The following is a 115,343-nucleotide window of genomic DNA, read 5'->3' on the forward strand; positions in this document are numbered from 1 at the left end:
ACGTAAAAAAACTACGTAAAAAAACTATGAAAAAACAAGGCAGGCAGCAATTTAAAATGCGCGCCTACTCTGTTTTTTAATCAATTTATTGCTATTGGCTATTGGCTATTTGTTGTTTGATGACTCGGCATCGCTGCGATGCTCATCAAACCACCACAGAATATAGCCTACCTTAGACATTAAATTACTGGGCCTAGCGTATATACCATGAGATGCGCCAGGAATACGTACCATAGCTGTTTCGACCCCTTGTAATTTCAACGCCTGATAATACTGCTCGGTTTCTGAAATCGGCGTACGGTGATCTGATTCACCGGTTAGCAACATAGTGGGCGTGGTGACATTTCCCACATAACTAATAGGCGAGTGCTTCATGTATAAGTCTTGCGCTTCCCATGGCTTTTTGCCAAACCAATTTTTGTAGAAAAAGGGGTAGAAATCAGAGGTCAGTACAAAGCTATACCAATTTATCACAGGCTTGGCGACCACAGCTGCAGCAAAGCGCTCGGTATGGCCGACAATCCATGCGGTTAACGTACCGCCACCAGAGCCGCCTGTGACAAATAAGTTACTCTCATCAATTGCACCTTGGGCAATAACCGCGTCCACGGTCGACATCAAGTCATCGTAATCTTGGCTGGGGTAGTTTTTATCAATCGTTTGCGCGAACTCTTTGCCGTAGCTGTCACTTCCTCTAGGATTTGCATAAACCACAACATAGCCTTTGGCTGCCATAAGTTGAATTTCGGTCGAAAAATGCGGTCCATAATTTGCCACTGGGCCACCGTGTATTTCTAGAATGAGCGGGTAGCGCTTGCCTTGCTTTTTACCTTGTTCAAACCCAGGAGGGTAAGCCACCCACGCCTGAATAGGTAAGTCGTCATAAGAGGATTTAAGGTTTAACGGTTTAATGGTGGCAATATCTTTATGAGCAAGCGCATCTTCATTCAGTTGAGTGAGTATGGTGGGTTTATCACCTTTTTGAATGGCAATGTCAGCGGGGCGCTGGGGGTTTGAGTAAGTAAACGCGAGAGTGCCATTTTTGGCTACATCGAATTCGCCACCTGAATAAGGGCGGCCAAACGCCAGGCCACCGACCTTCTGGGCAACGATTTTTCGATCGCCACTTATTGGCTGATAGGCGACATATGTTTCCCCTTTATCGTCGTAACTCATGTAGAGGCCTTTGCTATCGCTCGCCCATTTTATGCTGCCTACAGAACGGTCAAATTGAGGTGTGAGAGAGCGACTAACACCCCCGTTAACATCCATTACGTAAAGCTGAGTATTTTCATAATTGCTATATTTTTCATCATATCCCAGATAAGCAATTAGCTTACCGTCGGGGGAGATGCTCGGGCTGTTGTCAGGGCCTAAACGATCAGTTAGCGCAAGCATGTTGCCAGTTGCTACATCGATTTTGTAAAGGTTGTCATCGGTGAGTTCTAAGTCACTGCCTTTGTGGCGATTGGCTGAAAATACAATGGATTTACTGTCACTGCTCCAACTGATATTCCCGCCGTGATCAAACTCGCCCTGTGTGAGCTGTCTAGGTGTGCCACCCTCAGCCGAGAGTACAAAAATTTGGCTATTCCCTGCTGGAAGATACCCAGCGCCATCAGCACGATAAAATAAATCGTCGATGAAAATTGCGGAATCTGCCCATTTAGCACCCTCAGGTTTACCGGATAAACTCACGGGGGATTTAGGCGTACCTTTTACAAATTGGCTAAACGCGAGCATTTTTCCATCAGGTGACCAACTTAGATTAGAAGGCGCCCCAGTCAGACGCGTCATCTGACCGGTTTGGCCACTGTCTAGCCATTTGATGTGTATTTGTGCAGAACCACTGGCTGTTGATATATAGGCTAACTTGCTTTCGTCTGGCGAAAGAGTAGGGCTATAATCCGCGTGTAAACCATTGGTTACTGGGGTCATCACCTTGTTTTTGTCGACCTTCCAGATATTGCCACGCTTTTTATCGTTTTGAATATCCATGAAATTCCGTACGAAATAAACCGTGTTTCCGTCATGGGTAATATCAAGGCCAGAGGCGTATTCCAAGGTAAACACATCTTCCAGTTTTAATGTGTTTTGTGCCGTTTCGGCCATTGCAAAGCGAGGTGTTAGTGCGATTGGCGCGGCAAGCACCGCCAGCGCGATAGATGTTTTAATCAAGTTCACGTGTATGTTCCCTGTCGTTTCTGTTTTATATCTATTTTATATATTTGTTTCATATACTTCAGTCACCTAAATTACCACAAACTGTTGTAGGTAAAATCAAAAATGCGATGAAGTGACATTCGCACCTGATAGACGTTAGTCAGTGCGCTTTCGTGCAAAATAGTCACGTGCAAAATGGTCTTTTGCCATCTCAGCAAACGTTTGCACTTGCACCGATAACTTATAACCGTGGCGAGATAGCCCAAACCGCTGAGTATAATTAGCTGCTTTATGTTCAGTTCCGGATCTGACGCTTCATCATGCTTTTTCATTGTTAACCTCCTGTTGCCAGTTGGCCAGGTCAATCGACAGATGGCCATATCACTAAACAACGGGAGAATGCACATGACCTTTAAAGCACTTCATCAACAACAAGCTCCGCTTATCATTTGTAATGTATGGGATGTGCCCAGCGCACAATTGGGCGAGAAATTGGGCTACCAGGCACTGGGCACCTCAAGTGCTGCTATTGCCCATATGCTGGGGAAAAATGATGGCGAGCAGGTGCTATTCAGTGAGCTTATTTACTTAGTGAAGCATATTTTATCGGCTGTTAACGTACCGCTGACGGTGGATATAGAATCGGGCTATGGGCGCAGCGCACAAGAGGTGGCAAGTAACATACTGCAACTTGCTCAGTTAGGTGTTGCGGGTATTAATATCGAAGATAGTCGCCTGAGTCATTCGGACAATACCCATTCAGCAAGTCGTCATTTAAAAACGATGGATTCACAAGAGACCGATTCTAAAAAAACAGGGCAACCGAATCGCGCTCTTCAAGCAAAAGAAGCTTTTGCTGCAAGGCTTGATGAAGTGCTAAGTTACCTGCGCGCCGCTGGGGTGGATATATTCATTAATGTACGCACAGACACCTATTTGCTTAAGGGGAACAACCTTTCTCAGGCGTTAACAGAAACCAAGGCGCGTATCGCTTTGTACCAACGAGCTGGTGCGGATGGTATTTTTGTACCAGGCGTGACCGCGCTGTCAGACATTAGCGCTATCGCAAATACCACTGATCTACCGGTAAATGTTATGTGCATGCCCGGGTTAGCTGATTTTACAGAATTGAAAAGATGTGGGGTAAAGCGCATAAGTATGGGCAATTTCGTTTACGAAAATATGTTAAATTCCCTTGATACGGTATTAGCTGATATTTCTGCAAAGGGCTCGTTTGATCCTTTGTTCAATTAAGCGTTATCAACCCACGTTAGCTCACCGGCCAGTGTGGACTGTATGCTCGTGCTTAAATTCAGCGTTGCGTTATCAGTGACTAACACTTAATAACAAGCGCGTAATAACAAATGCTTACCGCTATTTTGTTTTCATTAATATTGACGCCTATCTTAGGTAGGTTTATCCAAACATGATTTATTACTGTTCAGCCGATAAGGCGAAGGAGACAAGTGACTATCGAGCTAACAAATCTACCTGTTGATGAAGGCGTTACGTGCTCGACGTGTCGAGCAAATTGCTGCCGCCTTGAAGTGATGTTAATAACGGATACAGGTGTACCTGAACAATTTATCTCCCAAGACAAATGGGGCGGGGAAGTGATGCTGCGTTTAGAAGATGGTTGGTGCGCTGCTGTCGACCGTGAAACCATGCTGTGTACTATTTACGAAAACCGCCCGCTTATTTGTCGTGAATTCGAAATGGGCGGGTTTGAGTGTCTAGATGAGCGCACATAAATTGCCGCTAATCACATGAGCGCGGTTTTTTGCTAGCTTGATTATCTGTTCACATTATGATCGATACTCATCACATGCGGCAATGACCATTTCTTGACTGAGTATCGTGGGATCAACAATGGGGCTAAGCGTGGAAATTGCATGTTCATCGAACAGGCATACATGAGTTACTTTAGATTGAGACATCATGATTCACATCCAAATGCGAATAATCTTCAATAAATTAATATTAACGTTTATTCGAATTTAATTGCAATATCCTTTCCTTATACCATTCCACGTTAATAAGTGATGACTCAGCGAGAGTTTAAAAGGGCTTAAACAAGGCGCATGACTGAATGAATAGTTGTTCTCTTTCGAAGTCATGCAACGCAGTGTAAGCCCTTTTAAAACTCGCCTGCAAGGAATGCCCCAGCGGCTTTTGCTCTGCGTTCTCACTATTTGAAAGGGAACAACCATTACTGCATAGCGACGCCTTAATCAAAAACCGCTGGACGCATTCTGAGGCGGTCACTTATTAATGCGGATTGGTATTATTTTGTCTCTCAATAAACAGAAACTTGCTTATGGCATTTAACTTCTCCTTGATTAAAAATTGAGCTTATTCAACAATGTAGCTTCATTTGAACAGGGAATGTAAGTTATTTATGAGATTGCGGAAACGCTTCAAAACGAGTCTTTTAACACTGGTATGCATTGCTGTGCTCGGGCTTGCCGTTGTGTTTATCTTCGGTCCTCTATATATCGATAAACAAAGTAATGTGGTGGTAGCGGTGAATTTGCCAAAGGTCTCAGCTGATACTGCCGCGTTTCATCAAACGCTTACCATCGCTGATATGCATGAAGATATTTTGCTTTGGAACCGTGCGTTACTTGAACGTCACGATCATGGCCACACAGATGTGCCGCGCTTAATCGAGGGGAACGTTAGCCTGCAAATCTTTGCTGCCGTCACCAAAAGCCCGAAAGATTTAAACTATGAAAGTAATCCGTCTGATTCTGACATGATTACGCCTTTAGTGATCTTTCAGCGCTGGCCTGTACGTACCTGGTTTAGCTTAAAAGAACGTGCTTTGTATCAAGCTCAAAAACTGCATACGGCGGCGGCTGAGTCTCAAGGTAAGCTCTCTGTTGTTACCTCCGCTGCAGGTTTATCAGACTACTTAGCCAGTCGCGGGGCGGGTGCGCAGACTCTGTCGGGCTTACTGGCCATCGAAGGATTACACGCCATAGAGGGTGATTTGGCTAATCTTGATGACTTATTTAATGCGGGTTATCGAATGATGGGCTTAACTCATTTCTTTGATAATAAAGTGGCAGGCTCTGCCCACGGGTTACAAAAAGGTGGGTTAACCGATTTAGGTAAACAGGTACTCGCGCGTATGGAGCAACTGGGGATTGTGGTCGACTTAGCTCATCTTTCACCCACTGCGATTAGCGAAGTGCTAGCCACTGTGACTAAACCTGTTGTTGTGTCTCATACTGGGGTGCAGGGCACTTGCCCAGGTGTAAGGAATTTAACCGATGACCAACTGCTAAAGATTGCACACAACGGTGGTGTGGTGGGGCTAGGTTATTGGGATGGTGCTATTTGCGATGTATCGCCAAAATCATTTGCTAAAGCTGCTCGGTATGTGGCTGATTTAGTCGGGGTAGAGCATATTGGTTTAGGATCAGACTTTGATGGTTATGTAACCACAGGGTTTGATACCGCCCAGTTGCAATATATTACCCAAGCTTTGGTCGATGCCGGTTTTACCCAGTTTGAAATTAGGCTGATTATGGGCGGTAATACGGTTCGATTATTGAAAGCCGTTTTGCCTTAGTGATAGGGGATTTGCTATCACTAAGGCCATAACGTTTAAAGGCTGGCTGTTATTGGTTTGTTGATGACAAGCCTGTTGGCTAACGCTTTGGGCGCTCGGGCAGGGCGGCTTTCAATTCTGCGTCAGTTACGCCGAGGGTTTTGGCTACTTTGGCTAAATCAGCGTTCGGCCCGCCAGCGTCATCCATGGCTTGCATTAGCTGTGTTTCAGAAACGCCTAGTTTTGTTGCTGCGTCAGCAAAACCACGAGGCACCATTTGTCCGTTTCCAGACATGTTATTAGCACCTGGACGTCCACCACGGGGGGGCTCGTTTCGGGACATGTTCGTTCCTTCAGGAGGGCGAGCGCCCACACCTGCTTGAGCTGTTGTTGAAAAGTTGTTTTTGGCGACCACGCCCTTTAAGCACTTAGGCAAGTTTGGAAACTCATTGGTCGAATGGTAGTGATATGCACTGACTCCGCTGTCGCCAATTAAACCAGTGTGACCATTGCATTCATCTAAATCAGTGGGCATGACGTTATTGGCATCGACACTGCCATAAATGGGTACCCCATCAAAGGCATAACCAAACAGCCCTGCTGGGTCTTGAGGCAAATTGGAACATTCGGCGTCTACGTGTTCATGCGCATATACACTATCAATGTCGCTTGATGTGCCGTGGTAGTGATACCAACCGCCAGGGTCTACGTGACCGGCACAGGTATCCAGTGCTGGTAAGTGGCCCGTGTGCTGCACACTAGGTGCATCCGAGAAAATGGGAACGCCGGCAAGGGCAATACCCACTTTAGAAACCACTCCCATGGGCGTAGCCTTGTCAGCCATTACTGGGGTTGTCGGTATCAATGCGGTGATTTTAACCTCTTGATCTTCAGAGACCTGAATACAGGCGTGATCGACCGTCGGTCTAGAGGTAGCGTTATCGACAACGTGCACCGTGCCGTCTTCATCGTAAAAAATATAACCTTGTTCACTTAGCATGGTAAGAAACGCTTTGTCTAAGCGATATAAGCCGGCTTTTGTGCCATCCCAATCCCATATGCCACCTTTGTCGTCGAGCGTTGTGGGGCAAAACGGGCCGATTTCCATTTCATCAGGCAGGTATTTAACCACGAGCTTGGCGCACTGGGCATCATCACCATTTTCTAACGTGCAATCTACAATTTCTGGTTGCTTGGCCAATGCATTAAGACTAAACAATTTAATGTCTACTTGAGATGCATTCGCTCGGGCGCTTTGCTCTGAACCTGACTGGCTTTGCGAGTTATCTTCATCACCACAAGCCGATAGAATAAAGGGCACGGTAAGGGGGATTAACAACATTTTCATTGCGTTCGCCATTGGGGTGGTCTTGGCTTTTATTTTGGGAATATTGCTGCTGGTTAGCATTTTACAGTTTGTCATAACGTACCTTGTATTGACTGAGCTTGTCTGACGTATAAAAAACATACAGCGCGAGACAATGTATAAAAGGGTAAGAATAGAATTGTGTTTATAACAATCGCAGTTTGAATTTTGATGACAAATATCATAACCCACTGCCTAGGCTCTATATAGACTTAAAGTGTGCAGGAAGTGCGCAGAAGTGTTTCGGAGTGAGTGTTTCGGAATGAGTGTTTCGGAATGAGTGTTTCAGAGTAGGTGTTTTGGATTAAATATGTTGAGCTAGATGAGTATAGAGGCCGAAGCGTGTCGATCTCACAGTACCGAGGAACATGTTTCGCAGTAGGATGAAGCGGACCTAAGAGGGGAGTAACAACGCGTGATGCACAAAATACAGCGAATGCACATAACGCGCTATTTTAACTGAGTAACCTTCGTCTAAAACGCGTAACTGACACTAAAGGTTGCTGTTCTTGGTAAAATGTAACGACCATTAGGCGCACTAGGATTACGCGGGTCACCCTCGGTGAGAGCATCTTCATCAGTGATATTTTGCACCGCGAGTTCGAATGTTAAACCCGAGTCGCCTTGCATGATCAAGCCGACGTCATATTTCTCATAACCTTCCAGCACAACTGTATTTTCATTATTGGCAAATCTGTCGTCAACCATGGATATGGTGCCATAAAGGGTGGCATAGAAATCTTCAAATTCGAAGTCATAACTTGGCGTTAAGCGTACTTGCCAACCAGGCTGACGTTGGGCTTCATTGCCTTCATTGGTGGGACTTTCGGAAATTTCAGTTTCTTGGATCGTTGAATTCAATGAGATAGAGAAGCCGTTGTCCGCAAAATAGTTGGCATCTATTTCAACGCCGTATGCTTGGTTAGTTAAGGTTTGTACTGGTGCACCTGGTAAAGCTTGAAAGCGATCCCCTTCCACTTCGTTATAAAAGCTTGTGGCATACACAGTGTAGTTTGCTTCAGCTAATTTATAACCTAGCTCAATTTGGGTGACATCCGTGATCAAGTCCTCACCTGATGTGAAGCTATCAAAGTTCTCTCGCAGGTCGTCAAAGTACGGCATTTTGCTGCCTTCGCTATAACGCAGAAACACACCTTGTTCATGTTGAAATTGCCAATTCACCCCAGCGGTAAACGCCACGTCAGATTCATCATACTGAACCGCTTTGGTGATAATGCCATCGAGTCCTTCATCTACGGTATAATCAATGGTGTGGTTTTCGTCACGTACACCCACATCGGCGGTTAGGGCGTCTGTTAACTTGTATTCAAACGCTGCATATATCGCTTTAGTGGTGCCATCACCAGTCGCGTTTAAGTCGTAATTCCAGTCGCAACTATCTTGGTTATCGTTACAATCAATACCCGTTAGGTTCTCACCACCAGGGCGAATCACATGGTAAGACTGGTTGCCAATGCTCCACCAATCATCTGACGAGAAGTTCGCCACGTATAATCCTAGAGACGCTTTGAATTTATCTGTTTGTTTGGTAATTGACACATCATTGGTGAATGATTCAATATCTTTTTGTACTACCCAGCGACCAATTTGCTGGACTAAGGTATCCCCCTCATAAAGTTCACCTGTTACCGCACCTGTGGCAGATAGCCCATTATCAGCAACGCTCGATAGCAGTGTTGGGTCGCCGTTTGGCACTAAGCCTAATGTATCTGCATCACCGGACAAATGCGCGAAACGGTCAACGAACGTCCAGCCATCGCCGAACTCTAAATTTACGCTTCCTCCTGTCACTGTTCCTTTAAAACCACGGCCTTCACCAAAATCGACAGACTTAGACGTGCCCTCAGGACCATATTGAATAGTAGCTTGACGGTTAAGTGTGCCTAACTGGGTATAACTGTTGTCTACTCCATCAACCAGTGGGGTAGGTAGGTACCACGCTCCGTGATCGTCGGTAGAGCGGGTGAAAAAATTGATCTTACCGTTATCCAATATCTTAGTGATATTCAGGGTAAACTGATTGCCTTTTTCTGAGTTAAACCCAGCGTCACGTACCCCTGGACTTTGCTGCACGTAACCACCAAACATGAAATAAAGGTCTTCTGCTAGCTTCCCAGAAACAACGGCATCAATACGTTGTAAATCATAGTCAGAAGTGGTGTATTTGATAGAACCCTCAGTTTCATCAGCTCCCTCTTTAAGCAAGAAGTTAGTGGTTAAGCCGGGTTGACCACTGGAAACCACAGATGCAGGCCCGCCGCGCAAAGCGTCTACGATATCTATGGTTTCATCTATACGAAACAGGGAAGAGTTTTCAAGGAATGACAACGTAGACGGTGGGAAAATAGGCACACCTTGAACTTGTAAGGTTAAAAATGGTGCATCACCACCTCCTGGAAACCCGCGCACAAATACATTGGCGCCAGACACGCCACCGGAACTTTCAGCCCACACACCGGGTATCGCTTTAAAAAGATCAGCCGTGCTCTTAGGGGCAAGCTTTTTGATGTCGGCAGCGCTAATTAGAGTTGTGGCATAGCTAGCTTCAACTTTACGCACTGCAGTACCACTGGCACTGCCCGTGACCACAATTTGTTCAATAAAGTTATTCTCATTACTTTGTTCTTGGTCATTTTCTTGTTGTGCTAATGCGACATTTGTCGTCGCTAGGGCAATACAAACGCCCAACGTCAAAGAATTCAGTTTGTGTGTTGTTAAATTCATGTGCATACCTGTCCTGTTGTTAGTGTGTTGTTAACGGTATGTATAAATGCAAACGATTGCAATTGATTTTTTGCAATCGTTTGCATTTTTTGCAGAATTCATTGATTTCACTAGAAATTTGTTTTTGGCTTGTTGTGAAGTAAGGATGTAGTCTGTTGTAAAAGAGATTACACTAGACAAACTAAGATTTGTCGTCGAATACTAAGACGAAGTGCCGCTTGCAATGTATCAATGAACTTGGGTAATAGATTGAAAAGTAACAAAAAATTGACCTTAAATGACTTAGCTAGTTTGGCTGGGGTATCCACGTCGACGGTTTCGCGCGCTCTGAGTGACAACCCCTTGATTAAAAAAGAAACGCGAGTGCGTATTCAAGCATTAGCGGCGTCACATAATTTCAGTATTAACACCGCAGCAAGTCGGTTACGCACCCAGAAAACCAAGGTTGTGGCGGTTATTCTCAACTTAATTGACCACACTGAGCAAAGTATCAGTGATCCTTTTTTGTTAAAGATTGTGGGCGATTTGAACCAAGCATTGAATAGCAAGGGCTACGATTTATTGCTCTCTAACTCCTTTATGGCCACTGATAATTGGGCTAATTATTTCATTAACAGCCAGCGCGCAGATGGCCTTATTGTGGTGGGCCAAGGCAAGAGCGATGAAAAAGTTCAAGAAGTTGCTGAATCTAATGTGCCTCTTGTGGTGTGGGGCGATCCAAAAACCAAATCTCACTATCCAATTGTAGGTAGTAATAACCGTTTAGGGGGGAGCATTGCCACAGAACATCTGATTACTGGCGGTTGCAAAAATATCTTATTTTTGGGCGACCCTGAGCATATGGAGATGACGAGCAGATACCATGGATATCAAGATGCGCTTGAAGCTCATGCTATCTCACTCGATAGCGCATTTACAGTTGCCTGTGATATCACCAGTAGTGCAGCGTACGATAAAATCAGTGAACTCATTTTATCCAAAGGGCTATTTTTTGACGGGATAGTGGCTTGTAGCGACATGGTTGCTTTAGGCGCAATGCGCGCATTAAAAGAACGTTATATTGGGATCCCAAGCGATGTAGGCATAGTCGGGTTTGACGACATTTTGATGGCTGAATTGTCGTACCCCTCATTAACAACAATTAAACAAAATACCCAGCGCGCAGCGCAAGTGATGGTTAACAAGCTTATTACCCAATTTGACGGCAAAAATAGTGACTCATCTTTAATAGATATTGAATTAGTCGCTCGCCAATCAACCAAACACAGCCTTTAAATATCAATTTATGTTTTAAATTAAACTAAATTGCAAACGATTGCATTTTGTTAACTTACGTTTTACACTTCGACGCATTCACCCAAACATAGACCTTTCTCATGAATCGAATGCTGACCATCATCGCTATCTCACTTTGTTATTTTGTGTTTGCTGTTTTGCTCAACAGTGTGGGTACTGTGATTTTGCAATCGATCACGACTTTTGATGTTTCAAAAACCGATGCCAGCACATTAGAGGGCTTCAAGGATTTGTCTATTGCCTTTGTGTCGTTTTTTATTGCCTCGTTTATTCCGCGTATAGGGTATCAAGTTGCGCTGTGTTTAGGCTTAGTGCTGGTCGCGGTTGTTTGTTTACTCACCCCGATGTTCGCCGAGTTCTATTTTATAAAGGTGTTATTTGCGGCTATCGGCACTGCATTCGCTTTAGTCAAAATATCAGTTTATTCGCTGATAGGGCAGTTAAGTAGCAATACGAAAACCCACTCATCTTTGATGAACACTGTAGAAGGCATTTTTATGGTCGGAGTGTTAAGCGGCTATTGGATTTTCAGTGGTTTTATCGACCCAAATGATCCTGCTTCACTGGCGTGGCTAAACGTGTATTACCTTCTAGGCGGCATGATCACTATAGCGGCTATATTCGTTTATTTTGTGCCCATTGAGCGAGAACCTTTCACCAGGGCTCAAACCGGAGCATTGAGCGAGTTTTTAGACATGCTCAAACTGACTTATCAGCCTTTAGTCCTAATGTTTGTTATTTCGGTCTTTCTTTACGTGTTGGTTGAGCAAGGAATTGGTTCTTGGTTACCCACGTTTAATCGAGAAGTGCTGGGCTTGCCTGTGGATATTAGTATTCAATTAACCAGTATCTTTGCTGCAATGATTGCGATTGGCCGATTGTTAGCAGGGTTTTTACTACGTTTTGTACCTTGGTACATATTCATCAATGGCTGTTTAGTCATGATGTTTTTGACCATACTGCTGACCTTACCAATGACACAAGTTAGTGAGAGCCAAGTGGTTACGGGCATTTTTGACGCACCGCTTGCTGCTTATTTACTGCCTGCAATTGGTTTATTCATGGCGCCAATATATCCATTGATTAACTCTGTGGTACTTAGTGCATTACCCAATAAACAGCATGCCAAAATGACTGGGTTGATCGTTATTTTCTCGGCGTTAGGAGGGACCTTTGGCTCAATTCTTACCGGTGTTATTTTTGATAAATTTGGCGGACAACACGCCTTTTACATGTCACTTATTCCTATTGTGATGATTATGTTTAGCTTGTTTATTTTTAAAAAACTTTCAGCGAACCGACGTTCCACGTTAGTTAAAGGAGCGTAGTTCTATGAATGGCTCAATTTCATTCGACCACCCAAGTATCGTATTTTTCGAAAGTGAATTATTTAAGCGCATTCAACTAGAAAGGCTTTTTACTGATAGTAAAACCATTTGCGACGCCCTTCCGCTGTCTAGCTGGAGTGACGTACTTGAAAAATATGAACAACAAAAGCTGCTTCCAACGTTCTCACTTCTCGAATTTGTAAAGCGTTACTTTACGCTACCAAAGGAGATAGAACTGAATGACTCGTTACCTAGCCAATCGCTTAATCAATATATACAAGCGTTATGGCCTAAGTTGACGCGTCAACCAGATCCGAAAGATGCAACGAGTTCACTGTTAGCACTGGAGCATTCATACATAGTGCCCGGCGGTCGCTTTCGAGAAATATATTACTGGGACAGCTACTTTACCGCACTGGGACTCAAGCAGTCTGGTTATACCCATCTAATTCAAGATATGGTACTGAACTTTATCGAATTGCAAGACCGCATTGGTTGCATTCCAAACGGCAACAGAAGCTATTACCACTCACGCTCACAACCGCCAGTGCTTGGAATGATAGTTGATCTGTGTATTGATAATATCGAAACCTCGGATACCGATTTTGTACTGCGTTGTATTGAAGGTATGGAAAAAGAGTATTGCTTTTGGATGCATGGTAAAGAGCAACTTAGTCATCAAGATTGTGCCAAAGGGCGGGTTGTGAAGATGCCATGCGGAGCATTTTTAAATCGTTACTGGGATAATATTGCCACCCCCCGCACCGAATCTTACTTAGAAGACATCGAACTCGCAGCGGAGTTACCGCTTGAGAAACGAGCAGACTTCTATCGGAATATTCGCGCGGCTTGTGAATCCGGTTGGGATTTTAGCTCCCGCTGGTTAAGAGACGCACAGGCACTGTCGTCGATAGAAACAATAGAAATTTTGCCCGTAGATTTGAATTGCTTGATGTATCAATTAGAGCGCAATTTAGCAAAATATCATGGATTACTTAACCATCACGACCAAGCTGCATGCTTCGGTGATCTAGCAGATGCACGTAAAGCAGCCATCGATCGTTATTTTTGGTCCGCCCAAGAGCAGTTTTACTTCGATTACCAATTTGTTAAACAACAGCCACTCAAAGTGCGTTCGTTAGCAGCGACCTTGCCCATGTTTGTTGACATTGCCAATGCTCAGCAGGCAAAAAGTGTAAAAGAGGTTTTAATGTCTACATTTTTGCAAGAGGGTGGGTTGGTTACCACCTTGAATGTGACTAACCAGCAGTGGGATTCGCCCAATGGCTGGGCGCCGCTGCATTGGTTTGCTGTTATCGGATTACGCAATTATGGACATGTCGCAGATGGGAATAACATCATGCAGCGCTGGTTGAAAACGGTAGATGCGCACTTTAGTAAGACCGGCAATATCATGGAAAAATACAACGTACAATCACTTGATAATTTAGCTCATGGTGGGGAATATGAAGTACAACAAGGGTTTGGTTGGACAAATGGCGTAACGTTAGCATTCCATGAGATGTTAGATTGATCATGTAAACCACCCCACATTTAATATTTTACGTCGCATTGATTTAGGTAATCCCGCGTCTTTGGGTATGATATGTCTGAATAATAAAAATTTGCCGACAAAGGCCGCCTACACAGGTTGCTAATACAAGACTTGTATAAACAACCGTTTATGCAGAGTCTTTTATAAAGAGCCGGCTGAAGCACACTTATATATCAGAGACATCAGGGAACAATATGATTCTTAAACACTGTATTAAAGCACTCGCTTTTAGTGCATTGACGTGCGTCAGCGCGTTCGCACTTACCGCACGAGCAGTACCAAGCGCACCAGCCAATTGGCCAAATATACAATACGATAACGCCATACCCGATATGCAAACGGTGCTGGGTTATTCCGCGGGGCAACGCATCACATCTCACCCTGACATGCTGCGCTTTTTTGAAGCCCTGCAACAAGCAGCTCCAAAGCAGGTGAAAATATTTGAATACGGGCAAACGTGGGAGGGGCGAAAGCTGATATACGCGGCCATTGGTAGTGAGCAAAATATCGCGAATTTGACACAGTTTTCAAATGATATGCAGGCATTGTCTGACCCTCGTATCACGAATAAAAATAAAGCCAAGCAACTCGTTAAAGACCTACCTGCTTCGGTGTGGTTAGAGTACAGCGTACATGGCAATGAAATAAGCAGTACCGATGCCGCCATGATGACGGCCTATCATTTACTTGCGGGCAAAGGCGATGCAACTGTCGATAACATCATGCAAAACAGCATCGTTTTTATTGACCCTCTGCAAAACCCTGATGGGCGTAGCCGTTTTATTGCTAACTATTACTCTACTGTGGGTATGATGCACAGTAGTGACCGATTATCCGCAGAGCATAACGAGCCTTGGCCGCGGGGCCGTGCTAATCACTATTTATTTGATATGAACCGAGATTGGTTAGCCATTACTCAACCTGAAACCAAAGGCCGTATTGCCAGCTTAAACAAATATCGCCCACTGGTGGTCATTGATTTACATGAGATGGGCGGTGACGAAAGCTATTATTTTGCGCCATCGGCTCAACCTGTTAATCCGCATATGACCAAAGCCCAAATAGAAAATATCAATTTGGTGGGGCGCAATAATGCCAAGCATTTTGATGCCAATGGTTTTGATTATTTTACCCGTGAAATCTTTGATGCCTTCTACCCTGGCTATGGTGACAGTTGGCCAGCGTTTTATGGTGCTGCGGCATCAACTTATGAAGTCGCCTCTTCTCGCGGTGAGATATTCCGCCGATTAGATGGCAAAGAACTCAGCTATGAAGATACCGTGTTGCGTCACTTTGTAGCCTCTATTTCTACTGCTGAAGCCGTGGCCAATAATCGTGAAAAGTTACTTAAGGATTATTACCAATATCAGGTTGATGCCATTGATGCTGGAAAGTCTGATAAAAAAGAGCGTGTATTTATTCTGCCTAATAAGCGCGACCGCGCAGGTAACTTCAAGCTAGCCAAACTGATGACCGAGCACGGGGTAGACGTTTATCAAACCACCGAAAAAGTGAAAATGTGCGGGGAGACCTATGCACCAGGTAGCTACTACATTGACAGCGCACAGCCAAGAGGGCGATTCGTAAAAACGACTTTCACTAAGCAGGTCGATATGAGCAAAGCGTTTATCGAAGAGCAAGAGCGTCGCCGCGAACGAAAGCTGGGGGATCAAATTTACGACGTAACGGGTTGGTCTTTACCACTCATGTACAACCTAGAGGTAGATACTTGTGGTAAAGGCGTATCGGGTCAGCATCGTTTAGTGAAAATGACCGACACCCTTGAAGGCAACGTCATTAACCCTAACGCCACAGTCGCTTATATTGTACCTTGGGGCGATATGGCCGCAGGGCGATTTTTGACTGCCGCGTTGCAGCAAAACGTCACGCTTAAAACGGCGGATCGCGCGTTTACCTTAGATGATAAAAAACGCTACCCCGCAGGTAGTTTAATCATCGAAGTGGCAACAAACGGTGCTGATATTGCAGCTACCGTGCAAGACATCGCTGCTAAAAGCGGGGCCCTTGTTGAAGGTGTAAACACCAGTTGGGTAACCGAGGGGCCAAGCTTTGGTAGTAACGACACTTACCTAATGAGCGCTCCGAAAATAGCCATGGCCTGGGATGACCCAACCTCGTCACTAAGCGCGGGTAATACCCGCTACGTGATTGAGCAGCAGTTTGGTTATCCGGTGAATGCTATCCGCACGTCAATGTTGGCCCGTGCCGATTTACGTCATTATCAGGTGTTAATTTTACCCGCAGGGCGATATCAAGATGGTTTAGGCAAAGCCGGAGCCGATAATATTAAACAGTGGGTTGAGGCAGGTGGAGTGCTGATCACCCTTGGTAGCGCTACAACGTTTGCCGCAGACGCAGACATTGGCCTGTTAGATGTGAAGCGTGAATTGGCGATAAATGAGCAAGATAACAATGAAGAGCCAGATGCAGAATCTTCAACGGTGGCTGGCAAGGCCTATGCAAGCCGAGATGATTTAATAAAACACAGTGAAAACAGTGAAGAAAGCCCTGATTTTGTCGCTGGGGTGCTGGCCAATGTGGAGGTTGATCAAGAACATTGGCTTACCGCTGGTGTGGCTCCAGAGGTGGTTGGCTTAGTGTATGGTGATGATATTTTCGCACCTATCCGCTTAGCCTCAGGTAAAAACCTTGCGTGGTTTAAAGGCGAAGACGACGTGTTAGCCAGTGGTTACCTATGGAAAGAAAATAAGAAGCAGTTGGCATACAAGCCATTCTTAATTCATCAACCTACTGGTAATGGAATGGTGATTGCCTTTACTCAAGAGCCTACCACTCGCGCATACCTTGATGGTTTGAATGTGATGCTGATGAACGCTATTTTTAGCGCGCCAGCCCATGCTTATGTGGCGAAATAGTCAGTTTTACAGTAGCGGCAACTCGCGCTAATTGCCGCCTTCGCTGCCGCGCTATGAAGCGCAAATAAAAACGCCAAGTGGGGTCACTTCATACCGCCAGTTGGCGTTTTTTTGTTTAGCACAGTGTCATTCTTGGTAAACGAGTAATCGTTAAATAGCTTAATCGCATTGGCATAAGCTCAGCGCGCGGAATGACTAATACTCGGCTAAATGCTTAGCGTGAAAGCGCAGATGATCTTCAATAAACGTGCTGATGAAATAATAGCTGTGATCGTACCCTTTGTGATACCGAAACTCAGCAGGGTAGTTCATCTCTTGTGCTATTGATTCAAGGGGTTTAGCTAGCTTCTGGTTTTGGTAAAAATCATCCGCAAGGCCTTGGTCAATCAGCATAGGCAGTTGTAAAAAGTGCCCTTGTTGGCGCATCAACTCGCAGCTATCGTACTGCTGCCATTCGCTTTTATCATCGCCTAAATAATGACTGAAGGCTTTTTCGCCCCATGGGCAATCCGCCGGGTTCACAATCGGTGAAAAAGCCGATACTGAACTAAAGCGCTTCACATTAGATAACGCAATCATTAGCGCACCATGGCCTCCCATAGAGTGCCCTGAAATTGCTGCTGTAGATTGCACATGAAAGCGCTGCTGAATCAGGCTAGGGAGCTCGTCAACTATGTAATCGTACATGCGATAATGCTCATTCCACGGGGCTTGGGTGGCATTTACATAAAAGCCTGCTCCTAATCCTAGGTCGTACGCTTTATCTTCGGCATCTGGCACGCCATTACCTCGAGGGCTAGTATCGGGCATGACTAGGATCAGGCCAAGCTCACTGGCAACACGCTGAGCCCCGGCTTTGGTAACAAAGTTTTCATCGGTGCAGGTCAGCTCACTTAACCAATATACCACCGGCAGGGGTTTACCCAGCTCAGCGGCAGGAGGTAAATACACGCTAAAATGCATTTCGCAGTTAAGTACACTTGATTGATGACTAAAACGCTTCTGCCAGCCACCAAAGCATCGATTTGCCGATACTTCATTTGCGCTCGAGGGTACGCTTGAAGCGGCGTTCATTGGCTGCGTGCCGCTCATTAGTAATGCACCACTGAACGAATTGATTTGCCTTCGTGCATTAAATCGAACGCAGTGTTGATATCTTCCAACTGCATAGTATGAGTAATGAAAGTATCAAGCTCGAACTCGCCATCCATGTAGCGCTGCACGTAGTCAGGCAATTGGCTACGGCCTTTTACGCCGCCAAAGGCAGAGCCGCGCCATACGCGTCCAGTAACAAGTTGAAACGGACGTGTGGAGATCTCCTGCCCCGCGCCTGCAACGCCGATAATCACAGATTCGCCCCAGCCTTTGTGACAACATTCCAGCGCTGAGCGCATCACATTCACATTGCCGATACACTCGAATGAGTAATCTACGCCACCATCGGTCATCTCTACTATCACTTCTTGAATCGATTTATCGAAATCTTTTGGATTGACCACATCAGTGGCACCGAGTTGTTTGGCAATTTTGAATTTATCTTCGTTCACGTCAATCGCAATGATCCGTCCGGCATTGGCCATCTTTGCGCCAATTAATACGGATAAGCCGATCCCGCCCAAACCAAATACCGCTACTGTGTCACCTTCTTTCACTTTAGCGGTGTTCGTGACTGCGCCCATGCCTGTGGTGACGCCGCAACCAAGCAAGCACACTTTTTCAAGGGGGGCTTCTTTGGGGATTTTAGCTAGGGCAATTTCAGGAACAACCGTATGTTCTGCAAAAGTAGAGGTGCCCATGTAATGATAAATTGGCTTACCGTTTTTTGAAAAGCGTGTAGTGCCGTCTGGCATTAAGCCTTGGCCCTGCGTTGTACGAATGGCTTGGCACAGGTTGGTTTTGCCTGACAAACAAAATTTACATTCGCCGCATTCAGGAGTGTATAAAGGAATCACATGGTCGCCTACCTCGACAGAGGTAACGCCTTCACCAATGGCTTCAACAATACCTGCACCTTCATGGCCCAAAATAGCTGGAAATATTCCCTCTGGGTCATCACCGGATAACGTGTAGGCGTCGGTATGGCATACGCCAGTGGCAACCACTTTAATCAGTACTTCGCCTTTTTGAGGCGGCATTAAATCAACTTCTTCAATGGTTAATGGCTCGCCGGCTGCCCATGCAACCGCTGCTCGAGTTTTAATGCTTTGCATATTGTTGATCCTTTTGTGGTAAACAGGAATTCAAAGAAATTAAGGTTAAATCTGCCCGCAGGCCAGTTTTAATCAGATGAATAGTATTACTTGCATGTACCCATCAAACGAATACGTCGGGTCTCCCAAATAATGTCGTCTATGGTGTAACCATCGGGACAAAGGTCGCGCTTATCTATTGTTTGTTTTAAATGTAATACGGCTTTGTCTTCTAAGGCCAACTTGGTTTCGTTATTGGGCTGAGGGTTTAGGTTTGAGCCTATAGGGCGATTACTTTGCCCACCTAGGCCTGCATCGCGACTACCGCCTCTGCTTCCATCTCTACTGCCGCGTCTGCCGCCTCGTTCACCTCTGTCTGTATCTTCTTCGGGTAAATTAAACCACGACAAACCGAAGGCAAATTGAGTCTCTCCGTTATCGCCGATTTGAGTACTGAAGTGATCTGTTGTTTGTATTGGTTTAGGTTCATTACTAGCGCACCCAGCTAGGCCCGCCACAAGCAACATTAAGGAACATTGAACGAAGTGTCTTTGTGTTTTTTTCACTTAAAAATACTCATTTTTTATCGTTTGAAGCTTTAGTCTAAACGCTTAGCAGGGGGGTTAGCAATGGAAGAGGGGAAAGTGAGTCGTTCGTAGCCTAAGAGGCTGTTATATATGGTTAAAATTGATACCAGGTCGTACTGTTTTTAAACAGTAATAAATTTTTTAACGTCGCAGACGGTTTTGAGTGTGAAATAGTCGGCGCTAATTCTGTATTCAAAAGCCTGTCGTAACCTTGCCATAGCTCTGCATAAGAGCAACTAAAGGTGTTCAAAGGGAAATTACTGGCGAGCATGACCCGTCGCTCATCGAGTATTTTCACGCAAGTCATTATCACGGTCTGCATGTCTGCCGGGCTATAGTCACGGTGCTGCATTTCCCAGCCAGAGAGTTTTATGGCCACATTCGAATATGGCGCTAGGGCGCTTAGGCTGTGTTGCCAGAGGCGAAAGGCTTGCTGCCAATTGCCGGTATTTGACTTAAGCGGCGGCCAGCCACCATGATTAATGATCACCCGCAGGCTGGGAATATTATCAAGCACCTTACACAACGCCTGTGTGGCTGCGGTATCGGTCAGTGAAAACTGGGCATCAAAACTTAGGTTATGCTTTGCCAGCAAAGCTAAGTTGTTTTGAAAGACCTTATTGGTTAATAGGCTATGAGCGTCTTCATCGAGTATATGGCGAATACCAACCAGCGATTTTCGGCGCTTTAATTCAGTTAATACGGTAGGGAAATCTTCACAGGTTAAATCACCGCCCGCTACCGTTTTAAAGGGCAGGGTACAATGTTGCTCAAGCCAATCTAGTTCGCGCCAGGGCTTAGCGTTATCAAACCCTGCTTCTATATGCACGAAACCGGCTAAATTAAGCGGGTTTGAAAGCTGCAACTCAGACTGGCTAACCTCACGATTGATGATGTGTTTATCTGGCCAGTAGGGTGCATTTTCCGGTTTTAACCAGCCGTAATGACCGTCGCTTAGGTTAAACAGATGCAAGTGTGGGTCAATGATATCCATGGCGCTAGTTGCGTACTTCCTTCGTGGTATTGATTCAAATGCCTGTTATTGCGTTGTGTAACCACCATCGATTACTTGCAAGCTGCCAGTAATAAATTGAGCGTGCTCACCGGCTAAAAAGTAACACAGCTGGGCTACTTCATCAGGCTGACCTAGGCGGCCCAGTGGTTGTAATGCGGCTTCTTCTGCATGTACTTCGCTACTGTCGCGGCCTGATTTTTCAAGGTAGCTATCAATGGCATTGTGGTACAAAGGCGTTTCTATGGTGCCTGGGCACACCGCATTAGCACGAATTTTATACTTGGCATAATCCAGCGCGGTGGTTTTCGCCATTGATGCCAACGCTGATTTAGTCAGGTTGTAGGCAAAAGAATTCTGTTTGGCGATAAGGGCTTGATCAGAGGCCATTAGGATAATTGACCCTGCTTGATGTTCAACCATGCTGGGCAAAACGCCCTGAATGGCCGCATAAGCCCCTTTGACATTTATGGCGAACATTTTGTCTAGTACGTCTTCACTGGTGTGCTCAATATCGGCTGACAAATGCACCCCAGCGTTTGAAATCAAGCAATCAATCTTAGGGCATTCAGTGCGTATGTCGGCAATGATGTTTTTGACTTGAGTCACGTTTGATACATCGCATTCTCGCCAACGAATAGAGGGATTCGGCTCATTCGGAGCTTGTAGGTCTAGGTTGAATACCAAGTAGCCCTTTTGCGCAAATAACTGACATATGGCAGCGCCTATACCCAGGCTACCACCGGTAACGATACAAACTGCTTGATGGGAGTGTGATGTCATAATACCTCTGAAAAAACGTTAGCTGGCGTTGGCTTATTGCGCCGCGAGCTTGGGCTACTCGTCGTCGAATTCTTTGCCCATTTGCAGCGTGCGGGTCGCCAGTTGCACTTCTTTTAAAAACGATACCAAGGCCACTATCAAGAGTAACAGCGCGATGACGAAAAGGATCACCACAGCTTTGGTTAAGTCCATCAATAAAAACTCACCGATAAACAAACAACAGACTACGGCACACACAAAAAGCGCCGACGCAGTACACATGCCGATAGAGCGGTTGATGATCTTGATGCGCCGCCATAAGTATTTGAGCTCGACTTGGGATATTTTTAGCTTGTCTGGGTTTTTAAGAATCGCTACCCGGCGCTCTATGATGCGTGCTCTATCAACGATACGCCCCAAGCGGCCAGACATAACGTTTAAAAAGCCCGCAATACCGGTCAACATAAAGACCGGCGCGACAACAATTTGGATAACCTGAGCTAAATCAGAAATCGACGACTCCATAATTACGCACTCAAATCGCTATTCACCGTGCGAGATGCCCATAAGTCGTATTCGTCAGCGTGTTCAACCGTGGCGGTAATCAAGTCACCAGGTTTAAGCGTAACATCACCATTTAAATAAACTAAACCGTCGATTTCAGGGGCGTCAGCAGAGCTACGACCGATAGCGCCTTCTTCATCGACTTCATCGATAAGGACCTGAATAGTGCTACCGATTCGGCGCTGCAATTTAGCCGTGCTGATTTGCTGTTGTTTTTGCATAAAGCGCTCGAAACGCTCTTGTTTGACTTCTTCGCTCACAGGGGCCGGTAAGTCATTCGCTTTGGCGCCTTCAACATCTGAATATTTAAAGCAGCCAACGCGCTCAAGTTGGGCTTCGTCTAAAAAGTCGAGCAGCATTTGAAAGTCTTCTTCGGTTTCACCAGGAAAGCCCACAATAAAGGTAGAGCGTATAACCAGTTCAGGGCACAGCTCGCGCCATTTTTTGATGCGCTCCATAGTGCGCTCAGCAGCGGCAGGGCGTTTCATTAACTTAAGAATACGCGGGCTTGCATGCTGGAAAGGAATATCGAGGTATGGCAACACCTTACCTGAGGCCATCAATGGCATGACTTTATCCACCGACGGGTACGGGTAAACATAATGCAAACGTACCCACATGCCCATTTCGCCGAGTTTTTCACACAGCTCAGTCATACCGGTTTTAACCGGCATACCATTCCAAAAGCCCATTTTGTTTTTCACGTCGACACCGTACGCACTGGTGTCTTGTGAAATAACCAGTAACTCTTTTACACCTGCGTTTTTCAAGCGTTGTGCTTCGTCAAGAATCTCACCAATAGGACGGCTGACTAGATCGCCCCGCATAGACGGTATAATGCAGAAGGTACATCTGTGGTTACAGCCTTCGGATATTTTTAAATATGCATAATGGCGCGGGGTGAGCTTAACGCCAATGTCCGGCACTAAATTTAAATAAGGGTTGTGGCTGGGCTGTGGTAAATGCTCATGCACCTGATTGACGACTTCTTCATAGGCGTGAGGGCCGGTAATGGCAAGTACGTTTGGATGCACTTCGCGAATTTCGTCTTCTTTTATGCCCAAACAGCCAGTTACAATGACTTTGCCGTTCTCAGCGAGCGCTTCGCCTATGGTATCGAGCGACTCTTGCACTGCGGTATCGATAAAGCCACAGGTATTTACAATAACGAGATCTGCATCGTTATAGGTGTTCACTACGTCGTACCCTTCGGTGCGCAATTGCGTCAAAATTCGTTCTGAATCGACTAAATTTTTCGGGCAGCCTAAGCTTACAAAGCCAATTCTTGATCCTGTCGATAAGGAACTGGGTTTATCGGCTGCAATGGTTTTTACCGGCGTTTCTAAGGTCGTAGTTTGCTTGGGATTAAAAGTTTCAACAGTCATCAAATGCTCAAAATAAAGTAATATATCGCGGCGTGTGCCAATTGCTGGGATTATAACGGAATTGCGTTAGGAATGTCATGGGATTCAAGCAGGGCTAGCGGTTTGATTTTCTAAGGATGAAAGCGAAAATGGAATGCCTGTTGCTGTGCTTCAGCCTGTTATTTTATCCGAGTAAGGTTTATTTGCGAATAGGTGCATCTATTAAACCGCGGTTCTTATATAATCCACGGGAAAATACAACAATTTGTATATTGTGCTTATTTTCTATCTGTAAGGATTAGTCTGTTTTGCTGACGAATTCGCCTGTCAAAGCAAATTCACAATATCATCCCCTTCCATTATTGAGCGCCATTTACGCTACTGGCTACTACGAGTAATTATCATGAAAAAAACATTCCTTCTGTCTCATCCGAAAATCAAACTGCCAAGACTGGTTGAAGCAATTAAGTTTGAAGTGAAGAAATACCTCAGAAGAGAGAGAAACAAGACGCTACCCGCGGGCGCAGACTACTGGGATTTTGACTGCCGTTTTGGAGCGGATGAAGCACGTGCTGAAACCATTCACCTTGGCGCGATAAATCGACATATTGATGAGGCTGAAAAGAAAGAATTACCTTCGTTTTATCTAGAAATTTTGGCAAAGCCCGGTTTCAAAAAGCAAGCTGAATAGTACGAACAATGAGGGGGCAAGCCGTTTAGTTCAAATCACTAAGGTTATGCTCTCTCGCGATCATAAGTATCCCGCATGCGAGTTGGTTTTTTTATAGAATAAGCCTCTAAAACGCAAAGAGTCTCTCGCACGCCTTGAATATCCGCGTTTACTGCCCAAATACATTAGTAATCTCAAATTTCTTTAGCGCTTTACTCTGCGCTATTTGTATAACGATCTTATAAACTTTATTACTAAATCCCCACCTTTTATGAATTCAAGGAGAGTTACTTATCCCTCAAGATAAAGTCAGCCATATACTCAGCGAACCTGAGCACTGCATTAGGGTGCGCGGCGCCCGGGTCCACAATCTAAAAAACGTGAATGTGGATTTACCGCGCAATGCTTTAGTCGTGTTTACCGGTATTTCAGGCTCAGGCAAATCGTCTTTGGCTTTTGGTACTTTATTTGCTGAGTCTCAGCGACGTTATCTTGATTCGGTGTCGCCTTATGCGCGGCGCTTAATTGATCAGGTGGAAGAGCCTGATGTTGACGCTATTGAGGGGGTACCGCCTGCGGTCGCCTTGCAGCAGCAAAGAGGCACGCCTTCGGTGCGTTCATCCGTTGGCAGTGTTACCACCATTTCAAATGCACTACGCATGCTCTATTCCCGTGCGGGAGAGTACCCTGATGGTCAATCAATTCTCTATGCTGATTCGTTTTCACCCAATACCGCCCAAGGCGCTTGTCCAAAATGCCACGGTATTGGTCGTGTTTTTGATGTTACTGAAAAGCTATTGGTACCTGATGACAGTAAAACCATCAGAGAAAAGGCGATAGCCGCGTGGCCGCCTGCATGGCAAGGCGCAAATTTAAGCCGAATTCTAGTCTCTCTTGGTTACGACATCGATGTTCCGTGGCGTGACTTACCGAAGCAAGCGAGGGAGTGGATTTTATTCACTGATGAAACCCCCACAGTGCCAGTCTTTCCTGAATATAATGTAGCCCAAACCAAAGCGGCAATTAAAAACGGCGAAGCACCTAGCTATATGGGCACGTTTACCAGCGCCCAGCGTTTTGTTTTACAGTCTTTTGCCACTACGCAAAGTGCGCGCACTAAAAAACGCGTATCGCAATTTATGCAAATTTCACAGTGCCCAGAGTGTGAGGGAAAAAAGCTAAAACGTGAGTCGCTATCCGTGACCTTTACCGGCCTAGATATCGGCCAGTTATCGCAATTAACACTGACACAACTTGCGCAAAGATTACGTAAGACCGCGAGTACCAAAATAAGTGATGAATTACACGATCGCGAAAAAGCCATTGTGGCGCAGCGTTTAGCCAGCGATATTTTAGCCAGAGTTGAAGCATTAACGTATTTGGGCCTTGGGTATTTGTCGCTTGAACGCAGCACCACAACACTTTCGCCTGGCGAGTTACAGCGTTTGCGCTTGGCTACGCAAATTCGCTCGCAGTTGTTTGGTGTGGTTTACGTACTGGATGAACCATCGGCTGGGTTGCATCCTGCTGATAAAAAAGCCTTGTTAGGATCGCTAGATCAGCTAGTTACGGCGGGAAACTCTGTTTTCATGGTCGAGCATGATGTGAGTGTTATTCGCCATGCAGATTGGATAGTCGATGTAGGGCCAGACGCTGGCACCCACGGCGGTGAGATTATCTACAATGGCCCTGTTGAAGGACTAATAGGTAATCAGCGTTCACACACCGCAAAACATTTATTTGAGGGAGTCACCGCGAATGAGCGCACGCCTCGTCAAGCGAAATCATGGCTAAAACTCGTTGGTGTAAAGCGTAATAATGTACAAAATTTGGATGTGACGTTTCCGCTTGGGGTTATTACAACCGTAACGGGGGTTTCTGGGTCAGGTAAGTCGAGTTTGGTGAGCCAAGCGCTAGTTGAATTGGTCAACGACGGATTGGGGGTAAAGAAGACCCTCGATGTCCCAACTGATGAAGCTGAATTGCTTGAGCAAGAAGCCGAGACACCTACAGGTGGGCACATTGCTGATGGTTTGGCTAATGTGAAGCGCTTGATCACGGTGGATCAAAAACCCATTGGCAGAACGCCGCGCTCGAATCTAGCGACCTACACTGGTCTATTCGACTATGTTCGTAAGTTATTTGCTGGCACCGATGAGTCGAAAAAGCGACGTTACGATGCTGGTCGCTTTTCGTTTAACGTCACCAAAGGCCGCTGCGCCAATTGCGACGGAGTAGGGTTTGTCAGTGTAGAGTTACTCTTTCTGCCGAGCGTTTATTCGCCTTGCCCAGTATGCCAAGGCCAGCGCTACAACGACAAAACCTTAGAAATTACCTATCGGGGCAAAAACATTGCTGATGTACTGGAATTAACGGTAGAAACTGCTCACAGCTTTTTCGTTGATGAGTCACCTGTGCTGAGAGCATTAGATGCCTTAATACAAGTAGGCCTTGGCTACTTGCGACTTGGCCAACCAGCGACAGAACTTTCCGGCGGTGAAGCGCAGCGTATTAAATTAGCTACTGAACTACAGCGAGTGCAAAGAGGCGATACGCTGTATGTGTTAGATGAGCCTACAACCGGTTTGCACCCAAAAGACGTGGCCATGCTGATGTCGCAACTAAATGGGCTGGTGGACGCAGGGAATACGGTGATCATGGTTGAACACGACATGAAAGTCGCAAGCACCAGTGATTGGGTAATCGACATTGGTCCAGAAGCTGGTGACAAGGGCGGTAAAGTCGTCGCACAGGGCACACCAAAACAAGTCGCAACTAATAAACAAAGTCGTACGGCACCCTTCTTACTGGTGTAATTTGACGCTGCTCACAAATGAACTTAGACCCGTAGGGGGTAGCTGGGCACTATCGCTTTAGGGTTTTAAATTACTCTTTATAGGTGATGTGGTGCCCAGTGATTAATAGGCGTTACAAACTACTTAGAATAGTCACCTCAGCTAGGTAAAAATGTCATAAAAACAATAGGTAGGCGGATGACGACTTAGCTTTTGCCAACGGCTTACCTATTGCCAACAAAGTGTATGATTCTCACGAGCGATCGCAGCAAATTGAAGCCGCGTTTTTATTTATTAAAAACAGTGATTCAGCGAATGAGTATTTTTTGTTTGCGCGGTTGCTATTAGCTAGGCGTGTTTACCTTTACTGCAATGATCAACAGCAAAAATCGACACGCTATCGTCAATCACGTTTTTTTTGAAGAAATGAAGTGAAAATTTAAGGTTGCTACTGCGCTTTATACACTCGGATCCAATCTATCCAAAATATACTCTTGCTTGAGTCAGCAAGCTCTGCTGAACTAGGTTTCACATCGCGCCAAGGCTGGTACTCCATATCTAATATGATATGCATTGGGCTGTTTAACCCTTTGCCATTAGTATAATTTTTGAGGTCGATAATGTTCGGGCCTGATACGCTGCGTACTAGAACGCCGTCAATGTAATAGTCTACATTCCATGCATCTTTCCAATGAACACCATATCTACGAAATTTATTACGGTATGTTTCGCCATTATTATATATCCACGAACCACCATCTTTGGGTTGATAATCTTGAAACGGCTCTCTGATAAACACGTGGTGACTAACATGCATACGTTGGTCAAACCATTCTTGGCCAGGTCGGTCACTACCGTATGATTCCATGGCATCAATCTCTCGGGTGGAGTCAGCACTTAACATCCATACGGCGTTAGCCATCGTGTTGTTGGTTGGCTTAACCATAGCCTCAAGATAAAGTGGATAGGTAAATGTTGCCTTCGAAGATACGATACCGGAAAGCACTTTATTGGTACCGGTTTTTTCGGTTGCCTGTAAACCCAACGCACCACCAGTGGTGTAAGAGTGTTCAGAGCTGAATTCAGTGTCTCCCGGTCCAAGCCATGAATTTATGTATGAGTCGTTCCAGCGGCTAGTGAAAGCAGATGGCTTATTATTTGTTGGGGCAATGTAATTGAATTCATCCGATACACTTTGTAGCTCCCAAGTTTTACCAGCGCCTGCTTGAGCAGGAATACTAAATGAACTCCAATCAGCACCTTGAGCTGATGTTATAGCCATGATGCAAGCACAAGACAATAGTGTTATCGATTTCATATAAATCTCAGTTCAATTTTGTGAAAATACGCTAAGTCAACACAGCACTCTTGCTGATAACTTGCTGGAAAATTAATTTTATCTGCAAGGTTTTTAGCGGTAAAAAATTAATCCGGTTATTTCATGGCTTATGTTTTTTCGCCCAATTTTTTGTACGTAAAAACCACAAAAATTATATTTACACACTTACATTTAGTTAACAATAAACTTTTTACTATTCTTGATAATCTTTTTATTTTTTTTCTTACTGGGTTGGAAACGCCTAAATAGGTCGGTATTTTTATTTACCTGTGTTGGTAGGGGTGCTTGAATCTCATTAACCTTTGTCTGCCATAGCGCGTATTTTTTAATCCTCACCCACCAATACCGGCGTAATGAAACGTTTCCTTTTTATGTCACTATAAAGGTAAACCGTTATCATTCTTTGTTGTGAAAATATTTTTTGGTTAATTATTCTTACCTGCAAGTTATTTTTAATTCCAATAAAAACAACATGTAAGTGTTTGTTTTCTATTTTTTGACTATTTCGTTAAAGGAAACTGTTTGCATTTGAATGTTGTGATCTTGTTAATCGCATGCTAATTTATTTACAGGTTTTGGGGTGGGAGCCGCTCAAACCTAGGAGTTCACAGGGCTGCATGAGGGAGCCCCACAGCCCAACAACACTGAACTGGAATACGTAAAGACGGTGCACTAAAGCCAAGGTTGAACAAAGGTGCATCTTCTTAAAATAGATAGCCCAGAACGCACACAAGAACTGAAATACCGGAGAACGAAATGACAGCGAAAACGAAATACACCCTTTTAGCATCATCCATCGCCATGATAATCAGCACCGGTCAACTAAGGGCGCAAGAAAGTGCAGTTGACACCAGTGCTAATGAAGACATTGAGCAAATTTCGGTGGTGGGGATACGTTCGAGTATTGCGAGTTCAGTGGCGCGTAAGCAAGAGTCAGGTCAGGTTGCAGATGTTATTTCAGCTGAAGATATTGGTAAGTTTCCCGACTTGAACGTTGCTGAATCACTACAGCGTATTCCGGGGATCCAGATTTCACGCTCCCGGGGTGAAGCGTCTGGTGTGTCTATTCGTGGGCTTGATGAAGTGGCGACGTTACTAAATGGTCGGAATTATTTCGGTGGTGCATCGGGGGTTAGTATTAATCGCTTTGCCAGTTTCGAGGATATTCCAGCGGAATTGGTTGGCTCGGTGGTGGTGTATAAATCGGTTTCGGCAGATATTCTCGAAGGGGGCATTGGGGGCGTAGTGGACATCGAACGCACTGATGCGTTAAGTCTAAGCGGACCTACTCTCGCTGGTAGCGTCAAAGAGCATTACGGTGATTTATCTAAAGAATGGTCGCCTAGAGGTTCTCTAGTGGTGGGGAACGTCTGGGATTATGGTAACAGTGGCGGTGAAATAGGGGTTATCTTCGGTGTTTCCTATTTAGAACGAGAATATCGGGAAGACTTAGTACGCAATTCTAGCGCAACCCCTATTGTGGGAGACTTTCCTAGTGGCACGGCCCCAAGCGGAGCTAAAACCAGTGCGTCACTTAATTCATCTCCGGCTTGGGGCGATCGAGAGCGTACCGTTTATTCACTCGGTATCGATCTTTCACTCAACAGCGATACTAAGTTCTATTTTGATTCAGGCTACACCGATTACTCTACTGCACAGTTACGCGAAGAATTTGTGTGGAGCTTTAACGGTGCAAACACAGTGGACGCTGACTTCTCAAATATTGATGAAAATAATTTGTATCCTGCTTCTGTCACCTTAAGTGATATGGATTTTGATGTGCTCAGCATGATCGATGACAGATACACAACTACCTACGATTTGGCACTGGGTTTTGAAACAGTAGCCGGACCATGGCGCTTTGAAGGGGAAGTAAGCTACGTTGATACCGACAATGAAACAAATTTTCACAACACCCGTATTCGCGATACTTGGGCTGCTCTGCCGGTTACGATTTCTAACAGTGGCTTTGTTAGCCAACCGCCTTCGGTTGACTTTGGCGATTTTGATGTAACAGATGAAGGTAATTTCGACATAGTGCAATGGCGCCATGAAAGTCGACAACTTAAGGCTGATGAATCCGCTGCTAAGTTAGACATAGATTACATGTTTGACGAAGGTGTCGTGCGCTCTATTGAGGCTGGGGTTCGTTTCGCGAGTTTAGGCACCAGCAAAAACATACAAAACAACCATATCTTTGATGCTTCAGGTGCAACCTATGGAAGTGACGACCCGCTTAATTTGGTCGAAGCCAGCACATGGAATGACTTTATGGACGAATATGATGGTGGCAATTTTCCGAATGATTATGTGGCCGTAAACCCGGCTTATTTGTTGTCTCGTAATGATGAAATCCGCGAGTATTACGGTTTTACTGGTCAGTCTGAAACGGAAAACCCGCGAGACTCTTTCGACTATGAAGAGGAGGTCACGGCTGTGTATTTGAAGGCCAACTTTGAAACAGAAGTAGGGGGCTATTTTGTCAGTGGTGACTTAGGTGGCCGTTATGTACAAACCGACACCACAGCAGATTATTTCTTCGACACAGGAAATATCGATCAAAACGGCGCACCGATTTATGAGGGCACCAAAAGCGATAAAGATTATAGTGAATTTTTACCCTCATTTAATCTGAAAGTTGAATTAACTGACGAGATGCTTGTACGACTAGCGGGCTCGAAAACCTTTTCGCGACCTCATTTTGGCGATTTAGCTCCCTCGTTAAATCTTAATTTTGAACAAGGGCGAGGTACCGGCGGAAACCCAGATTTAGACCCATTTACCGCAACCAATTTAGATTTAAGCCTTGAATATTATTTCGCTAGTGGTGGCATGGCGTCGTCTGCCATTTTCTACAAAGACATTGATGGCTTTTTGCAAACATCTGAAAACCAAGAAACCATCGGCGGCAATGACTTCATTATTTTGCGCAAGAGTAACGGTGGGTCAGGCACCGTTCGAGGTTTGGAACTGGCCTATCAGCAATTCTTTGACTTTTTGCCCGTTCCTTTTGATGGCTTAGGGATTCAAGCAAACTACACCTACGTGGATTCAGACGTGCCATCGCCGAATCCTTTGTTGCCTAATATTTCTTTAGAGGGTTTGTCTGACAACAGTTATAACTTGGTTGCCATTTATGAAGATGACTTGTTTTCAGGGCGCTTGTCTTACAACTACCGCTCAGACTTTTTAGTCACCACCGAAGTGGCTCAAGAAGGATTTGGCCAACTTGATTTATCACTGTCGTACAACGTATCGGAAAGTTTTCGCTTAACGCTTGATGCATTAAACCTGCTTAGACGTGACCATTTCGAATATCGCGCAGGTGATAAGTATGACCCATATCACTGGATCGCCACTGAAAAACAAGTGTTGGTCGGTGTGTCATATACCTTTTAATTCACTTGCCTGATTGGCACACCTTAGATGAAATCGATGATGTCAATGGTGTGCCACTCAGCAAATTGCTAAGTGAATTGTAGGGTAGGTTTGTTCCCGTAAGAAAAAGAACAGGGCGCTGAGCGTTTTAGTAAAGCGTACGTCAATACATAGCGGTATTTGCGCTCTGTTCTTTTATTCTGCCTTTATTTCGCTCTCAGGTGAATTAGAGAGTGGTTAATAAAATCAACAACGCTCGCAAGTAGGACCTTTCATGGTGAAATTCAGTAAATCATTCGCACTGGGCATGGTGACGCTAGCACTTTTTTCCTTTTGCGTTGGGGCTAACAGCTTAGAGGACAATCGCCATACCGACAACAGACCAAACATTGTGATGATTGTGGCGGATGACCACGGGCTTGATGCCATAGGAGCTTATGGAAATAAGGTGATTAAAACACCCAATATTGATGCCTTAGCAAGAGACGGCGCGCGTTTTGAAAATGCGTTTGCCACGGTATCTAGCTGTAGCCCAAGCCGCTCTGTCATTTTAACCGGCCAGCATAATCACACCAATGGTATGTATGGTTTGCAGCATAAACAGCATCATTTTAGTAGCTTTGATGATGTGCAGTCGCTGCCGGTTATTCTCAGTGAGAACGGTTATAGAACAGCCAGAATTGGCAAGTATCACTTAGGCCCGAACAGGGTATTTAGCTTTGATCAGGTGTTATCAAAAGGCGCAGCCAATGATATGACCTCCATTGCCCGCAGCCCAGTTGAAATGGCTGAAAAAAGCAAAGAATTTATCGAGCAGGACCGCGAACCATTCTTTTTATATTTTGCCAGTGATGATCCTCATCGTGGCTATCCATTTGAGACATATCCTGAACCCAACCGCTTTGGCAACCGCGACCAGGGCTACCCCGGGATCAATGAAGTAGTTTACCCCAGCGATACTGTACTGGTACCGCCATACTTGCCGGATACTCCCGCGGCTCGTAAAGAAATAGCGCAGTATTACCAATCTATCTCTCGCCTTGACCAAGGCGTCGGCAAGTTGATAGAAATTCTCAAAGCGCAGGGCAAGTATGACAACACACTGATTTTATATTTGTCAGATAATGGCATTGCCTTTCCTGGCGCGAAAACCAATTTGTATGATGCGGGTATTCACTTACCTTTGATTGTAAAAGCGCCAGCAAAACAAAAAAACACTGCCACATGCAAGAAAACGATTCAGCAGTGCACAGTTCACACTCAAATGGTGTCTTGGGTCGATTTAACGCCAACGATCCTTGACTACGCAGACGTAAGTTCAGTGCCTAACACAATGCAAGGAAAGTCGTTTAAAGCCGTTCTTGAAAACGAACATCCTGCTGGCTGGGATCGAGTTTTTGCGTCACACACTATGCATGAGGTCATGATGTATTACCCCATGCGTATGGTGCGCACTGAACAGTACAAACTGATTTGGAATATCGCCCACGAACTAAGTTACCCCTTTGCTGCCGACTTGCAGCAGTCCTTAATCTGGCAAGATGTGCGTCGCCGCGGAATCACTCAATATGCGGGTCGTCAGATTAAGGACTTTTTACATCGCCCAGAGTTTGAGCTGTTTGATATACAGCACGACCCTGAGGAGCAAAACAACCTTGCATATTTGGCTGAATTTAGTGATGTAAGAGCCAAACTAATTCAGCAACTTAAAGTGTTTCAGCAAAGCACACAAGATCCTTGGTTTAGTAAGTGGCAGTACCAGTAAATTAATTGGTTAGGTTTTCGATTGAGCCATTGGGCTTATGATTTTTCAGGAGTAATACACAATGCGTTTTATCAGTAGTTCTATTTCACGCTATTCAGCTATTTTAATCGGGGCTTCCTCGTTATTTGTTGGCTTTTCAACGAGTGCAGCACAGCAGCCAGCCTCATTACAAAAGCCCAATGTGGTTATTTTTTACGTTGACGACCTCGGTTATGGTGATATTTCACCAAACGGGGCAATCGGAGTGAGTACCCCCAATTTAGATGCGCTTGCCAGTAAGGGCGTTAACTTCTCTGATGCACATAGCACTGCATCTACCTGCACACCATCACGCTATTCGTTATTAACAGGGGAGCATGGTTTTCGGCAAAACGCAGCGATTTTACCGGGCGATGCCCCCGCGCTTATCCGCCCAGGTAAGGCGACTTTACCAAGCATGTTACAAAAAGCGGGGTACACAACAGGGGTCATCGGTAAATGGCATTTAGGCCTAGGAGATGGTTCAGTTGATTGGAACCAAGATGTTAAACCTGGGCCACTGGAAATCGGCTTCGACTACAGCTTTTTGCTGCCAGCGACGGGCGATAGAGTACCCACTGTATATTTAGAAGGGCACAAGGTGGTTAACCTTGAACGCGATGACCCTATAGAAGTCAGTTACGATCATCACGTGGGTGAGCGCCCCACAGGCGTTGACAACCCAGAGTTGCTGCGCATGAAAGCGGATTTACAACACAGCCAAACAATAGTCAATGGAATAAGCCGGATTGGCAGCATGAGTGGCGGTGAAGCCGCCCTGTGGGTTGACGAAGAGTTTCCTGACGTGTTTTCTGAAAAAGCAGTGGATTTTATTGTTCGCAGCAAGCACGACCCGTTCTTTTTATTCTTCTCATTTCAAGATATTCACGTTCCTCGTATACCGAATGAGCGCTTCAAAGGTAAAAGCACCATGGGACCAAGAGGCGACGCCATCGTGCAAATGGATTGGGTGGTAGGCAGAGTCATGCAAGAACTGAAAACTCAAGGTGTAGCCGACAATACCTTGGTGATATTTACCAGTGATAACGGGCCAGTGCTTGATGATGGCTACGACGATATGGCCGCTGAAATGCTGGGTGAACATTTGCCGGCAGGGCCATTTCGCGGGGGGAAATACAGTGTGTTTGAAGGGGGTACCCGTGTCCCCATGATTGTATATTGGCCAGGTAAAAGCACCCACACGCGCAGCAACGCGCTTATCTCGCAAGTTGATATTTATGCCTCACTGGCCGGTTTAGTCAAACAGCCGTTGGCGAAAAACGAAGCCATTGATAGCCTTGATGTAATGGATGCATTTTTAGGCCAATCGAACAATGCACGCACCTACTTACTAGAGGAAGCTGTGGGGACGTTAGGCCTGCGTAAGCACAACTGGAAATACATCAGAGCGATCAGCAAAGAGAAAGGGCTGCCCAATTGGTTAGGCAATAAAGACATAGAAATGGGGTTTGAATTAACGCCACAACTATTTGATTTAACCGATGACATTAGCGAGCAAACCAATCATGCTAAAGAATACCCAGCGTTAGTTAACGCCATGGAGGAAAAAATCCAACAACTTATCGAAAAAGGCTTCAGATATAGCCAATAAGCAAATAACAAATAACAAGTATGGGATAGGTCGTTGAATGCCCCCATTGATAGGTTGCTTCAAGTTCAATGTCATCCTTTGTTGCAGCCGATACATAAGCTCTCCCATAGCCTTCTTACTATTCGTTACGTTTTCAGGTACGTCAAAAAGTATCGGTCGGCGGTTCTTTTTACGTGCTTTTAAAAGCGCATCATAATCTTGATAAAGGGCTAACCACAGAGTTACCGTCACGCTGTAAAATGTGGGTGTATATTTGCGTAGTGCGCAAATCACTGTGACCTAGCTGGTCTTGCACAGTGCGAATATCAGCGCCGGATTGTAAAAGATGGGTCGCACAAATTTGTCTGGAACTAAATTTGAACATCCGAAGGATGGCCCGAAGGGAAAAATGCAAGGACGCATTTTTTAAAAAGTGGCGTAACGTATGGGGGGTAACTGTTTTATCAATTTGCGCTTTACGCGCCGCGTCTCGCACAGCTCTTTGCACACAAGATCCATCAATGTGATGACGACGCATCAATTTACTTTCAGGATCTTTCGATAATCGTGCAGATGGGAAAAGATACTGCCAACCGATAGTTTTGTTCGCTGATTGATTTTTTATTCTGTAACGATGAGGCAGCCAGACTCCAGCGAACTCTGGATTTTGTATGTCAGCTTCTAGATAATGTTTTACCAATGATATTTGCTGCCTAAGAGTAGGAATTAAATTATCAGCTAACGTGACAACTCGATGTTTTCCACCTTTACCGCCTTTATCAAATAAGGACTTTAATTGATTTAAAATCAAAATCGATGTCTTGTACCCTTAGCCGCACACATTCCATTAAACGTAAACCGCTGCCATATAAAATCGAAGTTGCAAGCTTTTGATGTGCATTAATCACCGCAAAAAAACGACGTGTTTCATCAATGGTTAATACCACAGGTAGTTTCTGCTGCCTGTTACTTTTAACAAAATTTAATTTTAGGGTGAGTGGTCTATCAATAATATCTCGAGATAAAAACACCAATGCGTTTAATGCTGAAGACTGGGTGTTAGCTGCGCAATCCTGCTTAAGCACTAAATGGGATAAAAATGCTTCTACCTCGTTATCGTGTAAATAGGTCGGATGTTTCTTATTGTGGAAAAGAATAAAACGACGGATCCACTTTATATAGGATTCTATTGTGCGTTTGGCATAACGCTTTTTATACATTTCTTCGGCGACCATAGTCAAAAAAGGCGAGGGTGAATTTGGCATAAATAGCACTGCAACTTATGTGTATGTTTATACAGTTATAGTTGCTATCCCCTATAACAGCAAGTTTTTGGCAAAGTGTCGCATATCAACAAACGTGTTTTAAGAAACCAGAAAGATAACTAACCTATACAAAGACATAGGAAGCATGTTAAAAATGATGAATGTATATATGCGACAAAATGCCGTGTTTAATACGCGGATGCAATCACCTCATTTTGCAAGATATTAAAATTGTTAGAGCTCTTAAGGAGTATTCCAATAAATGATTGAGTATTTTTTATATTTTCTTACTGCATTTATTGTTTATTTAAACATCCTTGCTTCTGTTTGTTTGGTTAAATCTAATGATTTGAGTGTTTTTCAAAAAGTCAGTCAATTTGTGTTTGTGTGGCTAATACCAATAATCGGTCCAAAGTTAGTTCTAAATATGTTGTCGGAAGCTGAGCCAGAGTCAACAGAATGGGTTCCGCGTATGGCACATGGATGGCTAATTATAGGCAATGTATATCATGACTCATTACATGGTCGCGAAGACTCATCTCCTACTGATATATCATCAGGTAGTGATGGAGGCAGCAGTGATTAAAACTATGAGCTCTAACAAAAACACCATGGTGGGAATTTTACTCGCTGGGCTTCGCCCAAAAGCGCTCCTAAAATCCCCATATGTTAAGCGTTATGTGCCAAGGAGTGCGCTTCTAGAATGAGTATCAATCCAAAACTTATTAAGTTTCGCAAAAAAATTAGAGTAAACCAAAAGCATGTAATAGACTCCATTGTTAAAGAACATTCGATTAATATTTGTATTTTTTGTGGTGCGACAGACAACCTAACTCGTGAGCATGTAATACCACAATGGGTATACAACCGTTGTGTCAAAAGGACATTTGTTACAACCACAAATTCAATTTCTCAAACTTATAACAAAACAACTGTGCCGGCCTGTAAAGACTGCAACTCAAATATACTTGGTTCTCTAGAAAGAGAGCTAAAACATGAGTTTAACTCAGTTAACGTTCAAGAAAATAGCTTTTCTCATGAAACGATTGAACTCATAATTCTCTGGCTTGAAACATTAGAGTATAAATTTCACGTTTTGGATTTACGTAGAAAGTTAAATCGTGTCAAAGGTTCTGATTTTATTCCGTATATAGCACCAATGCCTATTTCAATGTTTCAAGGCCCTATTGATACTAGCCCATCTAAAGTCTTTTCAAATTTAAGGAATGCTTTAAAAGTGCTTAGCGTTAAATCTAAATTACCTAGGCTAAACTCTCTATGTATTCTTTCTACAAAAAACAATGATTTTCACTTCTTTCACTCGACAAATAATTATATATTTATTGAGCTAGCTGAATTTGGAATAGCATTTTTCTATTTCTACAAGCAAACATTTAGTGAACACAATGATGCAGTAGTAGCCGCTCAAGATATTGTGAAAAAAGAATACTCAGGAAATGGCACATAACAAGCACTTAAATTTCTGAGTTAGGCCGCGTCGTTTGATATTGTTACAGTTCAAACTTTATAGATGTTAGGGGTTCGTTACACTAAAGGCTGACAACAAGCAGCGGTCAGTGGTTATGAATTTTCAGTTATTTATTTTCTGTGTTAAGCGGTTTTTCTTAGTCTTTGTTTGCGTTCTAGTTGTAATACTTTGCTCGGCTTATATCGATGGACAAAACATATCTCAAGATTATTTAAGCTTGTTGCTCTGGCCCTTTTTAAGCGCCGCTATTGCAACAAGTTTAAGTGCGTATTGGGGCTACAAAAAGCAGTGCCAAATGGTTTACAAGAAACAAAATAAATAAGCATCCATTCACCGGCGCTAGCCGTCGCGACCTCTAATTCTGGTGTTAGGCCCGCGCAAATTAAACGTTGTCGGTTTGCATATTCAATATACATTCATAAAAGCTAACGCATTGTTGTGCATGATTTTTTGTCGACTAATTTGGTTATTCGTTTTTGACACAAGGTTACTGACATAAACTGTCAGTAGCGATTGATTATTATGACGCTCACGATTAATCAATTGAGAGTTTTCAACAATGAAAATGGACTATTGCGTTCTTGGTACAAATAACATGGACTTGTCTTTTCAATTCTATAATTCACTTTTCGAAGGCTGCGAGCTAAATCACGTTCTATCCACAGAAAGAATGAGTTTTTGGCAGTGTGACGAGTTTGCATTTGCCATCGCTAAACCCTTTGATGGTGCGCCTGCAAGTAATGGTAACGGCACTATGATTGGGTTTAATGTTGGCTCTAGCGACGAGGTGGAAAGGATGCATAGCAAGGCGATTGAGCTAGGGGGTATATGTGAGGGTGCACCTGGACACCGAGGGCCTAAATTTTCGGCGTATGTTAGAGATTTGGATAAAAATAAAATCGTTTTTAGCGCTTAAAAAGCTTCTTGTGGATGAGTAAGGTACTTTAATGTATTCATCATTTGCTCTGTACCTCAGCGTGGCAGAAGTGTTTTTCAAACTCAGTGGTCAGGGGTAGCCACTGAGCTGAATCTAAACCAAGTGATTCTAAATTGAGGTTTTGAGTTTTGTCGATATGACGGCTTTATCGTCTCTAATGCCGCGACCTGTTGTACCTACCAGCTCACAATAGTCTTTGAGTGACTAGAGGATACCTTTGGTCATATTCTCGCGAGGGTTTCCGACAAAGAATATTAAAACGCGGGATGCACTGTTTGGCTTGGTTATCGGTGAGGTTGTCAGTTTATGTTTGGGGAATAACACAAACCGGTTACCTATTTTGATTATCGAATTTGGCGTTCAATTCCTTACACTGGTGCGATGAATGAATCACAATAAAAATTGAGATTAAAATGGCGCACAATAAAACCCTTTTACACTTTTCACTAGCTGCGTGTTTCGCTTTATCAGGTTGTGGCAGTGACCAAACAGCTGAATCCTCACACTCTAGCAAAGAAGCTAAAGGTGTGATGACGGATGCGGTTAATAACAGTACTTTTGACGTAAAAGCCAGCCCTGTAGACGAGACTGAAGATGAGTGGGTGTCGCTCTTTAACGGTAAGGATCTGCAAGGTTGGCGAACTTTTGTGAGTTACCAGCCCAAAGACAGCAAGTATCAAGATCCTGACGACCTGTCTGTTCGCGGCGTAAACAACGACCCTAAAAATGTGTTTAGCGTGCAAGATGGGCTGCTGCGTATTTCAGGAGAAGAGTGGGGCGGTATTAGTACAAAGAAAGAGTATGCTAATTTTCACCTTAAATTTGATGTTAAGTGGGGTGATAAAAAGTGGCCTCCTAGAGAAACCTTACCGCGGGACAGCGGTGTATTGTATTTTGCCGTGGGGGAGCCAGGCGCATCGATGAATCACTGGATGCGTAGCCACGAAATGCAAATTCAGGTAGGCGATAGCGGTGATTATCATAGCCTTGACGGTGTGCTGATTGATACTCACTGTGGTAGTGCCAATCAGGGCGACTGGCATTTCTATCGCTACGATCCCGATATGCCAATGTGTAAAGACATCGCTAATCGGGTGTTAAAACTAGGCGAGTTTGAGAATCCGATAGGGCAGTGGGATTCTATGGAAGTTATTGCAGATGACACGATGGTTATTCATAAAATTAATGGCCACGAAGTGTTTCGCGGCTATCACTCTAGGCAAGTGATTGACGGGCAACAGGTACCACTTACAAAGGGAAGAATTGAGTTTCAATCAGAAGGGGCTGAAGTCTTTTATCGTAATATTCGTATTAAAGTATAGTCGGCTGCGCTTTAATTCGTAAATTTAGCACACCAATAAACACAGCGGCGACGATAGCTAAGTAGCATTATTTATCGTCGCTGCGCTTGTAGCGAACTAAAGGTTAGCGATTCTATTCTTCACACATCACACATCACACATCACACATCACACATCACAGCTTACAGCTTATTCACGTTTATGCTCTAAGCTTCGGTTAGGCTGTGTCAACGTTCAGCTGAAAAGCGCGCAGCGAGCCCTAGGTCCGTAGCTCAAAGCCATCAATGTCAAAAGCTAGGCTATTTTGCGCTGACATCACCTTCAAGCCAGTCGTCTGTTCTAAAGGGGACTGCAGGTAAATTTTCACTATTGGTCAGATTGGCGATAGGGTTATTTGCCCATGCATAGCGCACGGCTTTAGGGGCTTTTATGTCGGGGTGCGACAGTAAAATTTTACTTCCTTGTATTTGTGCGTTTGCTTTACGGAACACCTTGTCAGCCCCGGCAATAATAAACCCTTCTACAGGTGCACTGTCAGTGGTTTTCAGACCTTGCGCGTTGGCAAACGTAATGGTTGCTTGCCATTGGGCTTGACCTTTACCTAGCTGAAGATCCACAAAGTCAGGGCCACTTTCTACTAGGTGGCGCCCGTATACCCTTGATGCCGCTTGGCGCCATAAGCGCTCACCCACTTGGCGCTTTTGTTTTGGATGCAAATCATCTGCACTGCCCACATCTATCGATACTGCCATTGCGGTATGGGGGACCGACAAGGTTTGTCGCTGTGCATCCCTAAGGTATGCCCATTTGCTTTTGGGCTGTAATTCGCTTGCAGGTAAATAGGCTGATATTTGTACAAACAAAAAAGGCATAGCAGGAGATTGCGCCCGCGATCGCCAGTTTTTAATCAGGTGGCTAAAAAGGGCGTGGTAATATTGGTGTTTGTTAACGTTGCTTTCTCCTTGATACCAAATTACGCCTTGGGCGGTATAAGGGAGTAGTGGATAAATCATGGCGTTGTAAATAAAACTAGGGGTAAAACTGTAATTCATCACTTTAGGCATAGGGGGTTCAATCTTGTTATTGAATCGCCAAGCTGAAGATAGATCAGTTTTTATGCCATCAACCTCCAAATACACTTGCGCTTGCTTACCTGCAATGACTTGATTGTCCCAATCACTGTTTACCCTAAGGGTAATAAGATTTTCACCTTGCTGAAGTAAGGCTTTTGGTATGAGGTGCGTTGATCCTGTGGCCTGCCAATCTTCTGTGGCTAGATGTTGGCCATTAATAAAGATAAACGCGTTCTGTTTAATACCACCAAAACTCAAGGTGACGGGGTTATCTGGAATATCTGTTAAGGTGAATTCACGGCGCAGCCACACGAAATGGTGCAAAGGGTTTTTATTGGGTAAATCGATACTTTGCCACTGGCTATCGTCATATGCCTTATTAAGCGCGGGTTGCTTAAGTGCAGTTTCAAGATCGTTAATACGCTGCCATTTTTGCGCTTCTTTCTCTTTGTTTAAAGCGAGTATATCTGGCCAATTATGTTGCGCTTTTACCTCGGCACTTTGCTTTTCATAGCCAGGTAAGGTACTCACTACCTCTAAATCAAGCCAAGCTTCAGCTGGCGTGCCGCCCCAGTTACTTTCGATAATCCCAACCGCGACTTTTTCTTGTTCTTGTAATTTTCTAGCAAAAAACCAAGCAACGGCGGAAAAGTAACCTGCATTTTTAGAGCTGGCGACTTGCCAATGGCTTTTGGGTAAATGAGTCTGTTTGGTGGCCGCCAGCGCATAAGGCACATCAAAAAAACGAATGAGTGGTCGATTAGCAGTAGCGAGCTCGTCGTCTTTGCCAATCACGTCCCCTTTTAATTTCCACTCCATGTTGGACTGGCCGCTGGCTATCCATACTTCACCAAAATACACGTCCTGAATTGTTTTAGTTTCATCAGCAACAATGGTGATATTAAATGGCCCAGCTTTGTTATGGGCAGGCAGTATTATCTCCCAGTCTCCGTTTAGGGCTGCCTGGGTGGAGTAGCGTTTTCCTAGCACATTTACGCTAACTGTTTGGCTAGCCGGTGCTTCACCCCAAAGACGTACAGGTTTATCTCGCTGTAAAACCATATGATCTGAAAAGAGCGACGATAACGTCAGTGCTTGTACTTCGGTGCTACTGCTCATAAAAAGAAGGAGTCCTATAAAAATAACGTGCTGCATTACTGCTCCAAATCCGTACTAACATTGCCTAATGATTAAAATTTACACTGTTATCGAACGCAGCAATAGTCCCTTTGCTTTATGTTATATGGTTTTGTGTACAGTAACTTTATTAATGATGTGGTTGAATCAACTGCTTGGATCGCATGTTCACTAATTCAGCGCGCTGAAGGCAAATGCTTGTAGTGACTCACCATGGTTACGCAAGAGGGTAAGTTTGCTAATGCTTGCTTCGATTGGATATAAGGTAGCCGCAATATTTAGATGTGCTAAAGGCATGGAATTCCCGATAAACGTTTACTGAGTTTAAAATTGTAATTTTACCTTAGATGGGATTGATCCCCGCGCCAATCACAATCGCCCATTCATTGACTTGCCAGTGTTTGACGAGCCCGTGGCGCACATAGGGATCATTTTTAGCAAAGTCTTCAGCAACCCGTGCTGACTCTCCTTTAAACACCAAAGCAGCGCCCAGTGTAGGCGTGGTTAAAGCACCGCCTAAGCACAGCTCACCGCGGCTGCAAGCAGCTTGGGCTAACTTCAAATGTTCCTCTCTAAAGGCTTCACGTTTAGCTAAATAGTCTGGTTCGACATCATACGTCAGCAGGTAATACATCTCATTCTCCATTCTTTTTTTTATACCAATCCGCATTAATAAGTGACCGTCTCAGAATGCGTCCAGCGGTTTTTGATTAAGGCGTCGCTATGTAGTAATGGTTGTTCCCTTTCAAATAGTGAGAACGCAGAGCAAAAGCCGCTGGGGCATTCCTTGCAGGCGAGTTTTAAAAGGGCTTACACTGCGTTGCATGACTTCGAAAGAGAACAACTATTCATTCAGTCATGCGCCTTGTTTAAGCCCTTTTAAACTCTCGCTGAGTCATCACTTATTAACGTGGAATGGTATTAATTCGCAGTGTGCACTTAAAACTAGATAGCATCTACAGGAGAAATAGTAGCAAGGAAATACAGCAGAGTCTGAAGGTATGCGCGCAGAACAACGCTGGTTGCTGTTCGTTGAAAACAGAGCTTCTAACACCCAAAAAAAAGACCAGCGAGGCTGGTCTTGGTTGTTATTAAATAATAGCAGGAGAGTGCTGCAAGGCACTACTTAGGAAGTTTAAATGTCCAAACACTGCCGCCCTGGTTAAAGTGTTTCACTCGTTGGGCAACATCACCGCCCCAAAGAGGAACCGCGCCGCCCCAGCCTGATAAAACGGAAATATATTGTTCGCCGTTCATTTCCCAAGTAACAGGCGAGCCGACAATGCCAGAACCAGTGTTAAACTTGTATTTTATTTGCCCTGTTTTCGCATCAAATGCTAGTAAATATCCCTCAGGATTACCCATAAACACTAAGTTGCCTGCTGTGGCTAATACGCCTCCCCATAAAGGAGCGTAGTTCTGGTATCGCCACACTTCTTTGCCTGTTTTAGGGTCGATTGCTTTTAATACACCTATGTATCCCTCGTTGATGGGTTTAATGGTAAAACCTGCGCCAAGGTAGGCCGCGCCTTTTTTATAGGCAGTCGGTTCGTTCCAAATATCCATTTCCCACTCATTCGAGGGCACATAGAACAGTTCAGTGTCTTTGCTGTACGCCATAGGCATCCAGTTTTTTGCACCCAAGAAAGCAGGTGCTGAAACCACGGATGTGCCTTGCGTACCGTCTTTTGATTCCGACGGATCGCCTGGGCGGTTGCTATCCACAAAGATAGGGCGCCCATTTTTGTCTAATCCAGAGGCCCACGTAATTTTATCAGCAAACGGGAAGCCTCGAATGTAATCACCGTTTTCACGATTCAATACATAGAAGAAGCCGTTTCTATCCGCAGAGCCTGCCGCTTTGATGGTTTTGCCATTTTCTTGGTAATCAAAAGAAATCAGTTCATTTACGCCATCAAAATCCCATCCATCGTGTGGGGTTGATTGAAAGTGCCAAACTATTTTACCTGTATCGGGGTCGATGGCTAAGCGAGATGAGGAAAACAAATTGTCACCTGGGCGAAGGTGAGAGTTCCAGGGGGCTGGATTACCGGTACCGAAGAAGAGTAAATCTACATCGGGATCATACGTACCTCCTAACCAAGGTGCAGCGCCTCCTGACTTCCATAGATCGCCAGGCCAAGTTTGCCCGGGCTTCCCACCTGATATTCCGTTCTCGGTTTTTTTACCGTCTTTCCAAATGTAACCCATATGGCCTTCAACCGTGGGGCGTTCCCACACTAATTGACCATTCACGGCATCATAGGCACGAACATTTCCGACAACACCAAATTCTCCCCCAGCGACGCCGGTGATGATCTTGCCTTTGACTATGATTGGAGCGGCAGTAATAGAATATCCCGCTTTATAATCTTCTACTTTTTTCTTCCAAACGACCTTTCCGGTGTCTTTGTTCAATGCCACTAATTTGGCATCTAGGGTGCCGAAAATAACTAATTCACCATACAGGGCGACGCCACGGTTGATAACATCGCAACAGGGCATTATGCCATCCGGTAGGCGCGCATCGTATTGCCAAAGTTCGTCACCTGTGTTGGCGTCTATTGCGTAAACCCGTGAATATGAGCCTGTTACATACATCACGCCATCTTTAATAAGCGGTTGTGACTCTTGCCCGCGCTGCTTCTCGCCGCCAAGTGAAAATGCCCAAACAGGTCTAATTTCTTGCACGGTATCGGTGTTAATTTTTGCGAGTGGGCTGTACCTTTGTCCTCTTAGGCCCATGCCATAAGACACAACATCGCCTGTGGTTGCTTGGTCATTTAAGATGTCTTTATCTGTGACGTTTGCAGATACCGCAGGGGATAGTGCAAGTGAAATGAGCACTGATAATGACAATACTGTTTTTATACCTTTATTGTTCATTGTTATTTCCTCATGAAATTTTAGTTTCGTAGCGTGTTTGAATTTAGCGGTCTAATGAAGGTTGTTGCTGTATCTCTCATGTCGTTAATGAAGAACCTTTATTAGGTAATATGCATAGTATTGTGTGCACCTCTTTGGCTCTATGACTCAGGCGTAGGATATTTATTCATCACTTAGTAGGAGGTCTAAGGTGCACATTTATGGCGCGTAAAAGTCTGGGATTTCATATACCGTCCGATAGCGATTAAAAATTTCATCTATGGTGCCATCCTTGGTCATTTGCTCAACAATATCGCCAATGACATAACCCAATTGGCGATATTCAGCTTTGACGGCCATGCCGATGTCCCACTTTTGTTTGCCGATATTTGGGAAACCATTTTGCGCCAACAAGTAGCGTTGAGTGTCTAAATGACTCTGGTAGTAGCTGATTTGGCTGCGCATACCCATGACCGCATCAACCTTTTTGGCTTGCATTGCCTGAATTGCTAAAGGAATGGTGGCAAACTGTTTGCTCCTATCTCGCATGCGACCACGAAAGGCAGACATTAAATAGAATTGAGGAATTGAGTCATTTTCAACACCAATGTCGTGATATTGAAAAACGGCAATTGTCGGCACTGATTCAATGTTCGCTTGGTCAAATATAATCTGCCAAGATTCAACATGATACGGGGCGAACATATGCACTTGGCCATTGACCAACTCCCCTATGTCATCGCGTTTTAAGCGGTATTTTTTATCGTAAGGCACTCGTAGCATTAGATCGGCAACGGTGCGATCTAGAAAATGTCCCTTCCAAATATTATTGCGTAAATCGTCTTCTACTGATTCGTCAGCTGTAGCCCATTTCAATTTGAGTGTTACGCCTAACTGCTTTGCAATCTGAGCGGCAATTTCTACATCTATACCTAAATCTTTGCCATTTTCTTGAAATGAAAAAGGCACGAAATCGCGGTACACAGCTACGGTAATGAAATCGGTCTGTATGATGTCATCATAAGTACGGGCTGAACTTGAAACACTGAAAAGCAGTGCACAAGCCGCCCATAAACTGAAATGGAAAGCGTTATTGAGCGTCACTGACCGACTCAAGCCAGCTACGAATGGCCCACAATGCTTCTTGGTTCAAGTGCTCAGTCATTTTAGGCATGTAAACAGCGCCATTGCGTACTGCGCCGTTTTGCACGCGGTATACGTACCATTCATCGCCATCATAATCAGGGGCAAGCATACGCAAATCAGGTGCGATACCACCAGATACGCCACCTAAACCATGGCACCGGGCGCAATTTTGATTGTAGGCAGATGAGCCGACACGCAAAATTTCTTCTTTGTCATCACCTTGTGCATCACGATAAGGGTTTGTGTCGCTCCATTCTTCGCCCAACTCAGGTAACGTTGAAGTGTCAACTCCTTGGGGGGTAACAGAGCCATGTGCAGCTAAACCGAAAGAACAGGTGGTTATGGCTGCTATAAAAACATTGCGGCTTAATGTACGTCTAATCATCACCGTTTATCCTCTTTCTATGAAATTTGTATGTGATTTAATCAACGGGGATTAGCTTACCCATCTGTGGGTCATTCACCCATTGCACTTTAGCTAGAGTAAATCTCATCCTTTAGGATGATTTTTGCTGCTATATTCACGGTGAATTCAATATATTACTTTTAATTCAATGAGTTAGTGTGGGTTGGCTATAATTTCCAATAATGCTGTTCTTCTATATGCTGAGCTATCAAAATGTTTCATCGTGAATACGGGAGTCGTTAATGCACAGTCGAATAAACTGCTTGATAAGGCGAGGTATCGTAAATTTAGCGAAGGTGAAATTTGTGTGCGTAAAGCAGGTGTTTGCACGTATACCAAGCATTTTTTGCATAAGTAGTATGCTTTGCATGCTATTTTTTGCAGGGCAAACAATGGCGAACAATAACCCGCTTATTTTTAATGTGGATTATCTAAAGTTGTTAAAAGAGCCAGTGGTGACGTTTAATAATATCAATTCATTACCTGAAGACAGTGGAGTATCTGGCGCTAAGTTGGCTATAAGCGATTCAAACTCTACAGGTAAATTCATTAATCAAAAATTTTCATTGAATCAATTTGAATTTAACGACCCTAGTGACTTACTCAAACACGTTAAACAACAGTTTATTGTTGGTGTGTTTGTTTTTGTAATTAGTGGTGACAGTAAGGTGTTCAAGGCTCTAAATATATGGGCCAAAGACAAGCCTGTGCTCATTTTTAACGTTAGTGATCCCACGGATGACATGCGCCACAATCTATGTCTGTCTTCCGTACTGCATACCATTCCAAGCTATCGTATGAAGGCGGATGCATTAGCCCAGTGGCTAGTAGCAAAGCGTTTATCGAAGGTGTTACTGATCGCAGGGCAGAACAAAGCTGATAAAGACATAGCGGATGCTTTTTCTCTTGCAGCGCAGCGCTTCAGGCTTAAGATTATTGATAAAAAAATATGGGATTTTAATACAGATTTACGACGCAGCACTCAGCAAGAAGTCCCATTGTTTACGCAAACCTCACGTCCTTACGATGTGGTCTTTGTCGCTGATGGGCATAAGGATTTTGCCGAGTTTATTCCTTACAACACTTACCTTCCACGGCCGGTCATTGGTTCAGCTGGATTAGAAGCGCTTGCTTGGCATCGCGTAATTGAACAGTGGGGGGCGTCACAACTGCAAAGTCGCTTTACGAGAATGGCTGCACGAAGCATGAATGAATTAGATTTCAGTGCTTATTTAGCAGTGCGAACTTTAGCGCAAGCCGCACAACAAACAGGCTCAGGTAAGCCTAAAGACTTGGTTACTCATATACATTCTGACGCGTTTGAATTGGCTGCTTATAAAGGGCGCAAGCTTAGTTATCGACCTTGGAATGGACAGTTAAGAATGCCATTGGCTTTGGTGCAGCCAAATGCATTTGTATCACAATCGCCTCAAGCAGGCATGCTACATCCGAATAACGAACTTGATACCTTAGGTTTTGATGCGCCTGAAATGCGCTGCCACTGAGTACTCAATATGATTAGAGGTTAAGTATGAAAAAGAGCGCATTGAATATTAACCTAATGCTAGGAATGATAATCAGCTGTGGGTTTTTGGCTAACGTGAATGGCGAAGAACTGGCTTACGTTTCGAACGAAAAAGACAACACTGTTTCAGTGATAGGCGTCGAACAGTATAAAGTGCTGCGTAAATTCGAGGTCGGCCAGCGACCAAGAGGGCTAGTGTTGAATCATGACGGCACTATAGCTTATTTGTGTGCTAGTGATTCTGACAGTATCCAAATTATAGATTTAGTTCATGAGACTGTAGTGGGGGATTTGCCATCAGGGGAAGACCCAGAAACCATTGCGTTGCATCCCAATGGCAAAACAATCTATACGTCAAACGAAGATGACGCATTGCTGACCGTGATCGATATAGCGACGCGCCAAGTTGTTACCCAAATAGATGTGGGTGTCGAGCCAGAAGGACTTGCTGTGAGCCCTGACGGAAAGCTTGTGGTAGTCACCTCAGAAACAACCAATATGGTGCATTGGATAGACACTCAAACTTATCAAAATATTGATAATTCACTCGTTGGTGCGAGGCCAAGATCAGCAAAGTTTTCCCATGATGGCAAGCAACTCTGGGTCAGTTCTGAGATTGGCGGAACGCTGAGTGTGTTTGATGTAAATACAAGAAAGATAGTCCATGAATTTGGCTTTGAGATCGCTGGTGTACACCGCGACAAAGTGCAACCGGTAGGAGTTGAACTAAGTCGTGATGGTCAAACCGCATTCGTTGCACTTGGGCCTGCAAACCATGTGGCCGTTATTGATGTCGCTAGCATGAGCATTGAACAATATTTATTGGTGGGTAGGCGAGTTTGGCAATTAGCCTTTAATCACGATCAAAGTAAGTTACTAACCACCAATGGCGTAAGCGGAGACGTGTCGGTGATTGATGTAGTAAAACGTAAGGTGACTCATTCTATTAAAGTAGGGCGTTATCCCTGGGGCGTAGTCGTTAGCGGTGCACCATGAGTGAGTCGATAGGCGAGAGCCGTAACCAAGCTAGCCATAATATGTTTGAAAGTAGATCGTCAAATCAGTATGGGAATAGTGCCGGTATTGAGGTGCGAAATTTGTCTTACCATTATGGGAAAATGCAAGCGCTCGATGCCGTGAGCCTAACCCTGTCAAATGGTATCAATATGCTGCTAGGGCCAAACGGGGCAGGCAAAAGTACCTTATTTTCATTGCTCACCGGTTTAAAGACTACCTCGCGACATAACGTCAAGGGCGTACGTATAAAAACAAGCACAAAGGGAGCTGCACCTAAGCCTACCTGTGAAATCAGCGTTCGCGGCGTGAATCTGCAAAACACACGTACGGATATTATGCGCTCCATGGGAGTAGTGTTCCAGCAAAGCACCTTAGACTTAGACTTAACCGTTCAACAAAATTTGTTATATCACGCGTCTTTACATGGTATTTCCCCTAAAACTGCACTGCGAAATATTGAAGATGTATTGCTTACGTTATCGCTGAATAACAAGCTAAATGCAAAAGTCAGAAGGCTAAACGGTGGCCATCGTCGACGCGTAGAGTTAGCCCGTGCCTTGCTGCATAAGCCGAGTGTGCTGCTACTTGATGAGCCTACAGTAGGGCTTGATATAGAAAGCCGAGCATTGATCATTAAACATGTGCGTACATTGACCGAGCGTGAAGGGTTGTGTGTGCTATGGGCAACACACCTTATGGATGAAGTCACCTCAGCAGACAACTTAATTGTACTGCACGCTGGGCAGGTTAAAGCACAAGGGATCAGCAATAAGTTATGTGCGCATTATCAGGTAGGTTCTGTCGCTGAGTTATACCGCCAATTAACCGCCAACATGGAGGCGCTATGACACCAATGACCTATTTGTACTGCATGAATGGCATCGTTAAGCGTGACGTTTTACGTTTCTTACAACAAAAAACTCGCTTGTTGAGTGTATTGGTGCGCCCACTGTTGTGGCTAGTGGTCTTCGCTGCTGGGTTTCGCTCCGCATTGGGGATTTCAATCATGGAGCCCTACAGCACTTATATCACGTATCAGCAGTACATTACGCCTGGGCTCGGTGGCATGATTATCTTATTTCATTGTATGCAAAGCTCTCTATCCATGGTGTACGACAGGGAAATGGGCAGTATGAAAGTGTTGCTTATGAGCCCATTACCTCGACCGTTTTTGCTGTTTAGTAAACTTGTAGCAGGTGCGATTTTGTCAACTTTTCAGGTGCTTATTTTTTTATTAATCACGCGATTGGTAGGAGTAGAAATAGAGCTTATGGGATACGTATATGCCGTACCAGCAATATTCTTGATTGCGTTTTTCCTCAGTGCCCTAGGCTTAATGCTGGCTAATCTTATCACGCAGTTAGAGAACTTTGCAGGCGTGATGAACTTTGTGATCTTTCCAATGTTTTTCTTATCCAGTGCGCTCTATCCGTTATGGAAGATGCAAGAAGCCAGTATGGTGCTGTTTTTGATCTGTCAGTTTAATCCATTTACTCACTGCGTTGAACTGCTTCGCTTTGCTTTGTATGGGCAGGTAAATGAAATTGCATTAGGTGTTGTGTTTACTAGTGCGATACTCGCTTGTTCTATTGCACTCATTACATTTCGCGGTCGAAGTTAGAAACACGTTACTTTTAGAAGTGAGGTGGCGCTTACTTTGGCAGGAATAGTCTCCTACTTTGGAAGGACTATAAAGAATGAATGTTATATAACATACTGATTGTAATGGGTTATTTTATGTTTTGCGCTTCTTGGCGTAAGTTGTAGCCAAAGCAACTATCCGATAATTTCTTTGCAGAAGTAATTAACAACGCAAAGGGATTGAGGATGAAGTACGTAATCGTAGTTGGCGTAATGTTAAGTTTTGAAGGTATGGCAAGTGAAATTGCCAGTCTTGAAACGATCAGTGTATTTGGTCAAAACCCTCTTTTTAGTGAGCATAATACCACTAGCATCATTGGCAGTACTCAAACTATCAGCGCTGAGGAATTAGCGAAAAGTAATGCGCTATCGCTGTCGCAACATATGAAAAACCGCTTAACCAGCGTGCATATAAATGATGTTCAGAACAATCCGTTTCAACCTGACGTGCAATATCGTGGGTTCACTGCGTCACCACTTTTAGGGTTACCGCAGGGCATTTCTTTGTATCTAAACGGGATACGCTTTAACGAGCCATTTGGCAATACCGTCAATTGGGATCTTATTCCCTTTGCAGCGCTTGAAAGTGTTGCCCTATATTCAGGCTCTAATCCTAGCTTTGGGCAGAATACTTTAGGTGGCGCGTTAGATATGCGGGTGAAAAATGGTTTTACCTTCGAGCGTAATGAGCTGGACTTGCAAATTGCCAGTTTCGGTCAACGCCAAGCAACGCTACAAAGTGGCGGTAACAATGGCCCTTGGGGCTATTACGTGGCAATTAATCGTTTAAGTGAAGACGGCTGGCGAGACTTTTCAAACAGCGATTTAAAGCAGCTTTTAACCACATTAACCTACCAAGGCGACACCCATCACCTTGAGTTATTCGTTGCTGCCAACGATAACGCGCTGACCGGCAACGGTGCAGTACCAGAAGACTTACAAGCCGCAGAGGGGTACGACGCTGTTTATACTTACCCTGATAAAACTGAAAACGACCATCGCATGTTTGCGCTTAGCAGCGAATCTGCGTTAGGCAACGGTTTTACTCTGCGAGCCAACAGTTATTACAGACGTAATAATATTGATACGACTAATGGCGACGACAGCGATTATGAAGAGTGTGAGTTTAATAATGTTGTTACCTTGTGCGAAGAAGAAGACGACGACGTAGAGCGCGTCGAGTTTGTGGGTTATGCCCCAGAGATAAGCTTCAGTGATATTTCTGATTTAGACCCAGATGATATTGATGGTACGTTGAACCAAAGCGCCACTGAAAACAAGAGTTATGGCTTAGCTGTACAGCTTATGCACAGTAAAAAAACGACGTATTTTGAGCATGAATGGGTCATTGGCGGGGGAGTCGATCACGCTGACATCGATTTTATAAGCGACACTGAATTCGGTATTTTGCACAACAGTACGCCTGAAGATGATCGCTCGGTATCCCCTACAGGTTTTTTTGACAGTGAATCTCAAGTGAGACTAGGCGTAAAAACTTACGAACATTATCTTTATTCAGGCTACTCATTACGCTTTGGTGAGCGCTGGTTATTCAGTATTTCTGGTCGCTATAACGACAGTAAAATATCTATGCATGACCGAATAGATGTAGGGGAAGGCTCATTAAACGGTGAACATCATTTCAATCGATTCAATCCTGCACTTGGAGTTCAATATTCGATTTCCCCCGATTGGGATGTTTCATTAAGCTATAGCGAATCTTCACGCATGCCAAGTCCTGCCGAGTTAAGCTGCGCCGATGAGGACGACCCATGTAAATTACCCAATGGTTTCGTGGCCGATCCGCCACTGAACAAAGTTGTTGCTAAAACTATCGAAGCTTCTGTTGATTATCATACTGACGCCAATACGTTAACCGCTACTTTGTATCGTACTAAGAGCGTTGACGATATTATTTTTCAACAGGCTGGCGTGACGCAGTCTGAGGGATACTTCATCAACGTAGACAAAACCAATCGCCAAGGGGCAGAGCTATCTTATCTGTATCAGCAAGATAATCTGGTTCTTGGGGCAAGTTATAACTACTTAGACGCTACATTTGAATCCGAATTTATTACCTTCAGTCCAAATAACCCCTTGGGAGGGGGACGTCAAGTTGAGCCTGGAGACACAATACCCGGCCAGCCTCAGCATCAAGTGAAAATGCACACCAGTTGGACATTAAACGAAGTACTAACATTAGGCGCTGAATGGTTGCTTTCGTCATCGTCATATTATCGAGGAGATGAAGCAAACGAAAACAAAAAGTTACCATCCTACGCCGTTGCTAATGTGTATGCGAATTACCAAGTCAGTGAGTCCGTGCAACTTTCGGTGCGTATCGATAATGCCTTTGACCGCCAATACAATACCTTTGGAACCTACGGTGAGCCAGATGAGGTGTTGGAAGATGTACACCCAGAAATTGATGAGGCGTTTTTTGTAGGTCCAGGCAGCCCGCGCCGAGTAACGGCGAATGTTCAGGTGCAGTTTTAATGTCTAAGCAGAGTGATATTTTTCGAAAAACTCGCCTTCCCGCCACAATTGACGAGAGTAGTCATACTAAAGAAGGAAGGATTATAGAGAGGGCGAGCAATAGCATTGAACATACATTATCGAATACTTTGAGAATTGTGATGTTTCGAAAGTCAGTAAAAAAATTATACTCTGTTTTCCCAATTTCTCTGCTAGTCGTCGCAAGCTGGGCAGAGGCATTTGATTTAAATGCAGATGCTGCGCAAACAAATAAAACCAAAGAAGGAATGCATGCATCATCAAATTCAGCTTCTGAGCTACCTGACGTCATTGTTGTCACTGGCACGCGTCAAGCGGAAAACCTTTTAACACTAAGTGGCAATTTAGTACGCATATCACACGAAGACATTCGCACTGTGAACTCAGTTTACCCGAGCGATTTACTCAATCGTGCCACAGGCGTGTACGTACAAGCCAACAATGGAATGGAGTCTTTGCCTTCTCTGCGCTCTCCCGTGGTGACAGGACCTGGTGCGGGGGGGGCTTTTTTATTTTTAGAAGACGGTATTGCAACACGGGCCGCGGGATTTGCCAACAATAATGCTTTATCGGAGCTTAATTTAGCGCAAGCGCAAGAAGTAGATATTGTGCGTGGTCCAGCAAGTGCAATTTATGGTTCGAACGCGGTTCACGGTGTAGTGAATGTGATTAATCGAGCGGTACAGGACGGCGACGATATATCCTTGCTACTTGGTCCAAATGAGCACTACCAAGTACAAGGTAGTGTCGGTAATGATTTCGGCGACCATGGCTTAATTTTCAATACTCAATTGATAGACAATGGTGGATACCGTGACAACAGTGGTTTTACTTCAGCCAAAGTGGGGCTACGCCATGAATACAAAGATGAACAAGATGCAATAACGACCAGTGTTTCAGGCTTTGTACTTGACCAAAACACCGCTGGTTTTATTGCTTCTGGCGACAATGGTGAGGGGTGTTTTGAATCGACATACGCAGATAACCGCTTGTTTAAAGACACTCAAGCAATGGAAAAAAACTGCGAAGAGGATTCTTTTCGAAAGTGGTCATCACTGCGCGTAGCTAGCAAGTGGCAACGCACCTTGTCTGATGCTACGTATTTCGTACTTACACCTTACGCTCGAACAAACGATATGGAATTTCGCCAGCACTATTTACCCTCTGAAGCGATAGAAGAAAATAGCCACTCCAGCATTGGCTTAACCAGCAGTTATCACTGGCAATTCGACCCGAGCTTGGCGCTTGTTTTAGGGGCCGATGTAGAGTGGACCTCAGGCGAACTAACTGAAACCCAACAAAAGGCCAGTACCTTTAGCTTTGGCAAAGCGCGCCAGCAAGGGGCTCACTACGACTATGAGGTTGATGTAGTTATTTTAGCACCTTACGTTCAAGCGGACTGGCAATACAGCCAAGCGTTAAGTATGTCTGCCAGTGTGCGTTTTGATAGTACTCATTACGATTATGAAAACCGACTCGCTGATGGTACCACCCAGGCTGACGGTACCCCATGTGTTAACGGTAACAATGAGCCTGTCGCGTGCTTGTATCAGCGCCCAACTGATAGTAAAGATGATTTCGATAACGTTAGCAGTAAGGTGGGGGTTAATTATCTGCTGGATGAAAACGTCGCGCTTTTTGCTGCTTGGTCTCAGGGGTTTCGAGCGCCGCAAACCACAGACTTGTACCGCATTCAAAACCAGCAAGAAGTGGGACAAATTGAATCAGAAAAAATCACCAGTCAAGAATTAGGGCTAAGAGGGCTAGCCAACAATATTAATTTTGAGCTGGTGGCATTTTATATGACCAAAGATCATTTCTTTTTTAGAGATGGAGATGGTTTAAATGTAACTGACGCTGAAACATCTCACAAAGGATTGGAGGCCGGCATTGATTATTCGTTACTTAGTAATCTATCTATTGCGCTTAATTACACTTACGCGATTCATCAATACGAATCAGAACATGCTAATAGCGGGGTACGCAGAGGAAACGATATTGATACGGCTCCACGTCAATTGGGAAATGTGCGTCTCGCGTGGCAGGCAACTAAAGACACATCTTTGGAGCTTGAATGGGCGCATGTGGGGAGCTACTACCTAGATCCATCGAATGACCATGAATACGAAGGGCATAACTTATTGCAACTGCGGGGTCAATTCGCGCTGTCAGATAAGATTCGTCTACTAGCGCGGCTGGAAAATGTACTTGATGAACGATATGCCAGCCGAGCTGATTATGCATTTGGCTCATACCGCTACTTTGGTGGGCAACCTAGGGCTATTCATTTGGGTATAGAGGCGAGGTTTTAAATTTTGTTTATGCATCATATTTTTATGGCCGCATACCTCAGCGCAAAAATGCTAATCGAGATGAATGCGCAACTTTTTCACTCAGTAGGATGGGAGTAGAGCATGTTTAAGTCTGTAGAAATAAGACGTGCACTGGTCTTTGGCTTGGTGGTTGTCGCGCTCGCATTAAGCATGAAAGCGTTCGCCAAAAAGGTACCAAATGTGAGATTAGGTGTGCTGAAATACGGTACGGTCAATTGGGAAGTGGATGTGATTAAGCATCACAATCTGGACCAAAAATACGGATTTAACTTAGACGTTCTTTCCTTAGGGAGTAAAAACGCATCTGCGGTGGCGCTGCAAAGCAATGCGGTTGACATAATTTTAACCGATTGGTTATGGGTGAATCGCCAGCGCGCCAGTGAAAAAGACTTTAGCCTTTTTCCTACGTCGATTGCCACAGGTGGTTTATATGTTACAAATGACTCACCCGCTAAGGACGTTCGCGATTTAGCGAACAAAAGAGTCGGTATTGCTGGCGGCGAGGTGGATAAAAACTGGTTATTACTGCAAGCATACTCTCAGGCTCAATACGGTTTTGACATAAAAAATCTTGCCCAAGCTAGTTTTATGTCACCTGTTTTACTTAACGTACTTATGCTTAGAGGGGAGCTTGATGGTGGGATTAATTTTTGGCATTACGGCGCGCGTTTAAAGGCCGAAGGGTATAAATTACTGGTTACTGTACCTGAGATGCTACAAGCCCTAGACATTGAAAACGATGTCCCTCTGCTAGGCTGGGCATTTAAAAAGCCTTGGGCAGATCGGCACGCAAAGAGTGTAAAAGGCTTCCTGCAGGCCTCCTTGGAAGCAAAGCAGATCCTTTATTCGTCGGATGAAGAATGGAAGCGAATTCGTGCTTTGACCAAAGCGGAAAATGACACCGTTTTTGCTAGTTTAAAAAACGAATACCGTGGAGGAATACTACACCAATTCGGCCCTCAGGAGTTAATGGCAACAAAACAGATATTTAATGTATTGGCCAAGCATGGAGGCCATAGTTTAGTCGGCAAGGCAACACACCTAGATACGCAAACGTTTTACACACTCGACCAGAGTCTAATGACTTGGATCCCGGCGGTTAAAGATGAAAACGCTCCATGACGTTTCATTACACGTCGCTAGCAAGTCTGTAATGAAAAAGCTGCTTTTTGCACGAGTCTTGCCCGTGTCGCTTGTTACTCACGAGGCGACTAGCTGGTTATTTTCACGTTTAGTAAAGTTACTAGCCGTTGGTATCATTTGGCAGACGATCGCGTGGCTTGTGGCAAGTCCTGATTTTCCAAGTTGTATTGCGGTCCTTAGCAGTATTCATTTTCATATCACGCAAGGAGAAATGCTGTTAAATCTTTGGGTTACGCTTAAACGCGTGGCCGTCAGTTTTGTTATTTCTATGCTCTTAGGCGTGCTAATTGGTGTGCTAATGGGAACCTATACCAGATTTAACAAATTGACCGATACAGCACTGATTATCGCCTTAAACGTCCCGGCGTTAGTGACCATTTTGTTGTGCTACATTTGGTTTGGTTTAGTGGAAAGTGCTGCTATTGCGGCGGTGGTACTAAATAAAGTCCCGACGGTTGTGGTAATGATACGCGAAGGGGCGAGGGTAGTGGATAGTGATCTATTGGCAGTGGCGAAAGTTTATAGATTGTCACCTTGGCGCACTTTCCTCAAGGTGTTCTTACCGCAACTTTATCCGTTTATCATGGCATCTGCTCGTTCAGGGCTGTCTTTAATTTGGAAAATTGTCTTAGTTGTTGAGTTGCTTGGGCGAAGTGACGGAGTGGGCTTCGCATTAAACACCCAATTTCAGTACTTTGATATTACGGGTATTTTGGCTTACACATGTGCTTTTATCAGCATCATACTGTGCGTTGAAGCGGTTGTTTTTCGACCTATTGATAAACTTATTGCTCGGGGCGGTGTGCGTGGCTGAAATTAACGTTCGTATCGAAAATAAGCAGTACGTTTATGGCACCAGTGTACTAGAGCATATTGAATTTGATCTAGCTTCTGGGGAGTTTATGGCGATTGTCGGCCCTTCAGGATGCGGTAAAACCACCGTCCTTAACATGATAAGTGGCATTGAACCAAGTAAATCGGGTAGCGTTATATTGGATGGTGAGCCTTTAAATACTCAAACTAGCACTCGAATTGGTTATATTTTTCAACAACCTAGGTTAATGCCTTGGTTAACCGTTGAGCAAAACTTAACGTTAGTTAAACCAAGTGTTGATCTAGACACTATCAGTGAGTTACTAAAGAGCGTAGGGTTAGAGGGGAAACAGGATTGCTACCCCCGTACTTTGTCTGGAGGAATGCAGCGAAGAGTCAGTATTGCTCGTGCATTTCTGATCAACCCTAAGTTGTTGTTACTTGATGAGCCATTTAATTCACTAGATGCACCGACTGCGGCGCGCCTGCGTTTACTCTTAATGCGATTTTGTCAACGTCACAAGTGCAGTGTGATTTTTGTCACCCACGACTTACAAGAGGCTGTGTATCTGGCCGATAGAATTCTATTTTTAAGTCAGCCACCCAGTCGAATAGTCCATCAGGAATCAGTAAGAATTGCTCGCCCTCGCACCGAGTCTGGTGTTGATGAGCTCAGTTGGCAAGCCGCTCTTTTGGCAAAGTACCCGAACTTACTCGCGGGTAGCGTCATTTGATGCGTAGATATTGAACAAACAAAGAAGTCACCAGAATGACGATACAACTTACAAAAGACGCTGTCTCCCAAGGTAATCAAAATAAGCCTCGTCTATGGGTGTCTGAAACGCGACAAAGTTTGAGTCAAGAATTACATAATCGACCCAGTGTGCAAATTGATATTGGTACGAGTATAAGTCACATCGCAGTGCGAATTACCCAAGACCAGCGAGCGCAGGAATTTCAGCAACTATGCTCCTTGTGTGCACGTTACAATGCTCCGCCTCCAGAGCCAGATGCTTGTTGTTATTACCAGCATTTCACTGGTTTTGAGATCCGCTGGGAACGGCATTTAGAGTTTTCTAATTATACTTTTATCAGAAATGGTAGTAGTCAAAGATTGTTTGATAGTTTCGCCATAGAGTTTATTCCCCAGCAATGGTTTGATGAATTAGTAGGGGAGCTTGTCAGTGCTGTGAACGTGATTCTAAGTGCTAAACCACCCAGTGAAGAGCTCCTGTGTCAGGCCTTCGAAAGTTACCAAGTTTTTGGTAGCAATGTATCTAGTGGGCGAGCTAATGTGTTTACTTCTTTTCGAATACACAGTGATGGTTTTTCTCGGGTGTATATTGAGTCATCTGCTTTAAATACCTATCAGGCTGGGCGTTTGGTACAGCGACTGCTGGAAATTGAAACCTATCAAATGATGGCACTGTTAAGTTTACCTATCGCTAAAGCGTTGTCATCTGAGGTGACACAAATAGAGCAGCGCTTAATGGGAATCAATCAAAGCATGGCAAGCCTTGACGGTTTTGATGACAAAGAAATGCTGACAGCATTATCGCATTTAGCAAGTCAAACTGAGCAAATACTAGCTGATATTAGTTATCGCTTTAGCGCCACAAATGCATATTACGATTTAGTTTGCTCGCGCATTGCTCAGCTCAAAGAACAAGAGATCAGCAATAAAGAACGCTTGAGTGAATTTGTTACACGCAGGCTAAGCCCTGGTGTCAAAACATGTCAGGCGTTAACACGTCGCTTAGATGCACTAGCTTGTCGCATAGAGCGGGCGAGTGGTTTACTGCAAACCCGAGTTGACCTGTCAATTGAGCAACAAAATCAAAAACTACTTGCGGCGATTAATCAAAGAGGCGAGGTGCAGTTGCGATTGCAGCAAGTAGTAGAAGGTGTGTCGATTGTCGCCATTGTTTACTATTCCATGAGTTTACTTGATTACGTATTAAACGCCCTCGCATCGATTGATTTGGCGTTGAACGAAACCTTAGTTAAAGGGGCCGCCGTCCCGGTTTTACTGGTATTTACGTGGCTCGTGATGCGTTTCTTTATACGGGTTATCAAAAAACAAACTGGCTAACTTTCTCCGGCTTATTCTCAACGTATCGCGGTGAGAGGATAGTTGTGCTTTTTCAGCATTTCCCTCCTTAAGTACTAGTTCTTTTTTATCATCCTAAATAATGCGTGATTTCGTTACCTCGTCGAATTCTTTAGCTGTGCCGGTATTTATATGATCCCGTTGAACGATAACAAAAAATGGGAAACACAATCATGAACCAATTAATGAAATTTGGACTCTTGTCAGCGACGATCGCAAGTTCATTCAGTGCAGTGGCTAAAATAGAAGTTTACGAAAATGATGGTTTGAGTTTTAGCGCAGACGGTTTGGTTAACGCCTTCTATTCTAATAGTTCAATTGAAACTACTGATGCTGCAGGTGTTGGTACAGACAGAGACCAGTCGCGTGTGCGAATGGGCTTTTTACCGAATAATGTAGGTTTCAACTTTTCTAATCAGTTGTCAGATATGAAAATTGAGATGCGCTCGTCATTTTGGGTCTCCATTAATGACACCGATAATAATCGCGACGCATCGCCTGCTGATTTGGGAACGGGGTCATTAATTGATGTGCGCCAATTTTATGCGACTGTTAAGGCGGATTGGGGGGAAATACTCATAGGTAAAGATTTCGGGTTATTTAATCGCGCGAACATATTAAATGATGAATTATTGTTAGGTTTTGGTCAAACGTCTGACTTTTTTGGCTTAGTCGATGGCGGTAATGTGTCCTTCGGTAACATCAGTACGGGTTACACCTATCCATTCCCTAAGGCCCAAATTACCTATCGCTCACCTGAATTCAATGGTTTTAAAATTGCGGTGGGCCTAATGGACCCTAACAAGGTTTCTTCTGACTCATCTGAAGACTTACCTCGGTTTGAAGCTGAGTTGATGTACAACTCAACTTTTGACAATGGCTCATTTAAAGCATGGTTGAGCGGTGTTAGCCAATCTAGTGAAGTTGACGGTGTAGAACAAGATCAATCTGGAGTCGGATATGGCGCAAATGTTAAATTCGCGGGTATAGCACTAACTGCGTCTGGCTATAGCACCAAAGGGTTAGGGCACGTTGCTGGGCTTGATCAAATAGTAGGGCCTGAGGTTATTGAAACCGACGGTATGCTGTTGCAGGCATCTTACACCTTGGCAGATCACAGGTTCGTGATGACGTATGGGCGAACTGAAGTAGAAAATACCAACAGCGATTTGGATGCTGAACATGAAAATACAGGGCTAGCCTACTTCAATAGTATTCGTCCTGGACTAACGGCTGTGCTGGAATATAACCATACCGAAGCAAACGTAACGGACTCTTTGGTGGGAGAAGATAACGATACAATTTCTATTGGCGCTGTGGTGACATTTTAAGCTGAATTTAATAGCAATGGACTCAAAAGTGAGCATAATGCAAAGTGTAAAATTAATGGTGCTGTATCCACAGCCAAAAGACAAAGAAACGTTTGAGCGCGATTATGTTTCGCATTTAGCGTTGTTCCATCAAAAGTTGGGCATTTCTCAAACAGGTGAATTGCCCTACACAGTCACTAAATTTTGTGCGGTGGGAGATGAAATAACCAAGTATTATCAGCTATTTACCATGGTTTTTAGTTCGATCGAGGAATTGCAGCACACACTTGCTAGTGAAGAAATGCAAATTGTAGCAAGTGACGCAGTACGTATTTCAACTGGCGGGGCGCCGAGCATTTTAATCGGAAAAGAAAATTAAATCGAAAGTGTTATTACGTAGAGCAGTAAAATGACATATTTTACTGCCTTTTCGTGTTAAAAAACTGTTAATTTTAAGTGGGTTGTGGGGCATAAATAAGGTAGAATATTTTATTTAAAACATAGTGTTAAGCGTCATGTATAAATTTCTAGTTGCTGATGATCACCCATTGTTTCGTGAAGCGATAATCAATACGATTAGTTCTGCGTTTCCAGGCTCTTCGACCTATGAAACAGAAGACATTGAATCAACGCTTGAGTTAATTAAAAGTAATGATGAAATTGATTTGATTCTATTGGATTTGAACATGCCGGGCATGACAGGGCTCAATGGTTTACTTGATGTTCGAAATGAATGCCCCACCACACCAGTGGTTATTGTGTCTGCAGAAACCGAAAAGCAGAAGATACTACAAACGCTTTCCTATGGTGCCGTTGGCTTTATTGCTAAATCTTCATCCAAAAAAGTAATAGGCGAGGCGATTCAGAGTGTTTTTGAAGGAAATGTATATTTACCGCCAAATATAATGCGCTCTCAAACGGTTGATAACCAAACAAATGAATGTGAAATATCACCCGAAAAAATATCGCTATTAACTCGCCGAGAACTGATCGTGTTAAAGCATTTAACTAAGGGCGAAGCAAATAAGCAGATTGCTTACAACCTACATATTTCAGAGACAACCATTAAGTCCCATGTGTCATCTATCCTTAAAAAACTAGGCGCCACAAATCGTGTAAAAGTAGTGGTAGGCTGTGGTGATATTGATTTTAACCAATATCTGAAACGTTAAGCTTTTCGTAAGAGATAAAGCATTGATGTTTTCAGTTTCATGGGTTTTACCGGCTTATTGAGCAATAATATTTTGCTGTTTTTGATCTCATTTTTAAGTGATTGGCTGTAATTGGCCGTGATCATTATGGTGGGTAGGGCGGTTCGCCGAATTTGATTAATATGCTGAGCTACATCTAGACCTAATTCACCATCATTTAAGTGATAATCAACCATTAGAATATCTACCTTATCGTAGGCAATATCTACCTTGTCTTTTAATTCATTTAAGCTAACCGCTGTAATTATTTTGCAACCCCAACCTGCAAGTAGACGCGACATCCCTTCGCAAACACTTATGTCGTTATCGACCAACCATATTCGGTAATTTGAAAAATCTGTTGGATTGACCGCAAACTGCGTTGAGGTCAATGGCTTTAGAGGTTCGAGTGTGGCAGCAATAGGCACAGAAACAGAGAATACTGAGCCCTTACCTAATTCAGAATGTACGTTTATTTTATGCCCTAATACCGAGGCTATTTTATCCACAATAGCCAATCCCAAACCGAGCCCGTTTCCAAATGCACTTTGTGAAGATTTTAAACGTTTAAATTCTTTAAAAATTTCAGAGAGTTGATTTTGGGCAATACCGGAGCCAGTATCCCATACTTCTAATGTAACGTGCTCGCCACGACGTCTGCAGCCTAACAAAACTTTACCCTTCGCGGCGTAACGAAAAGCATTAGACATAAAATTGCGCAGAATACGAGCAAGCAAAACGCTGTCGCTATACACCATGATATGTGATGGGACGTAGCGTAACTCAATGTTGTATTGACTGGTTGCCTGTTGGTATTCATTAGCCAGGTTGTCTAGCAACTCAGAGAGCTTAAATGTTCCTTTGTCCGCTTTTACCACACCGGCATCTAACTTTGATATATCAATAAGCGTGCTGATTAAATTCTCTAAATCATCAAGTGAGTTGGTTAATGAATTCACCACAGGAAAAGATTCCGTATTTATCAGTGTATCAGCTAGTGAACTGGTAAACAGTTGAGCTGCATTAAGGGGTTGCAGTAGATCGTGACTAACCGCGGCAAGAAATTTTGTTTTCGAAATATTCGCAAACTCAGCTTCTCGTTTAGCGTTCGTTAGATTCACTTGAGCTATGCGGCGTTCTTCTGCTTCAATCAGCAGTTCATCATTTAAGTTTTTGAGTTGAGATGTTCGTTCAGCCACGCGAATTTCAAGCTGGTCATGGGCTTTTTGTAATGCGACGGCATTGCGTTTACGTTCAGTAATGTCTCTGACCAAAACGAAGAAACCCTGCACATGGCCTTCACCATTTCGGTTAGGTACGTAGGATTTTAGTAGGTATCTAGCTTCCCCAGCGTGATTATTTTCAGCAATCTCAAAGCTCAGACTTTCCCCTTTGAGCGCGCGCTCAATGTACGGGCGAAGCTGGCTGTAATCTGAATCGACCCGGCTATCTTTTATCGATTCGCCATCCAAACTCCCCTGGGGCCAACCATACCAGTCTACATAGACTTGGTTGGTAAATTGAAACTTTAAATCGCTGCCAATGTAGGCGATCATAGCAGGTACATTATCGGTAATAAGCCGTAGCCAACGTTCGTTTTTCTCTAGTGATTCGGCATAACGGTGCCTAACCGTGATATCGGTGTAGGTTTTGATCAATTTACCGTTGATTAACCTGTGGTCTCGGATTTCCAATACGGTTCCGTTGGATAACGTCTGAACATAGTAGCCATCTTTATTTCTTGGTCGCTCACTGAGCTCTAATTCAGTCAAATTAGTTAAGTGTTGAAAGTACGGCATGGAACGTAGTTGGTTAGGAGAAAGCTGACTCATTTGTACAAATCGGTTATTCCAGACCTCAATTTGATTCGAACTGCTGATCATCACAACCCCTTGGGACAAGTTGTCTATTAATCCTTGCAGTAGCATCGATTTTTGGATCATGCCTTGTTCATAGCGGGCTGTTTCAGCAACTTTGATATCAGTAATATCGGTGTACAACATTACCCAACCACCTTCACTTGTGCGTCGCTCATTCAGCTGAAACCAGCGCCCATCTGCCAATTGATATACTGGGCTACTTTGTTCACCACCTGGACTTGCACGTCGTATCATACCGCTAGATTTTGCACGATCTTTTAAATCGTTGAAGTTGGCACCTTCTTGGATGGATAAGCCGGTTTTACCCCAGAACGTTGCAAAGTTTGAATTCTGCAACAATATGAGGCCGTCACTATCGAGTAATACAAATGCTTCAGATATGCTTTCGATCGCATCAATAAAACGTTGCTTAAAAATATTAGCGTCTTCGTTTGCTTGCTTAAGTGCACGGTGGCTGTACTCTACTTCTGCCAACGTTTCATTTAAAATTTGGGTCTTTTCTCTGACCTGTTCTGCTAAGTGCACAGAATGTTCAAATGCTGCGTAGGGGGCGTATTGATTGCCTCCGCCTTGTTCTACACGGGAAATGAGCGCATCGTTGATTTTTCTTAATTTAGTGTTTTCAGCCCGTAATTGGGCGATTTCTTGCAGCAGCTCTTGTTCACTCATTTGCTAACTCCGGCGATGAACACGCCGGTAAACGTTTGATTGAGATGGGTACCATCAATATGTTCACCGTAGGTGTTAAATCCACGAATGTTATATCGTTGTTGTAGGGTTTTTGCTTCACCAAGTAGCTGGCGCTGCTCTATTTCAAGGCGGCGCAAGAAGCAGTCGCAAGTCAACACTAACTCAGGCTCACCATACTGAGATGTCATGCGGGTTAATTCACTGCTAAGAGACGCAAAAATATCGTCCATTACTACAGTGCTAAGCACTATTCCTACATCTACAGCACAGTAAAATATGAGGCTTAAGTCCGCTTCGTTCACTTTTTGAATGGAGCGAATATAGTATTTCCCGCCCACTTTAACGGCAAGAGGATGCAAAGCGAACAACTCAGGACTTAAGTCTTCAACTTTTACATTGAGCAGCCGGGCATATTCAAGTGCAGCGGGCTCGGCATTTAATTCGTATACGGTACGGCTGTCCGCATCGGCGGCGGTTACCACGACTTTACTGGTAGCGTATTTGATATGGTTGCTACTGAATACTTCAAAAGGACATGTTGTGTTGACCATTAAGACAATCGCCGCATTTTGATAAAACGACCCTTGGTAAAAAACATGTGTATTGGCTAGATGTATGTCGTCGCCAGCGGAACCCCCGAAGTGAGGAATGCCCCCAGCGGCAGAATTGAGCGTAACCAAAAATTGCTCTTCATCGGCAGATAATCCATCTAGCAGTGTCAATAGAAACGAGTTGTTTTTAATAGAAGCTATTTTTTTAACAAAGCAACTTTCGGTAAGCTTATTAACGGTTTCTTGAGCATCTATCAAACTGAAATTTTCCATTGATTCAACAATCTGAGCGCTAACGGCAAAATGAAAAGCGCTAAAACCAATGGCAATAATGGAATGCTGTTCGTAACCATTTGGGGTAATTTCACCTGCGGTCGTACAGCCGACTAGTTCAATACCAGTAAAGGTAGATGTCATGTGCTTTGCTAGGTTGTCTAAGGAGTATACAGATGAGCAGTAGAACAGCACGAACGCTATATCTGGGTCAGACAATTGTTGACGCAATTCTAGGCTGGCAATGGCCGGGTCAGTGGCGCGAGTGATGGCTGTTATTGTTTTTATATTTGACATTATGTATAGCCTTTTTTATATCTTATTAGATGAAATCTAGCATCGCGTTCTTATTGATCTGCCACTCATAATATAATGGGAAACTCGTTTTCCAAAGCGGATGAGTAGGGGATAGCTGCATATTTTAACCAGAGCTAAACACATACAAATATCTCAGGGATTGAGTGAAATATAAACAGATTCAATGGTTTGTTTTATGTCACTTTACGCACTTTAATGCTCTTATTCTTATATTTATCTACAACACATAGCTTAGGGCTCTCGATGGTTACTAAGCATTCAAGGCACTGAATACACTCTTTATAATCAATGGCTCCGCTAGGCTCAATCGCATCAATTGCACATTTTTTGTTGCGACAAAGCTGGCAGGGATTGCCGCATTCCTGTCGTCGCGTTAACCATTTAAATAAAGGGTAACGGCCTAGCACGGCTAAGCCAGCGCCTAATGGGCATAGGTAACGACAGTACACCTTATGAATTTTTAAACTCAGAACCAATAACAACACTGCATACAGCACAAATGGCCAGTAGCGCACAAAGTTCAAGGTAATCGATGTTTTAAAGGGCTCTATTTCAGCTAATTTTTCTGCCAAGGTAAGGGAATAGAATGAACATCCGACTAATCCTAGCAGTATGACGTATTTTATCTTCTGACCAAACTTGTGTTGCGTTGGTGAAATTTTAATTTGGCGTATACGGAGTTTCATTGCCAGCATCCCCATAAACTCCTGAAGCGCGCCAAATGGACAAAGCCAACCGCAAAAAACACCTCGGCCCCATAAAAATAACGTAACAAATACAAACATCCATAGAATGAAAATAATAGGGTCCAGCAGGAATACCGTAATATTGAAATCAGGGCCAAGCGCTAGAAGTAAGGTGTAGATATTCACTACCGAAAGCTGTCCCTGAGTGAAAAAACCAATAAAGAACAGGACAAACACTAAACTGGCGAAACGCAGGCGGTGTATCTTCGTTTGGTTTTTGGCTAGCGAATGCTGTGCCATAAATACCCAAATGACGAACAGTAAGTAGAGTGTCATAGTGCTGATTTGCACAGAGCGGTCTAACCAGATTTTTTGCCATAATGGTCTCTGATCCTGGCTAGTTATATCTGCAGAGGTTTCTTCAAATAACTCGTTATTTGGCTCACTTGTATAGGGGAATGCGTACTCTTGCTGACTTAAGAATGAGGAATGATAGCTGACAAGTAGCTTTAAGTTTAACGGTTGGCTGATATCAAAACCTGATTGAGATTTAATTCGAAATACCCTCTGGTCATTGAATGCAGGTATATCTATAGCAAAACTAGGAGGGTAATAACTGTAAAAATCTATGTCTCGCACATCTACCGGGAATCCACCTTGTTCAGCGCTTAACCGGCTGGAGGTTGTTTGGGGAATAAACTGCTCGCTGACAAATGAATACTGCCCTTTGTTGAAGAGCATTAAGGCATGTTCGCCAGGCGCTAACTCTTCCAGTAGGCGATCGTATTCTTTGTCACCTAATAGGTTCCGGCCAATAATAGGGATATTGACGAAAGTAAAGTAGATATCGATAAAGTCTCTTTGGCCATTGGTTACGCTTGCTACTTTTTGGGCTAGTTTTGACGAGATGCCCATTGCCTCTTCGGTACTTACCTCCCAGTGATGAATGTATCCCTTTTCCATAAGTTGCTCAAAGGACATAGGATGATAGAAATTATGTCTAATTTGGTGAGGTTGAGCAGCTAGAAAACCATCGAGTTTTTGCCTAGCGACTTTTAGAGCAGAGGCAATAATGGTGTCGTTGATAACAAGTACAGAGATCGTAGCTCGAGTGACGCCATCAAGGTAAGTATTATCGGCTGAATGTTGTTCTCGGCTGTTGATAATAAAGCGCTCTTTAATTGAGTGTCCGGGATATTGCGAGATAAAACCGAACATCGCTTCTTCTCCTAAACCGTGGAGAAAAATAGGCTCATTGTGAGTCAGTACTTTAATACCTGTGATGATCCCTTGGGTATCTAAGCCGATGAGCAGATTAATAGTTTGACCTGAGAAGCCAATAAATTGGGTGAAGTCATCAGACTCGAACGTATAACCTAGTAACTCGTTTAATTGGTAAACAGGCGTAACGGCTAGATTTTCAAGAGGGGCTTCGATGCGTGTGGCACTGGGGAACAGTTTAGCAATATCTGGAGGAACGGTATCTGCATGGCTGGCAATTGAAAAAAGGCACAGTAAAGTACCAATAATCAGGATTAAATCGTTATATAGGTGAGTTAAACGCATAGCAAATTCGCGGATAAATGTGCATACCGCCCGCACAAGTTGCAAAGCGGTACGCACTTCTTCAGCTTAGAAGAAACCGAGTGGCGCAGTATCATAGCTAACCAATAAGTTCTTGGTTTGCTGATAATGATCTAGCATCATTTTGTGTGTTTCGCGCCCTATTCCAGACTTTTTGTATCCACCAAAAGCGGCATGCGCTGGGTACAGATGATAGCAGTTGGTCCAGACGCGACCTGACTCTATCGCTCGTCCCATTTTATGAGCAAGATTAGCGTCTCTGGTCCAGACGCCCGCGCCTAACCCGTAGGCCGTATCGTTGGCGATTGCTACCGCTTCTTCAGGTGTTTTAAATGTCGTTACCGAAATAACAGGCCCAAAAATTTCTTCTTGGAAAACGCGCATTGAGTTATCGCCTTTTAGGATGGTTGGCTGAATGTAGTAACCATCGTCAATGTCTGCTGGTGATTCTTCTGAAAAACCACCTGTAAGTACCGTAGCACCTTCATCACGACCAATGTCAATGTACCCCATGATTTTATCGAACTGAATTTTTGATACCTGAGCACCGACCATGGTGCTGTCGTCTAATGGATTTCCTCGAATGATTTTCTTGGTTTTTTCAAGCACACGCTGCATAAATTCGTCGAATATATCTTCTTGTACTAAAGCGCGTGAAGGGCAGGTACAAACTTCTCCTTGGTTGAAGAAGCCTAAAGCAAAACCTTCAGCACACTTATCAAGGTAGTCGTCTTCAAAGTTGGTTATATCTTTAAAAAAGATGTTAGGTGATTTACCTCCCAGTTCAACAGTAGATGGAATTAGGTTTTCAGCTGCACATTTTAGAATGTGCCCACCTACTGCAGTCGACCCAGTAAATGCGATTTTTGCGATACGCGTGCTAGTGGCTAGGGCTTCACCGGCCTCTTTACCGAAGCCGTTAACGATATTAAGCACGCCAGCGGGAACAATATCTGATATTAATTCAGCTAACACCAGAATGCTGGCTGGTGTTTGCTCTGCTGGTTTTAATACTATGCAATTCCCTGCAGCTAAGGCTGGAGCCAGCTTCCAAGCAGCCATTAAAATAGGAAAATTCCAAGGGATGATTTGTCCCACAACGCCCATTGGCTCGTGAAAATGATAAGCAACTGTATTGTCATCAATTTGTGAAAGCGTGCCTTCTTGAGCGCGAATACAACCTGCGTAATACCGAAAGTGATCGACGGCCAGTGGGATGTCAGCGCCCATGGTTTCTCTGATAGGTTTACCGTTATCCCATGTTTCGGCTACAGCAAGTTTGGTTAGATTTTCTTCTAGACGATCAGCAATCTTCAGTAATATGTTAGAGCGTTCCTGTACCGAGGTTTTCCCCCAGTCATCTTTCGCAGCGTGAGCAGCGTCGATGGCTAATTCGATGTCCTCTGCACTAGAGCGGGGGATTTCACAAAAGTCTTCACCGGTGACCGGCGTCAGGTTGTTGAAGTAAACGCCTTTTACTGGAGCGACCCATTCTCCACCGATAAAGTTCTCGTATCGATCTTTAAAATTGATTACAGCATCAGCGCTGCCTGGGTTTGCATAGATCATAATGTACCTCGTATCATTGACTGGAAAATTCAGCGTATGTTTGGTTCAAAGGATTTACCCTTAAGGGATGAAGCCAATGTGCTAGTTCGGGTACTAGAATAGGTGGCAAGCATAGCGAAGCACCATGCTTCCTTTGCACAAAAAAACTCATACTTTAGAAGTACAATGTACGTATTTTGCCGTGTACGAGAGGAAAGGGAGGATCTTTTTGGTTGGAATACTTCAGGCCATAGTGGCTAAATAGCCCTCTATGCTCAGAGGGCTCGTTTCTGACAATGAAACTTAGGCGAGTGCTTGTTCTAGCGGTAGCTCACCATTAAATAATTCGAATATTTTGTTATTCAGATCCGTGTTTCCTGCACTGAATACCAGTGCATCAGCAACGTCTTCTCTGGTGATAACCATTTTTTCTCGACTTTCTGGTTTAGCGGTTTGAAAGCCACCTTTGGCTTCTTCATCTTGCAATCCACCTGGTCGCAAAATTGTGTAATTTAGGCCACTGTTTATAAGATGCTCATCGGCCATATGTTTGGCGACTAAGTAGGGTTTCATATCATCTGAGCCTTGAGCGGGATCATCCGCACCAATTGAACTGATCATAACAAACTGAGACACATCGGCTTTTTTGGCATAGTCTGCAGCTTTACAAGCGCCCCATAAATCTATCAACACGGTCTTGTCGGTACCTGTGCTACCACCAGAACCTGCGGCAAAAATGACTTTGTCGCAACCCTTAAAGGCGTGGCTAAAGTCTTGTTCTAAGTCACCTTCGATAATGTCTAACTTGTCACTGGTGATATCGCTTAACTTTTCTTTATCTCTGACCAGAGCAACAACTTCTTGCTCTTTTGCAATTAACTTCTGGGTGGTCATTTTACCGATTTGCCCACTTGCTCCTATGATCAACGTTTTGCTCATCTGTTCTTCTCCTAAAGTCTAGTATTCCTCATCTAAAAAAAACGCCTATGATGACGTTATTGGTTTTATAACTTTGAGCATATCTTTGCTCATGGCTTAATAACACTGGGGTCTTATTAATTGTTTTCAATGAATAAGACGTTATTAGCGTTTGTATGACGATCTATGCGATAAAGGTCAACGGGAGGAAATGTATAGAGGGATGAGTGTTTATTGTGCGTTTTGCTCTTTACTTGAGCGAATCGTCATTAAATAAACAAGTAAATGTGGATCTCGCCTCAAGATACTTGTTTTTTAATACGCAGCCCCAAACTCTGTTTATAGCAACAAGAAAATGTACATTGAAAAAGTACAGTAAAGAAGTAACGTTAATTCAAAAGGAAAACCTATGAAAATAAATCTTTCAGGTCACCATGTAGATTTAAGCGATACCGTAAAAGAACACGTTAACGAAAAATTCTCAAAATTAGCCAGTCATTTTCCAACTCTAATTTCCCTCGATATCATTATTTCCAAAGAACATGGCGAGTTTATGGTTGAGATAAGCACCCAATATGAAGGCTCTCGAATTTCTGCATCAGCTGAAAATTCTGTTATGTATCCAGCTATTTCTAAAGCAGCTAAAAAATTAGATTCAGCCCTTAAGCATCGTAAAGGCCAACTGAAAGGCGATTTACACAAAAAACCTGAATGTACGACTGCTGATATTGCTCACGAGATTATTCAAGAGATGGATTTACGCTAGGTAAATACCTGCTCTAATTATTTCTACGGCCGCTTTTTAAGCGGCCTTTTTTATGAGAGCAAAAAAGAATGCGCTATGGGGTACTCACTCATAATACCATTCCTTGAGAGGCACTTATTAATGCAGATTGGTATAATAGACAGCCCGCGGCGGGTTGGTTACCATGCGTCAACCAAGGGATTACCTCAAATTTTATAAACGCGGTAACGTCGAAAAAACCTTACCTAACGAGAGAGCACAGTGTTGATTAATGAAATTCAGTTTCAATTTAGCAGCGGTCAGGAGGCGAACCGATTCCTCAACGAGTTAACTCACTGGACGTCGTCTTCCGGTCAGGTTTCGGTAAAGGCAAAATTAGCCAAAGGCTCTGATACGGTCAGTGTAAAATACCAGTTTGATGGCAAAGGATTTGATTATACATGCTCAGAATTAGACGATTTAGCGAATCAATATGGTGGGGAAGAAATTTAAGCGCAGGGCCTGAATTGACTGCATGAATAAGAAATAATCGAGAAAATAAACACCCAAGCATAAAATGCTTGGGTGATACTCAATAGCCGTTATGCGATTGACACACTAGGATGAAAAGTGGTTACCACCTCTTCAATTTGTTCTCTTAACCACATATGGGCGTGGTCGTGATCGGCGCTGACATGCCAATACAAAAAATACTCCACAGGTGCTAGTTCAAATGGCAACTCATAAATTGAGCACTCATAGTGTTTAGCCAAATGATAGGGAATACAGGCAATCAAGTCTGTTTTAACGATCACAGCAGGTACCGTTAAGAAATGCTGGCCGCGCATTACTACTCGGCGTTTTAAATTCAATCTGTCTAACGCAACATCGATTGGGCCTGCGCCCGTGCGGCGCTGAGATATATTAATATGTCCCAGTTGCAAGAACGTATCTAGATTGAGTCCCTGGCTAAGAGCAGGATGGTTTCGCCGCGCAATAACGACAAATCTATCTTCTGCAATCTTTTGCTTACACAGGTGTGGGTCAACAAACGCTGATGAGGCATCGGCATAAAAATCTAAACTACCACTGGCCATAGAGGAAACAATATTGCTACGTGATATATCGTAGTTCGTCAGGGTAATATTGGGCGCAATACTCTGTAACCTAGCCGTTAACCTTGGCATGATACTGGCCTCGAGTAGGTCTCTGGCTGCAAAGTTATAGCTAATTTCAGCCGTAGCCGGATCGAACGTATGACTTTCTTGTACACTTTTACGTAGTAGCCCTAGCGCTTCTCTGGCTGGCCCAATAATATTTTGTGCCGCAGGAGTTGGGGTCATACTGTGCCCCGTGCGCACAAATAGCGGGTCGTTTAGCATTTCTCGTAAGCGTGCGAGTGAGTTACTGACAGCCGGTTGTGTTATGCATAAAACGTCGGCTGCTTTGGTTAGGCTGCCCGCAGTATAAATCGCATCAAACACGGCAAAAAGATTAAGATCTATTCTATTTAAATTCATAGTATTTTCACTTTACGCTCTGATTAGGCTTAGAGTAGCCTAAATAGTCCATCATTTGAGGTAATGTTGGATTATACACAACATTCATTGAATTAATAGAATGGATAGGTTTTTTTGAAGCGAAAAAATGTAATAAAGTGCGTTAATTCAAACATATAGCTATAATTAAACTGTGTTTATTACTGATAGGTATAAAAAAGCCACCTGCGTAGGTGGCTTTGAAAGAAGGGGGAAATGTTAGTAGTTTGCATTTCCTGGTGTACGTGGGAACGCAATAACGTCTCGTACGTTTTGCATGCCAGTCACATAAGCGACCAATCGTTCGAAACCAAGTCCGAAGCCAGAGTGTGGAACGGTGCCATAACGGCGAAGGTCACGATACCAGCTGTAATCTTCTTGGTTTAAGCCCATTTCAGCCAAACGACGGTCAAATACATCTAAACGTTCTTCGCGTTGCGAACCACCAATAATTTCACCTATGCCCGGGGCGAGTACGTCCATAGCGGCAACGGTTTTATTGTCATCATTAATACGCATGTAAAACGCTTTGATGTCTTTCGGGTAGTTTTGCATGATGATAGGGGCACCTACATGCTCTTCTGCCAAATAACGTTCGTGCTCTGAAGATAGGTCAACACCCCAAGACACTGGGAATTCGAATTTCTTGCCGCAGTTTTGCAAAATTTCGATAGCGTCAGTGTAATCCATGCGCACAAAGTCTTGCTCGATAACTTTTTCTAAACGAGAAATTGCTTCTTTGTTAATTCGCTGAGCAAAAAACGCCATGTCGTCAGCGCGTTCAGCCAATACTGCTTTGAACACGTATTTAAGCAAATCTTCCGATAACTGGGCGATATCACTTAAATCAGCGAATGCCACTTCTGGCTCTATCATCCAGAATTCCGCTAAATGGCGACTCGTATTTGAGTTTTCCGCACGAAACGTAGGGCCAAAGGTGTAAATTTTTGACATTGCTGTGGCATAGGTTTCACCATTCAACTGACCAGAAACCGTTAAAAAGGTTTCTTTTCCGAAAAAGTCTTGGCTGAAATCTACTTGGCCTTGCTCAGTCGTGGGAACATTCATCATATCCAGTGTGGATACACGGAACATTTCACCAGCACCTTCGGTGTCGCTAGCGGTCAATATCGGCGTACTCACCCAGCAATATCCGTTTTCATGGAAAAAGCGATGAATCGCCTGAGATAAGCAGTTGCGTACACGAGTTACCGCACCAATAACATTGGTACGCGGGCGCAGATGCGCGTGCTCACGTAAGTATTCTAAACTGTGGCGCTTGGGGGCCATAGGATAGGTGTCTGGGTTTTCTACCCAACCCACAACTTCAACTTCACTGGCTTCAATTTCAAGAGACTGGCCTTGACCCTGAGATTCCTTCAGTACACCTGTGGCGATGATCGAACAACTCGTGGTCAACCGTTGAATGTCGGTATAATTATTCAGAGTATTCAGGGCTATGACCTGAATGGGATCAAAGCAACTACCATCGTGTAAGGCAATGAAAGATAAACCAGCTTTTGAGTCACGACGGGTTCTTACCCAACCTTTTACCGTAACTTGCTGACCTACTGAATATTTACCGGCAAAAATATCTGCCACTGGGGCTTGCGCCATGTTTTCTCTCCAAACCACTTTGGGTATTTATTTTAAATTTTGGGCTGAGCCAAATTATGTCATTATTTTTAGGGGAAGTGCCACGCTAACGCCGTAAATTACTTTAAATGGGTTAATTGGGTGTCCTAAATACATTTTTGTGTACAAAAAATACACAAATAATAGCAAGAATATTGTGTTCCTTTCTTGGCTAATCTCACAAGGTGTGTAATCTTACTCAGGTAACGCTTAGACTCAAGAAAAATCGGAAGCAAGAAGCGAATGGAAAGGAATAAAGCAGATTGGCAGGGCAAAAATCGACGTAAAACGCCTATTGAGAACGATACGCTATATCGCACTATGGTCGGCGTAAATATTTTCGGTTGGGCGATTTTTATCGCCGCTCTTATCGTCTTTCATTACGCTCGGCCAGAATTTATTAGTGGCGTGCAAGATTTTTGGGGCGTAACGGGGCGTCAGCAGTGGTCAGCGTCGTTGAGTACCTATTTAGTCGGGTTATTATGCTGTTGTGTCGCGCTAAGTGTGTCGGTATTAGTCATGAAACGAAAGCGGACCCGCAGAAAAAATGATCACTTCGGGCTTAATGGTCTGGTTTTGTTGTTGGTGGCGTCTCTCAGCCTTGCCATTCTCTACTTTGAGTTTAATTAATGTTTATCGAGAAAAATCTAACTGGCGAGTTTTATTTACCGTAATCAAGCTTCGCCTCTTTTTAAGATCAATATTCCCTCAAAATGGGTTTGATAGGGCTATCAATGATGGCTATATTGTAGTGGTCTTGCATATGAAAGTGCGTCAAGGACTGGTTACCCTAAAAGGAATTTTAAGAGGATCTAATAATGTCTAATAATAAAACACTTATATCACTTCTATTTGCTGTCGCTGTTATTGCTTTAACCATCACCGTTTTTTTGCCACTGGCAAACATTCCTGAACAAACTGCAAGCACACCTGCGTTTATGGTGGCAATTTTGTTATTTAAAATCGCCGGTGCTATTGCGGCTGGGGTTTTAGCTATGTTGTTTGTGAGCGATAGGCCGTGGCGCAAATTACGCCACAGCGAAGATATCGTTTTTGCTAAAAAACAAGATTTAAATGCGGCAAAGCAGGAGCCGTTTAATCACGCCTATCATGGGCATTCTTCCAAATAGTTGGTTGAATGAGAAACAGGTGCCACATTAGCACCCGTTATCGCTTTCTCGTCACAAAGGCGCAAACGCATTCGTCATCTTGGGTCGAGATTAGTCTTCTTGGGTAAATAAATCGGTACTGAAATAGCGCTCTGCTGTATCGGCGAGTATCGTTACGACATTTTTACCCGCGAACTCAGCACGCTGAGCGACTTGAATTGCTGCGTATGCGGCTGCCCCTGATGAAATACCGACAGGTAGGCTTTCCATTCGGGCGAGTTCTCGAGCGTAGCTAATAGCGTCTTCATTGCTGATCGCAATGACTTCATCTAGTAATTCAACATCCAGCACATCTGGCACGTGACCTGAGCTAAGCCCTTGTATTTTATGCACTCCTGCACGTCCTTCACTTAATACTGGGCAAGAAGCAGGCTCAACGGCGATCACTTTAATATTTGGGTTGCGAATTTTGAGCGCCTTAGCAATACCGGTAATGGTGCCACCTGTACCAACACCAGCGACCAGAACATCTACTTTGCCGTTTGTGTCGCGCCAAATTTCCTGGGCAGTACTATTGAAGTGCATATCTGGATTGGCTTGATTAGCGAACTGGTCAAGCATCACCGCGCCTTCTGTACTAGCAACCAATGCTTTTGCTTTATCGATAGCTCCTTTCGTCCCTAGCTCTTTTGCTGTGGTGATGACGTTCGCGCCATAATGTTTAATCAATTTTTGGCGCTCAATCGACATGTGCTCAGGTATCACTATGGTCAAAGGAATACCTTTCATGGCGCATATCCACGCACAGGCAACCCCGTTATTACCTGACGTTGCCTCAATAATTTGGGTTTTTTCATTAAACGTCTCGGATAACATCAACGCGTTAATCATCGCCAGAGCAGGGCGGTCTTTAATAGAGCCAGCAGGGTTGAAATATTCTACTTTGGCTAATATTTGGGCTTTGGTTTGATGCTTAGCCGATAAGCGGCTCAAGCGTACCAAGGGTGTATTGCCGATGGTTTGTGTTATGTCATCAAAGATACGTCCTTGGGGAGAAACGTTTGCTAAGTGCATTGCACTTTGTAGGTCAGTGTTTTTATTTGTGTCGTTGTTCACTGCAATTGAAACGGCTTCAGTAGACATAATTTCCATACCTTTTAATTATCTTAAATCAGGTAACTACTATGCCATGCTACAGATAGAATAAATTTCTAAGTATTGTGCTTAATGCAATAGTTTTGTAAATTATTTCCTAATTTATAGGTAATCATAGAAAATTATTTTATGGATAGGTTAGATAAAGAAATACTTAGACTTTTACAGGACGATGCAACACTGTCAGTGAACGATATTGCTGAGCGTATTGGGCTAAGTACCACACCGTGCTGGCGACGGATCCAAAATTTAGAGAAACAAGGGGTGATCAAAAAGCGCGTCGCCTTATTAGATGCTGAAAAGCTCAACCTTGGTATGACGGTTTTTGTACAGATTAAAGCGGGCCAGCACGATATTAATTGGTTAAGTCAGTTTGCTGAACATGCAGCTGGCATTGAGCAAATTGTTGAGTTTTATCGTATGAGTGGCGAATATGATTACATGCTAAAAGTAGTCGTTGCCGATATGAAAGCCTTTGATATTTTTTATAAAAAATTGGTCGGCGGGATCCAATTATCAGATGTCACCTCTAGTTTCGCCATGGAGCAAATCAAGTACACCACTGCTCTCGCCATACAATAAGTATTTAAAACCGTGAAAAAAATAGTGTAATGTTGCTGGCGAGCACCTCATATGCGTGATAATTTATTCCTGAATTTACGCTCTTTTATAGAATATTTATTTTAGAGCGACACGCCAAGTTCAACAATCAATAATAATAGCGCTGTGGCGCATAAATAAGGTTCTATATGGAATGGTATTCTATTCTTCCGCCGATCATTGCTATCGTAGTGGTATTTTGGCGCAAAGAAGTTATTTTGGCGCTTATTCTCGCCATCTTTTCAGCTGAAGCGCTGTTAGCGTATCGCCGCGGTAGTGAGTTTTTGTTCAACGGTATCATCGGCTCTATTGAGCGCGTCATTGAAATCGCCAGCTCCGCCGGGAACGCACGCATATTGATCTTCAGTATGCTAATTGGTGCTTTATTAGCATACATTCGTAATTCAGGCGGGGTCACAGCCACGGTTGAAATGCTCATCAACAAGGGGGTTGCGAAAAGTAAGCGCCAAGTGGGTTTGCTTACCATGTTTACTGGCATTGTGGTTTTTATCGAATCAAATTTAAGCGTATTGGCGTCGGGTATTTTGTCTCGAGGTTTGTACGATAAGTTTAAAATGAGCCGCGCACGCTTAGCTTATGTAATTGACAGTACCAGTGCGCCAATCTGTATTTTAATTCTACTCAATGGTTGGGGAGCTTTTGTTTTAGGGCTGCTGAGTAACTATGAATTGGAAGAATCTGCCGTTTCAATATTGTGGGGCACTATTCCTTTTAACTTCTATGCGATCATTGCGCTGCTTATTGTGACCTACACCATAGTCACAGACAAAGTTCACGGGCCTATGCGTGAAGCAGAGCGTGAAATGCAGCAAAACAATGATGTTAGTTTACCTATTCCTGCTAGCAAAGCGCGTTTTATGTTGGTTCCGCTTTGCACCATGATATTTGGCATGGTTGGCTTTATGTTTTGGACAGGCAACGGTGATATCGCAGCGGGCAGCGGCAGTAAATCCGTGCTATATGCAACCGTGTTGGCCTGTATGGTGGCGTACTTTTTATTGATAAGTGCCAAAAAATACAGCCACAAAGAATTGGTAGATGAAGGCTTTAAAGGCATGGGGGAAATTCTGCCGCTGGTCACCATCGTATTGTTTTCTTTGACCTTAGGGGGCAGCTTAAAAGAATTAGGTACGGGAATTTTTGTGGCGAACTTAGTTGGCGATTATTTGCCACTTTCCTTGATTGTTCCTGTGCTGTTTTTAGCCGGGGGGATTATGTCGTTCACTACCGGCACCTCCTGGGGCACGTTTGCTATTCTAATTCCTATTGGCGTGCCTCTTATCCAAACCCTAGGTTTACCGCCTTCCCTTGTATTGGCGGCGATACTCGGTGGCGGGGTGTTTGGCGATCACTGTTCACCCATTTCTGATACCACTGCCGTGTCATCAATAGCATCAGGTTGTGACTTACTGACCCACGTTCGAACTCAAATGCCGTATGCCCTATTTGGTGGCGCACTGGCGTTTATCGGGTACTTTATTGCCAGTCTGATCATGCTGTAAACGCGTCTTCGCGATGGCATCATTTAGCTAGGCAGGCTAAATGATGCAGTCACTGGTTATATGTTTAACATAAAAGGAAGTCTGATGAAGTATTCACTCATAGTTGTACTGTCATTTTTTATGCTCAGTGCGTGCAGTGCGCCCGAGCAAGTAGCGCACAAAACATCTCTGGCAACTCAAAACGAAGTGAGCATAGGTCAATCGGCGGTTGCTATGCCTGATGCATTTAGCGCAGATGTAGCGCAGCAAATTATGCTAGATGGTGGTAATGCAATTGATGCGGCGATTGCTGCCCAGTTTGTATTAGCTGTGACCTTGCCAGAAGCAGGAAATATAGGTGGCGGTGGTTTCATGCTGGTTTATAAAGACCAAAAAGGGGATTTCATCGACTACAGAGAGCAAGCACCTCTTGCTGCCCATCGCGACATGTATCTTGACGAAGATGGCAACGTAGTACCTTATCAATCCGTTATCGGTATTTTATCATCAGGCGTACCTGGCACAGTAGCAGGTATGTGGTTGGCGCATGAAAAATACGGCACATTACCTTGGAAAGACCTCGTTGAGCCAGCGGTAAAGCTAGCTGTTGATGGCTTTGTGATGCCGCAAAAACTAGCCGGATTTATAAGTCGTTACAGCAAGCGCCTAAAAGATAAAGGCTTTGATGTAAACTTCGATGATTACTTTGCATCAGCTAAGGCTGGCGAAGTATTTAAACAACCGGAGTTAGGCGCGACATTGGCGCTTATTAGGGACCAAGGTCGTGATGGTTTCTATAAAGGCAAAACGGCAAAAACCATTGCTGATTTTATGGCTAAACACAAAGGGCTAATCAATGAGCAAGATTTGGCTGAGTATGAAGCTAAATCTCGTCAGCCCATTAGCGCTAAATGGCGAGACTACGATGTGCTTACTTCGCCGCCACCGAGTTCAGGTGGAATTGCGATTATTCAGTGGTTAACCATGTACGATCAGTTAACAAAAGATAAAACCAAGCTTGAGCACAACTCTACACCTTATGTGCATTTATTATCTGAGGTAGGTAAGCGCGTTTTCGCTGATAGGGCAGAGTACTTAGGTGATCCTGATTTCGTGAAAGTGCCGGTGGCAGAGCTTATCGACCCTGAATATATCGCTAAGCGTAGCGCTGATATCAATATGGGTGAAATTTCAGTCACAGAGGTAATTAAGCCGGGCTTAAAAGAAAGTGAAGAAACTACCCATTTTTCAATTGTTGATAAATGGGGTAACGCAGTATCAAATACCACCACGATTAATCTTGGATTTGGTAGTGGTGTGGTAGTTGAGGGTGCTGGTTTTTTGCTTAACGATGAAATGGATGACTTTAGCGCGAAACCAGGGGTAGCAAACGTATTTGGCGCGGTGGGTGGTCAAGCAAACGAGATCCACCCCAAGAAGCGCATGTTGTCTTCGATGACGCCCACTATTGTATTAAAAGACAATAAGGTCAGTGTGGTGACTGGCTCGCCTGGTGGCACGACTATTATTAGTTCAGTGTACACCTCAATTTTAAATGCACTTGAGTTTGGTATGAGCGCCCAAGAAACAGTCGATGCGCCACGTTTTCATCATCAGTTGCTACCAAAAGACGTTATTCGATATCACGATGGGTTAACGCCAGAAACAGTGACAGCACTAGAAGAAATGGGCTACACGATGGATAACAATCGTTTCGGTGATTTGCACACTATTATTGCCAATGACGGTAAGTTAGATGCTGGCTCTGAATCTCATGGTCGCGGGAAATCAATCGTATTTTAACGCCCTGGTCGCACTGGCCTGAATGAGAAAAAACGGTTGCCAATAGGCAACCGTTTTTTTATCTGAATCAATCAATAAAAAATTAGTGGTGATGACCGCCAGCCAGTGCATTGCCTTTATCATCGTAAAAGCCAGAGGCCCCTTTTTCAATAAAGCCTAAAGTGACCATTTTTGTGAGAAAAGGATCGCTGTGATCGTCACCAATATCGGCAAAATCTGTGGTCTGGTATTGTGAACGTTGCTCAAAAAAACGATCAACTTCTTTGGCGTCGTGATTAACCTGAGTCAAGGTCCACATTTCTTTTTTGTTGTCTTGTTGCCAACTGTATTCAAGCAACAATGATTGCTCTACTGCCCACTGCACGCTAATTTTAGTATGGCCAATGGTTTTACTGTAGTGATGTGTTAGCTCGCAACCCGTGCCTGTTTCTTTTACTAAATCAAGTTGTGAAAGCAGTGCTTGTGAGATCAGGTTGTTACGGTAATCCCAGTCTGTTTCGGTTTTTCCATGAACCTTTTCCCCGGGTTGATATTCGATTGCGCGCTTAGCACTGTCGAAGAATCGCGTGGGTTTGACTTGTTGATTAGGAGACAGGTACCAACTTTCAGTGATCTGAGTTTGTGGGTAGTGGTGCGCTACGGTTTTTCCGTTTCGGTATAAAACTAATTCGCTATTACGGCTCTGAACACCATTGCTTGACTCAAGGATATAGGATGCACTGAGTTTTGAAGGCGTTGTTGCACATTGGGCATTCGCTTGGGGCGCCGCAAATGTGGGCGGCGTGACGATTGAGATCGCTGTGACTGCTGAGAGCGCTAAACCCGTTGTTAGCAATGTACGAATATTAATAAGCGTCTTTTTCATATTTTACTCCTGCAGGTTAAGTGCAAGGCCTTTGGTATAGTAAATGATAGGCTGCGAACTTAACTACATGTGGTGCTGCTGTTTGGCTGAGTGTGCTGCTTTATGGATTATTTTTATCAGTACGGTAGAGCGGGGTACTGCAAATACAATTTTTTTAATTCAAGCGCTTTTATGCCGCCAACAACAAAGAATTTTTTAGTGTGTAAATAAAAAAGGTTAGGGCGCTTTACGCGACCTAACCTCATCGTGTTTCTACTCTTGTGACTGAGCAGCATTTGCTTGCGTTGTTAAATCAGCAGCAAAGTCCATGATGTGATACAGCACGCTTTGCTCATTGGTACCATTGACCAACAAGGCAGCAGGTCCACTTGCGTATATGCCTACGTCTTCACCTGAGTGGGTTTCTGACGAAAGCGGTACTAGTGCTTCTTGGTGGTAACCAGTACTCGTGGTATCAACATCCGTTAAGTCTTGGCGACCCGCCGCAACCTCAAGAGAGTAGGTTGCGTCGGCATCCGTTTCGTCACCTAAGTTGCGAAAGCCCAGACCGTTTGTGTAGCCCAACGTTGTATAAGGCATATCATCTGCTGCCATTGCAGGCTCATCAGCACCAACGTTCACAACTTTACCTAAAATAGGATTACCACGTTTAGGGTAGCCAGCGATGGTAAATACATGACCGTGATCCGCTGTGACGATAATTAGGGTGTCTTCTGGATCGGTGTTATCAATGGCGCTTTGCACGGCTTGTGCAAACTCAATGGTGTCGGTCAATGCATTGTAAGCACTTCCGGCATGGTGGCCATGGTCAATACGACCTGACTCAACCATCAAGAAAAAGCCTTCGTCATTGTTGTCCAATATTTTGATGGCTTTTTCAGTCATCTCACTGACGGAAGGTTCGCCTGCTACATCATTTTCACGGTCCGCTTCATACTGCATGTGAGACTCGTTGAATAAGCCAAACACACGTTCAGTGGTTTCGGTGTTTAGGCCATCAAAGCCTGATTGGTCAGTAATATAAACGCCGTTGCTGTAGTTTGCCTGCCATTCTGCCGTGAGGTCGCGTCCATCTGTACGGTCACCCTCTACTGCGCTTACTGCATCAGAGCTATTAAAGCTGGCATCTTTTGGCAAGAAGTGACGACGTCCACCACCAAAGGCGACTTCGATTCCATCTACGTCCACTGCGCTAATACGTGCTTCAAGCATGCTTTCAAAATTAACCAGTTGGTCTGCAATATCAACGCAGCCCGCCGTTACCGCAGCTTCTGGCATATCTGAAACGTCTTCCCAGTTACGATCCGCTGATTTAGCGTAGGTTGCAGCTGGTGTAGCATGGGTGATTCTGGCCGTTGAAATAATACCTGTAGATTTACCGGCAATTTCTGCAAGCTCTAATGCGGTCACAAGTTCGTTGCCGGCTACGGTTGAACAGTCGCCTCGTTCGATGTCTTCATCAACGCCAATAACACCCACATCGGTTTTAACACCACTCATCATGGCGGTCATGGTGCCGGCTGAATCAGGGGTTTGTGCATCCACGTTATAGGTTTTTGCCAAACCAGAAAAATCCATTTTATCAAAGCTAAGTTGGTTTTCTTCCCCTAGCTCACCTTTCATTTGACCTTCTAGAATACGTGCTGCAGTCACAGTTGAGATGCCCATGCCATCGCCAACAAATAAAATAACGTTTTTGGCGCTGCCACGTAAACTAGCGATACTTTTCGCCGCTACCGAGGGCGCGGTATCCGCAGTGATTTTTGCAGAGGTGGTGTTTGTTGCTTCTAACCATGTTTGGCGAGCGGCGGTGACTTCTTCTTGCCCTTCCACAAACCATTCATTATTGACGTTAGTAAGTAATTCGCTGCTGTCTACCGTTGTGACGCCAGGAGAACAAACGTACTCAGTTGAATCAATTTCGCTAGACTCCAATGTGCCGCTGCTGTCTGCATCGATACCAGAATCAATTTGTACACCGCTGTTCGGGCAATTTGCATCGCCTGCGGCTAACGCTGTTTGCACAATTAAGCTATTTACGCCGTTGCTGCCATCGGTGCCGTTTGTACCGTCGTCTCCGTCACATGCTGACAGACCCATTACCGCAAGCGCTATTAGGGATAATTTTAAATTTTTCATGTTTTTCTACCTATTCCTGAATTAAGTCAAGCGCTTGCTCAATGATGTGAAAGACCACGCTTTGCTCTACCACGCCTTGCACCAACTGAGAACCCGGGCCGCTTGCATGCAGCGCCACGTCTTCGCCTGAATGCGTTTCTGAGCTAAGGGGGATAAGCGCTTCTTGGTGATAACCAGAGGTGGTGGTGTCGACGTCAGTGATGTTCATGCGCCCAGCAGCAAGTTCTTCGCTATAACTGGCATCAGCGTCGGTCTCATCGCCTAAATCATGAAAGCCATTACCATTGGTGTAACCCAAAGTGGTGTAAGGCATTTCGTCTGCCGCTAAGGCAGGTTCGGTAGCACCAACAGAAACCACTTTACCAAGGATGGGGTTACCGCGTTTCGGGTAGCCCGCGATAGTAAATACGTGACCGTGATCCGCTGTGACTAAAATTAAGGTATCTTCAGAACTTGTGCTATCAACTGCCGCCTGAATGGCGTTGGATAATTCAATCGCATCGGTTAATGCATTGTATGCGCTACCGGCATGGTGACCGTGGTCGATACGACCTGATTCCACCATTAGAAAATAACCGTTATCGTTATTGTCTAATACATCGATGGCCTTGCTGGTCATGTCAGTTAGTGAAGGCTCGCCCGCTACGTCATTAGCGCGATCTGCTTCGTACTGCATGTGTGATTCATTAAATAAACCGAATAGGCGTGTGGTAGTGGCTGCCTCTACTGCATCAAAGCCAGCTTGGTCCATGACATAGGTACCGTTTGTGTACATGTCTTGCCATTCTGTGACTAAATTGCGTTCGTCGGTGCGATCACCTTCAACTTCGCTGACGGCATCTGCACTGTTAGAGGCGGCATCTTTAGGTAAAAAGTGACGACGTCCGCCGCCCATAACCACTTCTAAACCGTCTACATCAACACCTGTAAAACGTGCTTCAAGGTTAGACTCAAAGTTAACAAGTTGGTCAGCAATATCGGTACAACCCGCGGTAACGGCTTCCTCTGGCATATCTGAAATATCTTCCCAGTTGCGATCAGCTGATTTAGCGTAGGTTGCAGCGGGGGTTGCATGAGTAATACGCGCCGTGGAGATAATACCCGTCGCCATCCCTTTTATTTCAGCGAGTTCTAATGCGGTAGAGACTTCATTACCGGCAACCGTAGAACAATCGCCACGTTCAATATTCTCGTTAACACCAATAACGCCTACATCCGTTTTAAGGCCGGACATCATCGCTGTCATGGTGCCTGCTGAATCTGGGGTTTGTGCATCTACATTGTAGGTTTTAACATGAGCTGTATGGGGAAATGTCTCGAAGCTAAGGTAACCTTCTTCACCAGGGTTACCGGCCTGTTGACCTTGTAAAATACGCGCAGCAGTAAGTGTTGAAACACCCATGCCATCGCCTACGAATAAAATTACATTCTTCGCTTTGAATTGATTATTTGTATTTAATTTCTCAGCTAGTTTAGTTTGCGCATCAGCATACCAAGTGTTGTCCGTTTGGTAGCTAGGCAAAACATCAGCGTGAAGCGCAGTTGAAACAGCAAGTGCGAGAGCACTGGCCGTTGATATCCAGTTCAGTTTCATGTTTTTATTCCCGAATTTTATGTGCTTGTGGTGATTTTGTTATCGGTATGTCCGATAACCGCGCAGCTAGAGTAGGTGAGTAGTGTGAAGATTCGCTGACACTTTATTGACGGATTGGTGACGCTGAGGTTGCAAAATCATGGCAGATTTTTTACCAATTTATGACGTGGGGTTATTTTATCTACTTAGTGCGTTAATCAGCTTATTTTGTAAGTTGAAAAAACGGATGCTCGGTGAGTGACACGTTATCTTTGGTCACAGTAAGAATACTCCCTTGATCATACCAGTCGCCTAATACGATGCGCTGGGCAGGTTGGCCGTTTACGGTTAAATCGTGAATAGCGGGGCGATGTGTATGGCCATGTATTAGCCGCGTTACATTAAAGCGAGACATAGTGTCTATGACTTCTTGAGGGGTGACATCCATTATGTCTGTCGTAAGTTGTTTCTGATTTTCTTTACTGGTGGCACGGCCGTTTTCGGCTATTTTTCGTCGAGTGCTTAACGGAAGGCGTAAGACAAGTCTCGGCCACCACCATCCGCGCGCTTTCTTGCGGAATTTTTGGTACGCCACATCTTGGGTGCATAGTTCATCACCATGAGTAATCAACGTTGGCGTGCCGTACAGGTCAATCACGACTTGCTCGGGCAACAAAGTAAAGCCGGCTTGCTTGGCGAAGCGTTCACGGATCAAAAAATCTCGATTACCATGAATAAAAAAGATACTGACGCCTGCGTCAGCAACGCGTTTAAAGGCGCTGGCCACTTGCTGATTAAACGGGGTTTGATCGTCATCACCAATCCAGGCCTCGAATAAATCACCGAGTACATAAAGTGCATCTGCTTGAAGCGCATCGCTGTCGAGAAACTGAAATAAACATTGGCTAATATCACTGCGCTCGGCAGATAAATGTAAATCAGCGATAAAATAGGTAAAAGGCATGGGAGAACTCAATATGAGGCCCATTCAGGACGAATAGGCCTCGAACACTAGATTATTCGCTTACTTCAACTTTCTGAATAACCACATCTTCAACCGGTACATCTTGGTGATAACCAGAGTTGCCGGTTTTTACGTCTTTAATCTTGTTCACTACGTCCATGCCGTCAGTTACTTTAGCGAAAACACAGTAACCCCAGCCGTCACCAGATTCACTGCGGAAGTTCAAGAAGCTGTTGTTAGCAACATTGATGAAAAATTGTGAGCTAGCTGAATGTGGCTCGTTAGTACGCGCCATCGCCAATGTACCTACTTCGTTGGCAAGGCCGTTGTTCGCTTCATTTTTAATGGTCGCTTTTGTTGCTTTTTGCTCCATGCCAGGCTCGAAACCGCCGCCTTGTACCATGAAACCATCGATAACACGGTGGAAAATGGTGTTGTCGTAAAAACCTTCTTTGGCGTAACTTAGAAAGTTAGCAACTGTTTCAGGCGCTTTGTCTGCGAAAAGCTCTACGCTAATGACGCCGTAGTTAGTATGAATTGTGACCATTTTAATGCCCTCAGATGAATCATAAAAAATAAAAGTTCGCCATTCTAACGTAAACCGCGGCGCTTTTTAAGCAGTTGATTAATATTGATTAATGCGAGGGGAGTGACACAGTGATAGAATCACCGTACAGAGCGCTTATGCTCTCTTTTTTTATACCCATTTACGTCATCTCAATTTTAAATAGGAAAACGGTTAATGCTACACATATACAATACCCTGACTCGACAAAAAGAGCTCTTTACACCTTTACATGAATCAAAGGTGGGGTTGTACGTGTGCGGTATCACAGTGTACGACCTATCACACATGGGACATGCTCGCACGTATTTGAGTTTTGATTTAATAGTGCGCTATTTACGTCACAAGGGGTACGAGGTGAATTATGTGCGTAATATCACCGACATAGACGATAAAATCATACAGCGTGCTAATGAAAATGGCGAAACAACCCGCGCATTAACAGAGCGCACTATCGCCATGATGCACGATGATTTCGCAGCAATTAATTTGCTAGAGCCTGATATCGAGCCTCGCGTGACCACGCATATGCCAGAGATTATTGCCATTATTGAGCGTCTCATTCAACGCGGACATGCCTATCAAGCAAAATCCGGCGACGTTTTATTTGATGTCAGTAGCTATAGTGATTACGGCAAGCTCAGTAAACAAGACTTAGAACAGTTAAATATGGGCTCGCGCGTCGATGTAGACAGCGATAAAGATGATCCCATGGATTTCGTATTGTGGAAAACAGTTAAACCAGGTGAACCAAGCTGGTCATCACCTTGGGGTGAAGGGCGCCCAGGCTGGCATATTGAATGTTCTGCCATGAATCAAAAACACTTGGGTGAGCACTTTGACATTCACGGTGGTGGGTCAGATTTGATTTTCCCGCATCACGAAAATGAAGTGGCACAATCATGCTGCGCATACGATACACCTTATGTGAACTATTGGGTGCACGCTGGCATGGTACAAGTTGATAGCGAGAAGATGTCTAAATCGCTGGGCAATTTCTTCACGTTACGTGATGTTTTAAAACAGCACGATGCTGAAACCTTACGCTACTTCTTGATGTCTGCTCATTACAGAAGCCAGTTGAGTTACTCTGAGGACAATATCACTCAAGCCCGCAGTGCGCTTGAACGCTTATATACCGCCTTACGTGACGTGAATGCCAATATTCAAGTTGATATGCAAAGTGGTGACTACCTCGCTCGTTTTGATAAAGCAATGGACGATGACTTTAACACCCCTGAAGCCATGGCGGTTTTATTTGATGTTGCCAAAGAGTTAAATAAAGCTAAGGCAGAAGATCAAAGCGGGCAAAGCCGAGCAAGTGATTTGGCAGGTATTCTACTAAATCTAGGTAAGGTGCTAGGTATTTTACAGCGCAGCCCAAGCGAATATTTGCAGGGTGATCAGCAAGACGCAGATGAAGTGGCCGAAATTGAAGCTTTGATTAAAGCCCGTAACGACGCCCGCGCCGCGAAAGACTGGCCAGCAGCCGATGCAGCAAGAGACGGCTTAAATGCACTGAATATTATTCTTGAAGATGGCCCAAGTGGCACCACTTGGCGCAAAGGTTAACACTTTTTCATAACCTAGATGACACATTCAAGGCCAGCTGATTAGCTGGCCTTTTGATTGCGAAGGCTTTAGCTAGACTCTTCCTTGGCAAGGCGCTGCGCAAGAATCAATGTGCTGCGCAAGAATGTAAAATAAGAATGTGCAAACGAACCATCATATTGCTCAGGCTAAAATCTCTTGCTAAACACCGCATTTTTAACAATGTGCGAACTCGCAACGCCTCATGTTAATTTTAGACTAAAAAGACCAAAGCACGCATTTCTCGCATTCATAAAAAACGCCATTTGGTACTTTTGAGCTGGCTGGTGTTATGCGCCGTCCTAGAGAGCAATAGACGTAAAATAAGAGACTTAACTAGTTGTATCGGTGAAAGATATTGTTACGCATATCGTTCTGTTTGTTCGAATATTAACTATCCAATAAGCGAAGTACCGATGAAACGATTTTTATTATGTGTTGGTTTGTGCTTAATGTTCTCAGTGAATGCGCAAGAGCCAAAGCAAGAACAAAGCGTTCAAGGCGTTGATCACGTAGGGCTAGCGGTGACTGACTTACAGGCATCAGAGCGATTTTTTACCCAGTATGCAGGGTTTCATGTTCTGAGCCGTGATGAAAAGTACCCATCTGTGGCTCTATCAAACAACAGTGTTGTCATTACGTTGTGGCGCGTGACTGACCCTAATAGGGCTGTGGCATTTGATCGCAAGCACAATGTTGGATTACATCACTTGGCACTTAGAGTCAGCAGTGAGGCGACCTTGAATGCGCTGCATGACACCTTCTTACAGGACAAGCAGGTAAAGATAGAGTTTGCACCTGAATTTGCGGGTAATGGACCGAACAAGCATATGATGGTGTATGAGCCGAGCGGCAATCGAATTGAATTTATCTATCGAGCGGCAGCGCGCTAACATGCCGGGCACTTTTTTGGCCGAGCACTATATTAGTCGAGCAATTTCTTGGGCATACACTTTCACAGCCGGGCACTTCTTTAGCTGAGCACTTTTTTAGCTGGGCATCCGCTAACGGTCACTGAGGGCTGCAAGGCTTGGCGAAAGAGGTGATTTAGCAAAAGGAAAGATAGTATAAGCACAATGCTAGGCCAATGAAAAAGAGTGGGAAATACGCAGACCCAAGATTAGAACTTACGTAGACACCCATAATAAAAAGATCGTAAAGATAGTCTCTAGTTTCATGTGGGAATTATCCATATCTAAGCGTTAGGGTACTTTTGATCTGACTGATAAAAGGTTTTTAGTGGAACTGTGAGTGCTGTAGGACGAAAACGGTGAGTAAGGGCAGTATTTAGACAGACGTAAACGTTAAAATCTAAGCGTGTGAGTGATCACTTTAATCATGGGTGTCACTATTTTAATTATGGATGTCACCTTACGCTAATGGCAATTACAGGGAGGTGATGAGGTTTTCGAATCAGTGTGCTAGCCAGTGCTTTTTAACCATTAAAGCCACAAACCGAAGGCCAGATATAGGCTTTATCAAGTGAAATTAAGCGCTTTATGTTTGTAAAGCGCACTTGGGTTTTATCCTTTCATTGGCTTCACGTCAGGCCGTTATCAATGATCTTCAATATGGTGGCGTTAAAATGCTCGGCCATCGCAATAACGGCTTGTTCTCTATCTTGCTTAACAATGGCGTCAGCTATCTTTTGGTGGCGGTTGACCATAGCGTCATGCTCCGCTTTGTCTGACAGTGTGCGCCAGCCTTTTGGGTAAAATTCAATCATGGCGGAGGTCAAAGATGACACCAAAATAGGGTAAAGCGGGTTGCGAGAGGCTTTGGCGATGGTGGAATGAAACGCTAAATCTGTTTGGGTCATTAATATAGGATCGTCCTCAGAGTCACGCATGGTATTCACCAATTGCAGTAGTTTGTCTGCATCTTGTTGTGTGCGGTGAATAGCCGCTAATTCCACTGAGCGCGCCTCGACTGTGCGCCTTGCATCCCATACTTGTTGGGTCGACATTTGTTCGGTATGCACCGCCTGACTCATCATCAGGGCGATAACACTGCCTTCCATTTTTCGTACTCGCGCTCTGCGCCCAGCGCCTACTTCGATAATATGCATTGCGGCTAACACTTTAAACGCTTCGCGCACTACTGTGCGGCTCACGCCTAGTTTTTCACTTAACTCACGCTCACTCAAAATAGGATCGCCCACTTTAAGGTGGTTCTCGCGAATATATTTAATTAAGTCATTTACTGCACTTTCCACCAAGGTTTGTGGAGCAGCGCTATTTTTTTCCTGCGAGTTAGTCATCAAAGGTTCTTAATACAAAGTACGTGAAATCAGCGCGTTAAGCTGAGTGTTTGAACGAATTTAAATCATAACGCTGTGCTACTTATTCCACAATATTTAAATTTTGGTGTTATAACTATTGACTAACCTATCATACCAGTTTACATTCTAAATCATACCTGTTAACACATTTTTAACGATTGGTGTGCTGTAGATGTGTTGTCAGCCTGATACTTAGCGCCGTTGCGCGGTAAGGCTTAAAAGGGCCAATGAAGTCTCTGACATTGAAAAGCTGAATAGTAGGAAACAACGATGAATCAATTCTTAGTGAGTAAACGAACTATTTTACGTAGCGCTATCGTAGCTGCCTTAGGGGCAGGGTGCGTGGCTCAGGCCAATGCTGTTGAAGAAGGAGATGCGACAGCGAAGGGTCAAAAGCAATCCCAAGGGATTGAAGAAATTTTGATCACCGCACGTAAGCGTACGGAGAGTTTGCAAGAAACACCTCTGTCCGTTATTGCGTTTGGTTCAGAGGCCCTTGAGCAGCAAAACGTCACCAATTTAACAGATTTAAACACTAAACTGCCCAATGCGAGCATCGGTGGGTCAGGCGGGTTGGGGGGCACAAACGCGGTGTTTTCTATTCGTGGCCTAGGCACAGCGCGAAATGCGGTTTCCCAAGAGCAACCCGTTGCGCTGTATATCGATGATGCCTATTACGGGCGCAGCGATGGCGCTTTGCTCAGTGTGTTAGACGTGGAGCGGGTCGAAGTACTTCGTGGCCCACAAGGCACCTTGTTTGGCAGGAACGCCACGGGCGGTGCAATACGATATATCACGAAAAAGCCACACGATACCTTCGAGGCGAAAGTAAAAGCATCAATCGGCTCATTCAACCGCACTAGCGTTTCAGGGGATGTAAACCTTCCGGTATCAGACGACTCAGCACTAAAACTTACGGTCGCATCAACTACCAGTGACGGCTATGTTGAAAATAAAGCGGGTGGCAATGATGTAGGAGACGAAGACACGCGTATTTTTCGTGCCCAGTGGTTAACACAAGCCACCGATGATATCGAAATCGTGGTATCGGGTGATTACAGTAAAACAGACACGAATGGTGCGCCTAGCGTGACACTGGCAATCAACCCTGAATCTTCGCTAGTCCAAGAAGAAGCTGCGGCAGGGTTTGATGCCACCTTAGTGCCAGTAAATGACTATTACGAAACCTATGCGACCGGTGAAAATTTTAATGACACCGAAAGTGTAGGGGGCTCTATTACGGTTAACTGGGCAATGGAAACCATGGATTTTATTTCCTCTACCAACTATCGGAATGTTGATATTTATCTTGCTTACGATACCGATGGTACGCCTGCGTCATTATTCGAGCAAATCGCCGATCGAGATATCACCATGTTCTCACAAGAATTCCGTCTGTCGGGGTTGGCGTTTGACGAGCGTATGCAGTGGACAGCAGGGGTGTTTTATTACGATGAAGAAGCGTCAGATATTCGTGATGTATTAACCACCATGAATGCCAGACCTGCGACTGCGGCCAATACTCGTGGTTCGACGCGGGTGGTCAATCCAGTTGAAACAACCAGCATCGCAATTTTCGGTCAGATGACCTATGACGTCACAGACGATTTTTCGGTGACCACAGGGCTGCGCTACACAGAAGATCAAAAAGATATTTTTGCTTCTGAGCGCGCATTCACCAGCACTGAGTTTATTAGCGCTACTGACAACCATACCTGGGATGCCGTCACAGGACGTATTAGCGCTGAATATCAATTGAACGACGAGATTTTTGCTTTTGCATCTTTCGCCAGAGGATATCGAGCCGGTAGCTTTAACGACCGGATCCGCACCAATTTGGATAACAACGGTGTTGAACCCTACGACGAAGAAATTCTGGATAACATTGAAACAGGGATACGCAGCGATTTGTTAGATGGGACGCTACGGTTGAACTTAACGGCGTTTTACAGCGACTATCAAGATCTTCAGCTTACAGCGCCAGTGCTAAATTCGGTGCCAATTCGCACGCTGGTACAAAATGCCGGCCAAGCCGAAATTAAAGGTCTTGAAGGCGAGTTCATTTGGCTACCAGCAGATAATTTTCGTATTGATGGCGCGTTCGGTTATTTAGATTTCGAGTTTACTGAAGTGGCACCTGGCATCACGCAAATCACCACAGACAGCGAAGCGGCTAGGGCACCTAAGTACTCATTTACCCTTGGTGCACAATACAACCTTTATATCGACAATGGCAGCGAAGTACTGGTGCGCGCTGACTACGGTTGGAAAGACGATTACAAAACCATTGTGGATGACAACCTTCAAATCATACAAGAAGCGTTTGGTTTACTAGGTCTCAATGTGAGTTACATCACAGATGACTGGCGCGTCAGCGTTTATGGCACCAACCTAACCGACGAAGAATACGCCTTAGGTGGGCTTGGGTTTGTAGAATCTGGTGGGGCTCAAGGTTTCGATCAAATCGAGCCAGGTCGTCCGCGGGAATTCGGTGTGTCATTTCAATACGAATGGTAATTAGGGAATACGCTAGCCTCACGTCGAGTGAGGCTTGTTCAGATAACGGGAGCGCACAATATGCCTGCTTTACATCGTTGCAATAATATTGCTGATCTTCGCTTACGGGCAAAGTCTAAATTACCCGCCCCTATGTTTCATTATATAGATGGCGGAGCTGATGATGAATGGACCATGCGCCGCAATACAAATGCCTTTGATGATTTACAACTGATGCCCAATTATTTGCGTAACATTGAGCACCTAGACCTTAAAACTAACGTGTTGGGGACACAATTAGATTTACCTTACTTTTTATCCCCCACGGGTATGTCGCGCTTGTTTCACCATGAGAAAGAATATGCTGCCTGCAAAGCAGCACATCAGCACGGCACTATGTACAGTTTATCTACACTGTCTACTACGAGTCTTGAAGATATAGCCACCTGCACCCCTAGTGCTAAAATGTTCCAAATCTATATTCTTAAAGATCGGGAATTAACGCGCGAATTTGTGCAGCGCTGTAAGGCCAGTGGCTATCAGGCGTTGTGTCTTACTGTGGATACCATGGTGGCAGGCAATCGTGAACGCGATTTAGTTAATGGCATGACGATGCCACCGCGGATTACCCCAGCGAACTTTTTTAGTTATGGCACGAGTTTTTCGTGGCTATTTAACTTATTAAAAGATCCTAATTTTACCCTTGAGAATGTGGCGCACCGAGTTGATGCTCTAGATAAAGGCGCCATGGCTTTGATTGATTACGTAAATAGTCAGTTCGACCGGACCGTCACATGGGAGGATGCGGCCTGGTTAGCCGAGCAGTGGGACGGCCCATTTGTTATTAAAGGTGTGCAATCTCCGGCGGATGCCCAAAAAGCCGTAGAGATTGGCGCGACTGCTCTGATGGTTTCAAATCATGGTGGCAGGCAGCTTGAAGGAGTGCCTGCCCCGGTGGATTGCATTGCGCCCATACGTGACAAAATCGGTGACCAGCTTGAGCTAATCGTTGATGGCGGCATTCGCCGAGGTACACACATCATTAAGGCGTTAGCCAGTGGTGCGAATGCTTGTTCTATTGGTAGACCTTATTTATATGGTTTAGCCGCGGGCGGTCAAAAAGGGGTGGATAGAGCCATGAATATTCTCACCTCAGAGTTACATCGCTCGATGACTTTACTCGGTGTGTCTTGTGTCTCTGAGTTGTCAGAAAAACACCTTATTCCGCTCAATAAGCGCTCACGTTAACTTTCATTTTATTGTGGATGACAATGCTAAAAAATATATCTAGTAAGTTTGGCCCAGGTATTTTATTTGCTGCAAGCTCAGTTGGCACTTCGCACTTGGTGCAGTCGACACGAGCAGGAGCGGAGTTTGGCTTTACCCTTGCGCTCCTGATCCTATTTACCTGTTTACTCAAGTACCCCGCTTTCCGCTTTGGTACTGACTATGCCGTTGCAACCGGAAAAACCCTAATTGACGCATATTTTAAGCAAGGCCGCAGCAGCGTCTTTGTTTACATCATTGAAGTGCTTGCGACTATGTTTATCGCGGCCTCTGCTGTGACGGTAGTGTGCGCAGGCTTAATAAGCAGTGTGCTGGCAATTGATGTGTCGATAAAGGTTGTCTCTATTGGGGTTCTGCTATTTTGTGTCGCGATTTTATTGGGGGGCAGTTACGCACGCTTTGAGAAAATCACGACATTTTTTGTTTCGCTATTTATGGTGTTAATTTGCATCGCAGTGGCTTTGGCAGTAGGCAAAGCGGATATTTCGTCTGTTAATTTGTTGCCTGCGGTTGAATTTGAACAAAGTAATATTCTTTTTATTATTGCTGTTGCGGGTTGGATGCCAACAGTTGTAGGGGCTTCGGTGTGGCAATCTCTCTGGGTTTGCGCCAAATCCAAGCAACTTGGGCGCCCATTAACGGCTGCTGAAGCGCGATTCGATTTTAACCTAGGTTACATTCTGACCGTTGGGCTGGCGTTTGGGTTTTTACTGCTTGGTGCACTGTTGCTGTATGCTAAAAACGTTACCGTCGCCGAAGGAGCAACGTCTTTTGCGACTCAGCTAATCAGTATATTTACCCAGTCTATCGGCTCCTTCGCGTATTTTATCATCGCCATTGCTGCGATCGCCGTAATGATTTCAACTTTACTGACCATTCTTGATGCCAGCCCTCGTGCTGTAGGCTCAGTGTTTGCGCTACTTAAAAATGGATCTGAGACGGCACAAAGTGCGCCACGATCTATGCATGCACAAATCATCGACACGGTTGAGCATGAATCTCATTACTATCGCACGTTTCTGATTATTCAGTGCATTGGCTGTAGCCTAGTGATTTTGTTTTTTATGAGCTCATTCAAGGTGTTTATCGATTTTGCGACCAGTGTTGCGTTTCTCACTGCCCCTATTATCGCGTTTATGAATCACAAAGCGATGGTTTCTGCTGAGGTCGCAACCGCTGCTCGGCCGAGTCAATTAATGCGCTATTGGAGCCTAACGGGCATCACGGTTATGGCGCTCTTCGGTTTGGTTTACATCAACTTTGGCTTATTAGGCTAATTGCCAGTGCTATTTAGCAAACGAGGTTTCAATATGAAAAACAGTTATCACCTATTATCACGCCGCCGTTTTTTACAGCTTGCTGCTGCATCTTCCACCTCACTTGCGTTTGGCGGTGTCGGAGCGTATCCATTGGCCGCACCTAATGGCGTAGCAACCAATAAAGATTGGCATCAAGGCGAGCTTAAGCACTTGATCCCCCTCGTGAATCATCACCAGATGTTAATTAAAACATCCTTTGAGAAGCCGTTGGATTTCACACCTATGCTACGCGTTGACGATAAAATGATAATGGGCAAGAGAACCGATACCTTAGGGCGATTTTGGCAATTCTTTGTCACAGATTTACAAGCCGATCAACAATATGAATTGCAGTTAACTAACACCAGCAAAGAGACGATCACCGATTCTTGGCCGTTGAAAACCTTTCCTGCGCCAGACGCCGAGCCCGAAAGCTTGCGCATATTCGCCTTTACCTGCGCTGGCGGTAATGAAGATGTGGCGTTTCCTGACGGCACGCATTTTTTCCAGAGTTTAGCGGTAAGACAAGCGTTGTTTAAACGCGGACTGTCGTTTAATCCAGATGTGGTGATATCGAACGGCGATCATATTTACTGGGATCAACGTTCAGCGTTTATGCGGCCCGACCACAAACCTGAGTTTCGCGAACCTTGGTTAAAGGCTTTTGAAGAATATGGCTATATGGATCGTGACAAACCTGTTTTAGGTACGGAAAATGAATCGATTTTGACTGGTATTGTGGATGCGCAGATTGCCGATTTGTATGGTGTGACGTTTCGCTCGGTTCCCGTGTTTATGCTAACGGATGACCACGATATGTTTGAGAATGACGATGCAACGGAAGATTTAATTACCTTGCCACCCGATCCGCATATGTTGGACTCGGCACGTACTACTCAGAGTCTGTATTACCCAGAATTTTTGCCTGATGATACGCGTCCAGTAAAACTATCAGGCAGTAATAACGCCGACAGGCTCAGTGGGTTATCGGAAAATTTCGGTACGTTGCGCTACGGCTCACTGTTTGAGGGCTTGTTATACGATACTAAACGTTTTAGTACCATTGATGGGGCAAACGCCCAGGTTATCCCCTTGGAAGCAGAGCACTGGTTGGCGCAGCGCAACGCGTCAGATGATGTGCAGCATTTAGCACATATTCCATCGACTCCGATTGGCTGGTCGGCGGGTAAGTGGGGAGAGTGGTATCCAGATGTATTGCAAGCTAATGGCAAGTTAGGCAAGCAAACCCCGAAACCCTATTGGCCAGAAGGATGGTGGCTGCAGCACCAACGTATTTTAACCAGTATTCACAAGCAAACGGACCGTGCGCCGGTGATAATGTCTGGCGATTTACACGCGTTTTCTTGCGGAAAAATACGTACCAGTGGCGAGCTAGATTTTAGTGACAACCCTATTAACACAATGTGTGTCGGCACAGTGGGTAGTTCAGATCCGGTGTTTGCTTCTTGGTATAGAAAGGTCGGCCCGCAAATTCCAACGGATATGGAGCTAGAAAACTTGTTCCCGCCTTTAGAGAAAAACGGGTTTTCAATAATTGACGTCACACCTGAGAAAATCACCGTTAATATGTTCGCGTGGCGTCAACCTGAGTCAGTCGATGCGATTGAAACGATGGAACCTTTTTTCAGCTATGACATTGCCCGCCCTAAAGGCAACGCAAAAGCTTAACTCAAACGATACGCTCTGATAGGGGGGAATATATTTGCTCTTATCAGTGTGTATTGATACCAATATTAATAAGCGCGGATTAATAAGAGCGAACTAATAAGTGCGAACTAATAAGTGCGCATTAACAAAGGCGAATTGATGCCTGCACTTCAGAATGCGCCTTACGGTTTTTGTGAGTAATACCATTCCACGTTAATAAGTGATGACTCAGCGAGAGTTTAAAAGGGCTTAAACAAGGCGCATGACTGAATGAATAGTTGTTCTCTTTCGAAGTCATGCAACGCAGTGTAAGCCCTTTTAAAACTCGCCTGCAAGGAATGCCCCAGCGGCTTTTGCTCTGCGTTCTCACTATTTGAAAGGGAACAACCATTACTACATAGCGACGCCTTAATCAAAAACCGCTGGACGCATTCTGAGACGGTCACTTATTAATGCGGATTGGTATAGGTAAACCACTCGCACTTAGGTGCGAGTGACGTCCACTTTAATTTTTAACTTCTGGCCCGGTTGTAGGTATTTCTTGGTACTGATTTGGTTCCATGTGACCAAATCAGACACATTTACCTTAAATTTTTGGGCAATTCTTGCCAATGAATCCCCCCCGCGTACGGTATAAGTAAGCGTGCGCATTACGGCATCGGCCCGGGTTTTCGTCCCTTTACTGCCTTTAAGCCATACTACGAGCTCTTTACCTGGGCGAAGCATGTCAGTTGGGGCCATGCCATTCCATTTGGCTAAACTGCGCATATTGACTTTGTACTTACGGCTTATATCCCACATGGTGTCACCACTTTTCACTGTGTGTTTAACCTGATAGGTGCCGCTTTTGTGCTTTGACTGTCTATCGGCTAAACGCTGCTCTTGCGATAGGGAGTAAAAGTCCAACGATTTCAATGCCACGGGGATCACCAAATACTCGCCTGCGCGTATCACGTTGCCCTTTAACTCGTTCACTTGGCTAATAATATCTGTAGTGGTGTGATACTTATGCGCAAGCTTTAGCAAGCTATCACCGCTTTTAATTTTGTGGCGTACCCAATTTAGGCGCTCATTGGTGGCTGTTGCGGCGATAGCTTGGCTAAATGTTTCGACCTTATCGACCGGCACAAGCAGCTTAAACGGGCCTTCTGGGTCGGTTGCCCAGCGGTTATAGCCAGGGTTTAATGCGTGAAGCTCTTCTACGGTAAGACCAGCCATATCTGCGGCGAGCGCCAAATCAATCTGCGAGCCAACATCGACTTCCTCAGTGACTTTTATATTCTCGATGACAGGCCATTTGAATGCATAGGTGTCGGCATTTTTTAAAATATCTGCCAGGGCCAATAACTTTGGCACGTATGCTCGGGTTTCTTTAGGTAAGTCTAGCGCCCAGTATTCAGTGCTTTTACCGGCTTTTTTATTCTTTTTGATAGCGCGCATAACACGGCCTTCGCCACTGTTATAGGCGGCAAGTGCATGCAGCCAGTTACCGTCGAACATTTCATTTAAATATTTTAAGTAGGCGATAGCGCCATCGGTAGATGCCATCACGTCACGGCGACCGTCATACCACCACGTTTGCTTCATACCAAAGCGTTTACCGGTTGCGGGTACGAATTGCCACATGCCAGCTGCGCGACCGTGGGAGTAGGCGAAGGGGTCAAAAGCGCTTTCAACGATGGGTAAAAGTGCTAATTCCATCGGCATGTCTTGGCTTTTAAGGCGCTCTACGATGAGATATAAAAACGGCTTGGCGCGTTTGGCAACGCGTTGCATATAGCTAGGGTTCTTGAGATACCAATTGCGCTGACTTGCAATCCGTTGGTTGTCTTCAAATTCAAATGATAAATTTTGTCCAACCTGTTGCCATACGTCTAACACTTCTACGTCTTCAGGGATCGGTTCTGGTGCAATAACAACCTCTACCTCTTCTTCGGGGTGAGTAATAGGGATCGTGCCATCATCCGCTGCTTCACAATCGTACTCTTCATTTGCTAACTCGCCAGCATGTTCACAGGTATCAGCGATTTTTTGCGCTATTTCATGCTCTTGATCTATCTGTTCTGCTATTTCTGAATGGGGCTCCATCATTTGACAGGCCGGTAAAATCGACACTAGCGATAGGCATAGTAGGGTTTTTAAGCGCACTAGGCGTTCCTTTTTCTGATTGTTCTATTTTAAAAATTATCTTTCCATGCTCGAAGCACAGCAAATACCGACTCAGGAGTCGATAATGTTTGTTCTGCGTATTGCTCAGCATGTGCTTTCACTGCGTCGCTGGCGCTACGTAAAAAGGGATTAATCTCTTTTTGCTGTCCTATGGTTGAGGGCAGTGTAGGTTTCAAATCAACCCTTTGAGATTCTGCCCAGCCTTTATAGTTCAATAGATTTTCATTTTCAGGGTCCACAGCTAAGGCAAACTTGAGGTTGGCTAAGGTATATTCATGGGTGCAGTACACTTTCGTGTAATCTGCTAGCGCCGTTAATTGCCCTAAAGACTGATACATCTGCTCTGGCGTTCCTTCGAACAGTCTGCCACAGCCTGCGGAAAATAGCGTATCGCCACAGAATAATCCGCATGAACCTACATACGCAATATGATCAAGTGTATGCCCAGGGACTTCTAAAACACGAAATTCAACATCTAAAGATGCTAATTGAACCATGTCGCCTGCTTGTAAGCGCCGGGTGATAGATTGAATTTGTGGGTTTTGTGGGCCGTAAACAGTCACGCCTTCAAACGCATTGACCAAGTCATTTACTCCACCAGTGTGATCACTATGGTGGTGGGTAATCAATATATCCGTTAGGATTAAGTTGTTCCGAGCGCAATATTTAATAACGGGATTAGCATCACCTGGATCGACCACAACACAGGTTTCACCATTGGTTAGGCACCAAATATAATTATCCTCGAATGCTTTAATTGGTCTTATTTTCAGGGATGGCATAATAATCTCCAGTGACAACAATATTGAAACAGGTGTAAAGTAATCCGACATTATACATATTCAAAATTCATGTGCATGTACTAGTCTCAACAATGTTGACAGTTAATCGCCTAAAATGTTGCTTCACCTTTGTTAAAAATAGGTTTGTATTGTATTGATGAAACCAGCGTTACTTGACAAAAAACCAGATTACCCACGTTCATGGAATGCCCTACCAAATGGTGCCGAGCGTAAAGCCATGGTGGAAAGTGAGCTTGAGCATATTACCCAGCAGTTCTTCGGTTACCACTTAGTTAAGGTTGGCAATTTAAGCAGCGAAGTCAGCTTAACTAAGTGTTCCATTAAGCATTGTGTCAATATGGTTGCCAAAGCTCATGACGCAGCAGGTATGCGCTCGTTATCGCGGGAAATGGCATTAAAAGAGAGCAGTGTCGATGGATTTGTATTGGTTCACGAATTAGATTTTGCTCAAGACCCCCATCAAATTTTACGTGAGGTAGACAGAGCCATAATGCCTGACGGCGATTTGGCAATTGTTGGTTTTAATCCTTTGAGTTTAACGGGCCTGCGTAAACTCATGTGGTTTAATCGGCAGAGTATTTTGCATGAAGCGCGCTACTTTAGCGTACCGCGTATAAAAGACTGGTTGCAGCTACTAGGCTTTGAGGTCACGCGGGTGAAGTATATGCCGTATTCCAAGTTTTTTACCAACAGGCCAAACAATATAGTGACGCGCTGGTGTCAGCGTTTTTTACCTCAACTCGCAAGCGTTTATATTATTGTGGCAAAAAAACGTACAGTTCCTTTGTCGCCGATAAAGCCTAAGTGGAAGTTAAAACCTAAGTTTAGTGCTGTGGGGGCGAGCATTCGTGCAGGTGGTGTTAACAGTGAAAAACCACAAAGCTAGCCCCATAACCTGAACATTGAATAAGCCAACCATGTATAAGCAACTTTAAAAATTACGGCAAAAAAAACTGCAAAAACCAACCCTAAAAGCAACGCGCATAAAAAAGCCCGTCGGGTGTTAACCTAGACAGGCGCTAGTTTGTGCTCTTACAGCGTTAAGGTATCAGGTTATTTAACTTTCATACCAGGCTGCGCGCCTTCGTGGGGCTCCATGATCCACAAGTCTTTACCACCAGGGCCTGCGGCTAAAACCATGCCTTCTGATAGACCAAAGCGCATCTTACGCGGCGCAAGGTTGGCGACCATTACCGTTAACTTACCGACTAAGTCTTCCGGCTGATAAGCTGACTTAATACCGGCAAACACTTGGCGTGTTTCGCCGCCTAAATCCAGTTCTAAGCGCAGTAGCTTGTCAGCTTTTTCGACGTGTTCAGCGACGGCGATTTTAGCAATACGCAGGTCAATTTTGGCGAAATCGTCAAATTCGATGGTCTCACTGATAGGATCTTTCGCTAATGGGCTGTTCGGGTCAAGCGTGACCGTTGGCGCTAAATTTTCTTTGGAGTCATCAACCATTGCATTCACTTTGTCCATATCAACACGCTGCATAAGCGCTTTGAATTTATTAATTTCATGCCCAGTTAATACGCTTTGTGCGCTGGTCCAGCTTAAGTCATCGTTTAAGAAGGCTTCAGCTTGTTCTGCTAATTTAGGCACAACAGGTTTTAGGTACACCATTAACATGCGGAACAGGTTGATCCCCAATGAACAAACATCATGGGTGAAAGCCTGTTTGGTTTCGTCTTTAATCGTCACCCAAGGAGCGTTGGCATCAATGAACTGGTTTGCTTTGTCAGCAAGGCCCATAATTTCGCGAATGGCTTTATGGTACTGACGTTCTTCAAATGCTTGGGCAATACTGGCTTGTGCTTGTTGAAATTCAGCGACAAGCTCTGGCTCAAGTACATTGTTAGACAACTTACCGTCAAAGCGCTTTGTGATAAAACTTGCACAGCGGCTGGCAATGTTAACCACTTTGCCCACGAGATCTGAATTTACTTTTTGCGCAAAATCTTCGAAGTTTAGGTCGATGTCTGTGACGTTAGCGCCCAGTTTAGAGGCGAAGTAATAGCGCAAATATTCAGGGTTCAAATGCTCTAAGTAAGTGCGACCTTTAATGAAGGTCCCCTTTGATTTAGACATTTTCGCACCATTAACGGTGACAAAGCCGTGTACATTGACCCCGGTAGGTTTTCTAAACCCTGCGCCTTCTAGCATGGCAGGCCAGAATAGGCAGTGAAAATAGGTAATGTCTTTTCCGATAAAGTGATAAAGCTCTGCGTCTGAGTCTGCGCCCCAGAATTCGTCAAAGTTAATGTCACTGCGGTCACACAAGTTTTTAAAGCTGGCCATGTAGCCTACAGGCGCATCTACCCATACATAAAAGAATTTATTAGGTGCACCTGGAATTTCAAAACCGAAATAGGGAGCATCACGGCTGATATCCCATTGCTGTAGGCCTTTATCAAACCACTCTTCTAGCTTGTTACTGATCTCACTTTGCAGTGCGTCACTTTTTAGCCAGGCTTGCAGCATGTCTGAAAATTGCGGTAAATCGAAGAAGAAATGTTCAGAGTCTTTTAGTATCGGTGTTGCGCCAGAGACCACTGAACGAGGGTTTTTCATCTCTGTGGGATCGTACGTGGCGCCGCAGTTATCACAGCTGTCACCGTTTTGATCTTCAGTACCACAGCTAGGGCATGTGCCTTTTACAAAGCGGTCAGGCAAGAACATGTTCTTTTCAGGGTCGAACAATTGGCTGATGGTGCGCTTAGATATATAACCTGCGTCATTTAAGCGGTTGTAAATCAGTTCTGACAGCTCTTTGTTTTCGTCACTGTGGGTAACGTGGTAGTTGTCGTACTCTACGAAGAAATCGAGCAAATCTTGGTGATGCTCAGCACGAGTACGGGCTACCATTTCTTCTGGTGTTATACCTAGCTCTTGGGCTTTGAGCATAACGGGCGTACCATGTGCATCGTCGGCACATACGCTGTATATTTCATGGCCACACATTCGTTGAAAGCGCGTCCAGATATCCGTTTGGATATGCTCTAAAAGGTGTCCCAAGTGAATGGAGCCATTTGCATAGGGAAGGGCGCTAGTAACAAGAATTTTACGTGGTTGTGACGACATGTGTATTTTGGTTTCTTCGTTTAATTAAAAAGGCCGCAAATGGTATCGAAAATACGCCGCCATTGCATTATCTAAAAGCTACCTTGCGCCAATTTCATTGTTATTTTGTAGGAGTGTCATGTTATTTAGCCGTTCTACCCCTGAGCAAAAACTGCAGTCGCTGGTATCGCACAAGCTCGCCGCGCTATTTGAACTTACCGAGAAGCAGGTTCATCCGTGGATCACCATAGCAAACAATAATGTGCTAATTAGCTTACCTTTTGCTGTGGCATCCCTTCATGAAGAGCTGATCAGCGCGATTAAACTTGCAGCGGATGAGCAAAAGCTGCCTGTAGAGCATGTGCTGATCGAAACAAACATTCCTGCATCGCCTACCAAGGTGGCCAAGGTCAGTAAAATTAAGAACATTATTGCTATTGCGTCGGGCAAAGGTGGGGTGGGTAAGTCTACATCGAGCGTGAACCTTGCCTATGCATTAATGGCTCAAGGCGCAAAAGTCGGCTTGTTAGATGCGGATATTTACGGCCCGTCTATCCCAATTATGTTAGGCAATACTGAGTCAACGCCCGCATCGCGCGATGATAAAACCATCATTCCTTTTTCTGCCCACGGGCTAGTGGCCAGTTCTATTGGCTACTTTGTGCCAGCGGAAAACGCCACCGTTTGGCGCGGCCCGATGGCGAGTAAAGCCCTTGAGCAGCTATTACGTGAAACGGACTGGCCAGAGCTGGATTACCTGATCGTAGACATGCCGCCGGGCACTGGGGATATTCAATTAACCCTTGCCCAGCAAATGCCTGTCAGTGCGGCGGTGATCGTGACCACACCACAAGATTTAGCAGTAGCAGATGCCAGTAAGGGTATTGCTATGTTTAATAAAGTGGATGTGCCTGTATTGGGCTTAATTGAAAATATGAGCCTGTATATTTGCCCTAAGTGTGGTCATGAAGAACATATTTTTGCTCAAGATGGCGGCGCGGAACTGGCCAAACGAAATAAAGTGCCGTTGCTTGGCCAGTTGCCGCTGAATGTTAAAATTCGCAAGTACACTGACCAAGGCATGCCTTTGCTAGTCGCCGAGCCTAGTGATGCGTTAAGTAAAACCTATATGCAATGCGCAAGTGCTATCTCAAAACAGCTTTATATGAACGGTTTGCTCGACTTACGTATACAAAATATTTAAAAACGTTGAACATAGCCCCTTAGCTACGCATAATTGCGCGGTTAAGTGGCTATCAACTGTAATTAAGCCAAATACCCGAAACCTATTTACTGAGTTAAACATTATGCGTTTGTGCGACAAAGACATTCTGACCCATCTTAAAGAAGGCAAAATATCAATTAGCCCTGAACCTGATTATTCAGAGATTAGTGGCGTAACCGTCGACATACGATTAGGCAATAAATTCCGCGTATTCACCGAGCATCAAGCGCCTTATATCGATTTAAGTGGCCCTAAAGCCCAGGTGCAAGAGGCGTTAAACACGGTCATGAGTGACGAAATTAGTATTGCCCCTGATAAGTCATTTTTTTTACATCCAGGAGAACTTGCCCTTGCGGTTACGCTTGAGTCAGTGACCTTACCTGGCAATATTGTTGGTTGGTTAGATGGCCGTTCGTCATTGGCGCGTTTAGGGCTGATGGTGCATGTAACGGCGCACCGAATAGACCCAGGTTGGTCAGGTAATATAGTGTTAGAGTTTTTTAATAGCGGTAAATTGCCACTGGCGTTAAAGCCGGGCATGAAAATAGGTGCGCTGAGTTTTGAGGTTATGTCAGACTTTGCGGAAAAACCTTACAATGCCCGCGTTGACGCAAAATACAAGAACCAAGAAGGCGCTATTGCCAGCCGTATTAGCGGTGATGATAAAACAGCCAGTCAGTAAAGGTTTTTGTTGTTTAACATTGCACGCGCCTATTAAATTGTATGCTTTTATTAAAACGGTTAGCGAATGACACGCCAACCGTTTCGGTTCCATTTTATTCTATTGCTGTACACTTACTGCACGCACGGCCCCAGGGCTCACGCCCAGCACGCGCTTAAAGGCCTTGGAAAATGATGATTCGTTATCATAACCACACGAGAGAGCGGCATGCAGGGTAGAAACATTTTCATCGGCTAACATTCTATACGCCAGACCTAATCGCCATTGTGTAACGTACTCCATTGGCGATTGTTGCACCACTGACTTAAATAATTCATTAAAACCCGCACGAGACATAAAGCACTGCTGGGCGAGCATGTCTATCGTCCATTTCTTCTCAGGTGCGCCGTGTATCGCGCTCATGACCGCCCCAAGCTTAGGGTGCACAGTAGCGGCGAGCACTCCGTTATCGGTAGGTAAATGCTGGCGAAATATGATCGCTAGAATTGCTTCTGCAATTCGCCCCATGATTAAATCTGACGCTTGCCCCGGCAGCTTTGATTCGTTAAGGAGCGCGTCTAGTAGGTAATGCAATCCAGTAGGCGTGCCATTTAATGACTGACTTTTTATGATAATCGCCTCAGGTAAATGTGCGGTAATGCTGCTGACTAAAGGATGGTGATGACTAAAGTACCCACACACAAGTCCGGTCGCACTGGGATGAATACCACTGCGGTAGTTTTGTGAAGCACTGCTGTTGGTTATTGCCTTAGAATCACTTTGACCACTAATTACATGTTGACTGTCGTTAGGGAACAGCACTACATCACCTTGTGATAACCTGATTGGGACATTTTTTTGGGTCTGAGCAGCCCCCGCTGGTAGTGATAAATAACAGCTGCCATGGCTAACAATATGAAAATTCATATAGTGGGTGCCCGAGGTGTTAATCGCCCAGTCTCCACAATATTGGCCATTGTGAAATATATTGGCTGCCACTTTGAAAGTGGAAAATAACTGATTTAATACATCCATAGACGTTCTGACATAACCTCTGGTTTTACAGACATAGTGGCAAAATCTATTGCCACTTACACTTTACCTCGTTGATGACTTTCATCTGTGAACATCTAACCCGAGGACAAAAAAATGAAAAAACTATTCACCCTAAAATCATTATTCACTGCCGTAGCAATCACTGTTTCAAGTTTAAGTTACGCCGGTGTTGATACACAAACTGACAGTAACGACGTGATATTAGCCGGCCATGATGCAGTGGCTTACTTTACCCAAAACAAACCTGTTTTAGGTAAAGCACAATATACCGCAGTGCATAATGACGCTATCTATCGTTTCAGTAGTGAAGCCAATCGCGATGCATTTAACAGCAGTCCGGAAAAATACGCCCCTGCATACGGTGGCTTCTGTGCGTTTGGCGCTACCTTTGGTAAAAAATTCGACATCGACGGCAAAGCCTTTGAAATCGTAGACGGCACTTTGTATGTGAACAAAAACCCTGATGTATACAAAGCATGGCAGAAAGACATTCCGAAGCATTTGATTGAAGCAAACGAACAATGGCCAGAAATCGAATTCACCCCGAGTAATGAACTCTAGGTTTATCTTAAATCGCTAAAACAGGTTCGTGCAGCGCTTTTTAGCTTTGGTACCCTTTGTATTTGCTCGCTATGAAACGACTGGCGATTCGCAAAAAATACGAGTGAAGCATTAGCTCACACGCTCGTAACAAAGTAAGAAGTAAAAAGCGCGGTACCGACATTCCCCCTATTGGTTGGGGTTTATGTCGCTCACTCGTACAGTTCACGGAAAAACAGACCGGAGCCATTCGCATTTTTATTCAGTCGCCTTTGATAAAAGCAGTTAAAGGCCCGAAAAATGCGAAATCAAATCGTTCGCAAAAGAGTAGGGGGCGTTACGCTGATGATGAGAGGTTAAAAAATACTTAGCTGGCTGAATAATCTGCAGTTTGTATGACAAATAAGCGAACGAACAAGTGAAATCACATTTTTCATTGCAAAAACGTCAAAATTCCGTATTATGCGCGTCTTCGGTCGGTGTGTAGCGCAGCTTGGTAGCGCACTGTCATGGGGTGTCAGGGGTCGTAGGTTCAAATCCTATCACACCGACCAATTCAACTGCCCTCAAATTCCTATACCAAGAACTCCTAATCTATCGCATATCTCTGAACCTATGACATGAGCGCGAAGCGATCACAGTCGTGTTTATAACTATTTCTTTACTAATGGCCAGGAACAAGTTTGAACGTGCGCAGCACGGCCCGAAGGGCGAAGCACAGGATGTGCAGAGTAAATCCTATCACACCGACCAATTCAACTGTCCTCAAATTCCTATACCGAGAATTCCTGTAGCAAAAATTCCGGACCGGATATTTACAATAGTTTGCCTCGCACCTTTTTATAATTTGAGCAACAAAATGTCATTATCTGTACTTTATACCGATAAAACCGTCATTTGACAAAATGCATAAATTGGTTAAATAATGAACAGGTTTATTAAGGCTAAGTACAAAAAAGACGAAAATTATAAAAGGATTTTAATTTATGTTTCATTATAAGCACCCGTTCGGGGAAGCTAGCTGCGAAGATGAAGTTAAAGTTTTAAAGGACGAATATGAAAAATATTACTTCGAGGAAACACCGTTCAATAAAGCTACTTTAGAAGATGACTGTTATCTAATTATAGGGCGAAGAGGAACGGGGAAAAGTTCACTTGCTCATTACTTCACCTTTCAAGATGAGATAAAGAATGCCAGATGCATAGATATCGATGAGCCCGAAGTATTTTCAAATGTCTTGAAACAAGTATCAAAATTTTCTGACCCTGACGCCACAATTGCTATTCCTAGAATAGTAAAAATCTGGAATTTTATCTTTTGGAGTCTCATATTTAGTAAGTACAGAGATTACTCCCCTGAAATCAGTGCAGCGTGCTTGTCTAAAGACTCTAAGGGGTCATTTTTTATTAGAAGTATACTTAAGCACATTTTAGAAAAATTTCTTCCTCAAGATGCTGAGCAACTTTCTGAGTCATTAGAAGATTTTTTGTCATCCAAAACTCATGAGTTAGCAAAAAACAAAATGCTTTCTATAGCTAAAGACGAACCAGTTGTTGTTGCTATGGACTCGTTAGAAAAATACTCAGTAGACAATATCGACGTAATGAATTCCTTAGCTGCATTAATTCAGTGCTCAAGTAATTTTAATATTGAATATAGCGGCAAAGGAATACACGTAAAAACTTTTGTTTCTGCTGAGGTTTTCCCTTATCTCACTGAATCAGCCATGAGTAATACGGTCAAATACGTTAGACACCCAGTATACATGCACTGGCGGCCGAAGGATCTTATGCGGCTTGTCAGCTGGCGCTTTTATACGCATATGGAAAAGAATGGGATTGAACCAATGGCTTCAGGAAAAGTTGTGAAATGGACAAATTTTCATGACGTGTTAGACAAGGTTTGGATACCTCATTTTGGAGAGTCCATCACAAATGGTACCGGGATCGCTGAGAAAACATTCCCATACATTTTGAGGCATACCCAAATGAGACCGAGACAGATAGTCGTTCTGTGTAATGCTATTGCAAGAAATGCGATTAAAGAAAAGGTATATCCAGATTTTAAATCCCTGCCTAGGGATATGATTTCAATCGTTAAAGAGACCGCAATAACACTCGCAAACGGTGTTATCAACTCTTATTCTACTGTTTACCCAAATGTAAATAAAATTCTGGATGCACTTAGCGGCGTACCTAATGTATTTGAAGGAAAGTATCTTGATCGGATAGCTCAACGAACTGCATCAGAGTGGCCAAACGGTGAATATTCGCGAACAAGATTCAAACAAATAATTTCTGAGCTTGGAATTGTTGGTGTAATAAGAAAAAGAAATGAAACTTCTCACATTATAGAAGCTGATTTTGAATATACGATAAAAGATCGTTTAGCTATTACTGCGGAAGATAAGTGTGTAATTCACCCTATGTTCTATGAAAAATTTAGGATAGAAATAGCTGAAAAGGTAGTTGTGTATCCCTTTCCTGATAATGCAGAGTTTCAATATGCTTTTTGAAAATTAACTTACATAGACACTAAAAAATTTAAATACTATCAAAGACAGCTACTAACACAATACTAACAGAGACAGCCATCTTTAGAATCGTATAAAAAGCTCTGCTGCTTAGGTGAAAATACCCCTCAATAGGAGTTAAAGTACTTTTGATCTGAATGATTGGGGATTTTTACTGGAATATTAAGTGTTGTGGAAGAAAACGGCGCGTCAGGTCAGTTTTTAGGCAAACGCCTACGCTACAAGAGAAGCATTAGATATGTAATGTTCGAAATTGATTTAGGCGCGCTTTAGCAGCTCTTTCGCTTTGGTCATTCCTCGCAGACGTTGATGATGGGTGTGGCGCTTGAACGCATTCATCATTTGCTGTGTACCTAATTCGTTTATTATGGCGGGTTATGCTGGCCACCACATTTTAGTATCTCTGATTATACATTTTACGCTAACCTATCTTTTTATAATTAACGCTTTAATCGCCGCTGTTTACCAAGACATCAGCAGTGATTGACTAGGCGAATGATTAACTAAGTGATTGAATAACTAACCGTAGGGCGTAAATGATATGAACGTTATTGGATCTAATTCTGAATACACAGAAGAGACTCTCACCCTCGATGAATTACAGGCGTTGTCTGGTGATATTTTACTTGATTTTGGCGCGCCTTGGTGCGGCCATTGTAAGGCAGCACGACCAGCCATAGATGAAGTCGTTTCTGAACACTCTGGGCTAAGGCATATAAAAATTTATGATGGAAAGGGTAAGCCTTTGGGTCGTAAATTTAAGGTGAAACTGTGGCCAACTTTAGTACTGCTGCACGCTGGGAATGAAGTGGCTCGACTTGTTAGACCATTAGCGCCAGATGAAGTACGCACACTGGTTTCGAAAATCGATTTAAGCGACTAATTAAACGTATATAAATTAAGAACAGTAAAAAATCGTAGAGATAATCTCTAGTTTCATGACGGAATTATCCTCAATAAATATTACGATGCTGTTGGCTCGAATGATCTGCCCCCTTAGGTTTTCCGCAGTTCTTTATTGCGCCCACTTTTTAGATTCATGGAACCCACATTGATTTTATGGGGATTACACAACGAAACTGCCTGAACATGGCAGACAGTGAGTTTCAATAATGTGCCTCATGCGTTGACTATTATCTAGATGTGGCTGCTGTGCCATGAAACCCCTGTATCTCAAAGGGCACTTCGGAGTCTATTGGCGCAACAGCCAATATTCACAGCCGTTGTTAGTCTCGTTCAGCCGCGATATACCGCTCTACCTTGGCCTCTAACACCGCCAGCGGTTTTGAACCGTCCGATAAAACAATATGGTGGAAATCCCGAATATCAAACTTGTCGCCGAGCGTCGCTTCGGCATGCCTACGAAGCTCCCAGATTTTTTCGTAACCGATACGATAGGCAAGCGCTTGGGCCGGCATACCGGTTGAATAGCGTAATGTCTCAGAAGCGATTTCAGTTTCCGACTGTATAGCGTATTTAGCCATGTATTCACGGGCCTCTTCTAGCGACCAGCCGAGCGCGTTCATTCCGGTGTCAACAACTAGGCGTGCTGCCAGAAATATTTCTCCAATGTAGCGGCCGTATAACTCTTCAGGTGTCTCATAAAGGCCCATCTCTATTGGTAGACTGGCAGCGTATTCAGCCCAGCCCTCGGTATAAGCAGTATCTAGGGAATTCTGGCGGAATTTCTGTAGTGCTTTATTTTCATCCTGCGTAGCAATGTGAAAATGGTGACCGGGTAACAGCTCATGGTAAATAAGGGAGCCTGCCCATACCATGCTACGTTCCGGCAAATTCGATGCGTTGTAATAATAGTAGCCAACAGGCTGAGATGCTTTTGGGCCATCGTAATAGCCGTAAGTCATGCCCTCTTCGGCCCCCGGTGGCAGCCGTTTAATGCCATAAGGCGCTTTAGGTTGAGACTTGAAATATTCACCTAATTTTGGCTCAATTCGGTGGACGTATTCTAAGTATCTTTTTTCAACGTCTGCCGCGTCAGCCGCTATAAATCTGGGGTCGGTTTTCAGATGCAGCAAGAATTCTTGGGCAGTTCCTTCAAATCCAAGCTGCACTCGGATTGCCTCCATGCGCTGCGAAATATCTTCTACAGCTGCTTTTCCCCGTTGATGTATTTCTTCTGGGGAGAGGTCAAGGGTCGTCATTGTTCTCACCCACCTTTTGTAGACTGCAAGACCATTCGGATATTGAGCGAGGCCGACACTTTCAGGTGCATTGGCTTCGTATTCTTCCCCTATCACGGCCAGTAGCCTGTCGAAACCACCCACTATGCGATTTTCAATTAACAGGTCGAGAGCCTTATTGAACTGAGACTGCTGCTCCACAGAAAACGCTTCCAGTCGTTTTTCGTCGACTCTGATGGCTGACGGTAAGCCACTTTGCATACCTTCCCATGTCAACCTAGTCGATGGGAGGGCTGGCTTTGGCAAATAAATACCACGCTCAATTTGCCCTTCAACCTTGGCCACCAGCTGGTCGATTATATCTGCGAGTTCGCCTACCAGTTTCAGGTAATGTTGTGCGTCTGAATCACTAGCGAGGGACTGCGCGTCTAGGGCTTGCTGGTTGGTTTGGAGCGCGAAGGGGGCCTGGTAGGCTGTTATGTCAAACACCAACCAGTAATCGTTATCATTCGAGCCATCGTCCTGATTTTGGAAGGCCAATATTTCGTAGGTGATCAAGTCGTCACCCGACAAGGCTAGGCTGTTGATCTCTTTCAGTCTTGCACGATATCTTTGAGCCTGACGTAATTCCCTGCGGTATTCCTGCAAAGTCCAGTCTTCGAAGCGCTCTATTGGCAACCCTTCCTGTAACCGTAAGTAAGTATAATGCTCTAGGTAATCGGCCCAAACGTCGTCAGCCAGGGTACGTAACGCTTTAGTGGCCTGTAACTTGTCTGAGTTTGTGATCTTCGCATCGGTGGCGAATGACACTGGGCTTTCCTGCTTTTGGGCACAGGCGCCCAGTAAAAGTGACACTAATATGGCTGAAACAAAAAACAGGTGGCGATGAATCTTCATTGCGGTAACTCCATTTACGCGATTGGGTTGGTTTGTAGAGCGTCTTCAGTTTTATTGAACTGACGGCCCATATTGTTAATTACCGCTTGTGGGCGATAATGGCCCCGCAAAAACTGCAGCAGGAAAAGCCAAGACACTGACCTTAAGGAGAGTTAAAACAATTAACTATTCCTCGTGGCAGGTGCCTTTTTGACTAGATCACAATGAATACTTGGCCAATTTACCGAGTTTTAAATCTCTAAGTTCAGGCCAAGGGGATGTGATTTTGTCTAGAGAAAATATAAGCACAGAAAATGAAAATCGCCAGATAATGACTTAGTGAGCCTAGTGAGCCTAGTGAGCCTAGTGAGCCTAGTGAGCCTAGTGAGCCTAGTGAGCCTAGTGAGCCTAGTGAGCACAACACAATGAAGATGGAATTGGTATTATTGAAAAATAAAAAAGGTAAACCTGAATTAGGTTTACCTTTTTAAGAGTAGGGCACATAACTGAACCGCAGTGCTTTTAGCTTTTTATTGTTCTTTTATGTATTTTGTATACATATTTTATGTTTTCTCAAAGTCACCATTTAAGTAAATTATCGCTCAGTATTTGGTTTTTAAGGTGTAGCGGTTGCCAATAATGATTAGGCCTCGTTAATGTAAACCGTTTTCTTTTCAAGATACTGTTCAAGACCAAATTTACCGTCTTCACCACCAAAGCCACTTTGTTTCCAACCGTTATGGAACCCTTGGTGTTGTTCGCCCATACCGCGATTGATATACACTTCACCGACTTCTAAATCACTGATCGCTTGATTGATATTGGTAAAGCTTTGGGTGTGAACATAAGCACTGAGACCATAGATACTGTCGTTACAATACTCGATTGCCTGCTCCATGCTACTGACTTTCACTATCGGTAGAATTGGGCCGAACGTTTCTTCATGCACAACAATGTTGTCTTGTTTTACATCAACTAAAACGGTTGGCTCATACCAACAGCCGCCCTCAAAGCCATCAATGGATGCGGTTTTTCCACCTGTCGCGACGGTCGCCCCTTGTTTAATTGCTTCTTGCACAATGTGCTCGATGTTGTCGATTTCACGCTGGTTGCATTTCGGGCCCATTTGCGTATCACTCGCCATAGGGTCGCCTACTTTTAAACCTTGTACTAAGGGGAGGAACTTACTCATAAACTGGTCATAAATGTCTTCATGCAAGTAAAGACGTTCTACGCAGGTACACACCTGACCACAGTTGGCGAATCGGCCCCAAAGAGCGTCTTCTGCGGCTTTGTCTAAATCTGCATCGTTCATGACAACCATAGGTGCTTTGCCACCCAATTCGAGCATGACTGGGGTCATATACTCGGCACTGGTTTTATAGATTTGTTTACCGGCAACGGTAGAGCCCGTCATGGTGATCATCTTAGTGATGGGGCTTTCACACAGTGCTTGGCCTACAACAGACCCAGTACCGTTGATTACGTTGAATACGCCGTCCGGTACGCCTGCTTCTTTGGCAATACGCCCAAGCTCCGTGGTGGCAAGCGGCGTTTCTTGCGTAGGCTTTAATACCATGGTGTTACCGGTAATAAGCGCAGGGCCAATCTTACGACCTGCCAAAGCAAGTGGGAAGTTCCATGCGGTAATACCCACTACAACGCCTCTAGGCACCTTGTGAATGTAGATTTTTTCGTCTTGGTTATCAGAAGGGAGTATGTCGCCTTCGATGGTCAGTGCATTGTCGCAAGCGTAGTCAATAAAGGTGGCGGTTACGTCCACTTCCATTTCGGCGACTGACAACAATTTACCTTGTTCAGAGACGAGCATAGGCGCTAGGATGTGCTTGTTTTCACGGATTTTATTTGCAAATGTACGCAAAATGCTTTGTCGGGTACGGGCAGTTAACTTGGCCCATGATTTTTGCGCTGCCTGTGCAACGTCGAGTGCTTGTTCGGCATCTTCTTTACAGCCTTTTGGTATTTCACCAATGACTTTTCCTGTAGCAGGACTAAGTATTTCTATCTTGCCATCAGCTTTAGATGAAACATATTCACCGCCAATGAAATTTACGTTGTTTTTAAAATCTAGTTCTTGAACCGTCATTGAGATTATCTCCCCATCCAGCCGCCATCGACCAATAAAATAGCGCCATTGACATAACTGGCTGCTTCAGATGCTAAAAATACCGCTGGGCCCTTGAAGTCATCAGGGTTGCCCCATCGGCCTTGTGGAATACGGCCTAAAATTGCCGCTGAGCGCTCTGCGTCATTGCGCAGGGCTTCTGTGTTGTCTGTGTCTATATATCCCGGAGCAATTGCATTAACGTTAACGCCTTTCCCCGCCCATTCATTGGACAATGCCATGACTAACTGACCAATAGCACCTTTGCTTGCAGCGTAGCCTGGTACGGTTATTCCACCTTGGAATGTCAGTAGTGACGCGGTAAAAATGATTTTACCTGCACCATTGGCGACCATGTCTTTGCCGATTTCGCGGCTAAGAACAAATTGTGAGTTTAAGTTAACGTCTATGACTTTGTCCCATAAATCATCACCATGCTCAGCGGCAGGGGCACGCATAATGGTGCCTGCGTTATTGACCAAAATATCGATTTTAGGGAAATCACTTTTAACTTCTTTGATAAATGCGTAAAGCGCATCACGATCAGAGAAGTCACATTGATAGCCTTTAAACTTACGGCCTAAAGCCGTGACTTCATTTTCGACCTCTGAGCCTTGTCTTTCAAGGCTCGCTGATACGCCGATAATGTCAGCGCCTGCTTCTGCTAAACCTAGTGCGATGCCTTTGCCTATGCCGCGTTTACAGCCGGTTACTAGCGCGACTTTGCCTTCTAAACTGAATTTTTCTAACATGCTTAT

General features: G+C 44.3%; 87 protein-coding genes, 1 tRNA gene and 2 pseudogenes. 49 read left to right on the top strand and 41 right to left on the bottom strand.

The genetic code is table 11. The features are described 5' to 3' along the window. Positions 1-105: 105 nt before the first annotated feature. Together GCHA_RS09725 and GCHA_RS09730 are read right to left on the bottom strand one after the other, a co-directional pair. The gene (locus GCHA_RS09725) at positions 106-2,184 is read right to left on the bottom strand and encodes a S9 family peptidase (protein ID WP_007987645.1); all 2,079 of its coding nucleotides are present in this window, start codon (positions 2,182-2,184) and stop codon (positions 106-108) included. A gap of 71 nt (positions 2,185-2,255) precedes the next feature. Beyond that, complete coding sequence (locus tag GCHA_RS09730) at positions 2,256-2,495, bottom strand: hypothetical protein (RefSeq protein ID WP_007987647.1); 240 nt, start codon at positions 2,493-2,495, stop codon at positions 2,256-2,258. Between the two features lie 73 nt (positions 2,496-2,568). On the opposite strand from GCHA_RS09730, the gene GCHA_RS09735 reads away from it, so the two are divergent. Both GCHA_RS09735 and GCHA_RS09740 read left to right on the top strand, forming a co-directional pair. Beyond that, a complete protein-coding gene (locus GCHA_RS09735) occupies positions 2,569-3,417 on the top strand; it encodes an isocitrate lyase/PEP mutase family protein (RefSeq protein WP_007987648.1) in 849 nt (282 codons plus the stop codon). 212 nt (positions 3,418-3,629) lie between these two features. After that, complete coding sequence (locus tag GCHA_RS09740; protein ID WP_007987651.1) at positions 3,630-3,914, top strand: YkgJ family cysteine cluster protein; 285 nt, start codon at positions 3,630-3,632, stop codon at positions 3,912-3,914. A 54-nt stretch (positions 3,915-3,968) separates the two neighbouring features. Here GCHA_RS09740 and GCHA_RS23210 read toward each other — a convergent pair whose 3' ends face one another. After that, positions 3,969-4,103, bottom strand: coding sequence for a hypothetical protein (locus tag GCHA_RS23210; protein ID WP_007987653.1), 135 nt, complete (start codon positions 4,101-4,103; stop codon positions 3,969-3,971). Positions 4,104-4,561: 458 nt separating this feature from the next. On the opposite strand from GCHA_RS23210, the gene GCHA_RS09745 reads away from it, so the two are divergent. After that, a complete protein-coding gene (locus GCHA_RS09745; protein ID WP_318248959.1) occupies positions 4,562-5,740 on the top strand; it encodes a dipeptidase in 1,179 nt (392 codons plus the stop codon). Between the two features lie 79 nt (positions 5,741-5,819). Here the strand turns inward: GCHA_RS09745 and GCHA_RS09750 are convergent, their stop codons facing one another. Both GCHA_RS09750 and GCHA_RS09755 read right to left on the bottom strand, forming a co-directional pair. Beyond that, positions 5,820-7,142: a YHYH protein gene (locus GCHA_RS09750; RefSeq protein ID WP_007987657.1), complete on the bottom strand. Its 1,323-nt coding sequence runs from the start codon at positions 7,140-7,142 to the stop codon at positions 5,820-5,822. 417 nt (positions 7,143-7,559) lie between these two features. Then, positions 7,560-9,836, bottom strand: a complete 2,277-nt coding sequence (locus GCHA_RS09755; RefSeq protein WP_007987660.1) for a TonB-dependent receptor — start codon at positions 9,834-9,836, stop codon at positions 7,560-7,562. A 225-nt stretch (positions 9,837-10,061) separates the two neighbouring features. Here GCHA_RS09755 and GCHA_RS09760 point away from each other — a divergent pair, with 225 nt between their 5' ends. The 4 genes from GCHA_RS09760 (at position 10,062) to GCHA_RS09775 (ending at position 16,906) form a co-directional block, all read left to right on the top strand. Beyond that, positions 10,062-11,105 (top strand): LacI family DNA-binding transcriptional regulator, encoded by a 1,044-nt coding sequence (locus GCHA_RS09760; RefSeq protein WP_007987662.1) that lies wholly within the window; start codon positions 10,062-10,064, stop codon positions 11,103-11,105. A gap of 110 nt (positions 11,106-11,215) precedes the next feature. Beyond that, complete coding sequence (locus tag GCHA_RS09765) at positions 11,216-12,454, top strand: MFS transporter (RefSeq protein WP_007987665.1); 1,239 nt, start codon at positions 11,216-11,218, stop codon at positions 12,452-12,454. Positions 12,455-12,458: 4 nt separating this feature from the next. Further along, a complete protein-coding gene (locus GCHA_RS09770; RefSeq protein ID WP_007987667.1) occupies positions 12,459-13,988 on the top strand; it encodes a trehalase family glycosidase in 1,530 nt (509 codons plus the stop codon). Positions 13,989-14,203: 215 nt separating this feature from the next. After that, on the top strand, positions 14,204-16,906 hold the full coding sequence (locus tag GCHA_RS09775) for a M14 family metallopeptidase (RefSeq protein ID WP_007987669.1): 2,703 nt from the start codon (positions 14,204-14,206) through the stop codon (positions 16,904-16,906). A gap of 195 nt (positions 16,907-17,101) precedes the next feature. On the opposite strand, the gene fghA is transcribed toward GCHA_RS09775, so the two are convergent. From fghA to rimO, 7 genes are all read right to left on the bottom strand, one after another. Further along, positions 17,102-17,998, bottom strand: a complete 897-nt coding sequence (gene fghA, locus GCHA_RS09780; protein WP_007987671.1) for an S-formylglutathione hydrolase — start codon at positions 17,996-17,998, stop codon at positions 17,102-17,104. After that, positions 17,998-19,116: an S-(hydroxymethyl)glutathione dehydrogenase/class III alcohol dehydrogenase gene (locus tag GCHA_RS09785; RefSeq protein WP_007987673.1), complete on the bottom strand. Its 1,119-nt coding sequence runs from the start codon at positions 19,114-19,116 to the stop codon at positions 17,998-18,000. The genes fghA and GCHA_RS09785 overlap by 1 nt, the downstream gene beginning before the upstream one ends. Before the next feature lie 86 nt (positions 19,117-19,202). Next, positions 19,203-19,622 (bottom strand): hypothetical protein, encoded by a 420-nt coding sequence (locus GCHA_RS09790; protein WP_007987675.1) that lies wholly within the window; start codon positions 19,620-19,622, stop codon positions 19,203-19,205. Positions 19,623-19,776: 154 nt separating this feature from the next. Then, positions 19,777-20,676 (bottom strand): amidohydrolase family protein, encoded by a 900-nt coding sequence (locus tag GCHA_RS09795; protein ID WP_007987677.1) that lies wholly within the window; start codon positions 20,674-20,676, stop codon positions 19,777-19,779. 45 nt (positions 20,677-20,721) lie between these two features. Beyond that, positions 20,722-21,477, bottom strand: coding sequence for an SDR family NAD(P)-dependent oxidoreductase (locus GCHA_RS09800; RefSeq protein WP_007987679.1), 756 nt, complete (start codon positions 21,475-21,477; stop codon positions 20,722-20,724). Between the two features lie 54 nt (positions 21,478-21,531). Then, positions 21,532-21,981, bottom strand: coding sequence for a DUF2721 domain-containing protein (locus GCHA_RS09805; RefSeq protein ID WP_007987681.1), 450 nt, complete (start codon positions 21,979-21,981; stop codon positions 21,532-21,534). Positions 21,982-21,983: 2 nt separating this feature from the next. Continuing rightward, the gene (rimO, locus tag GCHA_RS09810; protein ID WP_007987683.1) at positions 21,984-23,405 is read right to left on the bottom strand and encodes a 30S ribosomal protein S12 methylthiotransferase RimO; all 1,422 of its coding nucleotides are present in this window, start codon (positions 23,403-23,405) and stop codon (positions 21,984-21,986) included. 382 nt (positions 23,406-23,787) lie between these two features. Here rimO and GCHA_RS09815 point away from each other — a divergent pair, with 382 nt between their 5' ends. Then, complete coding sequence (locus tag GCHA_RS09815) at positions 23,788-24,075, top strand: DUF6172 family protein (RefSeq protein WP_007987685.1); 288 nt, start codon at positions 23,788-23,790, stop codon at positions 24,073-24,075. Positions 24,076-24,401: 326 nt separating this feature from the next. After that, on the top strand, positions 24,402-26,870 hold the full coding sequence (locus GCHA_RS09820) for an excinuclease ABC subunit UvrA (protein ID WP_318248960.1): 2,469 nt from the start codon (positions 24,402-24,404) through the stop codon (positions 26,868-26,870). A 427-nt stretch (positions 26,871-27,297) separates the two neighbouring features. On the opposite strand, the gene GCHA_RS09830 is transcribed toward GCHA_RS09820, so the two are convergent. Further along, positions 27,298-28,131, bottom strand: coding sequence for a LamG domain-containing protein (locus GCHA_RS09830; RefSeq protein WP_007987690.1), 834 nt, complete (start codon positions 28,129-28,131; stop codon positions 27,298-27,300). A gap of 813 nt (positions 28,132-28,944) precedes the next feature. Here GCHA_RS09830 and GCHA_RS09835 point away from each other — a divergent pair. The 3 genes from GCHA_RS09835 to GCHA_RS09845 all read left to right on the top strand — a co-directional run bounded on the left by GCHA_RS09835 (position 28,945) and on the right by GCHA_RS09845 (position 34,961). Then, positions 28,945-31,587, top strand: a complete 2,643-nt coding sequence (locus tag GCHA_RS09835; protein ID WP_007987691.1) for a TonB-dependent receptor — start codon at positions 28,945-28,947, stop codon at positions 31,585-31,587. A gap of 253 nt (positions 31,588-31,840) precedes the next feature. Beyond that, the gene (locus GCHA_RS09840; protein WP_007987692.1) at positions 31,841-33,331 is read left to right on the top strand and encodes a sulfatase family protein; all 1,491 of its coding nucleotides are present in this window, start codon (positions 31,841-31,843) and stop codon (positions 33,329-33,331) included. Between the two features lie 61 nt (positions 33,332-33,392). After that, positions 33,393-34,961: a sulfatase family protein gene (locus GCHA_RS09845; RefSeq protein ID WP_007987693.1), complete on the top strand. Its 1,569-nt coding sequence runs from the start codon at positions 33,393-33,395 to the stop codon at positions 34,959-34,961. A 190-nt stretch (positions 34,962-35,151) separates the two neighbouring features. On the opposite strand, the pseudogene GCHA_RS23215 reads toward GCHA_RS09845, so the two are convergent. Further along, a pseudogene (locus GCHA_RS23215) lies at positions 35,152-36,205 on the bottom strand (integron integrase). A gap of 262 nt (positions 36,206-36,467) precedes the next feature. Here GCHA_RS23215 and GCHA_RS09855 point away from each other — a divergent pair. The 3 genes from GCHA_RS09855 (at position 36,468) to GCHA_RS09865 (ending at position 38,610) form a co-directional block, all read left to right on the top strand. Next, positions 36,468-36,791 carry a hypothetical protein gene (locus GCHA_RS09855; protein ID WP_007987696.1) on the top strand — a complete coding sequence of 108 codons (324 nt, stop codon included), beginning with the start codon at positions 36,468-36,470 and terminating at the stop codon, positions 36,789-36,791. Positions 36,792-36,908: 117 nt separating this feature from the next. Then, positions 36,909-37,673, top strand: coding sequence for a hypothetical protein (locus GCHA_RS09860; protein WP_007987699.1), 765 nt, complete (start codon positions 36,909-36,911; stop codon positions 37,671-37,673). A 580-nt stretch (positions 37,674-38,253) separates the two neighbouring features. Then, on the top strand, positions 38,254-38,610 hold the full coding sequence (locus GCHA_RS09865; RefSeq protein ID WP_039992317.1) for a VOC family protein: 357 nt from the start codon (positions 38,254-38,256) through the stop codon (positions 38,608-38,610). On the opposite strand, the pseudogene GCHA_RS23035 reads toward GCHA_RS09865, so the two are convergent. Continuing rightward, a pseudogene (locus GCHA_RS23035) lies at positions 38,607-38,892 on the bottom strand (transposase); the annotation flags it as partial. The gene GCHA_RS09865 and the pseudogene GCHA_RS23035 sit on opposite strands and share 4 nt — an antisense overlap. A gap of 152 nt (positions 38,893-39,044) precedes the next feature. Between GCHA_RS23035 and GCHA_RS09870 the strand changes: the two are divergent. After that, the gene (locus tag GCHA_RS09870) at positions 39,045-39,953 is read left to right on the top strand and encodes a 3-keto-disaccharide hydrolase (RefSeq protein WP_007987705.1); all 909 of its coding nucleotides are present in this window, start codon (positions 39,045-39,047) and stop codon (positions 39,951-39,953) included. 278 nt (positions 39,954-40,231) lie between these two features. On the opposite strand, the gene GCHA_RS09875 is transcribed toward GCHA_RS09870, so the two are convergent. The 5 genes from GCHA_RS09875 to pedF all read right to left on the bottom strand — a co-directional run bounded on the left by GCHA_RS09875 (position 40,232) and on the right by pedF (position 46,538). Then, a complete protein-coding gene (locus GCHA_RS09875) occupies positions 40,232-42,124 on the bottom strand; it encodes a sialate O-acetylesterase (protein WP_007987706.1) in 1,893 nt (630 codons plus the stop codon). 361 nt (positions 42,125-42,485) lie between these two features. Then, positions 42,486-42,776, bottom strand: a complete 291-nt coding sequence (locus GCHA_RS09880; protein ID WP_007987709.1) for a YciI-like protein — start codon at positions 42,774-42,776, stop codon at positions 42,486-42,488. 488 nt (positions 42,777-43,264) lie between these two features. After that, positions 43,265-45,028: a PQQ-dependent methanol/ethanol family dehydrogenase gene (locus GCHA_RS09885; RefSeq protein ID WP_007987713.1), complete on the bottom strand. Its 1,764-nt coding sequence runs from the start codon at positions 45,026-45,028 to the stop codon at positions 43,265-43,267. 198 nt (positions 45,029-45,226) lie between these two features. Beyond that, complete coding sequence (locus tag GCHA_RS09890; RefSeq protein ID WP_007987715.1) at positions 45,227-46,111, bottom strand: substrate-binding periplasmic protein; 885 nt, start codon at positions 46,109-46,111, stop codon at positions 45,227-45,229. After that, the gene (gene pedF / locus GCHA_RS09895; RefSeq protein WP_007987718.1) at positions 46,098-46,538 is read right to left on the bottom strand and encodes a cytochrome c-550 PedF; all 441 of its coding nucleotides are present in this window, start codon (positions 46,536-46,538) and stop codon (positions 46,098-46,100) included. Before pedF ends, GCHA_RS09890 begins: the two co-directional genes overlap by 14 nt. Positions 46,539-46,927: 389 nt before the next feature. Between pedF and GCHA_RS09900 the strand changes: the two genes are divergently transcribed. The 13 genes from GCHA_RS09900 (at position 46,928) to GCHA_RS09960 (ending at position 62,137) form a co-directional block, all read left to right on the top strand. Further along, entirely contained in the window at positions 46,928-48,064 is a 1,137-nt protein-coding gene (locus tag GCHA_RS09900; protein WP_007987721.1) for an ABC transporter substrate-binding protein, read from the top strand. A gap of 26 nt (positions 48,065-48,090) precedes the next feature. After that, complete coding sequence (locus tag GCHA_RS09905) at positions 48,091-49,080, top strand: YVTN family beta-propeller repeat protein (protein WP_007987722.1); 990 nt, start codon at positions 48,091-48,093, stop codon at positions 49,078-49,080. Next, positions 49,077-49,949, top strand: coding sequence for an ABC transporter ATP-binding protein (locus tag GCHA_RS09910; protein ID WP_007987724.1), 873 nt, complete (start codon positions 49,077-49,079; stop codon positions 49,947-49,949). The genes GCHA_RS09905 and GCHA_RS09910 overlap by 4 nt, the downstream gene beginning before the upstream one ends. Continuing rightward, positions 49,946-50,722 (top strand): ABC transporter permease, encoded by a 777-nt coding sequence (locus GCHA_RS09915; RefSeq protein ID WP_007987725.1) that lies wholly within the window; start codon positions 49,946-49,948, stop codon positions 50,720-50,722. The genes GCHA_RS09910 and GCHA_RS09915 overlap by 4 nt, the downstream gene beginning before the upstream one ends. 206 nt (positions 50,723-50,928) lie before the next feature. Continuing rightward, the gene (locus GCHA_RS09920) at positions 50,929-53,238 is read left to right on the top strand and encodes a TonB-dependent receptor (protein ID WP_007987727.1); all 2,310 of its coding nucleotides are present in this window, start codon (positions 50,929-50,931) and stop codon (positions 53,236-53,238) included. A gap of 140 nt (positions 53,239-53,378) precedes the next feature. Beyond that, entirely contained in the window at positions 53,379-55,568 is a 2,190-nt protein-coding gene (locus tag GCHA_RS09925; protein WP_007987728.1) for a TonB-dependent receptor, read from the top strand. 102 nt (positions 55,569-55,670) lie between these two features. Beyond that, positions 55,671-56,711, top strand: a complete 1,041-nt coding sequence (locus GCHA_RS09930; RefSeq protein WP_007987729.1) for an ABC transporter substrate-binding protein — start codon at positions 55,671-55,673, stop codon at positions 56,709-56,711. A 31-nt stretch (positions 56,712-56,742) separates the two neighbouring features. Then, complete coding sequence (locus GCHA_RS09935; RefSeq protein ID WP_233076168.1) at positions 56,743-57,546, top strand: ABC transporter permease; 804 nt, start codon at positions 56,743-56,745, stop codon at positions 57,544-57,546. Further along, complete coding sequence (locus GCHA_RS09940; RefSeq protein ID WP_007987731.1) at positions 57,539-58,279, top strand: ABC transporter ATP-binding protein; 741 nt, start codon at positions 57,539-57,541, stop codon at positions 58,277-58,279. Before GCHA_RS09935 ends, GCHA_RS09940 begins: the two co-directional genes overlap by 8 nt. Positions 58,280-58,314: 35 nt before the next feature. Next, positions 58,315-59,637 carry a DUF3422 family protein gene (locus tag GCHA_RS09945; RefSeq protein WP_007987732.1) on the top strand — a complete coding sequence of 441 codons (1,323 nt, stop codon included), beginning with the start codon at positions 58,315-58,317 and terminating at the stop codon, positions 59,635-59,637. 191 nt (positions 59,638-59,828) lie between these two features. Then, a complete protein-coding gene (locus GCHA_RS09950) occupies positions 59,829-60,986 on the top strand; it encodes a porin (protein WP_007987733.1) in 1,158 nt (385 codons plus the stop codon). A gap of 37 nt (positions 60,987-61,023) precedes the next feature. After that, the gene (locus GCHA_RS09955) at positions 61,024-61,344 is read left to right on the top strand and encodes an EthD family reductase (protein ID WP_007987735.1); all 321 of its coding nucleotides are present in this window, start codon (positions 61,024-61,026) and stop codon (positions 61,342-61,344) included. 136 nt (positions 61,345-61,480) lie between these two features. Next, positions 61,481-62,137: a response regulator transcription factor gene (locus GCHA_RS09960; protein WP_007987737.1), complete on the top strand. Its 657-nt coding sequence runs from the start codon at positions 61,481-61,483 to the stop codon at positions 62,135-62,137. Here GCHA_RS09960 and GCHA_RS09965 read toward each other — a convergent pair. From GCHA_RS09965 to GCHA_RS09985, 5 genes are all read right to left on the bottom strand, one after another. Beyond that, a complete protein-coding gene (locus GCHA_RS09965) occupies positions 62,134-64,704 on the bottom strand; it encodes a hybrid sensor histidine kinase/response regulator (RefSeq protein ID WP_007987738.1) in 2,571 nt (856 codons plus the stop codon). The two genes, GCHA_RS09960 and GCHA_RS09965, sit on opposite strands and share 4 nt — an antisense overlap. Next, complete coding sequence (nosP, locus tag GCHA_RS09970) at positions 64,701-65,846, bottom strand: nitric oxide-sensing protein NosP (protein WP_007987739.1); 1,146 nt, start codon at positions 65,844-65,846, stop codon at positions 64,701-64,703. Before nosP ends, GCHA_RS09965 begins: the two co-directional genes overlap by 4 nt. A 194-nt stretch (positions 65,847-66,040) precedes the next feature. Next, positions 66,041-68,119, bottom strand: a complete 2,079-nt coding sequence (locus tag GCHA_RS09975) for a 4Fe-4S binding protein (protein WP_039992343.1) — start codon at positions 68,117-68,119, stop codon at positions 66,041-66,043. A 66-nt stretch (positions 68,120-68,185) separates the two neighbouring features. Further along, entirely contained in the window at positions 68,186-69,706 is a 1,521-nt protein-coding gene (exaC, locus tag GCHA_RS09980) for an acetaldehyde dehydrogenase ExaC (RefSeq protein ID WP_007987741.1), read from the bottom strand. A gap of 282 nt (positions 69,707-69,988) precedes the next feature. Further along, entirely contained in the window at positions 69,989-70,624 is a 636-nt protein-coding gene (locus GCHA_RS09985) for an SDR family oxidoreductase (RefSeq protein WP_007987742.1), read from the bottom strand. 388 nt (positions 70,625-71,012) lie between these two features. Between GCHA_RS09985 and hpf the strand changes: the two genes are divergently transcribed. Together hpf and GCHA_RS09995 are read left to right on the top strand one after the other, a co-directional pair. Continuing rightward, positions 71,013-71,369: a ribosome hibernation-promoting factor, HPF/YfiA family gene (hpf, locus tag GCHA_RS09990; protein WP_007987744.1), complete on the top strand. Its 357-nt coding sequence runs from the start codon at positions 71,013-71,015 to the stop codon at positions 71,367-71,369. A gap of 240 nt (positions 71,370-71,609) precedes the next feature. Then, positions 71,610-71,840, top strand: a complete 231-nt coding sequence (locus GCHA_RS09995; protein ID WP_007987745.1) for a hypothetical protein — start codon at positions 71,610-71,612, stop codon at positions 71,838-71,840. An 89-nt stretch (positions 71,841-71,929) separates the two neighbouring features. On the opposite strand, the gene GCHA_RS10000 is transcribed toward GCHA_RS09995, so the two are convergent. Further along, complete coding sequence (locus tag GCHA_RS10000; RefSeq protein ID WP_007987746.1) at positions 71,930-72,847, bottom strand: LysR family transcriptional regulator; 918 nt, start codon at positions 72,845-72,847, stop codon at positions 71,930-71,932. 237 nt (positions 72,848-73,084) lie between these two features. Beyond that, positions 73,085-74,482 carry an asparagine--tRNA ligase gene (gene asnS, locus GCHA_RS10005; RefSeq protein ID WP_007987747.1) on the bottom strand — a complete coding sequence of 466 codons (1,398 nt, stop codon included), beginning with the start codon at positions 74,480-74,482 and terminating at the stop codon, positions 73,085-73,087. Positions 74,483-74,743: 261 nt separating this feature from the next. Between asnS and GCHA_RS10010 the strand changes: the two genes are divergently transcribed. Next, a complete protein-coding gene (locus tag GCHA_RS10010) occupies positions 74,744-75,130 on the top strand; it encodes a hypothetical protein (RefSeq protein ID WP_007987751.1) in 387 nt (128 codons plus the stop codon). A 188-nt stretch (positions 75,131-75,318) separates the two neighbouring features. Next, the gene (locus GCHA_RS10015) at positions 75,319-75,630 is read left to right on the top strand and encodes a hypothetical protein (RefSeq protein ID WP_007987753.1); all 312 of its coding nucleotides are present in this window, start codon (positions 75,319-75,321) and stop codon (positions 75,628-75,630) included. Between the two features lie 90 nt (positions 75,631-75,720). Here the strand turns inward: GCHA_RS10015 and cysK are convergent, their stop codons facing one another. Further along, a complete protein-coding gene (gene cysK / locus GCHA_RS10020; RefSeq protein WP_007987755.1) occupies positions 75,721-76,752 on the bottom strand; it encodes a cysteine synthase A in 1,032 nt (343 codons plus the stop codon). A gap of 141 nt (positions 76,753-76,893) precedes the next feature. Between cysK and GCHA_RS10025 the strand changes: the two genes are divergently transcribed. From GCHA_RS10025 to ggt, 3 genes are all read left to right on the top strand, one after another. Then, a complete protein-coding gene (locus tag GCHA_RS10025; protein ID WP_007987758.1) occupies positions 76,894-77,346 on the top strand; it encodes an Lrp/AsnC family transcriptional regulator in 453 nt (150 codons plus the stop codon). A 167-nt stretch (positions 77,347-77,513) separates the two neighbouring features. Beyond that, a complete protein-coding gene (locus GCHA_RS10030) occupies positions 77,514-78,887 on the top strand; it encodes a Na+/H+ antiporter NhaC family protein (protein WP_007987760.1) in 1,374 nt (457 codons plus the stop codon). Between the two features lie 84 nt (positions 78,888-78,971). Next, positions 78,972-80,669: a gamma-glutamyltransferase gene (gene ggt / locus GCHA_RS10035; protein WP_007987762.1), complete on the top strand. Its 1,698-nt coding sequence runs from the start codon at positions 78,972-78,974 to the stop codon at positions 80,667-80,669. Positions 80,670-80,751: 82 nt separating this feature from the next. Here the strand turns inward: ggt and GCHA_RS10040 are convergent, their stop codons facing one another. The 5 genes from GCHA_RS10040 to GCHA_RS10060 form a co-directional block, all read right to left on the bottom strand. Then, on the bottom strand, positions 80,752-81,534 hold the full coding sequence (locus GCHA_RS10040; RefSeq protein ID WP_007987766.1) for a hypothetical protein: 783 nt from the start codon (positions 81,532-81,534) through the stop codon (positions 80,752-80,754). Between the two features lie 252 nt (positions 81,535-81,786). After that, positions 81,787-83,673: an alkaline phosphatase gene (locus GCHA_RS10045; protein ID WP_007987769.1), complete on the bottom strand. Its 1,887-nt coding sequence runs from the start codon at positions 83,671-83,673 to the stop codon at positions 81,787-81,789. A 10-nt stretch (positions 83,674-83,683) separates the two neighbouring features. Beyond that, positions 83,684-85,267: an alkaline phosphatase gene (locus GCHA_RS10050; RefSeq protein ID WP_007987772.1), complete on the bottom strand. Its 1,584-nt coding sequence runs from the start codon at positions 85,265-85,267 to the stop codon at positions 83,684-83,686. A gap of 202 nt (positions 85,268-85,469) precedes the next feature. After that, complete coding sequence (gene lpxH, locus GCHA_RS10055) at positions 85,470-86,210, bottom strand: UDP-2,3-diacylglucosamine diphosphatase (protein ID WP_007987774.1); 741 nt, start codon at positions 86,208-86,210, stop codon at positions 85,470-85,472. Positions 86,211-86,262: 52 nt separating this feature from the next. Beyond that, positions 86,263-86,757 carry a peptidylprolyl isomerase gene (locus tag GCHA_RS10060; RefSeq protein WP_007987776.1) on the bottom strand — a complete coding sequence of 165 codons (495 nt, stop codon included), beginning with the start codon at positions 86,755-86,757 and terminating at the stop codon, positions 86,263-86,265. Positions 86,758-86,952: 195 nt separating this feature from the next. On the opposite strand from GCHA_RS10060, the gene cysS reads away from it, so the two are divergent. Both cysS and GCHA_RS10070 read left to right on the top strand, forming a co-directional pair. Continuing rightward, positions 86,953-88,347: a cysteine--tRNA ligase gene (gene cysS / locus GCHA_RS10065; protein ID WP_007987777.1), complete on the top strand. Its 1,395-nt coding sequence runs from the start codon at positions 86,953-86,955 to the stop codon at positions 88,345-88,347. A gap of 434 nt (positions 88,348-88,781) precedes the next feature. Further along, positions 88,782-89,258 (top strand): VOC family protein, encoded by a 477-nt coding sequence (locus tag GCHA_RS10070; RefSeq protein ID WP_007987778.1) that lies wholly within the window; start codon positions 88,782-88,784, stop codon positions 89,256-89,258. 647 nt (positions 89,259-89,905) lie between these two features. Here the strand turns inward: GCHA_RS10070 and GCHA_RS10075 are convergent. Beyond that, positions 89,906-90,625 carry a FadR/GntR family transcriptional regulator gene (locus tag GCHA_RS10075; protein ID WP_007987780.1) on the bottom strand — a complete coding sequence of 240 codons (720 nt, stop codon included), beginning with the start codon at positions 90,623-90,625 and terminating at the stop codon, positions 89,906-89,908. A gap of 291 nt (positions 90,626-90,916) precedes the next feature. On the opposite strand from GCHA_RS10075, the gene GCHA_RS10080 reads away from it, so the two are divergent. Genes GCHA_RS10080 through GCHA_RS10095 form a run of 4 tightly spaced genes read left to right on the top strand, consistent with a single transcriptional unit; the run spans position 90,917 to position 97,416 of the window. Beyond that, entirely contained in the window at positions 90,917-93,163 is a 2,247-nt protein-coding gene (locus GCHA_RS10080; RefSeq protein ID WP_007987782.1) for a TonB-dependent receptor, read from the top strand. Positions 93,164-93,223: 60 nt separating this feature from the next. Then, positions 93,224-94,390, top strand: coding sequence for an alpha-hydroxy acid oxidase (locus GCHA_RS10085; RefSeq protein ID WP_007987785.1), 1,167 nt, complete (start codon positions 93,224-93,226; stop codon positions 94,388-94,390). Between the two features lie 23 nt (positions 94,391-94,413). Beyond that, positions 94,414-95,706, top strand: coding sequence for an Nramp family divalent metal transporter (locus GCHA_RS10090; protein WP_007987787.1), 1,293 nt, complete (start codon positions 94,414-94,416; stop codon positions 95,704-95,706). 33 nt (positions 95,707-95,739) lie between these two features. Then, positions 95,740-97,416, top strand: coding sequence for a hypothetical protein (locus GCHA_RS10095; RefSeq protein ID WP_007987789.1), 1,677 nt, complete (start codon positions 95,740-95,742; stop codon positions 97,414-97,416). Positions 97,417-97,878: 462 nt separating this feature from the next. Here GCHA_RS10095 and GCHA_RS10100 read toward each other — a convergent pair whose 3' ends face one another. Both GCHA_RS10100 and gloB read right to left on the bottom strand, forming a co-directional pair. Continuing rightward, positions 97,879-99,543 carry a LysM peptidoglycan-binding domain-containing protein gene (locus GCHA_RS10100; RefSeq protein WP_007987794.1) on the bottom strand — a complete coding sequence of 555 codons (1,665 nt, stop codon included), beginning with the start codon at positions 99,541-99,543 and terminating at the stop codon, positions 97,879-97,881. Positions 99,544-99,572: 29 nt separating this feature from the next. Continuing rightward, positions 99,573-100,346, bottom strand: a complete 774-nt coding sequence (gene gloB, locus GCHA_RS10105; protein WP_007987797.1) for a hydroxyacylglutathione hydrolase — start codon at positions 100,344-100,346, stop codon at positions 99,573-99,575. A gap of 157 nt (positions 100,347-100,503) precedes the next feature. Here gloB and GCHA_RS10110 point away from each other — a divergent pair, with 157 nt between their 5' ends. After that, a complete protein-coding gene (locus GCHA_RS10110; RefSeq protein ID WP_007987799.1) occupies positions 100,504-101,253 on the top strand; it encodes a methyltransferase domain-containing protein in 750 nt (249 codons plus the stop codon). Positions 101,254-101,420: 167 nt separating this feature from the next. On the opposite strand, the gene metG is transcribed toward GCHA_RS10110, so the two are convergent. Further along, positions 101,421-103,448, bottom strand: coding sequence for a methionine--tRNA ligase (gene metG / locus GCHA_RS10115; RefSeq protein WP_039992322.1), 2,028 nt, complete (start codon positions 103,446-103,448; stop codon positions 101,421-101,423). Positions 103,449-103,566: 118 nt separating this feature from the next. Between metG and apbC the strand changes: the two genes are divergently transcribed. Further along, positions 103,567-104,631, top strand: a complete 1,065-nt coding sequence (apbC, locus tag GCHA_RS10120; protein ID WP_007987803.1) for an iron-sulfur cluster carrier protein ApbC — start codon at positions 103,567-103,569, stop codon at positions 104,629-104,631. A 103-nt stretch (positions 104,632-104,734) separates the two neighbouring features. Continuing rightward, entirely contained in the window at positions 104,735-105,334 is a 600-nt protein-coding gene (dcd, locus tag GCHA_RS10125; RefSeq protein WP_007987806.1) for a dCTP deaminase, read from the top strand. 99 nt (positions 105,335-105,433) lie between these two features. Here dcd and GCHA_RS10130 read toward each other — a convergent pair whose 3' ends face one another. Then, positions 105,434-106,348: an AraC family transcriptional regulator gene (locus tag GCHA_RS10130; RefSeq protein ID WP_007987808.1), complete on the bottom strand. Its 915-nt coding sequence runs from the start codon at positions 106,346-106,348 to the stop codon at positions 105,434-105,436. Positions 106,349-106,462: 114 nt separating this feature from the next. Between GCHA_RS10130 and GCHA_RS10135 the strand changes: the two genes are divergently transcribed. The 4 genes from GCHA_RS10135 to GCHA_RS10150 all read left to right on the top strand — a co-directional run bounded on the left by GCHA_RS10135 (position 106,463) and on the right by GCHA_RS10150 (position 110,326). Continuing rightward, positions 106,463-106,930, top strand: a complete 468-nt coding sequence (locus GCHA_RS10135; protein WP_007987810.1) for a YHS domain-containing (seleno)protein — start codon at positions 106,463-106,465, stop codon at positions 106,928-106,930. Between the two features lie 456 nt (positions 106,931-107,386). After that, positions 107,387-107,463: transfer RNA gene (locus tag GCHA_RS10140), tRNA-Pro, on the top strand. Between the two features lie 432 nt (positions 107,464-107,895). Next, entirely contained in the window at positions 107,896-109,425 is a 1,530-nt protein-coding gene (locus GCHA_RS10145; protein ID WP_007987814.1) for a P-loop ATPase, Sll1717 family, read from the top strand. Between the two features lie 559 nt (positions 109,426-109,984). Further along, positions 109,985-110,326: a thioredoxin family protein gene (locus GCHA_RS10150; protein ID WP_007987820.1), complete on the top strand. Its 342-nt coding sequence runs from the start codon at positions 109,985-109,987 to the stop codon at positions 110,324-110,326. 343 nt (positions 110,327-110,669) lie between these two features. On the opposite strand, the gene GCHA_RS10155 is transcribed toward GCHA_RS10150, so the two are convergent. The 3 genes from GCHA_RS10155 to GCHA_RS10165 form a co-directional block, all read right to left on the bottom strand. After that, positions 110,670-112,481, bottom strand: coding sequence for a DUF885 domain-containing protein (locus tag GCHA_RS10155; protein WP_007987822.1), 1,812 nt, complete (start codon positions 112,479-112,481; stop codon positions 110,670-110,672). A gap of 622 nt (positions 112,482-113,103) precedes the next feature. Beyond that, positions 113,104-114,567, bottom strand: coding sequence for an aldehyde dehydrogenase (gene aldA / locus GCHA_RS10160; protein WP_007987826.1), 1,464 nt, complete (start codon positions 114,565-114,567; stop codon positions 113,104-113,106). A 5-nt stretch (positions 114,568-114,572) separates the two neighbouring features. Next, positions 114,573-115,337 carry a 2,5-didehydro-3-deoxy-L-galactonate 5-reductase gene (locus GCHA_RS10165; protein ID WP_007987829.1) on the bottom strand — a complete coding sequence of 255 codons (765 nt, stop codon included), beginning with the start codon at positions 115,335-115,337 and terminating at the stop codon, positions 114,573-114,575. Positions 115,338-115,343: the final 6 nt, after the last annotated feature.

Source organism: Paraglaciecola chathamensis S18K6, from assembly GCA_000314955.1.
Classification (GTDB): Bacteria; Pseudomonadota; Gammaproteobacteria; order Enterobacterales; family Alteromonadaceae; genus Paraglaciecola; species Paraglaciecola chathamensis.

Bases quoted from the DNA above. Each gene is read 5' to 3' on its own strand.
- GCHA_RS09730 (WP_007987647.1), bottom strand. From the start codon at position 2,495: ATGAAAAAGCATGATGAAGCGTCAGATCCGGAACTGAACATAAAGCAG.
- GCHA_RS09735 (WP_007987648.1), top strand. From the start codon at position 2,569: ATGACCTTTAAAGCACTTCATCAACAACAAGCTCCGCTTATCATTTGT.
- GCHA_RS23210 (WP_007987653.1), bottom strand. From the start codon at position 4,103: ATGATGTCTCAATCTAAAGTAACTCATGTATGCCTGTTCGATGAACAT.
- GCHA_RS09745 (WP_318248959.1), top strand. From the start codon at position 4,562: ATGAGATTGCGGAAACGCTTCAAAACGAGTCTTTTAACACTGGTATGC.
- GCHA_RS09750 (WP_007987657.1), bottom strand. From the start codon at position 7,142: ATGACAAACTGTAAAATGCTAACCAGCAGCAATATTCCCAAAATAAAA.
- GCHA_RS09755 (WP_007987660.1), bottom strand. From the start codon at position 9,836: ATGCACATGAATTTAACAACACACAAACTGAATTCTTTGACGTTGGGC.
- GCHA_RS09760 (WP_007987662.1), top strand. From the start codon at position 10,062: ATGAACTTGGGTAATAGATTGAAAAGTAACAAAAAATTGACCTTAAAT.
- GCHA_RS09765 (WP_007987665.1), top strand. From the start codon at position 11,216: ATGCTGACCATCATCGCTATCTCACTTTGTTATTTTGTGTTTGCTGTT.
- GCHA_RS09770 (WP_007987667.1), top strand. From the start codon at position 12,459: ATGAATGGCTCAATTTCATTCGACCACCCAAGTATCGTATTTTTCGAA.
- GCHA_RS09775 (WP_007987669.1), top strand. From the start codon at position 14,204: ATGATTCTTAAACACTGTATTAAAGCACTCGCTTTTAGTGCATTGACG.
- fghA (WP_007987671.1), bottom strand. From the start codon at position 17,998: ATGAGCGGCACGCAGCCAATGAACGCCGCTTCAAGCGTACCCTCGAGC.
- GCHA_RS09785 (WP_007987673.1), bottom strand. From the start codon at position 19,116: ATGCAAAGCATTAAAACTCGAGCAGCGGTTGCATGGGCAGCCGGCGAG.
- GCHA_RS09790 (WP_007987675.1), bottom strand. From the start codon at position 19,622: ATGTTGCTTGTGGCGGGCCTAGCTGGGTGCGCTAGTAATGAACCTAAA.
- GCHA_RS09795 (WP_007987677.1), bottom strand. From the start codon at position 20,676: ATGGATATCATTGACCCACACTTGCATCTGTTTAACCTAAGCGACGGT.
- GCHA_RS09800 (WP_007987679.1), bottom strand. From the start codon at position 21,477: ATGACATCACACTCCCATCAAGCAGTTTGTATCGTTACCGGTGGTAGC.
- GCHA_RS09805 (WP_007987681.1), bottom strand. From the start codon at position 21,981: ATGGAGTCGTCGATTTCTGATTTAGCTCAGGTTATCCAAATTGTTGTC.
- rimO (WP_007987683.1), bottom strand. From the start codon at position 23,405: ATGACTGTTGAAACTTTTAATCCCAAGCAAACTACGACCTTAGAAACG.
- GCHA_RS09815 (WP_007987685.1), top strand. From the start codon at position 23,788: ATGAAAAAAACATTCCTTCTGTCTCATCCGAAAATCAAACTGCCAAGA.
- GCHA_RS09830 (WP_007987690.1), bottom strand. From the start codon at position 28,131: ATGGCTATAACATCAGCTCAAGGTGCTGATTGGAGTTCATTTAGTATT.
- GCHA_RS09835 (WP_007987691.1), top strand. From the start codon at position 28,945: ATGACAGCGAAAACGAAATACACCCTTTTAGCATCATCCATCGCCATG.
- GCHA_RS09840 (WP_007987692.1), top strand. From the start codon at position 31,841: ATGGTGAAATTCAGTAAATCATTCGCACTGGGCATGGTGACGCTAGCA.
- GCHA_RS09845 (WP_007987693.1), top strand. From the start codon at position 33,393: ATGCGTTTTATCAGTAGTTCTATTTCACGCTATTCAGCTATTTTAATC.
- GCHA_RS09855 (WP_007987696.1), top strand. From the start codon at position 36,468: ATGATTGAGTATTTTTTATATTTTCTTACTGCATTTATTGTTTATTTA.
- GCHA_RS09860 (WP_007987699.1), top strand. From the start codon at position 36,909: ATGAGTATCAATCCAAAACTTATTAAGTTTCGCAAAAAAATTAGAGTA.
- GCHA_RS09865 (WP_039992317.1), top strand. From the start codon at position 38,254: ATGAAAATGGACTATTGCGTTCTTGGTACAAATAACATGGACTTGTCT.
- GCHA_RS09870 (WP_007987705.1), top strand. From the start codon at position 39,045: ATGGCGCACAATAAAACCCTTTTACACTTTTCACTAGCTGCGTGTTTC.
- GCHA_RS09875 (WP_007987706.1), bottom strand. From the start codon at position 42,124: ATGAGCAGTAGCACCGAAGTACAAGCACTGACGTTATCGTCGCTCTTT.
- GCHA_RS09880 (WP_007987709.1), bottom strand. From the start codon at position 42,776: ATGTATTACCTGCTGACGTATGATGTCGAACCAGACTATTTAGCTAAA.
- GCHA_RS09885 (WP_007987713.1), bottom strand. From the start codon at position 45,028: ATGAACAATAAAGGTATAAAAACAGTATTGTCATTATCAGTGCTCATT.
- pedF (WP_007987718.1), bottom strand. From the start codon at position 46,538: ATGATTAGACGTACATTAAGCCGCAATGTTTTTATAGCAGCCATAACC.
- GCHA_RS09900 (WP_007987721.1), top strand. From the start codon at position 46,928: ATGCTATTTTTTGCAGGGCAAACAATGGCGAACAATAACCCGCTTATT.
- GCHA_RS09905 (WP_007987722.1), top strand. From the start codon at position 48,091: ATGAAAAAGAGCGCATTGAATATTAACCTAATGCTAGGAATGATAATC.
- GCHA_RS09910 (WP_007987724.1), top strand. From the start codon at position 49,077: ATGAGTGAGTCGATAGGCGAGAGCCGTAACCAAGCTAGCCATAATATG.
- GCHA_RS09915 (WP_007987725.1), top strand. From the start codon at position 49,946: ATGACACCAATGACCTATTTGTACTGCATGAATGGCATCGTTAAGCGT.
- GCHA_RS09920 (WP_007987727.1), top strand. From the start codon at position 50,929: ATGAAGTACGTAATCGTAGTTGGCGTAATGTTAAGTTTTGAAGGTATG.
- GCHA_RS09925 (WP_007987728.1), top strand. From the start codon at position 53,379: ATGTTTCGAAAGTCAGTAAAAAAATTATACTCTGTTTTCCCAATTTCT.
- GCHA_RS09930 (WP_007987729.1), top strand. From the start codon at position 55,671: ATGTTTAAGTCTGTAGAAATAAGACGTGCACTGGTCTTTGGCTTGGTG.
- GCHA_RS09935 (WP_233076168.1), top strand. From the start codon at position 56,743: ATGAAAAAGCTGCTTTTTGCACGAGTCTTGCCCGTGTCGCTTGTTACT.
- GCHA_RS09945 (WP_007987732.1), top strand. From the start codon at position 58,315: ATGACGATACAACTTACAAAAGACGCTGTCTCCCAAGGTAATCAAAAT.
- GCHA_RS09950 (WP_007987733.1), top strand. From the start codon at position 59,829: ATGAACCAATTAATGAAATTTGGACTCTTGTCAGCGACGATCGCAAGT.
- GCHA_RS09955 (WP_007987735.1), top strand. From the start codon at position 61,024: ATGCAAAGTGTAAAATTAATGGTGCTGTATCCACAGCCAAAAGACAAA.
- GCHA_RS09960 (WP_007987737.1), top strand. From the start codon at position 61,481: ATGTATAAATTTCTAGTTGCTGATGATCACCCATTGTTTCGTGAAGCG.
- GCHA_RS09965 (WP_007987738.1), bottom strand. From the start codon at position 64,704: ATGAGTGAACAAGAGCTGCTGCAAGAAATCGCCCAATTACGGGCTGAA.
- nosP (WP_007987739.1), bottom strand. From the start codon at position 65,846: ATGTCAAATATAAAAACAATAACAGCCATCACTCGCGCCACTGACCCG.
- GCHA_RS09975 (WP_039992343.1), bottom strand. From the start codon at position 68,119: ATGCGTTTAACTCACCTATATAACGATTTAATCCTGATTATTGGTACT.
- exaC (WP_007987741.1), bottom strand. From the start codon at position 69,706: ATGATCTATGCAAACCCAGGCAGCGCTGATGCTGTAATCAATTTTAAA.
- GCHA_RS09985 (WP_007987742.1), bottom strand. From the start codon at position 70,624: ATGAGCAAAACGTTGATCATAGGAGCAAGTGGGCAAATCGGTAAAATG.
- hpf (WP_007987744.1), top strand. From the start codon at position 71,013: ATGAAAATAAATCTTTCAGGTCACCATGTAGATTTAAGCGATACCGTA.
- GCHA_RS10000 (WP_007987746.1), bottom strand. From the start codon at position 72,847: ATGAATTTAAATAGAATAGATCTTAATCTTTTTGCCGTGTTTGATGCG.
- asnS (WP_007987747.1), bottom strand. From the start codon at position 74,482: ATGGCGCAAGCCCCAGTGGCAGATATTTTTGCCGGTAAATATTCAGTA.
- GCHA_RS10010 (WP_007987751.1), top strand. From the start codon at position 74,744: ATGGAAAGGAATAAAGCAGATTGGCAGGGCAAAAATCGACGTAAAACG.
- GCHA_RS10015 (WP_007987753.1), top strand. From the start codon at position 75,319: ATGTCTAATAATAAAACACTTATATCACTTCTATTTGCTGTCGCTGTT.
- cysK (WP_007987755.1), bottom strand. From the start codon at position 76,752: ATGTCTACTGAAGCCGTTTCAATTGCAGTGAACAACGACACAAATAAA.
- GCHA_RS10025 (WP_007987758.1), top strand. From the start codon at position 76,894: ATGGATAGGTTAGATAAAGAAATACTTAGACTTTTACAGGACGATGCA.
- GCHA_RS10030 (WP_007987760.1), top strand. From the start codon at position 77,514: ATGGAATGGTATTCTATTCTTCCGCCGATCATTGCTATCGTAGTGGTA.
- ggt (WP_007987762.1), top strand. From the start codon at position 78,972: ATGAAGTATTCACTCATAGTTGTACTGTCATTTTTTATGCTCAGTGCG.
- GCHA_RS10040 (WP_007987766.1), bottom strand. From the start codon at position 81,534: ATGAAAAAGACGCTTATTAATATTCGTACATTGCTAACAACGGGTTTA.
- GCHA_RS10045 (WP_007987769.1), bottom strand. From the start codon at position 83,673: ATGAAAAATTTAAAATTATCCCTAATAGCGCTTGCGGTAATGGGTCTG.
- GCHA_RS10050 (WP_007987772.1), bottom strand. From the start codon at position 85,267: ATGAAACTGAACTGGATATCAACGGCCAGTGCTCTCGCACTTGCTGTT.
- lpxH (WP_007987774.1), bottom strand. From the start codon at position 86,210: ATGCCTTTTACCTATTTTATCGCTGATTTACATTTATCTGCCGAGCGC.
- GCHA_RS10060 (WP_007987776.1), bottom strand. From the start codon at position 86,757: ATGGTCACAATTCATACTAACTACGGCGTCATTAGCGTAGAGCTTTTC.
- cysS (WP_007987777.1), top strand. From the start codon at position 86,953: ATGCTACACATATACAATACCCTGACTCGACAAAAAGAGCTCTTTACA.
- GCHA_RS10070 (WP_007987778.1), top strand. From the start codon at position 88,782: ATGAAACGATTTTTATTATGTGTTGGTTTGTGCTTAATGTTCTCAGTG.
- GCHA_RS10075 (WP_007987780.1), bottom strand. From the start codon at position 90,625: ATGACTAACTCGCAGGAAAAAAATAGCGCTGCTCCACAAACCTTGGTG.
- GCHA_RS10080 (WP_007987782.1), top strand. From the start codon at position 90,917: ATGAATCAATTCTTAGTGAGTAAACGAACTATTTTACGTAGCGCTATC.
- GCHA_RS10085 (WP_007987785.1), top strand. From the start codon at position 93,224: ATGCCTGCTTTACATCGTTGCAATAATATTGCTGATCTTCGCTTACGG.
- GCHA_RS10090 (WP_007987787.1), top strand. From the start codon at position 94,414: ATGCTAAAAAATATATCTAGTAAGTTTGGCCCAGGTATTTTATTTGCT.
- GCHA_RS10095 (WP_007987789.1), top strand. From the start codon at position 95,740: ATGAAAAACAGTTATCACCTATTATCACGCCGCCGTTTTTTACAGCTT.
- gloB (WP_007987797.1), bottom strand. From the start codon at position 100,346: ATGCCATCCCTGAAAATAAGACCAATTAAAGCATTCGAGGATAATTAT.
- GCHA_RS10110 (WP_007987799.1), top strand. From the start codon at position 100,504: ATGAAACCAGCGTTACTTGACAAAAAACCAGATTACCCACGTTCATGG.
- metG (WP_039992322.1), bottom strand. From the start codon at position 103,448: ATGTCGTCACAACCACGTAAAATTCTTGTTACTAGCGCCCTTCCCTAT.
- apbC (WP_007987803.1), top strand. From the start codon at position 103,567: ATGTTATTTAGCCGTTCTACCCCTGAGCAAAAACTGCAGTCGCTGGTA.
- dcd (WP_007987806.1), top strand. From the start codon at position 104,735: ATGCGTTTGTGCGACAAAGACATTCTGACCCATCTTAAAGAAGGCAAA.
- GCHA_RS10130 (WP_007987808.1), bottom strand. From the start codon at position 106,348: ATGGATGTATTAAATCAGTTATTTTCCACTTTCAAAGTGGCAGCCAAT.
- GCHA_RS10135 (WP_007987810.1), top strand. From the start codon at position 106,463: ATGAAAAAACTATTCACCCTAAAATCATTATTCACTGCCGTAGCAATC.
- GCHA_RS10145 (WP_007987814.1), top strand. From the start codon at position 107,896: ATGTTTCATTATAAGCACCCGTTCGGGGAAGCTAGCTGCGAAGATGAA.
- GCHA_RS10150 (WP_007987820.1), top strand. From the start codon at position 109,985: ATGAACGTTATTGGATCTAATTCTGAATACACAGAAGAGACTCTCACC.
- GCHA_RS10155 (WP_007987822.1), bottom strand. From the start codon at position 112,481: ATGAAGATTCATCGCCACCTGTTTTTTGTTTCAGCCATATTAGTGTCA.
- aldA (WP_007987826.1), bottom strand. From the start codon at position 114,567: ATGACGGTTCAAGAACTAGATTTTAAAAACAACGTAAATTTCATTGGC.
- GCHA_RS10165 (WP_007987829.1), bottom strand. From the start codon at position 115,337: ATGTTAGAAAAATTCAGTTTAGAAGGCAAAGTCGCGCTAGTAACCGGC.